The organism is Stenotrophomonas sp. 116085_Sma, assembly GCF_056479585.1.
Map to the genome: position 1 here is coordinate 2,075,052 of NZ_CM151057.1, position 111,724 is coordinate 2,186,775.

Annotated in this window: 98 protein-coding genes (2 of these 98 only partly in view); 46 read left to right on the forward strand and 52 right to left on the reverse strand. The window is 67.2% G+C overall.

Features of this window, described 5'->3' with window-relative positions; genetic code table 11:
* Positions 1-677 carry the 3' end of a TonB-dependent receptor plug domain-containing protein gene (locus ACZK0Z_RS09780; protein WP_197632219.1) on the forward strand. It extends 2,050 nt beyond the left edge of the window, so only the last 677 of its 2,727 coding nucleotides appear in the window; its start codon lies off the left edge, out of view; the stop codon is at positions 675-677.
* A gap of 230 nt (positions 678-907) precedes the next feature.
* On the forward strand, positions 908-1,261 hold the full coding sequence (locus ACZK0Z_RS09785; RefSeq protein WP_285310246.1) for a hypothetical protein: 354 nt from the start codon (positions 908-910) through the stop codon (positions 1,259-1,261).
* Positions 1,262-1,295: 34 nt separating this feature from the next.
* On the opposite strand, the gene ACZK0Z_RS09790 is transcribed toward ACZK0Z_RS09785, so the two are convergent.
* A complete protein-coding gene (locus ACZK0Z_RS09790; RefSeq protein ID WP_049429025.1) occupies positions 1,296-1,937 on the reverse strand; it encodes a hypothetical protein in 642 nt (213 codons plus the stop codon).
* A gap of 182 nt (positions 1,938-2,119) precedes the next feature.
* On the opposite strand from ACZK0Z_RS09790, the gene ACZK0Z_RS09795 reads away from it, so the two are divergent.
* Positions 2,120-3,280 (forward strand): amidohydrolase family protein, encoded by a 1,161-nt coding sequence (locus ACZK0Z_RS09795; protein WP_197632220.1) that lies wholly within the window; start codon positions 2,120-2,122, stop codon positions 3,278-3,280.
* 50 nt (positions 3,281-3,330) lie between these two features.
* Here ACZK0Z_RS09795 and ACZK0Z_RS09800 read toward each other — a convergent pair whose 3' ends face one another.
* Both ACZK0Z_RS09800 and ACZK0Z_RS09805 read right to left on the reverse strand, forming a co-directional pair.
* Positions 3,331-3,768 (reverse strand): DUF3806 domain-containing protein, encoded by a 438-nt coding sequence (locus ACZK0Z_RS09800; RefSeq protein WP_049429023.1) that lies wholly within the window; start codon positions 3,766-3,768, stop codon positions 3,331-3,333.
* Positions 3,769-3,983: 215 nt separating this feature from the next.
* On the reverse strand, positions 3,984-4,865 hold the full coding sequence (locus ACZK0Z_RS09805) for a LysR substrate-binding domain-containing protein (protein ID WP_049429022.1): 882 nt from the start codon (positions 4,863-4,865) through the stop codon (positions 3,984-3,986).
* Positions 4,866-4,987: 122 nt separating this feature from the next.
* On the opposite strand from ACZK0Z_RS09805, the gene ACZK0Z_RS09810 reads away from it, so the two are divergent.
* The 5 genes from ACZK0Z_RS09810 to ACZK0Z_RS09830 all read left to right on the forward strand — a co-directional run bounded on the left by ACZK0Z_RS09810 (position 4,988) and on the right by ACZK0Z_RS09830 (position 10,530).
* Entirely contained in the window at positions 4,988-5,689 is a 702-nt protein-coding gene (locus ACZK0Z_RS09810) for an ankyrin repeat domain-containing protein (RefSeq protein WP_049429021.1), read from the forward strand.
* A 52-nt stretch (positions 5,690-5,741) separates the two neighbouring features.
* Positions 5,742-7,199, forward strand: coding sequence for an amidohydrolase family protein (locus tag ACZK0Z_RS09815; protein WP_197632221.1), 1,458 nt, complete (start codon positions 5,742-5,744; stop codon positions 7,197-7,199).
* 127 nt (positions 7,200-7,326) lie between these two features.
* A complete protein-coding gene (locus tag ACZK0Z_RS09820; RefSeq protein ID WP_414489311.1) occupies positions 7,327-8,382 on the forward strand; it encodes a sensor histidine kinase in 1,056 nt (351 codons plus the stop codon).
* On the forward strand, positions 8,379-9,110 hold the full coding sequence (locus tag ACZK0Z_RS09825; protein ID WP_197632223.1) for a LytR/AlgR family response regulator transcription factor: 732 nt from the start codon (positions 8,379-8,381) through the stop codon (positions 9,108-9,110). The genes ACZK0Z_RS09820 and ACZK0Z_RS09825 overlap by 4 nt, the downstream gene beginning before the upstream one ends.
* A gap of 97 nt (positions 9,111-9,207) precedes the next feature.
* A complete protein-coding gene (locus tag ACZK0Z_RS09830; RefSeq protein ID WP_197632224.1) occupies positions 9,208-10,530 on the forward strand; it encodes an acyl-CoA thioesterase/bile acid-CoA:amino acid N-acyltransferase family protein in 1,323 nt (440 codons plus the stop codon).
* Positions 10,531-10,537: 7 nt separating this feature from the next.
* On the opposite strand, the gene ACZK0Z_RS09835 is transcribed toward ACZK0Z_RS09830, so the two are convergent.
* A complete protein-coding gene (locus ACZK0Z_RS09835; protein ID WP_197632225.1) occupies positions 10,538-11,467 on the reverse strand; it encodes a LysR family transcriptional regulator in 930 nt (309 codons plus the stop codon).
* 93 nt (positions 11,468-11,560) lie between these two features.
* Here ACZK0Z_RS09835 and ACZK0Z_RS09840 point away from each other — a divergent pair, with 93 nt between their 5' ends.
* Positions 11,561-12,751, forward strand: a complete 1,191-nt coding sequence (locus ACZK0Z_RS09840) for an MFS transporter (RefSeq protein ID WP_197632226.1) — start codon at positions 11,561-11,563, stop codon at positions 12,749-12,751.
* A gap of 624 nt (positions 12,752-13,375) precedes the next feature.
* Here the strand turns inward: ACZK0Z_RS09840 and ACZK0Z_RS09845 are convergent.
* On the reverse strand, positions 13,376-14,029 hold the full coding sequence (locus ACZK0Z_RS09845; RefSeq protein ID WP_049427795.1) for a response regulator: 654 nt from the start codon (positions 14,027-14,029) through the stop codon (positions 13,376-13,378).
* Positions 14,022-17,051: a sensor histidine kinase gene (locus ACZK0Z_RS09850; RefSeq protein ID WP_049427793.1), complete on the reverse strand. Its 3,030-nt coding sequence runs from the start codon at positions 17,049-17,051 to the stop codon at positions 14,022-14,024. Before ACZK0Z_RS09850 ends, ACZK0Z_RS09845 begins: the two co-directional genes overlap by 8 nt.
* Positions 17,052-17,147: 96 nt before the next feature.
* Between ACZK0Z_RS09850 and ACZK0Z_RS09855 the strand changes: the two genes are divergently transcribed.
* From ACZK0Z_RS09855 to ACZK0Z_RS09885, 7 genes are all read left to right on the forward strand, one after another.
* Complete coding sequence (locus ACZK0Z_RS09855) at positions 17,148-17,480, forward strand: hypothetical protein (RefSeq protein WP_049427791.1); 333 nt, start codon at positions 17,148-17,150, stop codon at positions 17,478-17,480.
* 50 nt (positions 17,481-17,530) lie between these two features.
* Positions 17,531-17,974, forward strand: a complete 444-nt coding sequence (locus ACZK0Z_RS09860) for a helix-turn-helix transcriptional regulator (RefSeq protein ID WP_053091927.1) — start codon at positions 17,531-17,533, stop codon at positions 17,972-17,974.
* Positions 17,971-18,627, forward strand: coding sequence for a hydrolase (locus tag ACZK0Z_RS09865; protein ID WP_049427787.1), 657 nt, complete (start codon positions 17,971-17,973; stop codon positions 18,625-18,627). Before ACZK0Z_RS09860 ends, ACZK0Z_RS09865 begins: the two co-directional genes overlap by 4 nt.
* Before the next feature lie 2 nt (positions 18,628-18,629).
* Positions 18,630-19,055, forward strand: a complete 426-nt coding sequence (locus tag ACZK0Z_RS09870) for a DoxX family protein (RefSeq protein WP_197632227.1) — start codon at positions 18,630-18,632, stop codon at positions 19,053-19,055.
* Between the two features lie 119 nt (positions 19,056-19,174).
* The gene (locus ACZK0Z_RS09875) at positions 19,175-21,022 is read left to right on the forward strand and encodes an amidohydrolase (protein ID WP_197632255.1); all 1,848 of its coding nucleotides are present in this window, start codon (positions 19,175-19,177) and stop codon (positions 21,020-21,022) included.
* Entirely contained in the window at positions 21,001-22,284 is a 1,284-nt protein-coding gene (locus tag ACZK0Z_RS09880) for an alginate export family protein (RefSeq protein ID WP_049427782.1), read from the forward strand. The genes ACZK0Z_RS09875 and ACZK0Z_RS09880 overlap by 22 nt, the downstream gene beginning before the upstream one ends.
* Complete coding sequence (locus ACZK0Z_RS09885; protein ID WP_049427780.1) at positions 22,278-23,927, forward strand: MFS transporter; 1,650 nt, start codon at positions 22,278-22,280, stop codon at positions 23,925-23,927. The genes ACZK0Z_RS09880 and ACZK0Z_RS09885 overlap by 7 nt, the downstream gene beginning before the upstream one ends.
* Before the next feature lie 123 nt (positions 23,928-24,050).
* Here ACZK0Z_RS09885 and ACZK0Z_RS09890 read toward each other — a convergent pair whose 3' ends face one another.
* Positions 24,051-24,875: an alpha/beta fold hydrolase gene (locus ACZK0Z_RS09890; protein WP_049427779.1), complete on the reverse strand. Its 825-nt coding sequence runs from the start codon at positions 24,873-24,875 to the stop codon at positions 24,051-24,053.
* A 186-nt stretch (positions 24,876-25,061) separates the two neighbouring features.
* Here ACZK0Z_RS09890 and ACZK0Z_RS09895 point away from each other — a divergent pair, with 186 nt between their 5' ends.
* Positions 25,062-25,457 carry a DUF4124 domain-containing protein gene (locus tag ACZK0Z_RS09895; RefSeq protein ID WP_049427777.1) on the forward strand — a complete coding sequence of 132 codons (396 nt, stop codon included), beginning with the start codon at positions 25,062-25,064 and terminating at the stop codon, positions 25,455-25,457.
* Positions 25,458-25,532: 75 nt separating this feature from the next.
* On the opposite strand, the gene ACZK0Z_RS09900 is transcribed toward ACZK0Z_RS09895, so the two are convergent.
* The 13 genes from ACZK0Z_RS09900 to ACZK0Z_RS09960 form a co-directional block, all read right to left on the reverse strand.
* Positions 25,533-26,246 (reverse strand): DUF2968 domain-containing protein, encoded by a 714-nt coding sequence (locus ACZK0Z_RS09900; protein ID WP_012480553.1) that lies wholly within the window; start codon positions 26,244-26,246, stop codon positions 25,533-25,535.
* A 99-nt stretch (positions 26,247-26,345) separates the two neighbouring features.
* Positions 26,346-28,499, reverse strand: coding sequence for a TadG family pilus assembly protein (locus ACZK0Z_RS09905; protein WP_197632228.1), 2,154 nt, complete (start codon positions 28,497-28,499; stop codon positions 26,346-26,348).
* An 8-nt stretch (positions 28,500-28,507) separates the two neighbouring features.
* Positions 28,508-28,966, reverse strand: coding sequence for a DUF3613 domain-containing protein (locus tag ACZK0Z_RS09910; protein WP_197632229.1), 459 nt, complete (start codon positions 28,964-28,966; stop codon positions 28,508-28,510).
* Entirely contained in the window at positions 28,963-29,853 is an 891-nt protein-coding gene (locus ACZK0Z_RS09915; protein WP_197632230.1) for a tetratricopeptide repeat protein, read from the reverse strand. The genes ACZK0Z_RS09910 and ACZK0Z_RS09915 overlap by 4 nt, the downstream gene beginning before the upstream one ends.
* On the reverse strand, positions 29,853-30,788 hold the full coding sequence (locus ACZK0Z_RS09920) for a type II secretion system F family protein (RefSeq protein WP_049426684.1): 936 nt from the start codon (positions 30,786-30,788) through the stop codon (positions 29,853-29,855). The genes ACZK0Z_RS09915 and ACZK0Z_RS09920 overlap by 1 nt, the downstream gene beginning before the upstream one ends.
* Before the next feature lie 28 nt (positions 30,789-30,816).
* Positions 30,817-31,773 (reverse strand): type II secretion system F family protein, encoded by a 957-nt coding sequence (locus tag ACZK0Z_RS09925; protein WP_197632231.1) that lies wholly within the window; start codon positions 31,771-31,773, stop codon positions 30,817-30,819.
* 2 nt (positions 31,774-31,775) lie between these two features.
* Entirely contained in the window at positions 31,776-33,125 is a 1,350-nt protein-coding gene (locus ACZK0Z_RS09930) for a TadA family conjugal transfer-associated ATPase (protein ID WP_049426686.1), read from the reverse strand.
* Positions 33,110-34,366 carry a CpaE/TadZ family protein gene (locus ACZK0Z_RS09935; RefSeq protein WP_049426687.1) on the reverse strand — a complete coding sequence of 419 codons (1,257 nt, stop codon included), beginning with the start codon at positions 34,364-34,366 and terminating at the stop codon, positions 33,110-33,112. The genes ACZK0Z_RS09930 and ACZK0Z_RS09935 overlap by 16 nt, the downstream gene beginning before the upstream one ends.
* A 28-nt stretch (positions 34,367-34,394) precedes the next feature.
* Positions 34,395-35,750: a type II and III secretion system protein family protein gene (locus ACZK0Z_RS09940; protein ID WP_049426688.1), complete on the reverse strand. Its 1,356-nt coding sequence runs from the start codon at positions 35,748-35,750 to the stop codon at positions 34,395-34,397.
* An 18-nt stretch (positions 35,751-35,768) separates the two neighbouring features.
* Positions 35,769-36,806, reverse strand: coding sequence for a Flp pilus assembly protein CpaB (gene cpaB / locus ACZK0Z_RS09945; protein ID WP_197632232.1), 1,038 nt, complete (start codon positions 36,804-36,806; stop codon positions 35,769-35,771).
* Positions 36,807-36,829: 23 nt separating this feature from the next.
* The gene (locus tag ACZK0Z_RS09950; RefSeq protein ID WP_049426690.1) at positions 36,830-37,306 is read right to left on the reverse strand and encodes a TadE/TadG family type IV pilus assembly protein; all 477 of its coding nucleotides are present in this window, start codon (positions 37,304-37,306) and stop codon (positions 36,830-36,832) included.
* Positions 37,303-37,848 (reverse strand): A24 family peptidase, encoded by a 546-nt coding sequence (locus ACZK0Z_RS09955; protein ID WP_049426691.1) that lies wholly within the window; start codon positions 37,846-37,848, stop codon positions 37,303-37,305. The genes ACZK0Z_RS09950 and ACZK0Z_RS09955 overlap by 4 nt, the downstream gene beginning before the upstream one ends.
* 89 nt (positions 37,849-37,937) lie before the next feature.
* On the reverse strand, positions 37,938-38,138 hold the full coding sequence (locus ACZK0Z_RS09960; protein ID WP_049426692.1) for a Flp family type IVb pilin: 201 nt from the start codon (positions 38,136-38,138) through the stop codon (positions 37,938-37,940).
* Between the two features lie 693 nt (positions 38,139-38,831).
* Between ACZK0Z_RS09960 and ACZK0Z_RS09965 the strand changes: the two genes are divergently transcribed.
* The 4 genes from ACZK0Z_RS09965 (at position 38,832) to ACZK0Z_RS09980 (ending at position 46,950) form a co-directional block, all read left to right on the forward strand.
* The gene (locus ACZK0Z_RS09965; protein WP_049426693.1) at positions 38,832-39,812 is read left to right on the forward strand and encodes an AraC family transcriptional regulator; all 981 of its coding nucleotides are present in this window, start codon (positions 38,832-38,834) and stop codon (positions 39,810-39,812) included.
* A 235-nt stretch (positions 39,813-40,047) separates the two neighbouring features.
* The gene (locus ACZK0Z_RS09970) at positions 40,048-45,639 is read left to right on the forward strand and encodes an ESPR-type extended signal peptide-containing protein (protein WP_197632233.1); all 5,592 of its coding nucleotides are present in this window, start codon (positions 40,048-40,050) and stop codon (positions 45,637-45,639) included.
* 61 nt (positions 45,640-45,700) lie between these two features.
* Positions 45,701-46,537, forward strand: a complete 837-nt coding sequence (locus ACZK0Z_RS09975; RefSeq protein WP_197632234.1) for an OmpA family protein — start codon at positions 45,701-45,703, stop codon at positions 46,535-46,537.
* A 122-nt stretch (positions 46,538-46,659) separates the two neighbouring features.
* Positions 46,660-46,950, forward strand: a complete 291-nt coding sequence (locus tag ACZK0Z_RS09980) for a DUF6959 family protein (protein ID WP_014037513.1) — start codon at positions 46,660-46,662, stop codon at positions 46,948-46,950.
* 85 nt (positions 46,951-47,035) lie between these two features.
* Here ACZK0Z_RS09980 and ACZK0Z_RS09985 read toward each other — a convergent pair whose 3' ends face one another.
* Positions 47,036-47,863, reverse strand: coding sequence for a class I SAM-dependent methyltransferase (locus ACZK0Z_RS09985; protein ID WP_197632235.1), 828 nt, complete (start codon positions 47,861-47,863; stop codon positions 47,036-47,038).
* A gap of 63 nt (positions 47,864-47,926) precedes the next feature.
* Here ACZK0Z_RS09985 and ACZK0Z_RS09990 point away from each other — a divergent pair, with 63 nt between their 5' ends.
* On the forward strand, positions 47,927-48,328 hold the full coding sequence (locus ACZK0Z_RS09990; protein WP_197632236.1) for a MerR family transcriptional regulator: 402 nt from the start codon (positions 47,927-47,929) through the stop codon (positions 48,326-48,328).
* 73 nt (positions 48,329-48,401) lie between these two features.
* On the opposite strand, the gene ACZK0Z_RS09995 is transcribed toward ACZK0Z_RS09990, so the two are convergent.
* From ACZK0Z_RS09995 to ACZK0Z_RS10005, 3 genes are all read right to left on the reverse strand, one after another.
* On the reverse strand, positions 48,402-49,118 hold the full coding sequence (locus ACZK0Z_RS09995; RefSeq protein WP_005409984.1) for an MgtC/SapB family protein: 717 nt from the start codon (positions 49,116-49,118) through the stop codon (positions 48,402-48,404).
* Between the two features lie 102 nt (positions 49,119-49,220).
* The gene (locus ACZK0Z_RS10000; RefSeq protein WP_414489312.1) at positions 49,221-50,993 is read right to left on the reverse strand and encodes a chloride channel protein; all 1,773 of its coding nucleotides are present in this window, start codon (positions 50,991-50,993) and stop codon (positions 49,221-49,223) included.
* A gap of 62 nt (positions 50,994-51,055) precedes the next feature.
* Entirely contained in the window at positions 51,056-53,137 is a 2,082-nt protein-coding gene (locus ACZK0Z_RS10005) for a TonB-dependent receptor family protein (protein ID WP_197632238.1), read from the reverse strand.
* Positions 53,138-53,268: 131 nt separating this feature from the next.
* On the opposite strand from ACZK0Z_RS10005, the gene ACZK0Z_RS10010 reads away from it, so the two are divergent.
* Positions 53,269-54,189, forward strand: coding sequence for a M14 family metallopeptidase (locus tag ACZK0Z_RS10010; protein WP_049427612.1), 921 nt, complete (start codon positions 53,269-53,271; stop codon positions 54,187-54,189).
* A 68-nt stretch (positions 54,190-54,257) separates the two neighbouring features.
* Here ACZK0Z_RS10010 and ACZK0Z_RS10015 read toward each other — a convergent pair whose 3' ends face one another.
* On the reverse strand, positions 54,258-55,109 hold the full coding sequence (locus tag ACZK0Z_RS10015) for a LysR family transcriptional regulator (protein WP_295549745.1): 852 nt from the start codon (positions 55,107-55,109) through the stop codon (positions 54,258-54,260).
* Between the two features lie 160 nt (positions 55,110-55,269).
* On the opposite strand from ACZK0Z_RS10015, the gene ACZK0Z_RS10020 reads away from it, so the two are divergent.
* Both ACZK0Z_RS10020 and ACZK0Z_RS10025 read left to right on the forward strand, forming a co-directional pair.
* Positions 55,270-55,623, forward strand: coding sequence for an SMR family transporter (locus ACZK0Z_RS10020; protein ID WP_019659945.1), 354 nt, complete (start codon positions 55,270-55,272; stop codon positions 55,621-55,623).
* Positions 55,623-55,946, forward strand: coding sequence for a DMT family transporter (locus ACZK0Z_RS10025; RefSeq protein WP_197632240.1), 324 nt, complete (start codon positions 55,623-55,625; stop codon positions 55,944-55,946). Before ACZK0Z_RS10020 ends, ACZK0Z_RS10025 begins: the two co-directional genes overlap by 1 nt.
* Before the next feature lie 131 nt (positions 55,947-56,077).
* Here the strand turns inward: ACZK0Z_RS10025 and ACZK0Z_RS10030 are convergent, their stop codons facing one another.
* From ACZK0Z_RS10030 to ACZK0Z_RS10040, 3 genes are all read right to left on the reverse strand, one after another.
* On the reverse strand, positions 56,078-59,026 hold the full coding sequence (locus ACZK0Z_RS10030; protein WP_197632241.1) for a TonB-dependent receptor domain-containing protein: 2,949 nt from the start codon (positions 59,024-59,026) through the stop codon (positions 56,078-56,080).
* 69 nt (positions 59,027-59,095) lie between these two features.
* Complete coding sequence (locus ACZK0Z_RS10035; protein WP_197632242.1) at positions 59,096-60,040, reverse strand: FecR family protein; 945 nt, start codon at positions 60,038-60,040, stop codon at positions 59,096-59,098.
* On the reverse strand, positions 60,037-60,555 hold the full coding sequence (locus tag ACZK0Z_RS10040) for a sigma-70 family RNA polymerase sigma factor (protein WP_197632243.1): 519 nt from the start codon (positions 60,553-60,555) through the stop codon (positions 60,037-60,039). Before ACZK0Z_RS10040 ends, ACZK0Z_RS10035 begins: the two co-directional genes overlap by 4 nt.
* A gap of 150 nt (positions 60,556-60,705) precedes the next feature.
* On the opposite strand from ACZK0Z_RS10040, the gene ACZK0Z_RS10045 reads away from it, so the two are divergent.
* The 4 genes from ACZK0Z_RS10045 to ACZK0Z_RS10060 all read left to right on the forward strand — a co-directional run bounded on the left by ACZK0Z_RS10045 (position 60,706) and on the right by ACZK0Z_RS10060 (position 64,801).
* Positions 60,706-61,086, forward strand: a complete 381-nt coding sequence (locus tag ACZK0Z_RS10045; RefSeq protein ID WP_197632244.1) for a VOC family protein — start codon at positions 60,706-60,708, stop codon at positions 61,084-61,086.
* 146 nt (positions 61,087-61,232) lie between these two features.
* Positions 61,233-63,212, forward strand: coding sequence for a choline BCCT transporter BetT (gene betT / locus ACZK0Z_RS10050; protein WP_197632245.1), 1,980 nt, complete (start codon positions 61,233-61,235; stop codon positions 63,210-63,212).
* Between the two features lie 47 nt (positions 63,213-63,259).
* Positions 63,260-63,580: a hypothetical protein gene (locus ACZK0Z_RS10055; RefSeq protein WP_457805773.1), complete on the forward strand. Its 321-nt coding sequence runs from the start codon at positions 63,260-63,262 to the stop codon at positions 63,578-63,580.
* A gap of 111 nt (positions 63,581-63,691) precedes the next feature.
* Complete coding sequence (locus ACZK0Z_RS10060; RefSeq protein ID WP_197632246.1) at positions 63,692-64,801, forward strand: hypothetical protein; 1,110 nt, start codon at positions 63,692-63,694, stop codon at positions 64,799-64,801.
* 129 nt (positions 64,802-64,930) lie between these two features.
* On the opposite strand, the gene ACZK0Z_RS10065 is transcribed toward ACZK0Z_RS10060, so the two are convergent.
* Positions 64,931-67,558 carry a TonB-dependent receptor gene (locus tag ACZK0Z_RS10065; protein ID WP_197632247.1) on the reverse strand — a complete coding sequence of 876 codons (2,628 nt, stop codon included), beginning with the start codon at positions 67,556-67,558 and terminating at the stop codon, positions 64,931-64,933.
* Between the two features lie 333 nt (positions 67,559-67,891).
* Positions 67,892-68,869 (reverse strand): zinc-binding dehydrogenase, encoded by a 978-nt coding sequence (locus tag ACZK0Z_RS10070; protein WP_197632248.1) that lies wholly within the window; start codon positions 68,867-68,869, stop codon positions 67,892-67,894.
* A 433-nt stretch (positions 68,870-69,302) separates the two neighbouring features.
* Here ACZK0Z_RS10070 and ACZK0Z_RS10075 point away from each other — a divergent pair, with 433 nt between their 5' ends.
* From ACZK0Z_RS10075 to ACZK0Z_RS10090, 4 genes are all read left to right on the forward strand, one after another.
* Entirely contained in the window at positions 69,303-71,681 is a 2,379-nt protein-coding gene (locus tag ACZK0Z_RS10075) for a ribonucleoside-diphosphate reductase subunit alpha (protein WP_197632249.1), read from the forward strand.
* 109 nt (positions 71,682-71,790) lie between these two features.
* Entirely contained in the window at positions 71,791-72,831 is a 1,041-nt protein-coding gene (locus ACZK0Z_RS10080) for a ribonucleotide-diphosphate reductase subunit beta (protein WP_049428423.1), read from the forward strand.
* 25 nt (positions 72,832-72,856) lie between these two features.
* Positions 72,857-73,324, forward strand: a complete 468-nt coding sequence (locus tag ACZK0Z_RS10085) for a flavodoxin (protein ID WP_080354987.1) — start codon at positions 72,857-72,859, stop codon at positions 73,322-73,324.
* Positions 73,296-73,622 carry a thioredoxin family protein gene (locus ACZK0Z_RS10090; protein WP_197632250.1) on the forward strand — a complete coding sequence of 109 codons (327 nt, stop codon included), beginning with the start codon at positions 73,296-73,298 and terminating at the stop codon, positions 73,620-73,622. Before ACZK0Z_RS10085 ends, ACZK0Z_RS10090 begins: the two co-directional genes overlap by 29 nt.
* A gap of 188 nt (positions 73,623-73,810) precedes the next feature.
* On the opposite strand, the gene ACZK0Z_RS10095 is transcribed toward ACZK0Z_RS10090, so the two are convergent.
* Positions 73,811-75,142: an Nramp family divalent metal transporter gene (locus ACZK0Z_RS10095; protein WP_049428426.1), complete on the reverse strand. Its 1,332-nt coding sequence runs from the start codon at positions 75,140-75,142 to the stop codon at positions 73,811-73,813.
* Between the two features lie 117 nt (positions 75,143-75,259).
* Between ACZK0Z_RS10095 and mntR the strand changes: the two genes are divergently transcribed.
* Entirely contained in the window at positions 75,260-75,724 is a 465-nt protein-coding gene (gene mntR, locus ACZK0Z_RS10100) for a manganese-binding transcriptional regulator MntR (protein ID WP_019659934.1), read from the forward strand.
* Positions 75,725-75,801: 77 nt separating this feature from the next.
* Here mntR and ACZK0Z_RS10105 read toward each other — a convergent pair whose 3' ends face one another.
* The 3 genes from ACZK0Z_RS10105 to fabR form a co-directional block, all read right to left on the reverse strand.
* On the reverse strand, positions 75,802-76,350 hold the full coding sequence (locus ACZK0Z_RS10105) for a thioredoxin-like domain-containing protein (protein WP_197632251.1): 549 nt from the start codon (positions 76,348-76,350) through the stop codon (positions 75,802-75,804).
* Positions 76,340-78,499, reverse strand: a complete 2,160-nt coding sequence (locus tag ACZK0Z_RS10110) for a TonB-dependent receptor plug domain-containing protein (protein WP_197632252.1) — start codon at positions 78,497-78,499, stop codon at positions 76,340-76,342. The genes ACZK0Z_RS10105 and ACZK0Z_RS10110 overlap by 11 nt, the downstream gene beginning before the upstream one ends.
* A 269-nt stretch (positions 78,500-78,768) precedes the next feature.
* Complete coding sequence (gene fabR, locus ACZK0Z_RS10115; RefSeq protein WP_049428432.1) at positions 78,769-79,425, reverse strand: HTH-type transcriptional repressor FabR; 657 nt, start codon at positions 79,423-79,425, stop codon at positions 78,769-78,771.
* A 92-nt stretch (positions 79,426-79,517) separates the two neighbouring features.
* Here fabR and ACZK0Z_RS10120 point away from each other — a divergent pair, with 92 nt between their 5' ends.
* Both ACZK0Z_RS10120 and ACZK0Z_RS10125 read left to right on the forward strand, forming a co-directional pair.
* Positions 79,518-80,588 carry a ferredoxin reductase gene (locus tag ACZK0Z_RS10120; RefSeq protein WP_197632253.1) on the forward strand — a complete coding sequence of 357 codons (1,071 nt, stop codon included), beginning with the start codon at positions 79,518-79,520 and terminating at the stop codon, positions 80,586-80,588.
* Positions 80,589-80,599: 11 nt separating this feature from the next.
* Entirely contained in the window at positions 80,600-81,748 is a 1,149-nt protein-coding gene (locus ACZK0Z_RS10125; protein ID WP_010485207.1) for a fatty acid desaturase family protein, read from the forward strand.
* 5 nt (positions 81,749-81,753) lie between these two features.
* Here ACZK0Z_RS10125 and ACZK0Z_RS10130 read toward each other — a convergent pair whose 3' ends face one another.
* From ACZK0Z_RS10130 to ACZK0Z_RS10150, 5 genes are all read right to left on the reverse strand, one after another.
* Entirely contained in the window at positions 81,754-82,089 is a 336-nt protein-coding gene (locus ACZK0Z_RS10130; protein WP_019336271.1) for a tetratricopeptide repeat protein, read from the reverse strand.
* Positions 82,086-82,664, reverse strand: a complete 579-nt coding sequence (locus ACZK0Z_RS10135; RefSeq protein WP_197632254.1) for a flavin reductase family protein — start codon at positions 82,662-82,664, stop codon at positions 82,086-82,088. The genes ACZK0Z_RS10130 and ACZK0Z_RS10135 overlap by 4 nt, the downstream gene beginning before the upstream one ends.
* A complete protein-coding gene (locus ACZK0Z_RS10140) occupies positions 82,661-83,290 on the reverse strand; it encodes a superoxide dismutase (protein ID WP_049428441.1) in 630 nt (209 codons plus the stop codon). The genes ACZK0Z_RS10135 and ACZK0Z_RS10140 overlap by 4 nt, the downstream gene beginning before the upstream one ends.
* Before the next feature lie 381 nt (positions 83,291-83,671).
* Complete coding sequence (locus ACZK0Z_RS10145; protein ID WP_049428443.1) at positions 83,672-85,192, reverse strand: thioredoxin family protein; 1,521 nt, start codon at positions 85,190-85,192, stop codon at positions 83,672-83,674.
* A 119-nt stretch (positions 85,193-85,311) separates the two neighbouring features.
* A complete protein-coding gene (locus ACZK0Z_RS10150) occupies positions 85,312-85,761 on the reverse strand; it encodes a GNAT family N-acetyltransferase (protein WP_197633096.1) in 450 nt (149 codons plus the stop codon).
* 66 nt (positions 85,762-85,827) lie between these two features.
* Between ACZK0Z_RS10150 and ACZK0Z_RS10155 the strand changes: the two genes are divergently transcribed.
* The 9 genes from ACZK0Z_RS10155 to ACZK0Z_RS10195 all read left to right on the forward strand — a co-directional run bounded on the left by ACZK0Z_RS10155 (position 85,828) and on the right by ACZK0Z_RS10195 (position 96,914).
* Positions 85,828-86,763 (forward strand): TIGR03571 family LLM class oxidoreductase, encoded by a 936-nt coding sequence (locus tag ACZK0Z_RS10155; protein ID WP_197633098.1) that lies wholly within the window; start codon positions 85,828-85,830, stop codon positions 86,761-86,763.
* Positions 86,764-86,888: 125 nt separating this feature from the next.
* Entirely contained in the window at positions 86,889-87,200 is a 312-nt protein-coding gene (locus tag ACZK0Z_RS10160) for a DUF3817 domain-containing protein (RefSeq protein ID WP_032129991.1), read from the forward strand.
* 153 nt (positions 87,201-87,353) lie between these two features.
* Complete coding sequence (locus ACZK0Z_RS10165; protein ID WP_197633100.1) at positions 87,354-88,550, forward strand: MFS transporter; 1,197 nt, start codon at positions 87,354-87,356, stop codon at positions 88,548-88,550.
* Complete coding sequence (locus ACZK0Z_RS10170; protein WP_197633102.1) at positions 88,547-89,740, forward strand: isochorismate synthase; 1,194 nt, start codon at positions 88,547-88,549, stop codon at positions 89,738-89,740. The genes ACZK0Z_RS10165 and ACZK0Z_RS10170 overlap by 4 nt, the downstream gene beginning before the upstream one ends.
* Positions 89,737-91,389 carry a (2,3-dihydroxybenzoyl)adenylate synthase gene (locus tag ACZK0Z_RS10175; RefSeq protein ID WP_197633103.1) on the forward strand — a complete coding sequence of 551 codons (1,653 nt, stop codon included), beginning with the start codon at positions 89,737-89,739 and terminating at the stop codon, positions 91,387-91,389. Before ACZK0Z_RS10170 ends, ACZK0Z_RS10175 begins: the two co-directional genes overlap by 4 nt.
* The gene (locus ACZK0Z_RS10180; RefSeq protein WP_197633104.1) at positions 91,389-92,021 is read left to right on the forward strand and encodes an isochorismatase family protein; all 633 of its coding nucleotides are present in this window, start codon (positions 91,389-91,391) and stop codon (positions 92,019-92,021) included. The genes ACZK0Z_RS10175 and ACZK0Z_RS10180 overlap by 1 nt, the downstream gene beginning before the upstream one ends.
* Positions 92,021-92,278, forward strand: a complete 258-nt coding sequence (locus tag ACZK0Z_RS10185) for a phosphopantetheine-binding protein (RefSeq protein WP_010485231.1) — start codon at positions 92,021-92,023, stop codon at positions 92,276-92,278. The genes ACZK0Z_RS10180 and ACZK0Z_RS10185 overlap by 1 nt, the downstream gene beginning before the upstream one ends.
* Positions 92,275-96,165, forward strand: a complete 3,891-nt coding sequence (locus ACZK0Z_RS10190) for a non-ribosomal peptide synthetase (protein WP_197633105.1) — start codon at positions 92,275-92,277, stop codon at positions 96,163-96,165. Before ACZK0Z_RS10185 ends, ACZK0Z_RS10190 begins: the two co-directional genes overlap by 4 nt.
* Positions 96,156-96,914: a 2,3-dihydro-2,3-dihydroxybenzoate dehydrogenase gene (locus ACZK0Z_RS10195; RefSeq protein WP_197633106.1), complete on the forward strand. Its 759-nt coding sequence runs from the start codon at positions 96,156-96,158 to the stop codon at positions 96,912-96,914. The genes ACZK0Z_RS10190 and ACZK0Z_RS10195 overlap by 10 nt, the downstream gene beginning before the upstream one ends.
* A gap of 113 nt (positions 96,915-97,027) precedes the next feature.
* Here ACZK0Z_RS10195 and ACZK0Z_RS10200 read toward each other — a convergent pair whose 3' ends face one another.
* From ACZK0Z_RS10200 to ACZK0Z_RS10225, 6 genes are all read right to left on the reverse strand, one after another.
* Positions 97,028-98,485 (reverse strand): esterase-like activity of phytase family protein, encoded by a 1,458-nt coding sequence (locus ACZK0Z_RS10200; RefSeq protein ID WP_197633107.1) that lies wholly within the window; start codon positions 98,483-98,485, stop codon positions 97,028-97,030.
* A 21-nt stretch (positions 98,486-98,506) separates the two neighbouring features.
* A complete protein-coding gene (locus tag ACZK0Z_RS10205) occupies positions 98,507-100,825 on the reverse strand; it encodes a TonB-dependent receptor (protein WP_197633108.1) in 2,319 nt (772 codons plus the stop codon).
* Positions 100,826-101,055: 230 nt separating this feature from the next.
* Positions 101,056-101,439, reverse strand: a complete 384-nt coding sequence (locus tag ACZK0Z_RS10210) for a DUF2894 domain-containing protein (protein WP_197633109.1) — start codon at positions 101,437-101,439, stop codon at positions 101,056-101,058.
* Positions 101,429-102,067, reverse strand: a complete 639-nt coding sequence (locus ACZK0Z_RS10215) for an OmpA family protein (protein WP_005409939.1) — start codon at positions 102,065-102,067, stop codon at positions 101,429-101,431. The genes ACZK0Z_RS10210 and ACZK0Z_RS10215 overlap by 11 nt, the downstream gene beginning before the upstream one ends.
* Positions 102,064-104,328: a DUF802 domain-containing protein gene (locus ACZK0Z_RS10220; protein ID WP_414489315.1), complete on the reverse strand. Its 2,265-nt coding sequence runs from the start codon at positions 104,326-104,328 to the stop codon at positions 102,064-102,066. The genes ACZK0Z_RS10215 and ACZK0Z_RS10220 overlap by 4 nt, the downstream gene beginning before the upstream one ends.
* Before the next feature lie 10 nt (positions 104,329-104,338).
* Complete coding sequence (locus tag ACZK0Z_RS10225; protein ID WP_049428010.1) at positions 104,339-104,992, reverse strand: DUF3348 family protein; 654 nt, start codon at positions 104,990-104,992, stop codon at positions 104,339-104,341.
* Positions 104,993-105,138: 146 nt separating this feature from the next.
* Here ACZK0Z_RS10225 and ACZK0Z_RS10230 point away from each other — a divergent pair, with 146 nt between their 5' ends.
* A complete protein-coding gene (locus ACZK0Z_RS10230; protein WP_049428008.1) occupies positions 105,139-106,059 on the forward strand; it encodes a M14 family metallopeptidase in 921 nt (306 codons plus the stop codon).
* On the opposite strand, the gene ACZK0Z_RS10235 is transcribed toward ACZK0Z_RS10230, so the two are convergent.
* The 7 genes from ACZK0Z_RS10235 to ACZK0Z_RS10265 form a co-directional block, all read right to left on the reverse strand.
* The gene (locus tag ACZK0Z_RS10235) at positions 105,963-107,774 is read right to left on the reverse strand and encodes a phosphoethanolamine transferase (protein ID WP_478449590.1); all 1,812 of its coding nucleotides are present in this window, start codon (positions 107,772-107,774) and stop codon (positions 105,963-105,965) included. The two genes, ACZK0Z_RS10230 and ACZK0Z_RS10235, sit on opposite strands and share 97 nt — an antisense overlap.
* A gap of 73 nt (positions 107,775-107,847) precedes the next feature.
* Positions 107,848-108,234: a diacylglycerol kinase gene (locus ACZK0Z_RS10240; RefSeq protein WP_049428003.1), complete on the reverse strand. Its 387-nt coding sequence runs from the start codon at positions 108,232-108,234 to the stop codon at positions 107,848-107,850.
* Positions 108,235-108,293: 59 nt separating this feature from the next.
* Positions 108,294-109,526 carry a sensor histidine kinase gene (locus ACZK0Z_RS10245; protein WP_197633112.1) on the reverse strand — a complete coding sequence of 411 codons (1,233 nt, stop codon included), beginning with the start codon at positions 109,524-109,526 and terminating at the stop codon, positions 108,294-108,296.
* Positions 109,523-110,197, reverse strand: coding sequence for a response regulator transcription factor (locus ACZK0Z_RS10250; RefSeq protein WP_197633113.1), 675 nt, complete (start codon positions 110,195-110,197; stop codon positions 109,523-109,525). Before ACZK0Z_RS10250 ends, ACZK0Z_RS10245 begins: the two co-directional genes overlap by 4 nt.
* Positions 110,198-110,322: 125 nt before the next feature.
* Positions 110,323-110,853 (reverse strand): nuclear transport factor 2 family protein, encoded by a 531-nt coding sequence (locus ACZK0Z_RS10255; RefSeq protein WP_197633114.1) that lies wholly within the window; start codon positions 110,851-110,853, stop codon positions 110,323-110,325.
* 36 nt (positions 110,854-110,889) lie between these two features.
* On the reverse strand, positions 110,890-111,258 hold the full coding sequence (locus ACZK0Z_RS10260) for a YbbD-related protein (protein WP_285310373.1): 369 nt from the start codon (positions 111,256-111,258) through the stop codon (positions 110,890-110,892).
* Positions 111,259-111,373: 115 nt separating this feature from the next.
* Positions 111,374-111,724, reverse strand: partial view of a hypothetical protein gene (locus ACZK0Z_RS10265; RefSeq protein ID WP_238378697.1) — the 3' portion only. The gene runs 243 nt beyond the window's last position; 351 of the gene's 594 nt are visible here — the last part of the coding sequence; its start codon lies off the right edge, out of view; its stop codon occupies positions 111,374-111,376.

Below are 111,724 nucleotides of genomic sequence, written 5' to 3' on the forward strand. Positions count from 1 at the left end.
AGGTGACCAGCCTCGATACCAGCCGCATCCTGCGTGACGAGGCCGATTGCCGGTTGGGAAAAACGCTGGGTGGTGAGGCGCGTGACATCGGCTCACCGCTGTGCCAGGACGCGCTGTCGCGGGTGATCCGTAATCCGTCCAATGCCACGGTGCAGCCGGACCAGGTGACCCGCGTGCTGATCAACCCGATCAACGCCGCCTCCGAGTCGGTGCGCGGTCTGGACCTGAAGGGCAACTGGCGTTTCGATGCCGGTCGCTATGGCCACTTCACCACGCGCCTGGCCTACACGCTGGTGCTGGAGCACACGTACCGGCAGTTCTCCGACGACCCCGAGCGCGACATCCGCAATTCGCTGGATGACTACCAGTGGCGCAGCAAGGCCAACGGCAGCATCACCTGGAACCAGGGCGACTGGACCACCACCCTGTACGGCAATCGTTTCGGCTCACTGCCGAAGACCGATGGCAGTGGCCGCATCGCGCCGTACATGACCTACAACGCCAGTGTCTTCCGCCAGTTCGGCGAGAACCTGTCGGTGGGCGTGATCGTCAACAACCTGCGTGACAGCCGCCCGCCGGCGGACAAGAACGGAGGCGGCTGGCCGTTCTACCCTGTTGGCAACTACGACCCGTACGGCCGCCAGTACTGGGTGCAGCTGGATTACCGGTTCCGTTGAACCGGCAGGCGAATGAAAGGCCCGGCAATGCCGGGCTTTTCTTTGTGCACCGCACCGGTGCTGCCACTGCGCGCATGGCATGCTGTGGCGCTACCCGGAGGAGGATGCGCATGGATGTCAGGGTGTGGAGCGTGATTGCCGTGCTGGCCATTGCCGGTTGCAGCAGCAAGCAGGCGGCCAGCGTGGATGATGCTGCGACCTAAGGTGCACTGTCAGCGGAAAAGAGCGACGTGATCCTGGGCTCGGACAACGCCTTCGCGCAGGCGATCAGCCAGCTCGAGCGGGATGCGGCGGGCCAACCGGAAGTGCAGGACCTGACCAGGCTCTACAGGACGGCCGCGACCCGGCTCATCGGCAGCGACGGCACGCTGGTGTCTTTTGCCTGTGGCTACAGCCTGTGTGTCGGCGAGATCCGAAGCCGTACCGATGACGATTTCAATGCCTGGTCCGAGGCGATCGGCATGGACAAGGCAGCCCCGGTCTACAGCCTGGCGACGGCACCGATGACATGGGGCAGGGACCAGCGTGGTGGGCGCTTCGTATTCTCGGTGGATCCGTCAGCCAACGCGATCTCGAGCCGGTGATCCGGTCGCGCCCCGCCGCGTGCCAGCGTCAGCGTCAGGGCAGCGCCTGCTGCAGGTACGATTCGATGACGTAGCTGAAGGGCTGCTGCTGGCGGTCGCGCAGCAGGGCGCGCACCTCCAGGATCACGCCGTGGTCGCCTTCGCCGCGTGGCGGCCAGAAGGTCTGGTCGGCCAGGGTCTGGCGCTGGAAGCCGAGCGGGCCAACCACACGGCCGAAGGGTTCGTCGGTGCTGTCCAGCACCTGGTTCATGGCAGGGCTGAGATGCTCCGGCAGGTACCAGTTGTCGGCCTCGGAGAGGACGCGGCTGCCACAGACCAGCTGTACGCGGCGGTAGCGCAGCTCGGCGCCGGGTGCCGCACCCAGTGCCTGCAGTACGTCGGCCGGGGCCGGCTTGTCCTGGCCGTGCACACGCACCGCGCGCACCCGCGCCTGTTCGGCCAGGCCGTGTTCGGCGCACCAGTGTTCCAAAGTGGCGGTGGCGCTCTGCCCGGACAGCACGCGCTGGTGCAGGCGCTCGACCAGTGCAGCAGGGGCGATGCGCTGCTGGCCGGGCGGTGACTGCAGCGGCGCGGCAGCCGCGGCATCGGTGGCGGACAGGCTGGCGATCGGGGCGGCGGCAAGCAGGGACGCGGCCTGCCAGCGGCGGAGACGATCGTGGCGGTCGGACGGGCCCATGCGGCATCACAGCGGAAACAGGCGCCCATGGTACCCGTTCAGGCGTGTGCACGGCGTGGCTGCGACCGGTTGTCGCAGGGCAATCATCGTTCTGGTGAATGTGTGCCATCCAGATATTTCGTTGGCCGATGGCTGTGCCGAGGCGCACGATGGCGCCATTCTTGGCTTTCCGGGAGTTCCCGATGACCCTCCAGTTCGTCCATGGCGGTGTGGACCGCAACGGTATGCCACTGCATTTCCATATCCGTGATGGCCGCATCAGCGGCCTCAATGCAGATGACAGGCCTGCTGATGGGGCGGATTGCATCGACCTGGAGGGTCTCGCGGTCCTGCCCGGCCTGGTGGACGGCCATATCCACCTGGACAAGAGCTTCGTCGGTGACCAGTGGCACCCACACCAGCCTGTGAACAGCCTGCGTGAACGGTTGGCGGTGGAAAAGGCGGCGGTGGCCGGCGCAGCACCGATGGTGGATCGCGCCGAGGCCTTGATCCGCCAGTGCAGCGGCTTCGGCACGGTGGCGATGCGCTGCCATGTCGATATCGATGGCGGCACCGGACTGCGCCACCTTGAAGCGGTGCGCGAGGCAGCACTGCGCTGCGCCGACATCATGCGCATCCAGCTGGTGGCGTTCCCGCAGGCAGGCGTGATGTCCTGTGCGGGCACCGCCGCTGTGCTGGAGCAGGCGATTGCGGCGGGCGTGGAAGTGCTGGGCGGAATTGATCCGACCACCCTCGATGGCGATGCCGAAGGCCAGTTGGCAGTGCTGTTCGGCCTGGCCGAGCGCTATGGCGTGCAATTGGACATCCATCTGCATGAGCCGGGCGAGACCGGTCTGGCCCAGTTGCTGCGCATTGCCGCGCGCACCCGGGCTGCCGGTCTACGGGGGCGCGTTGCTGTCAGCCATGCCTATTCGTTGGGCGAGGTGCCTCTGGCGCGCGCGCTGCAGGTGGGCGAAGCGCTTGCCACGGCCGGCGTGGCAATCATGAGCAATGCACCCGGCGATCATCCATTCCCACCGCTGCGCGCGCTGCATGATGCTGGTGTGCGCGTGTTCGCCGGCAACGACAACATCCGCGACTGCTGGTGGCCCTATGGCAATGGCGACCTGCTGCAGCGGGCGATGCTGCTCGGCTATCGCTCGGGCTTCTACACCGATGACGACCTGATGCTGGCGCTGGACATGGTCACCACCCATGCCGCGCAGGTGATCGGTCTGCCGCGCTACGGTATTGCCGAAGGCCTGCCGGCCACGTTCGTGGCGGTGCGCGCCGACCACGGCCCGGCCGCGGTGGCTGCGGTGCCGGTGGAGCGCCGCGTGGTGGTTGATGGTCGCTGGCTGTAGATCCACGCCGCGCCAACCCCCTTGTAGCGCCGAGCCATGCCCGGCGGCATTCAGGCGTAATCGTCGGCGCGGGTAGCGACGAATTCTTCCAGCCATGCCAGCAGATGTGCGATGTCGATGACCTCGCCCTGTTCGACGCGCTTGAGCAGCAGCGTGCTGGCGCCGATCTGCAGGCTGCTGTCGGCATAGCGCAGCACTGCATCGATGCCCCAGGCATCGGTGACCTGCATCCAGGCCAGGCCAGGCACGCGTTGCGCCAGAGTGTCACCGAACGCGACGCCCAGGGCTTCCCAGCCATCGCAGTCGTCACGATCGATCAGCTCGGCATCGACCACGCGCTGCAGGGTTGTGGCCGCCAGCGGCCACTGCACCGGCAACGTCGGGAAGCCCACAGCCACGCGCGCGGCGATCAGCGAGCGCTGGTGCTGCAGATGCGTCTGCAGGGCCGCGGGTAGGGGATCGAAGCGGGTCGAGGGTTGGTCGGACATGGCGAGGCGCCGTGGAGCACGGAAACAACGGGCACTGTACGAGGCGATGATGCCTGCCGTGCGGCAGGATTGATCAGATATCGATGATCAATGCGCGAGATCCACGCACATGGGGTCAGATCCGTTTTCCGTAGGAAAACGGATCTGACCCCACGCCAGGCAATGCGGCTGTCGAGGTTGCCGGCCAGCGGCCGGCAACACCTCAGGTGCGGTGGTCAATCCGGTTCGTGCTGTACCTGCCGCCACAGCTCGCTGGCCAGTGCCCGCACCGCATCATCGGCATCGGCACGATGCAGCAGGCCGATCTCGTAGTTGTCGATCACCGGCAGGTCACGCTCGCCATCGATGATGCGGTGCTCGCGGGTGACTGCGCGACGCGGCAGCAGGCTGATGCCGATGCCATCGGCCACCGCGCCCTGGATGCCACTCAGCGACGAACTGGTGAAGGCAATGCGCCAACGCAGGCCCAAGGCCTCCACGGCGTGGATCATCTCGTCGCGGTACAGCCCTCGCGGCGGGAAGGTGACCAGCGGCAGCGGCTCCTGCTGCAGGCAGCTGCTGCGCAGGCTGTCGATCCAGTGCATCGGCTCGCGCCGGCAATGCACCGCCTGGCGGCTGTTGCGGCGCTGCTTGACCAGCACCAGGTCCAGCTCGCCGTGGTCGAAGCCGTGCGCCAGGTCACGGCTCAGCCCGCTGCTGATCTCCAGCTTCACCTGCGGGTGGCGGCGGCTGAAAGCGGCCAGCATGCGGGTGGTCTGCGGGTTGACGAAGTCCTCCGGCACGCCGATGCGCACGGCGGTTTCCACCGTTGCGCCGGCCAGGGCTTGGGCCATTTCGTCGTTCAGATCCAGCATGCGCCGCGCGTAGCCGAGCAGGGTGTGGCCGGCGTCAGTGGGGTGCACGTCGCGGTGGCCGCGCTCAAGCAGGCGATGCCCGGCCAGTTCCTCCAGCCGGCGTACCTTCTGGCTGACCGTGGACTGGGTCGAATGCAGGCGCGTGGCCGCCGTGGTGAAGCTGCCGCAGTCGGCGACCATCACCAGCGCCCGAAGCAGGTCCAGCTCGAACAGAGTTCTATTCGATTTGGAACTGTCTTGCATTTGAACATTTCACTTCTGGATACCGAGGCCGACTTCTACCATGCGGGACGGGGGCCGGCAATGCCCGGCTGTTGCTACCGTCACGCTGCGTTCCGTGGCGACGGACATGAGGAGACACTGCCATGCGCTTCCGTCGTTCCCTTCGCTGGCCCGCACCTATGGCGCGCATGCTGCTGCTATGCCTTCTGGCCATGGTCACCCCTGCCTGCACTGCGACCCCCAAGGCTGATGGGGGGATCCGACTGCGCGATGCCGCCAGCCGTGGCGACGCCGATGCCGTACGCGAGGCGATCGAGCAGGGGGCCGATCTGGAGGCGCGTGACGGCCAGGGCCGCTCCGCGTTGTTACTGGCGACCCATGGCAACCACGTGGATGCCGCGCGCGAGTTGATCGAGGCCGGTGCCGACGTCAACGCCAAGGATGCGCTGCAGGACAGCGCCTACCTGTACGCCGGCGCGCGTGGCCTTGACGAGATTCTGGCGATGACCCTGGCGCATGGTGCCGATCTTCGCAGCACCAACCGCTATGGCGGAACCGCGCTGATTCCCGCCGCCGAGCGCGGCCATGTCGCCACCGTGCGCACGCTGCTGCGGGCCGGCGTGGCGGTGGACCATGTCAACCGCCTGCACTGGACCGCGCTGCTGGAAGCGATCCTGCTCGGCGACGGCGGTGCGCGCCATGCACAGATCGTGCAGCTGCTGCTGGAGGCCGGTGCCGACCCGGAGCTGGCCGACGGTGATGGCGTTACACCGCTGGCCCATGCCCGTCAGCGCGGCTATACCGACATTGAAACGCTGCTGCGCCAGCACGGCGCAACGCGCTGATACAGAGCCCCTTCCACCCCGCACGCTGGTCGTGCCCACCAGGATGCTGTCCATGTTCCGTTCCCGTCCGTTGTCCCTCGCCATCCTTCTTGCGGTGGCACCGCTGTCGGCTTCTGCCGCCGAGCGCGCCGACCTGTTGATCCGCAACGCCACCGTGGTCGATGTCGAGCACGCCAGCACCGTGGCCGGGCAGAGTGTGGTGATCCGTGGCGAGGACATCGTCGCCGTCGGCCCGGACGCGCAGCTGCGCAGCCAGTGGAGCGCCGCCCGCCAGATCGACGCCAAGGGCAAGTACCTGATCCCCGGCCTGTGGGACATGCATGTGCACTTCGGTGGTGGCCCGGCGCTGATCGAGGAGAACAAGGCGCTGCTGCCGCTGTACATCGCGCACGGCATCACCACCGTGCGTGACTGCTCAGGCGACCTGCCCGGGCAGGTGCTGCAGTGGCGTGGCGAGATCGCCAAGGGCACGCTGTTCGGCCCGCGCCTGCTCAGTTCGGGCGCGAAGATCGAAGGCATCAAGCCGGTCTGGAAGGGCACCATCGAGGTGGGCAGTGAGGCCGATGTCGACAAGGCCATCACTCGCCTGCAGCACGACAAGGTCGACTTCGTGAAGATCACCGACAGCACGCTGAAGCCGGAACTGTTCCTGTACTCGGCCAGTGCGGCGCGCAAGGCGGGCTTCAAGGCGTCGGGCCATATTCCGATGGCGTTGACGGTGGAGCAGGCGGTCGATGCCGGCCTGGCTTCGATCGAGCACCTGGACTACGCGTTCAAGGCCGGCAGCAGGGACGAGGCGCAGATCGCCGCCGACTTCGGCGCCGGCCGCATCGACCGCGCCGAAGCCAACCGCCGCCTCGACGCCAGCTTCGACCGGGACACCGCGATGCACGCCTACCGTGATTTCGCCAAGCGCGGCGTGTTCGTAACCCCGACCCTCAACGGTGGCCGCATCCTGGATTTCCTTGACCAGGACGACCATGCCAACGATCCGTACCTGGCCTACATCGGTCCGGGCCTGCGCGCGACCTACCAGTGGCGCGTGGACCGTGCAGCGAAGGCGACGCCGGCACAGATCGAAGCGCGCCACGCGCAGTACCACCAGGTAGCGGCCGTGCTGCCGTTGCTGCAGGAGGCGGGCGTGACGATCATTGCCGGCACCGATGCGGGCTTCCTCAACTCGTTCAACTTCCCGGGCATCGCCCTGCACCAGGAACTGCAGCTGTTCGTGAAGGAAGGGCTGAGCGCGCCGCAGGCATTGTCGGCGGCGACCCTTTCCGGACCGGCCTGGTTCGGCCAGATGGACCGCTATGGTGGTGTCGCGCAGGGCAAGGCTGCCGACCTGGTACTGCTGACCGCCAACCCGCTGCAGGACATCGCCGCCACCGAGAAGATCGACAGCGTGATCCTGCGCGGCAACGTGTATGACCGCGCCGCGCTGGACAGGATGCTGGCTGATACCAAGGCCAAGGTGGCCGCGTGGAATGCCGAGGCTGCCAAGGCCAACTGATGCCCCCGGGGTCGGATTCCTTTCCTTCGGAAAGGGATCCGACCCCGACCGACGCCCTTGCTTCCGGCACGGGAAGGATCGGGCATGAGCGCCTAGCATGGTGGCCGGTTCCCGTTCGACGCCGTGCATGTCCGTTGCCCCCGCCTGTGTGTTGCCTGCCCCCGAAGCACCGTTGTCGTTGCCGCGCCCACGCGTGGTCATGCTGGGATTGTGGGCGCTGCTGATCGCCACCGCGGTGCCGGCGGTGCACCTGAGCCAGCAACCGGGTGGTCTGGTTCCAGCGGCGTTGTTCATCGTCGGTGCCGAGCTGCCCTGGATGCTGGCGACGCCAGCGCTGTGGGCGGCCTGCTGGCGCTGGCCCTTGCCGGGACGGCGCCCCCTGATCGGCTGGTTGTTGCTGGGCCTGCTGCTGACACCGGCATTGACTGCGCTGGGCTGGGGGCTGGGCCATCTGCTGCTGCAGCTGTGGCAGGCGCAGCCGCTGCCGTCGTCGCGCCACGTGGCCCGAGCAATCGGCGTTACCACGTTGTTCGCCTTTCCCACCTTCATCGCAGTGGCCGGTACCGGTCACGGCCTGGCCTGGTTGCAGCGGCTGAACGCGCAATCGCAGGCCCTGCGACTTGCCCGCGAGGTCGCACTGCGACAACACCTCCAGCACCATTTCCTGTTCAACGCACTCAATGCCATCGGTGGCCTGGCGCTGCTGCGTCCACTGGCGGCGGACGCGGCCCTGGTGCAGTTGTCCTCGTTGCTGCGCGACACCCTGCAATGCCCGGCGCAACGTCCGCTGGCGGATGAGCTGGGCGCTGTACAGGATTACGTGTCCCTGCAGTCGCTGTTGCATGACGAGGCGTTGCATCTGCACCTGCAGGCCAGCGCCGAGGCCCTGCACTGGCCGGTGCCGGGGCTGCTGCTGCAGCCGCTGATCGAGAACGCCGTGCTGCATAGTGGCTGGCAGGCGGGGGATCCTCGTCTGCAGATCGAGCTGAAAGCGGAGGTGCAGGGTAGCGGGTTGGAGGTGGCCGTGTTCAATCCCTGCCTGCGTCCTGCGCGCAACGAAGGCCTCGGCAGTGGCCTGGCCACACTGCAGCGCCGGTTGGCGATGATCGGCGGCCATGTGCAGGCCGGCCACAGCGGCAGCGGCTACAGAGTCTGCCTGTTCCTGCCGGAACCGATGGCATGATGCGCCCGTTGAGCGTGCTGCTGGTGGATGACGTGGCATTGGCGCGTCACCGCCTGCGTGAGCTGCTGGCGCACATTCCGCAGGTCAGGGTCGATGCTGAAGCGGCCAGGCTGGACCACGCACGCAAGCACCTGCAGGGGCGGCGCTTCGATCTGTTGCTGCTGGATCTGGTACTGCCCGATGGCCGCGGCTGGGAACTGCCGGCGCAGCAGCCTGCACTGGCTGCGCACACCATCTTCGTGACCGCACTGCCACAGCATGCGCTGCAGGCTTTCGAGCTGGGGGTGGCCGACTATCTGCTCAAGCCGGTCGCGCTGCCACGACTACAGGAAGCGATCACGCGGGTGCGTCGCCTGGCCGGGCTGCTCGACGATGGGCAGGCCAATACGCAGGTTCTGGCCGTGCCGGCGGTGGGTGGAACACAGTACGTACCGTTGGCGCAGATCGACTACATCGACATGGCCGGGCACTATGCGTGTGTCCACGTCGGGCAGCGCCTGCATCTGCTGCGCGAGACGATCGCGCGGTTGGCCGAGCGCCTGGCGCCGGGCGGCCTGCTGCGCGTGCATCGCTCGGTGCTGGTCAATCCGTTGCGCGTGCAGGGCGTGGTCGAGCGTCACAACGGGGATGCGCTGCTTGAGCTGGCCGGGGGCGCGCAGGTGCCGGTCAGTCGCAGCTATCGCACCGCCTTGGCGTCCGCTCTGGACGCGCGGCTGAAACACCGTTGAGGCCAGCCGCGGCACGGTTGGCACCATCGACGCCGGTTCCTGCGGTACATGCCGCTCCCTCCGGGCACCCTCTCCCTTTTGCGGACGAGGGCAGGACATGCGGAAACGAGCGGGGTGGGGATGGTTGCTGAGTGCGCTGGCGATTCCGGCGATGGCCGATGTCCGCGTTGAGGTTGATGACCAGCACGGGCGTGCCGATCGTATTCCGGTGATCAAGGTCGAGGGCCTTGCCGTCGCCGAGACGGTGCGCCTGCGCCTGTCGATGCAGGACAGCCGGGGCCAGCGCTGGCAGTCAGAGGCCGTGCTGCGTGCCGATCTGCGTGGCCAGGTCGATACCACCGGCAGCGGATCGGAGCAGGGCAGCTACCGGGGCATCGATGCGGGCGGACTGATCTGGTCGATGCAGCCGCAGCAGAGGCGCGCCAGTGCAATGCCGCTGAATTGGCGACGCGCGGCCGATGGCATGGGCTTCCTGCCGCAGACGTTCGAACTGGAGGTTGAGCGGGCCGGTTCGGTCGTTGCACGGCAGACCCTGCAACGTCACCTGATGCTGCCTGGGGTGCGGGTGCAACGGGTCGATATCGGCGGGCGCGAGGCGCGTCTGTACCTGCCAGCGGACAGGCCCGCCCGGACACGAGGGCCGGCGCTGGTGACGCTGGGTGGCGCGGAAGGCGGCTTCGAGGGCGGCGACCAGTACGCCGCCTGGTTGGCCAGCAACGGCTACATCGCCGTGTCGATTGCGTGGTATCGCGGGCCCGGTGTGCCCAAGGATCTGATTGACGTGCCGCTGGAGACCGTTCGTGATGCGGTGCACTGGCTTCAGCGGCAGCCTGGCGTGGATCCGCAGCGGGTCGGTCTGCTGGGCGGTTCCTGGGGCGGGATCGCAACCATGGCCACCGCCGTCCATCTGCCCACGCTGCGCGCGGCGGTGTCCTGGGTTGGCAGCCCGGCTCCGTTCCGTGGCATTGCGCGCGACGTTGCCCCGGCCGATTTCAGGGCCGTGGATCGCTCACCCCTGAGTTGGCAGGGCAAACCGCTGGCGTGGCTGCCGTATCGGGAGGATGTGGACTGGGGACGGCCGGGGCCGCAGTGGGCGCCTGCATTGCAGGCGGCGATGCTGCCGATCGAAACGATCGCTGCACGGACATTGTGGGTGGGAGGCGGCGATGACCGCCTGGGCGACTCCGGCGTGATGATGGCCGTTGCCCAGCGTCGGTTGGCCGAAGCAGGGCGAGGTGATCGCGACCGGTTCCTCTACTACCCCGATGCGGGGCATCTGATCACGCCGATTCTTCAGCCGAGCTCCCATCGCCATGACGTGGGTCCGTTCCTTGAAGTCGGGGGCACCGCCGAAGGCCATGCGCGCGCCGACCGTGAAGTGGGCCCGGCCGTGCTGGCGTTCCTGGCCGAGGCGTTGTGAGCGGGTGCTAATGCGTTGCCGGCCGCATGCCGTGCAACTGCGGAAGTGCGGCCTTCATCGCTTCGATGAAGGCGCGCAGCCGTGGCGGCTGCTGGCGCGCGGCAGGAAACACGACGTGTACCGGCAGTGCCGGCGCCTGCCAGTCCGGCAGCAGCTGCACCAGGCGCCCTTGTGCCAGGTCCTCGGCAACCAGCCAGGCCGAGACCACCGCCGCGCCCAGCCCGGCGCGTGCAGCCTGCTGCACCACGAACAGGTTGTCGCTGAGCAGGCGTGGGCTGATCGAAAGGGTGTGCGCACGCCCCTGCGCGTCGTGCAGCAGCAGGCGTTCGCGGTAGTAGGTGACCAGCGAGATCCACGGTAGGGACTGCGCCTGTTCCGGCGTACTCACCGCAGTGTCCTGCACCAGCGACGGCGCCGCTACGACGATGCGCGGCACCTCGGCCAGTGGCAGTGCCACCATGCGCGGCTCGTCGACAGGGCCCACCCGCACCGCGCAGTCGATGCCTTCTGCGATGAAATCCGGGCGACGATCTTCAAGGATCCACTCCAGGCTCAGCTGCGGGTGCTCGGCGAGGAATGCGAGCATGGTCGGCAGCAGCTGCGCCTGGCCAAAGGCGTGCGGCACCATCACCCGCAGGCGTCCGCGCAGCGTTTCTGGTTCGCCCTGGAGTTCGGCCTGCAGCGACTCCCATTCGTCGACCACGCGCTGCGCATGACGCTGGCAGCGCAGCCCGTCCTCGGTCAGTTGCAGGCCATGGGTGGAGCGCCGCAGCAGGCGCAGGCCCAGCTGCCGCTCCAGTGCCTGCAGGCGGCGGCTGACGGTGGGCTGGGTGGTTCCCAGCTGCACGGCTGCGGCCGACAGGCTGCCGGCATCGACGATGCGCAGGAAGGTACGCAGCAAGTCCAGGCGATCGGCGCCGGTGGCGAGGTCTGTCATGCGCAGAGCGTATGAAGGGTATGCGAATCAGCCTGCTACAGACGTTGGGTGAATATCGGCACGATACGCCCACTTCCTCCACCGGACTTCCCCATGTCTACCCCCTCGCTGTCCGTCGCCGCACCCGCGACCGCGCCTTCCACCCCATTGGTGCTGGCGATGGCGGCCGGTGCCGGCTTCTCTGTGGCCTCGCTCTACTACAGCCAACCGATGCTGGGCCTGATCGCCCAGGATCTCGGCGCGGGGGAGCGCGCGGCCGGCCTGGTGCCGACCCTGACCCAGCTGGGGTATGCGCTGGGCATCCTGCTGCTGGCACCGTTGGGTGACCGTTTCGACCGCCGTACCCTGATCCTGTTGAAATCCGCGCTGCTGGCGCTGGCACTGGGCGCGGCAGCGATGGCCGGGCACCTGCCGGGCCTGCTGATGGCCAGCCTGCTGGTGGGGCTGATGGCCACGCTGGCGCAGGACATCGTGCCGGCCGCTGCGGTGCTGGCGCCGGATGCGCAGCGCGGGCAGATCGTCGGCCGGGTGATGACCGGCCTGTTGCTTGGCATCCTGCTGTCACGGGTGGTCAGTGGCGTGGTGGCCGAGGCGTGGGGCTGGCGTACCCAGTTCGTGCTGGCTGCGTTGTCGGTGGCGGCGATGGGCGCGGTGATGGCGCGTGCGCTGCCGCGTTTTGCACCGACCAGCACGCTGCGCTATCCGGCATTGTTGGGTTCGTTGCTGGCGTTGTGGCGCGAGCAGCCGCAGCTGCGCCGTGCGGTGGCCAGCCAGTCGTTGCTGGCGGTGGGCTTCAGCGCGTTCTGGTCGACCCTGGCGCTGATGCTGCATGCACGGTTGGGGCTGGGTAGTGCCGCAGCGGGTGCATTCGGCATCGCCGGTGCGGCCGGTGCGCTGGCCGCACCGTTCGCCGGCCGCTTCGCCGATCGATTGGGGTGCCACGCGGTGGCGCGGCTGGCGATCGCGGTGGCGCTGCTGGGTTTCGGCCTGCTGCTGGCCGAGACCTGGCTGCCGGCCGTCGCGCTGCTGCCGCTGCTGGTGGTGAGCGCGCTGCTGTTCGACTTCGGGTTCCAGTCGGCGCTGGTGGCGCACCAGACGCTGGTCTACGGCCTGGTGCCGCCGGCACGCAGTCGCCTCAATGCGCTGCTGTTCACTGGCATGTTCATCGGTATGGCGGCAGGTGGCGCGCTGGGCAGCCTGGCGCTGGCGCAGTGGGGATGGCACGGCGTGGCCTGGGTGGCGGTGGTGTGTGCGGGCGGCAGCCTGCTGCTGCGTTTGAAGTAAGGGGGGGCGTTCGGCAGGGCTTGCAGCCCTGCACCTGCTGGGAGCCGGAGCCACAGCAACATCAACATCAACAGCGTGGATTCCGTGGGATGGTGGGGCGGTGTCGGAGTGCGGGGACGCCGCAAGTACGTCCGTGTAGGCTTGGCAGCCGCATCCATGCGGCCGACACCCCGCACTCCGACACCGTCCCACCTCTGACAGATTCTCGCGGCTGTTGGTGGGTGTCGACCTTGGTCGACACCTCTGTCAGATATCGAATGAGTCATCCACGCATGGCGCGGATCTACTGTGTCGACCAAGGTCGACACCCACCAGGGCAATATGCCGTACCGACAGCCCGCAGAGATCTGTCGAAGGCGGGGTGGGTCCGTTTGCGGGGGGCGTGAGCCGCATGGGCCCGAGGCATGCCTCGGGCGGGTTTGGCAGGACGCCCAACCCCGGTCTTGCCGTGTGCGCGGGACTGCGCACACGAGCAAGCGGCGACCGAGCTTACATGGACGTACTTGCAGCGCCTCCGCAACCGGACCCACCCCGCCTGCCCACAGGAGTCCGCTTTTGCTTCAGCTGTTGCTGTTGCTCCGGCTTCCAGCAGGTGCAGGGCCGCAGGCCCTGCCGAACAACCCCCTAATCGTGACCGCTGTCGTCCAGGCTGATGATGCCGCGCCGCAGTGCCTGGGTGACCGCATGCGTGCGGTCACCGACGCCGAGCTTGTCCATCAGGCTCTTCATGTGCGCCTTTACGGTCTGCTCGGAAATCTGCATGCGCTCGCCGATGCGCTTGTTCGACAGCCCGCCGGCGACATGACGCAGTACCTCGGTCTCGCGGGGCGACAAGCGGTCTTCCACCACGTGCGCGGCGATGCTGGCGGCCACCGCCGGGGGAATCGGTGCGCGCCGGCCGCCGGCGACCATGCGAATGGTGTCGACCAGCTCGTGGCGCAGCATGTCCTTAAGCAGGTAGGCGCTGGCGCCGGCCTGCAGCGCCCGCACCGCGCGCACATCGCCGCGGTAGGTGGTCAGCACGATGATGCGCGCACGCGGGTCCATCGCGCGGATCCGCACGATTGCTTCGACGCCATCCAGGCGTGGCATCTGCAGGTCCATCAGCACCACGTCCGGCTGCAGCTGCTGGTAGCGTGCGATGGCTTCCTCGCCATCGGCGGCCTCGCCGAGCAGGCGCAGGTCGGAATGGGCGCCCAGCAGCGCCGCCAGGCCGTCACGCAGCAACGGGTGGTCGTCGACCACCAGCACGCCGATCGGGGCAGGGTTCTCAGTCATGGTTTGCTTTACTCCAGGGCCAGCGCCAACGTGAGGGGCGGCGGTGATACAGGCGCCGCGCGGGAACCGCCAGCGCTACTTCCGTACCCAGTCCGGGGCGGGTCCACAGCTGCAGCTCGGCACCGAGCCGCTGTGCACGCTCGCGCATCCCCTGCAGTCCCCAATGGCCGTGCCCAGCGTCTTCATCGGTGATGCCGACACCGTCATCCCGCACGTGCAGCAGGAAGCAGCGCGTGCCGTAGGACAGCTCCACTTCGATCGCGCTGGCATTGGCATGGCGCAGCGCATTGCGGATCGCCTCGCGTCCGATCAGGAACACTTCCTCGGCGGCATCGCTCTGCAGCGGCGGCAGCGCACCTTCCACGGTCAGGCGCAACGGATTGGTACCGTGCCCGGCGTACTCGGCATGCACATCGGCCAGTGCCGAAGCGAGGTCGCGACCCGCGAACGGCCCCTCGCGCAGCGCATTGACCCGCTCGCGACCCTCGGCCAGATTGCGTTCGGCCAGTTGCATCGCTGACTCCAGCTGGCCGCGTACCGGCTCCGGGGTCTGGGGTGACTGGCTGATCGCGTGCAGGCGCAGGATCAGGCCCTGGCTTCCCTGCAGCAGGGTGTCGTGCAGGTCGCGCGCGATGCGTTCGCGCTCGCCGTTGCGTTCCTGCAGGCGCGCGCGGAACAGCGCGGCCAGCTGCCCGCTGCGGATGCGTACCGCCATCACCAGCAGCGCGAGTATCGCGGCTGCGCACAGCAGCTTGAACCACACGGTCTGCATGAAGGTGGGCGCGATACGGAAGCTGCGGCTGGCCGGCGCCGTACTCCAGATGCCGTCTTCATTTGCCGCTTCCACTTCGAAGCGGTAACTGCCCGGCGCCAGGTTGGTGTAGTACGCGCGCGTGCTGCTGCCGGCGTCCTGCCAGCCATCATCGACGCCGGACAGGCGGTAGCGGTAGCGGTTGCGCTCCGGGCGGGCCAGGGACAGGGCCACATAATCAATCTGCAGCTGGCTGGTGCCGGCCGGCAGGCGCAGACCGTCCCGCAGGGGCTGCTGCTCGCTGCCGTACAGCACGTCACCGATGCGCACGCTGGGGGCCATCGCATTGATGTGCGAACGGTGGGTGTCCAGCCAGGCCAGGCCCTGGTTGGTGGCCAGCCACAACAGGCCATCGTCGGCCAGGACAGCCGTGGAGATCGGCCCGCTCTGCAGGGCGATACCCGGCATGCCGTCCACGGCATCGAACAGGCGCGGCGCAACCTGCGATCCCGAGCGCAGTGCGCGGCGCAGCAGGTTGCTTTCCAGCCTTACCAGGCCACGGCTTCCATTCAGCCACAGGTGCCCGTGCGCATCGGCGACCATGCCGGTGATGCCTTCGAGCACCCCAGCCATATCGGTGCGTACCGCGGTGAAACGTCCCTCGCCGATGCGAGCGGCCAGCCCGGCTTCGCCGGCGACCAGCAGCAGGTCCTGGTGATGCAGCATCGCCGTGATCGGCCCCACCGACAGGCCCTGGCTGGCATCGAAGTTCTCGATGCGGTTCGCACTCATCCGGCGCAGGCGGCCGTCGGCATAGCCAAGCAGCAGCTGGCCTTGGGCATCCAGCGCCAGCGACGAGCAGGCCTGCTCGGGCAGGCGGATCTCGCGCTGCCACTGGCCGAGCTGGTAGTGCAGCACCCCGCGTTCGCCGGTGCACACCCAGGCCTGCGCGTCGTCGGGGAACAGCAGCGCATGCAGCGGTTGCCCGGTGAACGGCGCCGGCAGCGGGATCAACGAGGTACGGCCGGCGACCGTGCGCGCAAGATTGACCCAGTCGAACTGCCAGATTGGCGTGGCTGCCTGGCGTGCGGCGGACTGCAGTTGCATGGCGCTGCCATCCAGCAGGGTACGTCCCAGGTCGTACGGCTTGAGGTCTTCGCCGTAGCCATACACGCGGCCATCGCTGGCCCGCACCAGCGAGCGGTAGGGATCACTCGGGCCAACCGCCAGGGTGTGCACGCTGCGTGCGCGGAAGCGGTTGAGGCCGAGATTGGTGCCAACCCAGAGATTGCCTTCGCGATCGACGATGATCGGCACCGCCGAGGTGGCGGTCAGTCCGTGCGGTGAATCGAAGCGCTCCATGCGCACGGCCCGGGTGCCGTCGAAGGTGATGCGGGCGACGCCGCCGTGCGGGCTCATCGTGGCCCACAGCGCGCCATCGGCAGTGAACTGCAGGCGCGCAGCAACCAGTTCCGGAAGACGCCGCGCTTCACGTTCGCCAGCCGCCAACAGGCCCTGCGCGTTGGCCAGGGGGGAGGTGCCGCGCACCCGGTCGGCCAGCCACACTTCACCCTGCGGGCTTTCAGCAAGCGTTGCCATCTGCGAGACGGCGATGCCGGTGTCTTCGAACGCGGGCTGACCGGGCGCACGCATCCAGATCTTCAGGTCGGCCAGTACCCAGAACCTGCCCCGGCTGTCGTGCAGCACCCACTGCACTCGGCGCTCGGGCAGGCCGGCAGCGGCCGGCAGTGGCTGCCAGCGTTGTCCGTCAAAGCGGCGCAGTCCGCCATTGATCGCCGCCCACAGCTGGCCCTCGCGATCCTGGCTGAAGTGCGGGACCACGCCGACCGGCACCCCTTGCTCGTGGCCGTAGCTGTGCAGCCGCCCCTGCGCGAACCGGCTGATGCCGGCCTGGAAGTAGCCGATCCACAGGGCGCCATCGCGGCCCTGTGCCAGCGTGACCATGTTGGTGGACGGGAACTGGTTGTCGACGGGCGCCGCCTGCCGTTCGAAACGACGGCCATCGAAGCGGTACAGGCCCGAGCCCGTGGCCAGCCACAGCAGGCCGTCGCGGTCCTGGCTGATGTCCCAGATGTCGCCTGGAGCGCCCTGGCCGACGCGCCAGGCGGTGTGCTCGTAATCGGGCAGCCCGCCGCTCACTGGCGGGCGCTGCACGGCAAGAGCGGGCAGGGCGGTCAACAGCAGCAGGCACGTCAGCAGCGTCGGCAGGCGACGCAGGAACGGGAAGGGGCAGCCTCGCATGGCGCGCATTCTGGCAGGTGCGGGGCAGTCCCGGGTGACCCGAACGGGGTAGGCGCCCGGCGCCCCGGTCGGCTATCACGCCGACATGTTCCCCGGAGCCCGGCCATGCAGCGCCTGTTCGTGATGTTTCCCGATCGTGGCCCGGGCGTCGGTCTGCTGTGGCTGCGGTTGTGCCTGTCTGCGGCACTGTGCATGCCCGGCACGCATGCGGGTGGGTGGTCGGCGCTGTGCCTGCTGGCAGTGCCGATGCTCATGCTGGGTGTATTGACGCCACTGGCGGTGCCGATAGCGGCCGTGGGCATGCTCGTGCAGCAGGCTCCGTGGCCACAGGTGGTGCTGCCGTTAGCGCTGTTGATGCTTGGTCCTGGCGCCTATTCAGTGGATGCGCGGTTGTTCGGGCGCCGTCTGCTCGGCCGTCGGCCTCCCCCATTCGGGTAGGTGCTGGCCTCGACCGACGGGGGTAGGGCATCGCGCGCACGCGCCGCACCATGGGCCACCCCCTCACGGCGTCCTCGATGGCCACCGTCCTTCCACCTGCCCCCCCCGCCGCGTCGCTGGCACCGCAGCAGGCCGCCGCGTTGCAGCGCGCTCTGCGCTATGTCGATGAACACCTGTCACAGCCGCTGCGGGTCACCGAACTGGCGGCCGCCGCCTGCGTCAGTCGCTTCCATCTGGTGCGCCTGTTCCGCAGCGGTACCGGCGCCAGCCCGCTGCGCTATGTACGCCGCCGCCGTATCGAACGTGCGCGCCAGCTGTTGTCGGCCCAGCATCTGCCGATGTCCTGCCTGGCGCAGCAGCTGGGCTTCTTTGACCAGAGTCATTTCGTCCGCAGCTTCCGCGCAGAGACGGGCTGCAGTCCCGGCCAGTACCTGGCCGGTGATGCCGCCCTCCTGCTTCCCCCAGACCTTGATTCCAACGGAGTCCACGCATGAACCTTGCAACCGCCACGCCCGCTCCTTCCCTGCTGTCACCGACCGACCATGCGCTGGTACTGATCGACTTCCAGTCGCAGATGGCCTTTGCCACCCATACCATCGACATCTCCGCGCTGCGCAACAACGTGGCGCTGATCGGCAAGGGCGCCAAGGGCTTCAACGTACCGGTGCTGTTGACCACGGTGGCCGAAGCCTCGTTCTCCGGCCCGATGTTCCCGGAACTGCCTGCGATCTTCCCGGGCCAGCGTGTGTTCGACCGCACCTCGATGAACACCTGGGAAGACCAGCCGGTGATCGACGAGATCAACCGCATCGGCAAGCGTCGGCTGGTGATGGCCGGGCTGTGGACCAGTGTCTGCATCGTGGGCCCGGCCCTGTCGGCACTGGCGCAGGGCTTCGAGGTCCATGTGATCACCGATGCCTGCGGCGACGTCAGCGAGGAAGCGCACGAGCGCGCGATCACCCGCATGGTGCAGGCCGGTGCGGTGCCGATGACCAGCGTGCAGTACCTGCTGGAGCTGCAGCGCGACTGGGCACGCGGTGAAACCTACGATCTGACCACCGGCATCGCGCGCGATCATGCGGGTGGCTACGGCATCGGCATCCAGTACGCCAAGCGCATGTTCGGCGCGCAGGAAGGCGGGCACTGAGCATGCTGGCCGGCCATGGCCTCGACCTGGCCCTGCTGATGCTGCGCGTGGCGGCAGGAGGCTTCCTGCTGCCGCACGCACTGGGCAAGCTGTTCGGCTGGTTCGGTGGTCCGGGGTTGTCCGGTTTCGGCACCGAACTGCGCGGCTTCGGGTTGCCATCGGCAGCGCCGTTGCCGCTGCTGCTGGCGTTGACACAGGTGGCGTCCGGCCTGGCCGTGCTGCTTGGCTGGCAGACCCGCATTGCCGCGCTGGCGGCAGCGGCCTTCATCGGCTTCACCGTACTGCTGGCCCTGCCCAAGGGCTGGTTCTGGATGCGCGGCGGCACGGAGTACCCGTTGATGTGGACGGCAGTATTGCTGGCCCTCGCCCTGGCCGGGCCTGGCGCCTGGGCGCTGGACGGCCAACATCTTCCGGGAGATTTCGCATGAGTCACGATCCCCTCGATCCCGGCCGCCGCAACGTGGTGTTGGCCAGCGGCGCTGCTGTAGCGCTCGGCCTGGCCGGCCGCGCCGCTGCCGCACTCGATTCCACTTCCAAGGAGCGTCGCATGAGCACGCTGGTCATCCGCAATGCCCGCATCACCACGCTCGATCCGCAGCAGCCGCATGCACAGGCGCTGGCCGTGCAGGAAGGCCGCATCGTCGCCGTCGGCAGCGACGAGGAGATCACGCGTGGCTGGGGCAATGAAGCGACCTTGATCGACGCCCAGGGCCGGCGCCTGCTGCCCGGCCTCAACGACAGCCATACCCATCTGATCCGTGGCGGCCTGAACTACAACCTGGAACTGCGCTGGGATGGCCTGCGCTCGCTGGCCGATGCGATGGCGATGCTGAAGGCCCAGGTCGATCGCACGCCAGCGCCGCAGTGGGTGCGCGTGGTCGGTGGCTTCACTGCCACGCAATTCAACGAGAAGCGCCTGCCGACCCTGCAGGAGCTCAACGACATCGCACCGGATACGCCGGTGTTCCTGCTGCACCTGTATGACCGCGCGCTGCTCAACCGCGCCGCGCTGCGCGCCTGTGGTTACAACAAGGACACTCCCGATCCGCCGGGCGGGCAGATCGTGCGTGATTCGCTGGGCAACCCGACCGGGCTGCTGCTGGCCAAACCCAATGCGCTGATCCTGTACGCGACGCTGGCCAAGGGCCCGCGCCTGCCGATCGAGTACCAGGCCAACTCAACGCGCCACTTCATGCGTGAACTGAACCGTCTCGGCATCACCTCGGTGATCGACGCCGGCGGCGGTTTCCAGAACTATCCCGAGGACTACCAAGTCATCGAGCAGCTTCACCGCGATGACCAGCTGACGGTGCGCATTGCCTACAACCTGTTCACCCAGAACAAGGGCAAGGAAGTGGATGACTTCCGCGGCTGGAGCGAGATCCTGCAGCCGCGCCAGGGCGATGACCTGCTGCGCCACAACGGTGCCGGCGAGATGCTGGTGTTCTCGGCCGCCGACTTCGAACTGTTCAACGAGCCCCGCCCGGAACTGCCGCCGGAGCTTGAGCCAGAACTGCATGACGTGGTGAAGCTGCTTGTGGAGAAGCGCTGGCCGTTCCGCATCCACGCCACCTACGACGAGAGCATCACCCGCATCCTCGATGTCTACGAACAGGTCAACCGTGAGGTGCCGTTCGATGGCCTGCACTGGTTCATCGACCACGCCGAGACCATCACCCCGCGCAACATCGAACGCATCCGTGCGCTGGGTGGCGGTATTGCCGTGCAGCACCGCATGGCCTACCAGGGCGAAGCCTTCGTCGAGCGCTACGGTGTGCAGGCCGCGCGGCACACGCCGCCGGTGAAGCGGATGTTGGCCGAGGGCGTGCCGGTGGGTGCGGGCACCGATGCCACGCGCGTGGCCAGCTACAACCCATGGGTGGCGCTGTCCTGGCTGGTGACCGGGCGCACCATCGGTGGCCTGGCCCTGTATGGCGAGGAAAACCTGCTTGAACGCGAGCAGGCGCTGCGCCTGTGGACCCAGGGCAGTGCCTGGTTCTCCGGCGACGAGGCGGTGAAGGGCACCCTGAAAGCCGGCCAGCTGGCCGACTTCATCCTGCTCTCGGCCGACTTCTTCCGCGTCGACGACGCGCAGATCGCCGACATCACCAGCCTGCTGACCGTGGTTGGTGGCCGCATCGTGCATGCCGACGGCGACTACGCAGGCCTGGCGCCGCAGCTGCCGCCGGCGATGCCCAGCTGGTCGCCGGTCAACAGGTTCGGTGGCTACCATGTCGGGGGCGCCGCCACCGGCTTGGCAGCTGCACATCGCCACCATCACGGCGTGGCCTGCAGCACCCACGGCGCGCACGGGCATGCCGCGCAGCACGCGGCACCCACCGACGATCTGACCGCGTTCTGGGGCGCGATGGGATGCTCGTGCTTCGCGTTCTGAGCCTGGCGCTGCTGGTTGTGCCGACACTGGCGCTGGCCTGCGAAGGTGGCCGTTGCACCGAAGCAGGCGACGGCCAGCTGCAATGGGACGCGTCGCTGCGCGTGCGCGGTCTGTACTACGACCCGACCCGGTTCGGCATCGGCGGCAGCGAGGATGGCTATGGCCTGCTGCGTGCGTTGGCGTCGGCCACCTATGCCCGCGATGACTGGCAGGTGAAAGTGCAGCTGGGTGTCCACGGCGAAAATGGCAGGGCCGGTGGCCCTGGCCGCACCGACCGCAGTGCGCTGGACGTGCAGCAGGCGTACTGGCGTTGGCAACGTGGCGGTTTCCACATGCAGCTGGGGCGGCAGGAAGCCGGCTATGGAAGCTCACGGTTGTTGTCGGTTCGCGATGGCCCGAACATCCGGTTGGCCTTCGATGGCGCACGGGCAGGATGGAAGGGGCAGTTCGGCACGCTTGACCTGATGGCCCTGCGACCGGTGGAGAACCGGCCGGGGGCGTTCGATGATCGCGGTGAGTCCGGGGCGCATCTGTGGGGGGCGTATGCCACCACAGCGCGCGGCCGCTGGCCTGGGCAATGGGACCTGTACCTGCTGGATTACCGTCGCGACGGTGCGCGGTTTGCCGCTGGCTCCGGCAACGAGCGGCGGCAGACACTCGGCATGCGCTGGTTCGGGCAGGCCGGTTCGCTGGACTGGAACAGCGAGCTGGTGGTGCAGGGCGGTGAACTGCGTACCGCTGCCGGCAATCTCGACATCCGCGCCTGGACGCTGGCGACCGATACCGGCTGGCGCTGGAGCGATGTGCCGCTGCAACCGCGCCTGGGGCTGAAGGCCGACATCGCCAGCGGCGATGGCAACCTGCACGATGGACGATTGGGTACCTTCAACGCGTTGTTCCCGAAATCGGCCTACTTCAGCGAAGCCAGCCTGTTGGCGCCCGCCAACCTGATGGACGTGCAGCCTACGCTGGCACTGCGCCTGCACGACGCGGTGACGACGGAGCTGGGCGTACAGATGGCCTGGAAGCATCGTCGCGCAGATGCGGTCTACACCACGCCGGCACCACTGGTGGCATTGCCGGGCAGTGCCGGTGGTGGGCGCCGAATCGGCACCCAGTACAAATCCGAAACCCGCTGGCAGGCCAGCGAACACTGGCAATGGCAGCTGCAGCTGGCCTGGGTCGACGCCGGACCTGCACTGACGCAGGCCGGTGGCCAGGACACGCTGTTCGCCTCGATCGTTGGAGCATGGCAATGGTGAACGCAACCGCTTCGCACCCCCCCGCACAGGCCGCAGGTGCCTGGTCCCCGCTGAAGATCCGGATGTTCCGTTCGATCTGGCTGGCCATCCTGGCCAGCAACATCGGCACCTGGGTCAATGACGTGGCCGCCGCCTGGGTGATGGCCGAACGTACCGGCTCGCCGTTGATGGTGGCGCTGGTGCAGTCGGCCACCACCGTGCCGATCGTGCTGTTGGCGCTGGCGGCCGGAACGCTGGCGGACATCGTCGATCGCCGCAGGTACCTGTTGGCGACCCAGGGCTGGATGCTGCTGGTGGCGGCAGTGATGGCCGCGCTGACGGCGATGGACATGCTGACTCCGCAACTGCTGGTGCTGCTGACCTTCTGCATGGGCTGCGGTGCGGCGATGGCGATGCCGGCGCAGGCGGCGATCGTGTCCGAACTGGTGCCGCAGCCGATGCTTGCCTCGGCGGTGGCATTGAACTCGATCGGCATCAACATCGCGCGCTCGATCGGCCCGGCCATCGGTGGCGTGATCGTCGCCCAGCTAGGTGCGGTGTGGGCGTTCGGATTCAACGCGATCACCTTCGCTGCGATGCTGTTCGTGGTGTGGGGCTGGAAGCGTGATCCGAAGCAGTCCAGCCTGCCGCCGGAAGGTTTCGGCGCCGGCCTCAAGGCGGGCCTGCGCTATGCCAGCCGCGCTGGGCGGTTGCAGGCGGTGCTGATCAAGTCGGTCGGGTTCTTCTTCTTTGCTGCTGCGATGAATGCACTGCTGCCGGTGGTGGTACGCGGGCAGATGCAGGGTGGGGCGGGGCAGTACGGCATGCTGCTGGGCTGCATCGGCATGGGTGCAGTGGGCGGTGCCTTGCTGCTGCCGAAGCTGCGCGCGCAGATGGATCGTGACCTGCTGGTGCTGCTGGCCACGCTCTCACTTGCGCTGAGCCTGGTCGGGCTGGCGCTGACCCGCAGCTGGTACGTGCTGCCATTGGTGATGCTGATCAACGGTTTTGCCTGGATCACCGTGCTGTCGTCGCTGCAGATTGCCGCCCAGACCGCGGTACCCGCGTGGGTACGCGCGCGTGCATTGGCGCTGTACATCATGGTGTTCTCCGCCGGCATGGCGGCCGGTGGCCTGAGCTGGGGCGCGCTGGCTCAGCGCACCTCGCCGGAGCTGGCGCTGCTGGTGGCTGCCGCAGGTGCGGTGATCGGCGGATTGCTGGTGTGGCGCGTGCGCATCGCCGGTACCGAAGACCTGAACCTGCGTCCAGCCGGGCACTGGCCAGCGCCAGAGCTGTCGGTGCCGGTGTCGAACGATCGCGGCCCGGTGCTGGTCACCATCGAGTACCGCATCGACGATGCTGATCGTGCCGCGTTCCAGGCGCAGATGCGCGCCCTGGGCACGATCCGCCGCCGCGATGGCGCCGTGGTCTGGGGCGTGGTCGAGGATGTGGCCAGTCCGGGCATCCACCTGGAGTATTTCGTGACCCCGTCGTGGCTGGAGCACCTGCGCCAGCACGAACGCATCACCGCCGACGACAAGGCGATCCAGGAAGTGCTGCGTGGGCTGCATCGCGGTGAACGCGCACCGGTGGTGCGTCACTTCGTGGGCGGTCACGATCCGCTGCCCAGGACTGGGGTCCCGCACCACCACAGCGATATCTGAACTGCCCTTGGTAGAGTCGGCCGCTGGCCGGCTGTGCAGATTGCGATGGATTGATCGGGTTGCCGACCAGCGGCCGGCACTACCGAAGGAGCGGCGGCACCGTTGGGGCGCCGCCGCGGCACATCAGCTGCGTGCGAACGCCAGCAGGTCGGCGTTGAACTGGTCGGCGTGGGTAACGGTCAGGCCGTGCGGCGCACCGGGGTACACCTTCAACTCGGCGTCCTTGATGATCTGCGAGGACAGTTTGGCCGAGGCATCGAACGGCACGATCTGGTCGTCATCACCGTGCACGACCAGTGCCGGCACATCGATCTTCTTCAGGTCCTCGGTGTAATCCACTTCCGAGAACTCGTGCACGCAGTCGTACTGACCCTTGACGCCGCCGAGCATGCCCTGCAGCCAGAACGAATCACGCATGCCTTGGGTGACGCTGTTGCCATCGCGGTTGGCACCGAAGAACGGCGTGGTCAGGTCCTTGAAGAACTGCGAGCGGTCGCCGCCGGTGCCCTTGCGGATGCCGTCGAAAACTTCCAGCGGGGTGCCCGCCGGATTGCCGGCCGTCTTGAGCATCAGCGGCGGTACGGCGCCGACCAGCACCACCTTGGCCACGCGCTTGCTGCCGTGGCGACCGATGTAGTGGGCCACTTCGCCACCACCGGTGGAGTGGCCGACCAGGATCGCATCCTTCAGGTCCAGCGCCTCGATCACCGCCGCCAGATCGTCGGCGTAGGTGTCCATGTTGTTGCCATCCCAGGTCTGGCTGGAACGGCCGTGGCTGCGGCGATCATGGGCGATCACGCGGTAGCCGTTCTGGCCCATGAACAGCATCTGCGGGTCCCAGGCATCGGAGGACAGCGGCCAGCCGTGGGCGAACACGATCGGCTGGCCGGTGCCCCAGTCCTTGTAGAAGATGCGCGCGCCGTCGGCGACGGTGACGAAGTTGCTCATTGCGGTTTCCTTGGCGGAAGGGAGGGGTGGCGCCGGCCAATATGCCGGTACCGCCGGCAGTACAACGCACGTCCTGGCGGAGGGCTTGCACGGCTGTGCTGGATTGACCGGGGTGTGACGCGTATCGCTCTGGAACCCGGCCGCTTTCGCGCTGACGATGATGGCCGTCCTGTCCAGGAGCGAGCGATGTCCAGAGTGCGGTGCAGCCCGCTGTTGTGCTTGCTGCTGGCCACGGCGGTTCATGCGCAGACCAACGTCTACAAATGCGTTGACGGTCCGCATCCGGTCTATCAGCAGACACCCTGCCAGGGGCGTGCGGAATGGCGCTGGGAGGTGCCGGAGGAGCAATCGCTGTCGCGCGGACCGGTGACAAAGGCGGCCAGGGCGGGCAGCGCGGTGCTGGCGCCACCACGTACCGTGCGCTCGGGGCGGGCGCATGCCGTGCTGATACCCATCAGTACAGACCCCAGGGCCTGTGAACGCGCACGCCAGCACCGCGGGAACGTGTTGGCCAGGAACAAGCAACTGCACTTCCTGCAACGCCGTCAGCTGGACGACGCGGTGTACGACGCCTGCCGCTGAGCGTGGTTCGCGAAAGGCCAAAAACGACAACGGCGCCCTGGGGCGCCGTTGTGCGTGGATGCGGAAGGCGGGGCCTCAGCGGCCGTCGCTGGCGGCAGCCGGTGCCGGCGAAGGCACGCTTTCCGGCTTGGGCAGGCTCAGCTCCGGGTTGCCCTGTTCGGCCTGCAGGATCTGGATGCGGCGTTGCAGGGCATCCAGCTGGCTGTTGGTGCTCTGCACGTCGGTGCTGAGGCTGACCGCCTGCTGCTGTGCCTGCTGCAGGGCGGCGCTGACCTGGGCCGACTGCGCCTGCTGTTGTTCCATTTCCTGCTGCAGGGTGCGCAGGCGTTCCTCGTTGTAGGCCACCAGGCGCTCGGTGTAGCGCTTGCCGGCTTCCAGGCGGGTGGTATCGATGTAGACCTGGGCCAGCTGTTCGGACTGCTGGGCAAAGGTACGGTAGACCCGCTCGGCGTTGTCGACGGCATCGGTCTTGATCACCCGCCAGAAGTTCTTCTCCTGGAACAGGGCGACGTAGTAGGTCAGAGTGTTGGCGTTGAACAGCAGGCTGGCGCCGTAGTTGCCGTTGTAGGTCGTGCGCAGCTCGGTCAGCTGGCGCGAATCCATCAGCTGCTTGAGCTCGTCAACGGTGTTGCGCACCACCGGCGCGCTGCGTGCGGCCGGCTCGGCGGCTGCCTCACGGTCGCCACGGGCAGCCATCGCCGCCGGTGCCACCAGCATCATGGCCACGGCCAGCAGTGCCGCGCCGCGCGCGTGCCGGGCGAAGACCGCGCCCCCTGAAGTTTCTCGCATGTCTAGACCATCCACGGATGAGTGTGGGTTGAGATGAAGGTGGTTCCCCGCCGGGAGTCTAGCATGGGCGCGGGCGCCGCCAAGGGCGCCCGTCACGGGTCAGTAGACCAGCTGCGCCGCGCTGCACTGAATCGACTGCACGTTGACGTCGGTGCGGCCCAGTTCCAGGCCCAGCACGCTCGCCAGCAGGTTGGTCAGCAGCGTGCCGACGCTGTTGAGCACCGGCCGCAGGGCGGCCAGGATCGGCTTGAGCAGCGTGCACAGCAGGCCACTGCAGCTCACGCTGCCATCCGGATTGGTGACGCCTGTTCCCCCGGCGCCATCGAGGAAGCCGGCCGGCGCGGTCTGGATGTACGAGGCCAGGTTGTTGCGTACGCAGCCGTTGTAGTCGATCAGGTTGCCGAGCAGGCTGTCGCAGCGGTTGATCAGCAGGCCGCCCACCAGCGATCCGAGCAGCCCATCGAGCACGCCCAGTCCCTGGCCGGTGACGGTCACCTTGAACGCGTCCCAGACCGGACCGTCCTTGTGGCAGGTGGCCAGGTTCAGCAGGCCGCAGGCGTAGGGCAGGCCTCCGGGCACGGTCCAGCTGTTGAGCGGGGCCAGTTGCCGGCTCGCGTCGCCATCGCGCAGCAGTGGAATCAACTTGTCCACCTCATAGCGGGTGTTCGGCGGGAAGGTGGCCTGCAGGTAGCGGTCGGCCAGTGCCTTGGCGGTGTCGTTGGCGCTCATGCCCTGCTTGGGTGAGCTGAGCATGCCAGACAGCACGCGCAGCAGTTCATTGACCAGGTCTGACACCGCGTTGCCCACTGCCAGTGGATTGATCCGGGTCGAGGCGGTTTCGCCCGCAGCCAGGGTCAGGCTCTGCGAGCTGGTCAGGGCGGGCAGGGTGATCTTGTCATTGATCAAGGGTTGCCCGAGCAGTTTCAGCAGCTGCTCGTTCTTCAGGGTGGCGTCGCAGACATTGCTCTTGGAAAAGCGCTGCGCCGGATCGACATTGCCGACACAGGCGCGCAGCACCGACGAATCGACCTGGATGGTGGCCTTCTGCGGGCTGGCGCCGCATTGGATGCCAGTCAGCGTGCCCATCGCATTGGCCACATCGACATGCAGTGGCAGGTGCAGTCGCGTGCCGAGCAGGTTCAGCAGCGGGCCCACCGCGAACAGGTTGTTGCTGTCCACGTCCACCATCAGCCGCACCTGCGCGTTGTACGCGCGGGTACCAACACCACCGATGGCGATCGAGGGCGGCTCGACCACGCCGGCCTGGATGTTGATGCCCAGCAGGTCCAATCCCTTGACCGCCACGCCGTTGCCGTCATTGGCGATGGAGATGGCGGTGCTGATCAGGTTGAGTACGTTGACCTTCGTTTCCAGCGCGCTGCCGACGGTGCCATCCGGCGAGACGACTTCGGCGAACAGGCCACCGCCGCCGGACTGGCTGCCCAGCACGATGTTGAGCTTGTTGATGTCCAGCTGGGTGGCGACCAGATCGGACAGCGCGCGCAGCTGTACGCCCACGGTGGTATCGCGGCCGACCACGGTGGCGGTGGCATCGACCAGCTGTGCCAGCGAGATCTTGTTGACCGACAGCAACCGGTTGAAGTCGGCCACGCTGAGGTTGGCGCTGACCGGGATGTTCAACGCCTTCAGCAGGCCCGACGGGGTGATGTTGGCCTGGGCCAGGCCGTCATAGGAGAGCACGGTGGCATTGGTGACATCCAGGCCGACCAGGCGCAGGGTCGAAAGCAGTACCGAGTCGCCATTGGTGCGAAGCAGCTGCGAACCGACCGCGAAGACCGCGGTCGGTTCGGAACGTCGGGCCACCGCCTCCACGCTGACGGTGGGCAGGCGGGTGTTCTGGCCGAAGAACGGCACCACGCTGCGCTGCGCGACCACCTGCACGGCATTGCGTGGGTTGCTGGCATCGACGGTGGTGACGAAGCGGTTCGACGTGCTGCGTGCGGCGCTCCAGTTGCCGCAGCGGATCTGCAGGGTGCCTGCAAACCTGTTCTGGGTGACCGCGCTCTGCCGCGCTGCGCTGTTGTCGCTGTTGTCAGGCGTGCACAGCTCCAGCCGCTGTGCACCGGCCAGTGCGGCGAGGTCTGCGACCTTCTGCGCGTCGCGCTTGGCCCAGAACAGATAGCCGATCTCGATCAGGCCCAACATCGCCAGCAATGCCAGCATGACCAGCATCATGGTGATCGACATGCCGCCGCGCGGGCGGCTGAAACTGAACTGGCGTGGGCGTTTCATGGCCTGTCTCAGCGTCCGGATGAGGATGTTCCCTTGGACTTGGCGACATCGGTTTCGAAGAAGTCCGGGATCTCGTGTTCGAAGCTCTTCAAGTAGCGGGCGTAGCTCAGCGTCGCCTGGTCGCCGAGGATCGGCAGGCGTTGCCCGGCCTGCTGCCCCGATGCCTGCAGGCGGAACAGGTCGCGCGCGGTATCGCCGATCTGCGTGCGTGCAGGGCGGGGCGCGGGTGCGACGTGGTCGGTGGCAATGATCGCCGGGGCGGTGGCCGGTGATGCCGACGGAGCAGGGGCTGCAAGGTCCACCGTGGCCAATGCCTCGGACTGCAGCGGCTGCGGGGCCGCTGCGACCGGTGCGCTGCCGCCAAGCATCTGCCCGGTCAGGGGTTGCTGCTGCGCCTGCGCGCCGCCGGCCATCAGCAGGCAGGCCAGTGCAGGCAACAGGCTTCGGGTCAGGGGCATCGCGCTCATGGAGTGTTCCCGTTCGGCTGATCGGAGGTGCTGAAACGTTCCAGCATCGAGGGCGGCAGGCGCTGTGGATCGCGCGCATCACGGATGTCGCGACGTGGTTCGGCGGCCAGGCGCGTGGTGCCTTGCTGCACGCGGGTGGTGGCACCGGCGTTGGCGCGGGCGGACGGGGACGCAGGGGCAACCTGCGCCGCGGCGGCCTGGCGCTGCTGCAGGCGAGCACGGATCTGCGCGGCCTGCTGCTGGATGCTGTGCTGGGTGTCCTGGTTGAGGTTGGCCTGCTGGACCAGGCGCTCGGCGGTGGCGGCATCCCCGCGCAGTACGGCCCACAAGGCAAGATTGGCGGTGGCCTTGGCATTGCCCGGCGACAGTTCCAGTGCCTTGGCAAGTGGCTCGCGCGCCTGCTCGAAGCGGCCCGCACGCAGGCGCGCGTAGCCAAGATCGCCCAGGTAGTCGGTGTTCAAGGGCTGCAGCTGCGTCGCCCGGGCCAGCGCCTCTTCACTGCCGCTGTCGTCGTCACGGCGGGCAGCGATCAGGCCCAACCCGTGCGCGGCCGCTGCGGCCTGCGGACTGCTGGAAAGTTCCCGGTACAGGGCGATGGCCGCGTCGGCCTGGCCGGTCTCGCGCAGGGCGTCGGCCTGCAGCAGGCGCAGCGCTGGTGGATCGCCATAGCGCTGGCGGAAGGCATCGACGTGGGCCAGCGAGGCATACCAGGCACCCTGCTGCTGCATGCGCCCGATCAGTTCCAGGTAGGCATTGCGGCTGTCCTGCGGTGCCGGTTCGGGCGCAGCCAGGCTGGGGGCGCGCAGGTACTTCGGCGTGGTCGACGCACAACCACTGGCGACGGCGGCGAGGGCAAGCAACAGGCAGGAGGTGCGCAGGGCAGGCATCAGGGCGATCCCATCTTGGACATGGTGGTGGCCAGCGCGACCAGCGCCGGTCCGGCAAGAACCAGCATCAGCGCTGGCAGCAGGGTCAGCATCATCACCACGGTCATCTTCACCGAGAGCTTGCCGACCTTTTCCTTCAGGGTGTTGCGGCGCTGTTCCCGCAACCGGATGCTGAACTGCCGCAGCGGTTCCTGCACCGCGCCGCCATGTGCGTGCACCTGCAGGATCAACTGCATCAGGCTGGTCAGGTCGTCATCCGCATAGACCTCACTCAGGCGACGCAGGGACTGCGCGCGGGTACGGCCATGGGTGTAGGCGACGTTGGCCTCCTGCAGCTCGCCGCCGAGCACCGGCAACGCATCGCGCAGCTTGTCGCCCAGCGTCTGCAGGCTCTGGTCCATGCTGAAGCCCACGCCTTGCAGCAGGCGCAGCAGGTCGATCAGCAGGGGCAGCTCGTTGTCGACCGCGCGCCGGCGGCGCTTCACCCACGAAGAGAGGATGAACTTCGGCAGCAGCAGGCCTGCCGCGAGCGCACCGATCACGACCATCATCCTGGCCAGCCCCTGGGCACTGCTGAACGCCAGGGCCAGCGCCAGCACCAGTACGCCCAGCAGCAGTCGCACGCCAAGATAGATGGCGGTGCCACGTCGTGTGTTCCAGCCTGCCAGGTCCAGCAGCAGCCGGTCTTCATTGGCCAGCAGCGCGGATTCCAGGCGGCCGCCACTGAGCGCGCGCCCGAAGCGTTCCAGCCAACCCAGCGAATCACGGCGCGCGGCCTCCGGGTCGCGTGCTTCATCCCGCGGTTGCAGCGCGGTCTTCAAGGTGGCCGAGGTGCGCTGTTCGCGGTGGCTGCGTATCCATCCGGCGATGCCCAGCAGGGCAACACCGGCGGCCAGCACCAGCAGGGACAGGGCAAACCAGGTGCTTGCGCTCATCGGGCACCTCCGTGGTGGATTCCGGTGGTCATAGCGACTTGGCCAGGCGATAGAGCAGGAAGGCGCCAAACAGCTCCAGCCCGAGCGCGATCAGCAGGATCTTGTGACCCAGCGGATCGTGCAGCACCGGCTGGAAGAACTCAGGGCTGGAAATCGCCATCAGCACCGCGCTGGCCGGTGGCAGCAGGCCGAGCACCCAGGCCGACATGCGCGTTTCCGACGTGGTCGCGGCCAGCTCCTGCTGGGCCTGCTCCAGGTCGCGCATGAAATCGCCCATGCGCTGCAGGATCTGATCGGAGCGCCCGCCGATGCGCACGCTGACGCCGATCACCACGGACAGTACCTTGAGCACGTCCATCCGGTAGGGTTGCGCCGCCAGGCTCAGGGCACGGTCCAGGTCCATGCCGCTGCGTGCGTAGCGCACGGTGGTGTCCAGCAGTCCGCGCAGCGGCGCGCTGGTCTGCATCGACGCCACCTGGAACGCCGCCTGCAGGCTGTTGCCGAGTGCGGTCAACCGCACCAGGTTGTCGAGGAAGTCGGGCAGCTGGTGCAGTAGCTGTGCACGCAGTTTCGTGGTGCGGCGCATGACCCACAGCCAGCAGCCCAACAGGTACAGCAGCAGGGTCAGGGGGAACATCCACGCCGTGCCGAGTCTCAGCATCGCCACGACCGAGAGCACCAGCCCCGGCACCAGCAGCATGAGGGGCAGCTTCCAGCCCGTCTGCAGGCCCGCACGTTGCAGCAGGACATCCAGCGGCAGCACCCGGCGCCCGGCACTTGCAGGTCGCGCCGGGTCGTTGGCGGCGGCCACCGATGCCCCGGCCGGTGCTCCGCCACTGGCACCTCCGCGAGCCAGCTGCTGCTCGGCGTGCTGCAGCGAGGCCTGGCGCTGTTCGCGGTTGCTGGCGGTGCCCCACAGCCACACCGCAAGCGCCAGCAGCACCGAGATGATGCTCAGTACACCCAGCAGCAGGCCCGTGCCCATGCTCAGAAGTCTCCGTACAACGATTCGCGCAACTGCTGGCGGAACGGTTCCAGCTTGTGCGAGTGCGGATGGAAGCCCAGTCCGATCCAGCGGTCGGTTTCCTTGCCATTGCCGTCGATCTGCAGTTCGTGACGGAACATCTCCTGGGTCGTGATCAGGTTGTCGCTGACACCGGTGATTTCCGTGATCGAGACCAGCACGCGCCGGCCGCTGCCCAACCGCGATATCTGCACGATGAAGTCGATGGCGCTGGCGATCTGCCGGCGCAGGCTGTCCTCGCTGCCCTGGAACCCGGCGAAACCGGCCAGCATCTCGATGCGGTACAGGCAGTCACGGGGTGAGTTGGCGTGGATGGTTGCCATCGATCCGTCGTGGCCGGTGTTCATGGCCTGCAGCATCTCCAGCACTTCGGCACCACGCACCTCACCGACCACGATGCGGTCCGGGCGCATGCGCAGGCTGTTGCGGACCAGGTCGCGGATGCTCACCGCGCCATGGCCTTCGGCACCACCGATGCGGCTTTCCAGGCGGACCACGTGCGGATGGTTGAGTGACAGCTCGGCGGTGTCTTCGACCGTGATCACGCGCTCGTTGGGCGGTACGTAGCTGGCCAGGGCGTTCAGCAGCGACGTTTTGCCCGAGCTGGTGCCGCCGGACACCAGGATGTTGCAGCGGCCCAGCACCATCGCCTTCAGCAGCGCCTGCATCGGCGCATCGAAGGTGCCCTTGGCCAGCAGCTCGTCGGGGGTGAACGGGTCCTTGCGGAACTTGCGGATGGAGACCATCGGCCCATCCACCGCCAGCGGCGAGATGATCGCGTTGAGGCGGCCGCCGTTGGGCAAGCGTGCGTCGACCATCGGATTGGAGTCATCCAGGCGGCGGCCCAGTGGCGCGAGGATGCGGCGCAGGATGCGCAGCAGGTGGGTGTCGTCGGTGAAGCGCTGGGTGGCGCGCTTGAGCTGCCCTCCCTGCGAGACGTGCACATCCTTGAATCCGTTGATCAGGATGTCTTCGATCGTCGGGTCATGCAGCAGGTCGTCAAGCGGGCCGAAGCCGGTCAGCTCCTTGACCAGTCCTTCTGCGACCACCTGCATCTCCTCCTCGTTGATCGGGATGCGCCATTCCTGGATGAAGCCCACCGTCTGCACCTGCACCCAGCGGGCGATGGTGTCAGGCGCCCAGGAATCGATGTCGATGCGCTCGTCTTCGATGCTGTTGAGCAGGTGTTCGTGGGCGGCCGACAGCACCTTCTGGTACTGCTCGGTCTGCGCGAACGGCAGGTGGCCCGGGGCGCTGTCGGGCAGCACCGGGCGGGTGGCGGCATGCGGGAACGGGGTTACCTTGTCTTCCATTGCGATCCACCCAGGGCAAGGGAAAGTCTTTCCCGCAGGCCATGGGCCTGGACCGGGCAGGCAGCCGGATCCAGGCGCGAGACGAGCGGGGCGAGGGCACGCAGGTAGGGGTCGCGCGGTGCGTCCTGCAGCAGCAGATGCCCCTGGCTGGCCGCCAGGCGCACGCGCGGGCGCTCGGGCAACGTGGCCAGCAGTGGCACTTCGAATCGGCGCGCGATCTGCTCGGGGCTCATGCCGCTGCTGTCGTCGTGGCGGTTGATCACCAGTTGCAGCCGCTTCTCCCGTTCGCGCTGGCCGGCCAGGTGCTTCAAGGCCTGGTCGAGCGAAACCAGCGTGGCGATCGAAGCGTCCGTGACCAGCCAGATCTCGTCGGCCTGGTCCAGCAGCAGGGGCGGCATCTGCCGCAGCGGGCAGCCACCGGCATCGCACAGCACGCTGGCGAACACGCTGCGCAGGCGCTGCAGCAGTGCGCCCGGGTCCGACGGCGGCACGGCATCACTGCCGCTGGCGCGGTCGAGCAGCACCAGGCCGGTGTCATGGCGGGCCATCGCCGTCCGGGCCAGGGTGGCGTCGATGCGGCTGGCGTTGCGCAGTGCATCTTCGTAGTGGAAGCGGCTGTCCAGGTTGAGGTACAGCGCCAGGTCGCCGGACGGCTGCGCCAGTTCCATCAACAGGCCGTCCTGCTGCAGGGCCTCGCCCTGGGCCAATGCGCGGGTCTGCTGGGCCAGTACCGAAAGATGCGCGGCAAGGGTGCTGGTGCCGACCCCGGCACGCACGCCCAGCAGGACGATCAGGCGCGCCTTGTGCGCGTGCTGGGCGGTGGCGGCTGGACGTGGCGACAGGGCACGACGCAATGCAGCCTCGATGCCGATGTTGTCGCTGTCCAGGTCCAGCACATCGCGCAGGCCGGCACGCAGCGCGATCACCACGCCTTCGACCTGGGCGGCGCTGGTGGCGCCGACGGCGACCAGGGGCAGGTCGGGTTGGGTCTGCTGCAGCTGTTGCGCCAGCAGGCTGGAGGCCGCGGCGTGTTCCGGGCGGAAGTCGAGCAGCACCAGGCTCTGTGGCCCGCGCTGCAGGTCCTGTGCGGAGGTCGGCATGCTGCTGTCCTGCCAGTGCAGGGTGGTGGTCGGCGGCAGTTTCGCCGCCAGCCGGGGCAGCAGTTCGCGATCCATTCCGTACAGGACCAGATTCATCGGCGGTCCTTGCGGATGCAGCGGCTGGGCGGTGGCGTAGGGCATGGGCGTGGTATCGCAGGCATCATGGGAATCAGCGTGAGAAGCCAGGTACCGGATCCTGGCTGATCGGGCCAAGCAGCCACGCCCCCCACTCGGGAAGGTTCGGCCTGGCTTCGCGTTCGCCAGGCAACGGCAGCTCGGTATTGCGCGCCAGCGGCTGCACCAGCCGCGGCGTGACGATGATCACCAGCTCCTTGTCCTGTCGCTTGTAGTCGAAGTTGCGGAAGAACGAACCGATGATCGGCAGGTCGCCAAGCAAGGGAATCTTGCCGACGTTGGAGACGACATTGGAGCTGACCAGGCCACCGATCACGAAGCTCTCGCCGTCACCCAGTTCGACCGTGGTGTCGGCACGGCGCGTGGTGATCGATGGAATCTGCACGCCGTTGAGGGCAATGGCGTTGCTGTAGTCCAGATCACTGGCTTCCGGTGCGACCTTCAGCGCGATGCGGTTGGGGGCCAGCACCGTCGGGGTCACGGTCAGGCCGATGCCGAACGGCTTGTAGGTGATGGTGGTGGTGCCCAGGCCCTGCGGTTCCAGGATCGGCAGTTCGCCGCCTGCCAGGAAGCTGGCGCTCTGGCCGGACAATGCAACCAGGGTAGGTTCGGCCAGCACGCGCGCCATGCCGTTGCTCTGCAGCAGGTCGACATCGGCGTTCCACAGGCCCTTGGTCGAGCCGAACACCAGCCGGAACGCCGAGGAAATGGGCGACTCGGACTCATTGCCGGAGTTGCCTTCCTTCATGCCGGGCAGGATGCCGGTATTGCCCGGCAGCTGGCCGCCCGGGCGGGCGAAGCCGTAGGCGAAGTTGCCATTGCGGTTCTGGAAGCTGATGCCGATCTGCTTCAACGCGGTCTTGTTGAATTCGACCACCTTGACCTCGACCTGGACCACGCCGCCGCTGCTGACCGTCGAGGCGTCGGCAAGCAGCCCGTCCTTGCCCAGCGCCATGGCGGCGGTCTTCTGTTCCTGCATGTGCGAGAGCACGCTGTCGGTGCTTCCCTGCAGCAGGCCCTGGTTGTCCTGCTGGGTGAACACCAGCCCATTCGAGCCCGCGTCTGCCGCGCCCTGCACGGCACTCTGTACGCGCACCTGCAGGCGTTGCGGCTCGGCCTGCTTGCGGTGCCACAGCAGGAGGGTGGTCGTACCCGGCGCCTTCCCGACCAGCAGCGCCTGGCGCTGCCCACGCAGCATCACGATGTCGGCGACGCCCGGATCGGCGATGGCCACCCGTTCCAGGTCGGCCGGGAGGGTCCATGGGCGTTGCTCACGCGCCTGCAGCACGAGATCGTCGGCGGCCACGCTTGTCGCCGGAGCCAGCAGCACCAGCAGCAGGGCCAGCCAGCGCTGGCGAGGGGAGGGGCGTGGGCGGAGGCGTTCGGTCATGGATGCGCTCGATGCAGGTCAAAGGGAACCACGGGGGGCGGAGCTGTCGCCACGGATGATCTCGATGCCCGACGCACGCGGTGCGCTGCGCCGAGTCGGCGGCGCACGCGCCGGGATCCCCGGGGTGCTGCGGGCCGGCGTGTTGCCGCGGCCGGCCAGGGCGTCACCATCGATGCCGGCGAAGGCATGGTTCTCCGGCCGCTCCAGCGCGAGCTGCTGTTCGGCATCGAGTCCACGCAAAGGATCGATCACGCCACGCGCCTGTGGAAACAGTGCAAGGTCGGGTTGCCCCGTATCAGCCGGGTTGCGCAGGGCCAGGAACAGCTTTCCCTGCTGCGCACCCAGCAGCAGCCGGTTGGCATCGGCCACCGGCACTGCCAGCACCGCGCTGCGTGCCGGCTGGGTGGCCTCGTTGCCCGAGCCATGGCTGCTGCCATTGCCGGTGATGTCCGCGGCGCGGGGGTCGTTGCGGGTATCTCCTTCGTTGCCGGCGACGGCATCGCCGGTGACCGGAGCGATGTCCTGTTGGCCGTAGCTGAGCACGCGCAGCCGTGACAGCAGCAGGCGGGTCTGCGCGGCCTCTGCCGGACCGCTGGCGTTGGGCTGGGCATTGCGCAGGTTGAGGAAGACATCGACGAAATCACCCGGCAGGATGCGGTTTCCGGCGCCGACCAGTTCATCCACCGGAACGGCCAGTGCGCGTTCGCCCGGGCGCAGCTGCAGCGAGAATCCCTGTGCCAGGGCGTTGCTGCTGATGGCGGTGCCCTCGGCAATGTCCTGCACTGGTACCTTGCCGACCACGGCAGAGATGCTGGTGGCAGCACCGGCTACTGCCGTGGTTCGCTGCGCCAGGCGCAGGCCGTTGGCGGTGATCGGTTCACCGGCAGGCAGCCGGGCCACGGCTTCGACCACGGTGATCGCCTGGGCTTCGCTGTGCGCGACGGGCGCGGCCGTCGCTGGCGCGGCCGGTTTGCGCCCGATCATCAGGGCGATCACTGCCAGCAGCACGGCCAGCCCGATCAGGGCGACGGCAGCGATGCGGGTCAACTTGAGCATGGAACCGTCTCCTGTACCGATCGTCAGTTGCCGCTGCCGAGGTCGAGCTGGGCGACCGCGACACTACGGATGGGAGCCTGCATCACCCACTTGTAAAGCGTGGCGGTGCCCGGCAGGAAGGGATGGCTGGCGTAGTCATAGCTGACCGTCACCGTCATGCACTGGGCAGTGGCCAGGCCGGCGCAGGGGGCCTGCGCGGAGACCACGATGGCGTTGCTGCCGCCATTGCTGCAGTCGACACCCTGTCCAGAGAATTTCAACAGCCACTGCATCGAACTGCGGGCTGCGAGGCAGGCTGCAGTACGCCGTTCATTGGCGCTGCCATAGCGCAATGAAGCGCGAGCGCCCTCGGCCGAGGCCGTCGCCAACGTCTGTTGCGCGGCCATGATCATCACGCCGGAGAATGTGAACAGCAGCAGTGGCAGTAGGCCCAGCATCAGCATCAGGGCAAATTCGATGCTGGCCACGCCGCGTTGAAGCCGTGGATTGTGGATGCTCATGCCACACCTCCATAGACGCTTGCCAGAACCCAGCCGATGCCGGCGATGGCCAGGTAGGCTGCATAGGGAATGCCCTGTCGTCCCTGGCGGGCGGCCTGCATGTCGCGCAGGGCGGGGTGCGATTGCCATTGGCTGCTGGCGCGGTTGACCTGCATCTGAAGGCCCGTGGGTAGCATCACGCCCAAACGGCGGCCAATAATGATCACTGCCGCGTGCAGGCCGGCCGCGAGACTGGCCACCACCCAGATCGGCAGCAGGGCCTTCCAGCCCAGCATCAGGCCCAGTACCGCGAAGAACTTGACGTCGCCGGCGCCCATCCAGCGGATGGCATAGAACGGCAGCAGGGCCACCAGGCCGAGCGCCGCGCCCGCTGCGTGGTCAAGCCACGGCTGGCGCGGCGCGCTGAACTGCCCCGCGATGATCAATGCGATGGCAATGGCGGATGCAGACAACAGCCAGGCATTGGGCACCCGGCGGGCATACAGGTCGCTGATCGCGATCCGCAGGCACACGCCGATGGCCAATAGTCCCAGCAACGTCATCGCACACTCCGTCGTCCGTCATTGGACAGTCTGCAGTTGCCACCGGGCACATCCCAGCACCGCTGCAGGGACGTGCGATGCACGCAGGCTCAGCCGCCGGTCGCAGGTGCCGACCCGGAGGCCTTGGTGGCAAGGTCGGAGAGGTTCTTGAACAGCGTCTCGAAGAACCCCTTGATCTCCTTGTTGCCGACCGCGATCAGGATGCCGGCGATGACGGCGGCCAGCAGCCCGTACTCGAGCGCGGTGACGCCATCTTCTTCCTTCAGGAACTTGCGGATGGATGCGTTCATGGCCTTGTCTCCCTCTACTTGTTGTCTGCAGATGCAGGACACCTGTTGGGCGGTGGCCCGGCTCCGCCGGGATCGTCCGTGGGCCCCGCACATCCTGGCGGGGTGGCATGGCGGGAATGCCCCGCCGTGCTCATTCTGGGTAATCGGCCCCGGGGAAAATGCCGGCCGCAACGTCGCGACCACGCGGCGCTGCGCCGGTGGTCGAACTGTTCCGCGATACGGTCGTGGCCATGCGCTCCCCCAGGTGTGGTCGTTTTGAAGCGACCGGATCACCGTGTCATCGACTTTGCCTGAATGGCGGTTGGCTGCAACTGGAACCTATATGCAAATTCGGCAGAAACGCGCCGACCCTTAGACTTTCAGGCTGTTTCTGTGACGTATATCCGTTCGCTGGCAAAACGATTCATCGACGTGCAGATAATGTGATTTCGCAAATGACGCATGCGAAAATCGTGCCACTGGCGACCACGTTTTCTTCATCTGTGTGTCTATTTTCTTCAATGCAGGGTTCGGGTTTACCTTCGATGATTATCGGGCATACTCGGTTTCGAGTTGCTGCTTTCAACCGGGTTGGTCGCGCGGCACCGGCCGCAGCCATCCCGGCAATGGCGAAGGTTCCTGGAGGAATGGTGTGGCCCTGTCAGGCAGTGGGGGCCGCAGCGTGTTGCGGATCAACGGGGGGACGACACTGTCATGGTCGATGGTGGGGTAGAAGACAGCGACGACAGCGGCCTGCGATCGATTGATCTGGCGACGCTGAGCGGCGTGCTTCGTGTATGCGATGTCGAACTGCTGCTGCTCGATGGCAACGGGCCGCGGGCGGCCTTTGTTTCGCGCGTGCATGAGGAAGCCCTGTTCTGCAGCATCAGTTGCGGCTTCCATTGCCGTGGCCGCTTCATGCTGCCACCTGACTGGGCGATGCTGGGGTATCTGCACGCGACCGATGAAACACTGAGTTGGTGCCACGGGGTGCCGCTTACACCGGGGATGGCGCTGACGGTGATGCCCGAAGGCATCAGCGAGTTCACGCTGAGCCCAGGTACGCACATGACCCTGATGCTGGTGCCGGTCGCACGGGTGCAACGCAAGTTGACCGAACTGAGCCTGCGCAGCACGCCGCCCGCGGGCCAGGCGCTTTCACTGTTCAATCTGGCGAACGATTCGGCACCACTTGCCCATCATTATCAGCAGCTGCATCTTCAGCTCGGCCAGGGTGCTGGCCTGCAGCCGGAAGAAACCGAACGATTGCTGCACGAGCACGTGCAGGCCCTGCTCGGTGCAGGCGCCGCCGATCGCCCTGGTTGCAGCCGCGCGCGGCGCACGCATTATCTGATCGCGCAGCGGGCGGAGAACTTCATGCGGCTCAACCTGCGCCGCAATATCTACATGAACGAGATATGCGACGCGGCGGGTGTCAGCGAACGCGGCCTGCGCTATGCCTTCGAGGATCTGTTCGGAACCTCGCCCAACCGCTATCTGTCCATGCTGCGCCTCTGCGCTGCCTGTCGCAGCCTGTCGATGGCCGATTCCAGCCGCCGTTCGGTGAAGGCGATCGCCCTCAGCTGCGGCCTCTGGGACCTCTCTCGTTTTGCCGACAACTACCGCAAGGTCTTCGGCGAACTGCCGCGCGATACGCTGATGCGCGCTCCCGCGCAGATCGGTCAGCCGGCCTGAATCAAGCGCCGCAAGGGTTTCGGGGTGGTTTCTGCCGGAATTGCGCATGCGCTTGCCGATATCGTTGCCGCTTCTGCATAACCCGCTGCCGATTCCGGCCGTGGATTTGCCGGAATGCGCGATTGCCGTGCCGGAATGAAGTGCGCAGCTGCCGCCGCGAGCGCTGAAATGTCAATCACCTGCCAAACGGCAAGTCCACTGACATTCCAGTTGTTCGCCTACGGGGGAAGTGCTCATGAATCGCATCTACCGGCGTGTATGGAACCGCCAGCTCAATGCTCTGGTCGTGGCCTCCGAACTGGCCACCGGCGACAGCGGTGGCAGTGCCGCGCGGGATCCGCGCGCCTTCCTGCTGATGCCCACCACGCTCGCCCTGGCCCTGCTGTGTGCACTGGCCAGTGGCCACGCAGGGGCCTCCGAATCCAATCAGTCGCTGCGTGATCTGCAGGCACTTGCAGCCAAGTACACCCAGCCCATGCCGGTCAAGGTCGATGCCGAGGTGGCCCTTGCGGCTGCCGCAAGCCAGGCCCAGAGCAGCCCGGCAATCAGCGCGGATGCGCGCGTCGGCCTGCAGTTGAGCACCGCGGCGCTGCCGGTGGTGCGTGACGTGCTGCCGGCCACCGTGCAGGTGAAGCTGGCCGCGAACACGGCGCCGAAGCAGGTCGCCGTCCCGGGGCTTGCTGCGGATGTCCACGCGAAAGCCAACATCGGCCTCGGCGGTGCGCAGGTGGCATCCATCGATACCGGTGCAAAAGCGGCCGCCGGCATCAGCGGCGCGCCGGCGGGTGCACTGCGGGGCCTGAAGGCTTCTGTAGATGGCGCGCTGGATTCGAAGCTGAAAGTGGCGGGCCATCAGATCGACACCCAGGGCCAGGCGAAGGCGACGGCGGCGATCACGCTGCCCGCCAAGGAGGAACTGCCTGGAGAAACCCACGATCGGACGATCACTGCCGCATTCGATGCCGGTGCAGCCGGCAAGGTGCGCGTGCAGGCGCCGGATGGCCAGGAAGTGGTTGCCGATCGCAATCTGAAACTGGCGGGCCAGGCAACGGTTGCGGCGCAGAACAGCGCACTGGGTGTCGGGGGGCTGGTGGGTGGCGTGGTCGGCGCCGCGGGCAACGCCGTTGGCGGCGCGCTGAACGGCACTGTCGGTACGGTCGGCAGCGCGGTCGGTGGAGCTCTCAATGGCACGGTCGGTAGCGTCGGCGGTGCAGTTGGCGGAGCCCTCAATGGCACCGTCGGCAGTGTGGGCGGTGCGGTGGGTGGCACGCTCAACAACACGGTGAGCGCCGTGGGTGGCGCACTGAACGGCGCCGTCGGCACCGTCGGTGGCGCGGTCGGTGGAGCCCTCAATGGCACGGTCGGTAGCGTCGGCGGTGCTGTAGGCGGCACGCTCAACAACACGGTAGGCGCCGTGGGCGGCGCACTGAATGGCACTGCGGGCACGGTCGGCAGCGCGGTGGGCGGAGCCCTCAACGGCACGGTCGGCAGCCTGGGCGGTGCGGTAGGCGGCACGCTCAACAACACGGTGGGCGCCGTGGGTGGCGCACTGAACGGCGCCGTCGGCACGGTCGGTAGCGTCGGTGGTGCAGTTGGCGGAGCGCTCAATGGCACCGTCGGCAGTGTGGGCGGTGCGGTGGGTGGCACGCTCAATAACACCGTAGGCGCCGTCGGCGGCGCACTGAACGGCGCCGTCGGCACCGTCGGTGGTGCAGTTGGCGGAGCGCTCAATGGCACCGTCGGCAGCGTGGGTGGCGCCGTGGGCGGCACGCTCAACAACACGGTGGGCGCCGTGGGTGGCGCACTGAATGGCGCTGTGGGCACGGTCGGCAGCGCGGTGGGCGGAGCCCTCAACGGCACCGTCGGCAGTGTGGGTGGTGCCGTAGGCGGCACGCTCAACAACACTGTAGGCGCCGTGGGTGGCGCACTGAATGGCGCCGTAGGCACCGTCGGCGGTGCGGTGGGTGGAGCCCTCAACGGCACTGTCGGCAGCGTAGGCGGCACGCTCAACAACACTGTGGGCGCCGTAGGTGGCGCATTGAATGGTGCGGCAGGCACTGTCGGCGCGGTCGGAGGCGCTGTTGGCGGAGCTCTCAATGGCACCGTCGGCAGTGTGGGCGGCGCAGTGGGCGGCACGCTCAACAACACGGTCGGTTCCGTCGGCGGCCTGCTTAATGGCGCCACTGGCTCCGGCACGGGCCTGGGTGGCCTGCTGGGCAATACGCTCGGCAACGTCGGCAGCGCCGTGGGCAACCTGCTCAACGGCAACCTCAATGGCACTCTTGGCAATCTGGGCAGCGCGGTCGGTGGCCTGGTCGGTGGCACGCTGAGCGGCCTGGGCCTGACCAAGCCCTCCGCGATTCCCCCCACCAGCCCGAAGGCCCCGGCCGCGGCGGATCCGAATGCGGGCCTGATCATCGGCACCGGTGGCCTGGTCGGCAATGTCGGCCAGCTGATCGGGCCGACCACCACCAGCCTGTTCGGCGGCAACGGCTACCTGAGCAACGGCAACCTCAAGCTCAGCAATGCCAACGTGATGCAGACCTACTCGACGGTCAACGTGCTGGGCCTGCCGGTAGTGAACCTGTCGCCGGTCGGCAGCACCCTCAACGGGCTGGGTGGTGCCGTTACCGGTGGCAGCTCGCACCTGACCCTGATCGGTGGCGTGACCTCCGACAGCTACATCTACAACATCAACAACGGCAATCCGGGCGGCCTGCTGGGCCTGCTGCTGCCGAAGGATTCGCCTGCCTGGGCCGCCAAGTGCCTGGACGTCGCCCTGGCCGACATCTCGTGCTGGGCGGTCAACGCCGCGCAGGACTACCAGGTGCTGATGGGCGACGGTGCGTTCGCCAACGGTTCGAAGGAAGTGGTGATCGGTGCCAACGCACGTCACGAGCTGCCGAAGGTTGATGCCAACGTTGCCTTCCCGGGTGATGGGGTCAACGACCCGAGCAACCCGACCGGTGTGCCGACCGCCGACTACGCTGCACGCATGGGCCATTCGGTGATCGTGGGTGACAGTGCCGTGGGTACCGCCAACGGCCAGACCCTGCTGGGTGCTGAGGCCACCTCCAACCAGGCCAACTCGGTGGCACTGGGCTACCGTTCGGCCGCACTTCGCGGCGCGCAGGCCAGCTACACCGCGTATGGCCTCACTGCGCCGCAGGTCTCGGCCGGTGAAGTGTCAGTGGGCACCGCCGGTGGCGGCGAGCGCCAGATCACCAACGTGGCTGCCGGCAGTGTCAACACCGATGCGGTCAACGTGGCCCAGTTGAAGGGTGCGATCAGCCTGATCAACGGCGTGGCCGATGCCGCGGTGACCTACGACCTGGATGCCGGTGGCAATCCGAACTACCGCCGGGTCACCCTCGGCGCCGGTACCGGCACCACCACCATCGGCAATCTGGCCGGCGGCGCGATCACCGCAGGCAGCCTGGAGGCGGTCAACGGTGGCCAGCTGGCTGGTACCAATGCAGCCATCGCCAGCTTCTTCGGTGGCCGCGCGGCGTTCGACCCGGCCAGTGGTGTCTTCACCGCACCGCTGTTCGAGATCAGCAGCATCTCCACCGGTGGTGCCATCGCCAAGGGCCTGTATGAGAACGCCACCGATGCCTTCGCCGCTGTCGATGGCTCGCTGGTCAACCTCAACACGCAGATCACCGACATCCGTAACGGTGGCACCAAGTACCTGCGGGTGAACTCGACCGGTATCGAGGCCCTGGCCAGTGGCACCGACTCGATTGCAGTCGGCACCAATGCCCGCGCCACCGCCGCCAACAGCATCGCGGTCGGTGCCGGCAGCCTGGCCGATCGTGCCAACAGTGTCTCCATCGGCGCGGCCGGTGCCGAGCGCCAGGTCACCAACATGGCAGCCGGTACAGCGGCGACCGATGCGGTCAACGTGGGCCAGTTGCAGGCTTCCGAGCAGGGCGCCCTGCGCTACGACCTCAACGGCGACGGCAGCGTCAACTACGCCAGCGCCACGCTGGGCCAGACCGGCACCGCGACCACGCTGCGCAACCTCGGCCCGGGCCAGGTCAGTGCCACCAGCAGTGAAGCCATCAACGGTGCACAGCTGTTCGCCGCCAACCAGGCCGTGGCCACCCACCTCGGTGGTGGTGCAGCGGTCAACGCCAGCGGCGTGCTGACCGCACCGACCTACTCGATCAACAACGTGGCCGCCAACGGCACGATCACCAAGGGCAACTACAACGACGTCGGCACCGCCTTCGACGCGGTCAGCAATTCGCTGGCCAACGTCGCCGACCAGACCGGCGAGATCGACAAGCTGGCGGTGAAGTACGACGTCGATGGCAGTGGCAACGTGATCAACAGTGTCTCGCTGAAGGGCACCGGCACCGGTGCGGTGAAGGTGACCAACGTGGCCGCGGGCAGCATCCTGGCCGGCAGCAGTGATGCCATCACCGGCGACCAGCTGTTCAGCACGAACAGCACCATCGCCAACTACTTCGGTGGCACCACCGCCTACAACGGCACCACCAACGTGTGGACCGCACCGAAGTTCAGCATCTCCAGCATCGCCACCGATGGCACCTTCACCAGCGGTGATTACAACAACGTCACCGCCGCATTCACCGCCGTGGATGGCTCGCTGAAGGTCCTCAACCAGCGCATCACCAATGGTGGCGGTGGCAGTGCCTACCTGGCGGTGAACTCGACGGCAGCGGCTGCAACGGCGGCCGGCGCGGAGGCGGTGGCGGTCGGCCCGCAGGCGAGTGCCGCAGGTGCCAACAGCGTGGCGGTCGGCAATGGCGCCAGTGCCAGCGCGGGCAACAGCGTGGCGCTGGGTGCCGGTTCGGTGGCCAGCGTCGGTGCGCAGAGCGGCTACACCGGCGCCTATGGGCAGACCGGTGCCAGCAACTCGGCAGGTGAGGTGTCGCTGGGCAGCACCGGCAGCGAGCGCAAGATCACCCATGTTGCTGATGGCTCCGACGACCACGATGCGACCAATGTCGGGCAGCTGAAGAACGGCGTGAACTACGCCATCGACCAGTCCAAGTCCTACACCGACCAGAAGATCCAGAACATCACCAATGTGGCCGGCAGCTTCCGCGCCAACAACACCAACAACCTGGCCGACCCGTCCGCCAGCGGTGCCAATTCGGCCGCCGGTGGTGCAGGCTCCACCGCTGCCGGTGCCAATTCGACAGCGCTGGGCAATGGGTCGCAGGCACAGGCCGACAATTCGGTGGCCCTGGGTGCGGGTTCGGTTGCGAACCGGGCCAATACGGTGTCGGTCGGTGCCAGCGGTGCCGAACGCCAGGTAGTCAATGTGGCCGATGGTTCGCAGGCCACCGATGCGGTCAACGTGCGCCAGCTGCAGGCTTCGCAGCAGGGCACGATCCGCTACGACACCACGGTGAACGGCGCGACCAACTACAACAGCGTCACCCTGGGCAGCACCACCAGCGGCCCGACCACGGTGCGCAACGTCGCCGCCGGCACCGCCGGCACCGACGCGGTCAACGTGGACCAGTTGAAGTCGGGCATGGCACAGACCCTGGATTGGTCGAAGGCCTACACCGACGAGCGCATGGGTGGCTTCGAGCGCGACCTGCGCAAGACCGACAACCGCGCCTCGGCCGGTATCGCTTCGGCGATGGCCACCGCAGCCCTGCCGCAGCCCAGCGAAGCGGGCCGCAGCATGGCCTCGGTCGCAGCCGGCAGCTACAACGGTGAGTCGGGCGTGGCGATCGGTATCTCCGGAGTCTCCGAAGGTGGTCGCTGGATCTACAAGTTCAGCGGCTCCACCAACAGCCGTGGCGAGGCCGGCGTGGCCGTCGGTGCCGGCATCCAGTGGTGATCCCCGCCGCCGGGTCGCAGGTGCGGCCCGGCATCGCGGAAACGTCTACAGGGGGAACGACATGAAACAGCATCGCATCGCCCGCACCGGCCAGCTGGCCGCTACGCTGGGCCTGATCCTGGGAATGGGGCTGCTGGCCGCGTGCCGCAGCCATGCGCCGGCCGCCGACGGTCCGGCCGAAGCCACCGCCGTCCACTTCCCGGACGCCTCCAAGGCCTCGCTGAAGGAGGGCATCTATCCCGATGTCGCCGACCTGCGCCGCTTCGCGCCGGGCATGAGCAAGCGCCAGCTCTACACCTTGTTGGGCACGCCGCATTTCAACGAAGGCATGTGGGGCGTGCGCGAGTGGAACTACCTGTTCAACTTCCGGACGGCGCAGGGTGCCGAATACTTCACCTGCCAGTTCCAGGTGCGATTCGACAGCAAGGGCATCGCCCAGGGCGGCTACTGGAAGCCGGAATCGTGCGCGGCCGTGCTCGAGCCGCCGCGGCCGCCAGCACCGCCGCCGCCGGCACCGTTACCGGAACAGCCGCTACGACTGTCTGCCGATGCGCTGTTCGGGTTTGACAGCGCCGTGCTCAGCGCAGAAGGCCAGCAGGCGGTGCAGGGGGTGTTGGCGCAGGTGCGCGAGGCCGCGCAGGTGCAGTCGATCCGGGTGACCGGGTACACCGATCGCATCGGCAGCGCCAGTTACAACCAGACGCTGTCGCAGCGCCGCGCCGAGGCCGTACGGAATGCCCTGGTGCAGGGCGGGGTGCCCGCCAACGCCATCAGTGCGGAGGGGCGTGGCGCGTCCGAGCCGATCGTGCAGTGCGAGCAACGCAACCGTCGCGAGCTGATCGCGTGCCTGGCCCCGAACCGGCGCGTGCAGATCGCCGGGATGGCCCAGCCGCGCTGACAGTCCCGCGCCGGGGAGTGTCCCGGTATACCGAGTCCCCCCTGACCGCCGGCAGGACGTGGTTACGTCTCCCCCGTCGACCACGCCTGCCGGCGGCTCAGGTTTTCTCCATGGTGCACGCGATGAATGCCCAATTCCTGCCTCTTTCCATGAAGACGGAAGCCACACTGAGTGTGTATGGCCAGCTCGGCAACCATGCCGTGGTGCGCATTCCCGGGCGGCGCCTGCCAGGGCTGATCCTGCAGGCCGATACCGTGGCCGGGTTCCTGGCGCAGTTGCAGGAGGCCCAGGCATGCCTGCGCAGCGGGCGCGCACAGCGCACCGACGCCGAGCTGGACATGCTTATCGACGTGTTGCAGCAGTGGTATGCGCTGATCGAATCGCGCCTGGCCGACGCCGGCGAGGCGCTGTAGAAGAAAAAGGGGACGGAGGGGATTAAGTCGTTTCCGGCACGGCTGGGGCATTGACGACTTAATCCCCTCCGTCCCCTTTTCTGTGTCATGCGCGTGCGCGGATCAACCAGCAGGCAGCGTCCACGCGGACCCGGTCGCCCTCGATGAATGGCGTGAATGCTGCCAGCGCCTTGTCGCGGAGTGCAGCGGCGCGTTCTCCGGGCAGGTCTCGCAGGGCAAGACCCAGTGCACCGAGCTGCCCCACATAGGTCGGCAGTTCATTGCGGGCGAGCGAGCAGGGCAGATCCACCGCAGTCACTTCGACGTCCTTCCAGCCGGCGGCCTGCAGCAGGTGGCCGATGCGCTCGCCGTCGGCGAAGGCGAACTGCCCGGGTGCGCCAGGTCTCCGCGGTGGCAGATCCAGCTCATCACCGATGGCCCGCTCGGCGGTCGTCATGAACGGGTTTTCCTCTGCGCTGCGCCAGGCGATGAAGCGCAGGCCCGAATTCGGCCTGGCTGCACGATGCAGGTTGGCGAACGCGGCCCCGGTATCCTCGAAGAACATCACCCCCAATCGCGACTGGATCCAGTCGAAGTGCGCCGAGGGCAGAGGGTGCTGTTGCGCGTCTGCGACGATGAAGTCAGCGTCCAGCCCCGCCGTTTCCGCGCGCTTGCGCGCCATTGCCAGCATCGGTGCGGAGATGTCCACGCCGGTGCAGTGGGCGGCCGGGCGTGCCGCGCCGGCGGCAAGCAGGCTCGCGCCCGTGCCGCATCCGATGTCGAGCAGTTGCGTGACGGTTTCTGGCAACTCGGCGACCAGCAGGTCGGCCATCGGCTGGAACAGGCCATCGAGGATGGCCTGCTGGGCGACCCAGATCTGGCCGCCGGGGCCATTCCAGAGAGTGTTCTGATCAACGGGGGATGTGCTGGCCATGGCCTTGCCTTGCCGGGAAGTGGCCCATAGGTTGCTGCTTGAAGGCGACTTGAGGTCAAGCCCATGGGTGAACTGGATATCGGCGAGGTGGTGAAGCGCAGCGGGGTGCCGGCCTCGACCCTGCGCTATTACGAACAGCTGGGGCTGCTGCAGGCGCTGGGGCGCCGTGGCCTGCGCCGCCAGTACGACGAGCAGGTGCTGGAACGGCTGGCGCTGATAGGGCTTGGACAGGCCGCTGGGCTGTCGCTGCAGCAGATCGGGCTGTCATTGCCACGGCAGGGCTGTATCACCCTGGATCGCGAGGCGTTGCTGGCGCAGGCCGAGGTGCTGCAGCGGCAGATCACCCAGCTGCAGCGGGTGCGGCGGCATCTGCAGCGGGCGGCGGCTTGCCCGCAGGCAGAGGATGCCCGGAAGTGCGGTTCGTTCCGGAAGCTGTTGCGCGCGCAGCAGCGTATGGGTGGGTGAGAGGAGGGCATCCACGCATGGCGTGGATCTACTGCACCACGGCTTCGGCAGATCCACGCCATGCGTGGATGAATCAATCGCGGGTACTGACTTCCCAGGTGGCATGCAGCACGCCCGGCACGTGCTCCATCCGCGCCAGCACCACGTCCAGCTCATCGGCACTCACGGCGGTACTGACCAGCACCGCGATCACATCGGTGGGTGCATCGGCATGCTCGACCACCTGCACATCACCGACCGGATACTGCGCTGCTTCCAGCGCGTCGACCAACCGCTCGCGCACGCGCGGCACGGCTTCGGCGTCCACGCTCAGGCGCACCTCATAGGTGGCCTCGGTGGCAGCCTCGTTGATCGGAATGCGGTTGATCGCATTCACCAGCGGCCGCAGCAGGGTGTTGCCGGCGATGATCAAGACCGTCAGCAGCACGCCCTCGGCCAGCATGTCCGCACCGGTACAGCTGCCGACCGCCGCCGAGCACCACAGGGTGGCGGCGGTGTTCAGGCCGCGCACGTTCATGCCTTCCTTCATGATCACGCCGGCGCCGAGGAAGCCGACGCCGGAGACCACGTAGGAGATCACCCGCACGGCTTCGGCGCTGCCGGCGATGCGCATGCCCAGGTCGACGAAGGCGGCCGCGCCCACGGCCACCAGTACGTTGGTGCGCAGGCCGGCGGTGCGCTGCCGGTATTGGCGCTCGGCACCGATCAACGTGCCCAGGACGAAGGCGGCCAGCAGGCTGACCACGGTGTCGGCGAAGGGACCGGCCTGGAAGGTTTCAATGAAGCGCATGGCCGGAGTCTACCCGGTCGAGGTGACAGTAGATCCACGCCATGCCTGGATTTCGAAAGTGCCAGAAACGACTTGATCCCCTCCGTCCCCTTCTTTGCGGGGTCAGTCGGTGTCCTCCACCCGCTCGCCCATCAGCTCGCGCTGGCGCTTGTCCAGTTCTTCGGCGTAGCGCTTGCGCACGAAGGCTTCGGAGACGACGCCCAGCACCTGGCCATCGGCGCCGACCACCGCCAGTTCGTCGGCCTGGGTCTGGTCGAAACGCTGCATCACGCTGACCACGTCGGAGGAAGGTACCAGCGAGACGTCGCGGTTCTCGGCCAGCTCGCCGACTGCGGTCTCCGGCTTCACGCCGTCGCCGTAGACGCGTGGGATCTGCACGATGCCGGCGTAGTGGCCTTCGCCATCGATCAGCACCACCCGGCTGCCCGAGCCCAGCGGGAAGCGCTGGCGGAACGCGTCGGCATCGAGATCGGCCGGAGCGGTGGCCACGCCTTTGCGCATCAGCCGCCCGGCATTGAGGTTCTGCACCCAGCCCACGTCGCGGGCGCTCTTGATGGTCTCGCCGCGCAGGTGCATGCGCCAGGTCGAGAACGAGTAGCCGAACCATTGCCGCACCAGTGTGCTGGACACCAGCACGGCGCTCATCACCACGCTGGTCAGCAGGAAGTCGTGAGTACCTTCCAGCACCAGCATGGCCATGGTCATCGGCGCGCCAACGACGGCGGCGGCCAGTGCGGCCATGCCGGCCAGCGCGGCCGAGGTGGCGTCGATCACCGGAACGCCGGTGGCCATGCCCAGCAGCCCGGCGAACAACGCTCCGACCAGGGTGCCCATGAACAGCGAGGCGAAGAACAGGCCACCGCGGAAGCCGAAGCCGAGCGAAATGCCCGAGGCCAGGCACTTCAGGGTCAGCAGGCCGCCGATCCAGATCAGCGGCAGGTGGGTGGTCAGGTCCAGATGCAGGGCGCCGTGGCCGGACGACAGTACCTGCGGGCTGGCCAGTGCCAGCGGAATCAGCAGCAGGCCACCCACCACTGGCCGGCCCCACAGCGGCAACGGGCTGCGCTTGACCGTGCCCTCGATCGAGGCGATCAGCCGCATGATGGTGATGCCGACCATCGCGGAGCAGCAGCCGAGCAGGCCGTAGATGGCATAGTCGGCGGCGCGCACGTCGATGGTCGAGGCCGCTGGCAGCAGATAGGCCTCGATGCCGGCCTGGTCGGCCACGAACGCGCCGGCCAGCGCCGCGACGGCCACCGGTGCCAGCGCAGCGGGGGTGTAGGCGCCGATGACGATTTCGAAGGCGTAGAACGCACCGGCCAGCGGCGCACCAAACGCAGCGGCGATGGCACCGGCGGCACCGGCACCGACCAGGATGCGCACGTCGTTGCGACGCAGGCGCATCACCCGGCCCAGCTGCGAGCCGCTGCCCGCGCCCATCTGCGTATACGAAGCCTCAAGGCCGACCGAGGCGCCGCAGCCGTTGGACAGCAGGGTCTGGGTCAGCACGATCAGGTTGTCGCGCATCGACATGCGGCCGCCGTGCAGTGCATTGGCTTCCACCGCATCGAGCAGTGGCCGTTTCAGCCGCGTCGCCGCCAGGCTGACCAGGCCGACCAGCAGCCCGCCCAGTGGCAGCACCAGCAGCGCGGTCCAGGTCAGCGAGGGCAGGGAGCTCAGGCGCATGCCGTCGTCCAGCCCGTACAACGTGCCCTGCAGCCAGCGCGCGATGCCCGACTGCAGCAGGGTCAGGTAGCCGGCGATCAAGCCGACCAGCAACGCCAGCGCGATGAACCACAGGTCGCTGCCACGCAGGCGCAGGCGCAAGCCCTGGAAGGCCAGATGCAGGCGCGATGGCGAAACGGGCGAAGACATGGTGGCGGCATGATACGCCGCCACCGTGAGCGCCACCGTCACCGCATCGGGCGGCTACCGGCTCAGAAGTGGTAGCGGCCCTGCACGTAGAAGGTGCGCGGCGCGGCCACCATGCGGCCGGCGTTGCCATCGACGTTGCGGGTGTACCAGCGCTTGTCGGCCAGGTTGTTCACGCCCAGCGCGATCTCGCTGTCACCCAGCCCCGGCACCTGCCAGGCCACCTGGGCATTCCACAGGCGTACGCCCGGCACGCGGCCCACGCGCGCATCAGCGGTTTCTTCCCAGGTGTTGGCGGCATCGGAGAACTGGCCGCTCTGGTGGGTGCTGGAGACATTGAAGGTCCAGCCGGCCAGCGCGTAGCGGGCGCCCACGCTGTCGGTGTCGCGCGAGTAGAACGGCACGTCCAGGCCACGGTTGTCGCCCGACTGCTGGATCGCCTTGGTCCAGGTGTAGTTGGCGTACACCTCCAACCCGGCCAGCGCGCTGTCCTCGGCGAAGTGGTACTCCAGCGCGCTCTCCACGCCCTTGTGGTCGGTGGCGCCGATGTTCTGGAAGGTCGGCGGGGTGATCCCCGGCACCTGCAGGATCTGGTTGTCGAAGCGCATCTTGAACACGGTCACTTCCGCGCGCAGTGCACCGTCCTGCCAGCGCGCGCCCAGCTCGGTGGTCCTGGCCACTTCCGGATTGAGCGGATTGCTGGCGGTCTGCGAGTTCAGCTGGATGTTCTGCACCGGCCCGAACGAGGTGGTGTAGTTGCCGAACACGGTCAGCTGCGGGGTCAGCAGGTAGGCGATGTTGAGCGAGGGCAGGGCCTTGTCGTTGCGGCTGCTGAAGATCGCCGTGCCACCGGCCTGGCGGCGGTCCATGTCGATCCATTCCATGCGCACGCCCGGAGTGATCCGCCACTGGCCGATCGCAATGCGATCATCGATGTAGAAGGCGTGCGCGTCGGTGGCGTTGTCGAAGCGGGTGGTGGCACTGGCCGCGCCGGTGCGGCGGGTTACGGTGTAGCTGCGGTCGTTGCCGCGCTCGCGCAGGAAGCGGTAGCCGGCGGTGATGTCATGCACCGTGCTGCCCAAGTGCAGGCGCTGGGTGTAGCGCGGCTCGATGCCAAGCACGCGGTAGTCTCGCGGCTGCACGGTCAGCTGGGTGTTGGCCGCGTTTATCAGCGAGCTGGCGCGGGTGCTTTCGTTGTAATAGGCCAGCACCTCGAACTCGCTGTTGGCCGACAACGTGTTGGTGTAGCCCAGGTCGATGCCGGTGCGATGGCCCTTCCAGAAGTCGGTCGGCCGGGTGTTCTGGAACGGGTCGGTCTCGTACTGCGCGCGGGTCAGGCCGCCCGGGGTCAGTGAGCGAACGTCGTAGTAGGACAGCTTGGCTCGCAGCGCCTGCTGTCCGTCGATGGCATAGGCGAACTTCAGCGCGAGATCGTTGAAGCGGTCATCGCTGCCCTGGCGCCAGCCGCGGCCATCCTGGCCGGAGTAGAGCAGGGCGGCGCCCAGCCCGTTGTCGCCGGTGCCGCCGAGGAAGGCGTTGTACTGGGTGCTGTCACCGCCGCCGTGGTCGTAGGCGGTGTAACGCACCCCGGCTTCGCCGTGCAGGCCGGTCCCGGTGGGAATGGCGCGGGTGCTGAAGTTGATGATGCCGCCCACGTTCTGCGGCCCGTAGCGCACCGCGCCGCCGCCACGCACCACGTCGATCGACTCGATGTTGGACAGGCTGGTCGGTGCGAACGACAGCTGCGGTTGGCCATACGGCGCTACCGCAAGCGGCACGCCGTCCAGCAGTACGGTCGAGCGCGGCGAGTAGCGGCCGGTGAGGCCACGCACGCCGATGTTCAGCGACACCGAGCTGCCGGCGGTGCCGGCGTTGTCGGTGACCTGCACGCCGGGGATGCGTCGCATCGCATCACCGATGCTCGCCGCGCCGCTGGCCTCGATGCGCTGGCGGTCGACTACGGTGCGTGCGCCGGCGAAGCTCTTGACGCTGTCATGCAGGCCGGTGCCCAGCCAGTTGCCGGAGACCTGGATGCTGTCCAGCGTGGTGGCGCTGTTCTGGGCGGAGGCGGTAGCGGCCGGCAGCAGGCACAGGGCAAGGGCGGCGGCCAGCGGCAGGCGGGCCGGTTGCATGGCGTGGGTGGGCATCGGTGCGGGCTGTGGAAGGTGGTAAATGAGAATTATTGCTGATTCCATTCGCCAATGGAATGCGCCGCCGGTTCACGCTGTTCCCCCGGTGGTAGAGTGGGCGATTGCTTCCTGACTCGCTGAGATCCGCCATGTCCCAAGCCGCCTTCTACCCCGTCGGAATCCCTGGCCAGCCGTGGGGAGCGGCGGAACGGGAGGCGTGGCGTGGCCGCCAGCAGCGCCTGCGCCGCTACGACGAGGAGGTGCTGCCGCGCATCGAGGCGCTGGCCTCCCGCTTCGAGAAGGTGGCCTATGGCCAGCTCGACTACGCTGGCGAGACCTACACCCTGTTCGCCCTGCGCAGCCGCGACTGGAACCCGGCGTTGCCGGCCGCGCTGGTTACAGGTGGCGTGCATGGGTATGAAACCAGCGGCGTGATGGGCGCGCTGGAGTTCCTTGAGAAGCATGGCACCGACTATGCAGGCAAGGCCAACCTGCTGGTGGCGCCGTGCGTGAACCCGTGGGGCTTCGAGCGCATCAACCGCTGGAACTTCGATGCGATCGATCCGAACCGCAATTTCCGCGCCGATGGCCCGGCCCGCGAATCGACCGCTGTCATCGAGCTGATCGCGCCTTACAAAGGCCAGTTCGTGCTGCATATCGACCTGCACGAAACCACCGACAGCGACGAGAGCGAGTTCCGCCCGGCGCTGGCCGCACGTGACGGCAAGCCGTTCGAGCCGGGCCTGATTCCCGATGGCTTCTATCTGGTGGATGACAGCGAGAACCCGCAGGCGGCGTTCCAGCAGGCGGTGATCGCCGCGGTGGAAAAGGTGACCCATATCGCCCCGGCCGACGACAAGGGCGAGATCATCGGTTCGCCGGTGGTGGCCCACGGCGTGATCGAATACCCGCTGGTGAAGCTGGGCCTGTGCGCTGGCATCACCGGTGCGAAGTACACCACCACCACCGAGGTCTACCCGGACAGCCCGCGCGCCACCCCGCAGCAGTGCAACGACGCCCAGGTGGCAGCGGTGTGCTCGGCGCTGGATTACGCGCTCGCCCATCGTTGATCGGTAGTGCCGGCCGCTGGCCGGCAACCGCGGGACACCGGGATTGCCGGCCAGCGGCCGGCACTACCTCATCCAAGCGCGTCGGCCCACCACAGGGCGGCTGGCCCCGGCGGCGTATCGCGACGCCACAACAGATCGCTGTGGATGCGCCGTGGCCAGCCGGGCAGGGTCAGTTCCACCAGCTGCCCGCGGTCGTAGCGCCGTACCAGCGCGCGTGGCAGCTCGGCCCAGCCGATGCCGTCCTCGGCCATCTCCATCACCATCAGGTAGTCGGTGGCGGTCCATGCCAGGCCCGTGGCCGCGCGGGTGTGGTCGACCTCCGCGCTCAACCGCACCTGCCGGTGCCGTGCCAGCTGGGAAGCCGCGCGCCGGCCGGCGTCGGCCAGCGGATGGCCGCGCGCCACATACACCGACAGTTCGCTGTGGTGCGCCAACGGTCGCGCCACCAGTCCGTCCGGATAGCTTTCCTGGCGTGGCAGCAGGCCCAGCGCGGCGCGACCACTGCCGACCAGTTCCAGCACGTCATCGCCTTCGGCATCCAGCCATTCCAGTTCGATCTCGGGGAACGCTTCGGCAAAGCGCTGCAACACGCGCTGCTCCGGATCGAGCTGGTAGACGTCGGAGAACACCACGGTCAGCCGCGCTTCGACCGGGGCGGCCAGGCGAACGCTCAACTGCTGCAGGCGCGCATCGGCGGCAAGGATCTCCTGTGCGTGGCCCAGTACCTGGCGCCCGGCCTCGGTCAGCTGCGGGTAGCGCCCGCTGCGATCAAACAGGCTCACGCCCAGGTCGGCCTCCAGGTGGGCGATGGCGGTGCTGACCGTCGATTGGGTCTTGCGCAGGCGGCGCGCGGCTGCCGAGAACGAGCCCAGTGCGGCCGCTTCGACGAACGCCTGCAGGGATTCAGGGGAGTAGGGCATTGATCCATCGCTCCTGTCGATGGAATCCATTTTGAATCGACCGTAAAAGGCGATGATACTGGCCGCCGTCGCCCCTGTCTGCGGGGTGTTCCGGATCATCCACGCATGGCGTGGGTCCAATGAGGGCGGGGCGCTGTCCCCGTCCCGCAAGGAGTTTCACATGTCCCGTACTGTTCCCGCCCGTGGCGCGCTGGTCGCCTGGGCCTGCCTGACCGTGGCGATCGTTGCCGAAGTGGTCGGCACCTCGTTCATGGCCCATGCCGCCCGCGACGGTGGCTGGACCGGCTACCTGATCATGGCCGGCGCGCTGGCGCTGTCCTACTACTTCCTGGCGCTGTCGGTGCGCCGCATCGCGGTCGGTGTCGCCTACGCGGTGTGGGAAGGCCTGGGCCTGACTCTGCTGACCGTGGTCGGCCTCACCGTGTTCGGCGAGAGCCTGTCGCTTCAGCAGCTGGCCGGTCTGGTGCTGGCGGTGGTCGGCATCGTCTGTGTCACCCTCGGGGAGGCGCACTGATGAATACCCTGGCCCTGTTTTTCGTGATCTGTTCGGCCTTGATCGACGTCGCCGCCAACATGATGGTGGCCAGGTCGGAAGGCTTCCGCCGCTGGCGCTGGGGTGTCGGCGCGATCGTCATGGTCTGGATCGCCTTCGCCCTGCTGGGCCAGGCAGTGCGCTACATGGACCTGGCCACTGCGTATGCGATGTGGGGTGCGATCGGCGTGATCGGTACCGCCACCTGCGGCCGCCTGCTGTTCGGCAACCGCCTGCGCCCGATCGGTTGGGTCGGTATCGGTCTGGTCACCGTAGCGGTGCTGCTGCTGAGTACCGCGAAGTAACGCGTTGCTGTGCCAACCAAGGTTGGCACCTACCAGTGCTGAGTCGCTGGTTGGCACCTGCCAGTGCGTGAGTCGCCGCATGCAGACGCCCCGGGGATGATCTCCCCGGGGCGTTGCTGTTTCTGCAGCGGTCAGAAGCGTGCGGTGAAGTTCAATCGCGTGGTACGGCCCGGGCCGGGCATCAGGCTCATCGCCAGCGTGTCCATGTAGTAGGTGTTGCGCAGGTTGCTGACCACCAGTTCCACTTCGGCCTTCGGGGTGAACTGCCAGCGCGCATAGAAGTCGTAGATCGCGGTGGGCAGGTAGATGTTCTGCAACCCGGTCGAGCCGGTGGTATTCCAGGGCTTGTCCAGCTCGTGGGTGGGGCCGCTGTTGTAGGTGCGGCGGATGCCGGTATCCAGGCGTTTGTCGAACAGGCGGAAGCCCAGGGTGCTGTGGATCGAGTACTTCGGCGGATTCTGTGCGTTGACGAACGAGGTACCGAAGCCGCCATCCACGCAATCCGGCGTGGTGTCCAGCTTGCTCCACTTCGCATAGGGGTCTTCGCGCAGGCGCTTGGCGGTGGCCGCGTCGCAGGTGCGCGCGCGCTGGTAGTAGCTGGCCGACAGGTCCAGGTAGGCGATGCCGGCGTCATAGCCGGACTGCAGCTCGTAGCCGGATACCGTGTAGTTGTCGACATTGTCGACATAGAATGCCCAGTTGCTGGAGTCGAAGCGACGGGTGATCGCGTTGTCGATATCGTTCTTGAACCAGGCCACCTTGAACGCCAGGCGGTCGCCATCGCGCCACAGGTCCTGCTTGAGCAGGCTGAAGCCGATGTCCCAGGAACGGTTCTTCTCCGGCTTCAGGTCGGCCACCGGTGCCGAAGTGCTGTTGCCCAGCGTCGATTCGAACAGGCTGGGCATTTTCCAGCCCTGCGCGTACTTCACGTAGAAGAACATGTCCTCGTCGAGGTTGAAGCGGGCCTCGGCATACGGTGCGAAGCCGTGGCCGGAACGGCGGATCGCCGGCTTGTAGCCCCATGCGGCAGGAATCTGCTTGGTGTAGAAGCCGTTGGCGCCGCGCGGGTCGGGAATGAAGCCATCAAAGGCGTAGCTCTGGCCCAGCGTGCTGTCGCCATAGGGCGTAGCGCGCAGCGAGTCGTAGGTGTAGTTGCCCTGTGCATCCGGGTGCCACTCCTTGTACCAGCCCGGCAGCAGCTGGCCGCCCTTGCTCAAGCGCGCGAAGGTATAGCGCAGGTCGCGCGATTCACTGACGAAGGCGACCCGGTTGCGGTCGCGGGTGCGGTAGTCGATGAAGCGGCCGCCAGCGGTCAGCGACAGCCAGTCCCACGGCTGCCATTGCAGCGACGCCACAACGCTGGCTTCGCGGCGCGTGCCGGAGCGCAGGTAGCGGTTGTTGTTGTAGTCCACCGGCAGCACCGGCGAATTCGGTGCGGTGTCCTCGTGCTGGAACGCAGCACCATAGCGCAGCGTCCAGTCGCCCAGGCTGTTGTTGAAGCGGGTGGTGTTGCTGCTGTCCACGCCCCAGCGCCGGGTTTTCACGTCCGACTGCAGGCCCGGGCCATAGGTCTCGCCCAGCGTGTCCGGCATCTGGTCGTTGGGCACGTCCTTGAACAGCGGCGTGTTGGCGATGTTGCTGTTGAACATGCGGCTGGTGGCGGTGGTGAACCACAGCGTGCTGCTCAGGTCCAGCCACGGGTGTGCCTCGGGCCGGTAGCGGTGGCGCAGCGAGGTGGCGTTGAGCCGCATTTTCCCGGGCTCGAACTGGAACATGGTGTTGGCCTTGTCCACGTAGGTCACCCATTCGTTGGACTCACCGACACGGCCGATCGCCGACGGCATGATCTCGCCGAAGCTGGAGTTGAAGTAACGGTGGCTCAGCTCCAGGCGCTGGTCGGGGCTGGGCGTCCAGGTGAATTTCAGCAGCGCCGATTCGTTGTCGGTATGCGTGTTCAGCACCTCATCGCCGGGGAGGTACATGTCCGAGACCGCCTGGCTGGACATGCCGGTACCGCCGCTGGACAGGTGCTGGTCGTCGTACCGGTGCGCGCCGTTGCTGCCAGCGAAGTAGTTGCCCTGGCGGCGCCGCGCATAGGCCGCCACCAGCTGCCAATCCTCGCCACGCTGGGCGAAGGCCACGCTGCCGTTCCAGTCGCGCGGATCACGCAGGCTGTTGCGGTTGTCGCTGCCGCGCGCGATCTGCTTGAACGTGCGGGTACGGTCGATGCTGTTGTCGGCCACGCCACCACGCACACGCAGGCCCCAGGCCTGGCCGTCGTCGAGGATGTCATCGACGTTCAGCGTTTCCATGTAGACCACACCACCGATCGCGCTGGCGGCGTTGGCGGCCAGGCTCGGCCCCTTCTCGATGCTGACCGCGCTGACCAGGTCCGGGTCGAGGTAGCTGCGCTGCTGCACGCCGGCATAACCGCGGTACACGTCGATGGCCTGCTGGCCGCCGTCGACGATCACTGGCACCCGGTTCTGGCCCTGCAGGCCGCGGATGTTGACGTCCAGTGCACCGCCATTGCGCACGTCTCCGGTGTGCACGCCGACTGCGCCGGCCAGCACGTCGCCAATCGACTGGCCGCGGAAGCGTTCCAGCTGCTGGCGGTCCAGGTGCACGCGCGAGCCGCTGTCACGGTAGACCGCATCGGCATCGGCCAGGCCCCACGGCGAAGCACCTTCGCTGGCCTGGCCGGCCACACGCAGGGTGCCGATCTGGCGCACGCCGGCATCGCTGGCGGGGGCGGCCTGCAGCACCACGCCGCTGGCATCACGCTGGAAGGTCAGGCCGGTACCGGCCAGCAGCTGCGCCAGCGCGGCCTCGGCAGTGAGCGCGGCCCGCACGCCGCCGCTGTGCCGGCCTCGGGTCAGGCGCGCATCGGCAGCGATCGACAGGCCCGACTGCTGACCGAATGCGGTCAACGCCTGGTCGAGCGGACCGGCCGCGATCTGCCAGTGGGCGGCGGCGGTAGCGTCCTGTGCATGGGCAACGGCCGGCAACAGGCACGGGGTGGCCAGGGCCAGGCACAGCGCGATGGCCAGCGGGCGAGGGGAAGGGCAGGGTAGTTTCATGGGGGCGGCGACATCCGCAATGGGTTCCCTTGTAGTGCCCGCCGAGCGCGCAGAAAGGGAACCGCCATTTCAGATCGGACGCACGACGGTCCACCATGGCCAGCGTTGCTCGATGCGGATCGGCAGGGCGCGCGCCAGCAGTTTCAGGGCCTGCAGGCTGTCCAGGCGCGGTAGTACCGCAGTGACATTGAGTGTGGCGAGCGCCGGATCGCAGCCCAGATAGCCCCGGTGGTGGCGGGCCAGTTCGTCGATCACCCGGATCAGCGGCGTGTCCTGCACCTGCAGGCGTCCGTCCTGCCAGTCGCCGCGCAGCGGATCCGCAGCGAGCGTTGAGAGCCCGCCCATCGGGCCGATCCGCACAGCGTCTCCCGCAGCCACGTCCAGCGCTGCGCCGAACTGCGGCAGGCAGCGCACCGCTCCTTCGAATACATCCAGCCGACTGCCCTGTGCCTCGCGCCCGACCGCAAAGCGGGTGCCGATCGGCTGCAGGCGCGCGCCCGGTACATGCACGGTCAGCGGCAAGCCGGTGAATGCAGGGTGGTGGCCGGTCTGCAGCAGCAGTTCGCCGAGCAGCAGGTGCAGGGCACGGCGACCGTTGCCGATGTCGACCGTCACTTCGCTGCCGGCGTTGAGCCACAACTGGCTGCCATCGGCCAACGTCCAATGACCGGTGCGCCCCGCAACCGTGCGTTGCGTCTGCAGGCCGCGTTGTTCGCGCAGCCCGTGCAGGCCAAGCAGGGCGATCGCACCGATGCCGAGGCCGCCGCCGAGGCTGCGAAGCGCGCGACGGCGGCGGCGGCCGGCAGCATCGAGCGCCGTTGCCGCGGCCGGTGCAGACAGCGGGGCGAATGATTGCCAGACCGACTCGACCCGGCGCCATGCATCGGCATGCCCGGCATCGGCCTGCAGCCAGGCGTGCCAGCGCTGCTGGTCGCCGTCAGACCAGCCCTGCTGGCGCAACGCGAACCACTCGGCAGCCTGCTCCAATGCCGGTGAAGCCATCACCGCGCTCATGCCGCAGCATCCCCGGACAGACGCAGGCAGTGCAGCATGGCCTGCGCCATGTACTTCTTGACCATGCGTTCGGACACGCCGAGCTGCACGCCGATCTCCGCATAGCCCAGGCCGGACAGCCGCGCCAGCAGGAACGCACGCCGTGGCCGCTCGGCCAGGCCGGACAGCATGTCGGCAATCGCGTGCAGCAGCTGCAGCGCCTGCGTGCGCTCTTCCGCCGAGGGATGCGCCGGCTCCGGTTGCGCAGCCAGCGCGGCCAGGTAGGCGCGCTCCAGGTCCGCGCGCTGCCAGTGGTTGACCAGCAGGGCATGGGCGATGGTGCTGAGATAGGCGCGCGGCAGGCGCAGTTCGGACGGATCGACGCGGCGGCTGAGCAGGCGCAGGAAGGTGTCCTGGGTCAGGTCGGCGGCGCAGTCGGCGTTGTGGGTGCGGCGGCGCAGCCAGCCCAGCAGCCAGCCATGGTGTTCGCGGTAGAACCCCGCCAGCGCGTTGCTGGAGGCGGCGGGCACGGCCATCGGCACGGGTCATTAATGAGAATGATTCCCATTATAGAGTGATAGGGCGGCGCACGACAAATCCTGGGCATGCCGCAGCGGGGGAGATCGCCGGATTTGCGATGCCCGGCGTGCTCGCCGACACTGCGGCTTTCCACAGGGAGTGCCCGCATGTTCAGCCACATCACCGTTGGAACGAACGACATGGACGTCGCGCATCGCTTCTACGATGCGCTGTTCACCGCGTTGGGCGCACGCCCCGGCGTCTTCGATGACAAGGGCCGGCTGGTGTACTTCAAGGATGGCCGCATGTTCATCGTCACCGCGCCCATCGATGGGCAGCCTGCATGCCATGCCAACGGCGGCACCATTGGTTTCACCCTCGACAGCGCCGAGGCCGTGCGCGGTTGGCAGGATGCCGGCGTGGCCCATGGCGGTACGGCCATCGAGGATCCGGCTGGCGTCCGCAGCATGGCCGGGCGCCAGCTGTTCCTGGCCTACCTGCGCGATCCCGATGGCAACAAGCTGTGCGCGGTGCATGTGATGTCGTGACGCACTGTGGGCAGGGCGGCGCGCGCGTGATAGCACGAAACCACGCGCGCGGGCCGTGATCGCAGGCCACAACTTCATGCTCTGTCCACTGCGGTTCAGCCAGAATCGGTCGGCTAATTCCTCGATCTACCGGAGAACGCCGCCCCATGGATGTACTGGAGCCGCAACAATCCCCGGTGCGCACCCTTCGGCCTGTGTTCGCCTTCGCGGCGATCGTTGTCGTGGCGTTCGCGCTGTTCGTCAGCCTGTTTCCGCTCGGTGCGGGCCGCCTTCTGCTGAAGGCACAGGACTGGGCCGCACTGAATGTCGGCTGGTACTACCTGCTGGCCATGACCCTGTACCTGGTATTCGTGGTCGGCGTGGCGCTGTCCAAGTACGGTGGCATCAAGCTCGGCGCCGACCATGACGAACCGGAGTTCAGCTATCTCTCCTGGGCCGGCATGCTGTTCGCGGCGGGCATCAGCATCACGCTGTTCTTCTTCTGCGTCTCCGAACCGCTGACCCACTACCTGCAGCCGCCGCAGGGCGATCCGGCTGCGGGCGAGGCCGGTGCACGGCAGGCCATGCAGCTGTTGTTCCTGCATTGGGGCCTGCACGGCTGGGGCGTGTTCGCACTGGCAGCGATGGCGATGGCCTATTTCGCCTATCGCCACAACCTGCCACTGGCGCTGCGCTCGGCGCTGTACCCGCTGATCGGCAAGCGCATCAACGGCCCGATCGGCTACACCGTGGATGCGCTGGGCATCGTCGCCACCGTGTTCGGCATCGGCGCCGACATGGGCTTCGGGGTGCTGCACCTCAATGCCGGGCTGGCGCACCTGTTCAACATCCCGCATTCCAACCTGGTGCAGATCATCCTGGTGGTGGCGATGATGGGCGCGGCGGTGGCCGTGGCCGTCTCCGGCGTGGAGAAGGGCGTGCGCTGGATGGCCAACATCAACATGCTGCTGGCGATCGCGCTGGTGCTGTTCATGCTGTTCGCCGGGCCGACGCAGTACCTGTTCAGCACCTTGATGCAGAACCTGGGCGATTACCTGGGCAGCGTGGTCGGCAAGAGTTTCGATGTGTATGCCTACGGCGGCCGCCCCGAATGGCTGGGTGGCTGGACGGTGTTCTACTGGGCCTGGTGGATCGGCTGGGCACCGTTCGTGGGCTTGTTCATCGCACGTATCTCGCGCGGCCGCACCATCCGCGAATTCGTGTTCGGCGTGCTGCTGATCCCGCTCGGCTTCACCCTGGCGTGGTTGTCGATCTTCGGCAACAGCGCGCTGGACCAGGTGCTGCACCACGGCCAGCAACAGTTGGCGCAGCTGGCGGTGGATGATCCACCGACTGTGCTGTATGCGCTGCTGGACGGCTACCCCTGGAGCCGCGCGGTGATCACGGTGACAGTGCTGGTCAGCTTCATCTTCTTCGTGACCTCGGCCGACTCGGGCGCGGTGGTGTTGTCCACGTTGTCATCGCATGGCGGCGCACCCGAGGATGATGGTCCGCGTTGGCTGCGGGTGTTCTGGGGCACGGTGATCGCGGTGCTGACCGCGGGCCTGTTGCTGGCCGGGAGTATCGACGCACTGAAATCGGCGGTGGTGCTGGCGTCGTTGCCGTTCTCGGCGATCCTGTTGTTGATGATGTGGGGGCTGACCCGCGCCTTCAGTGACGAGTCGCACCGCAGGCGCGCGCTGCAGTACCGGCCGTCGCCGCTGATCGGTGACGATCGCCACCACCAGGGCTGGCGTCAGCGCCTGAGCCAGGCGATGCATTTCCCCGTGCGCGACCAGGTCTACCGCTTCATGGATGACACGGTGAAGCCGGCGATGGAGGCGGTGGCCGAGCAGCTGCGCGGGCAGGGCTGGGACGTGGCCACGCGCTTCGAGGCCGGCGACATGGAGTTGACGGTGAACCACGGCGAGCAGCAGGACTTCCTGTACCGGGTGATCCTGAGTGGCTACCTGACGCCGTCGTTCGCCGCGCAGCAGCTGCGCAACCAGCGCTACTACCGCGCCGAAGTGCACCTGTTCGAAGGCAGCCAGGATTATGACCTGGTCGGCTACAGCCGCAAGCAGATCATCAACGACATCATCAGCCAGTACGAACGGCACCTGCAGTTCCTGCACCTGAGCCGGTGATGCGGTGGGTGCGGACCGTTGGTCCGCACACCCCTGCAAAGCCGAGCATGGGCTCGGCTCTACAGGGTTTGTCGCATTCGGCACGCGACGCCATCTACCGCCTGCTCGGCAGCCCGCAGCGCATCCGCCAGGTGGAGCCGCTGATGGTGAGCCGCTGCGGCGGAAAAGGGCGCGGCACGGGCCAGTGCATGGTCCTGACACGCATAAACCGGGCAATCGCCAGGCTGGTCGTGCTGCGGCACGCAATCGAGCGCGTGCGCGAGGATGGCGATGAGGCGCAGCAGATAGGCAACGATGTGTGCGAGGGCCTGCTGCTGGCCTGCCGTGGGCTGTCCGAATATGTGGATGAGCAGGCGCAGGTGACTTGAGGCCATCCCGCCGGGCGTGGCCCGCTGTCGGCGCGGCGCTTTGCAAGATTTTGCATGGCGCGAGCTGGGCAACGCGCACAGCATCTGCACACGTCAATCCGGAATGCCTTCTTGTCCTTTCTCACGCCACTGCATGGACCGACACATCTTCTACTGCTGGCCGTGGCCTGCACACTGCCTGCGCAGGCCTTGGCACAGAATTTTTCGACCAAACGCGCTGCAGATCTGGAGCGGCCTCCACTTCAGATCTTGCAGGACGTCATCCTGTGCCGCGCGCCGTCAAGCAGTTCGTACCACATCCGACAAGGTTTCATCGATGGCCTGGATGACCTGAATGGGAATCCTCGCTATGCCAACTGGAGAGGTACTCCACGATCGGACGGCTCAGGCCTTGAGATCGAGTTGCCGGCAGAGATCAGTGTTTTCGGCATGAATACGCGGAAGGTCCTTCTCAACTATGCTTCATTCTGGGCCATCCTTGAGGGTACGTCGCTTGATGACGTGATCCATCGCGGAGGACTCAAGCATAGGGCCGGACTCTATGACACCCACGATATCGTGGGCACCCGACCCGTGGCGCTTCGGACCATGTCAACTGGCATCGCCAATGTCCGCTCCATTGTCGCGCGGACAGTGGACAACTCGGGCAACGTTTATGTTGGCTGCGACGATGTCAGCGAATCCCGCCCGCGGGCAGGCGAATCAGACGACTTGGATACATCGGCTGATTACCACTCCAACGCGGGCAGGTTGAAGATCATTGGCGATTACCTCTCGTGTCGTCTGGAGCGCGCAGACGCCGCTGATTCTGCCGTTGCGCTGGTCCGCAATTATCACCGCGTCCCACCCGCAACACGGTGGAGTGGGCAAGCACTCAAAGACACGTCGGAGTGGCTGCTGCCGGAGCCCATCATGGTGGACGGCATCTCCGTTTCCAGGATCTGGCTCTCAGGTGAACACGCCTATGGTGTGGTAGAAGCAACGCCTTCGAGCGCGCTGGCCGGTCGCTGGGCAATGACGGCGACCAAAAGCGATGCGGTCGAAGCGCTTTTCGTACGCAGGCTTGACGATCGTGTCGCACCCGACGGCTGGATCGAGGAGCGCGAGCGCATTGCATTCCAGTGGGGGCAAGGCGCCACATTGACAGGCTGCAGATATGGCCAGTCCTACCCTGCGTATGGATGGTGGCCAGAATGGGACGAGAATCGGGAGGGCGATTGAGCTCCCCTCAGCCCACGGCGCGTGCAGCGCCTTTCGGGAGAATCATCAGGTTCCAGAACGGCGTCGGATCACTCCGGCGCCGTTCCAGATGGAGACAAGCCAAGCATGGGCTCGGCTCTACATCGGCGGTCAGAACCGGTAGCGCGCGCCCAGCGAGACGAACTGCCCGCGCAGGTTGTACTGGCTGATGTCGAAGCCGTTGGAACCGCCAGCCGGGTCGAACGGCGGGTCCTTGTCGGTCAGGTTCAGCACCGACAGCGACAGCGTGGTGTTGGGAATCCCTTCGTACGCCACGTACAGGTCCAGCTGGTGATAGGGCTTGACGCGGTCGCGCAGGCCCGGATTGCTGGTCGCGGTCGCCACGCGCTGGTCGTAGCCGCTCACGTACTGCAGGCTCAGCGTGCTGCTCCAGTCACCGACCGCCCAGTTCAGCGATGTGGTGCCGCGGGTACGGGGTAGCGCACCGTGACGGTTATCGCCGGCGCCGTCATACGGTGCCTGCCCGGCCACCAGCGGCTGCTTGAAGCTGAGCAGGTGGGTCCAGCTGCCGGCCACGGTGAAGTTGCCCCAGCCCTCGGTGCGGAAGGTGTGGTTGGCGTCCAGGTCCAGCCCCGAAGTGGTCAGTTCCCCCTGGTTGGCGTACTGGTTGGTGATGAACTGGATGCGCCCCTGCGCATCACGTTGTACACGACCGGGGAACAGCGTCGGGTTGTCGACGATGAACTGCGCACTGTCAGGCTTGACCAGGTTGTCCTGCTCGATGCGGTACCAGTCCAGGCCGATGCTGGTATCGCCATCCGGCGACCACACCGCCCCCACATTGAAGTTGCGCGAGCGCTCGGCCTTCAGGTCCGGGTTGCCGGTGCGGATGTTGGTTACGCCACGGCTGCCGCCGGGCTGCAGCGGATCCAGCGGATCGATCACCGAGCCATAGCTGACGGTCTGGCCGGGCGCGATCTCCGGCAACGAAGGTGCGCGGAACCCGCGCGAGAACGAACCACGCAGCAGCAGGCTGTCCAACGGCTGCCAGCGCAGCGCCACCTTCGGCGAGAACGCCTTGCCGAAGTCGTCGTAGTGGTCGCCACGGCCGGCCACCTGCAGTTCCAGCGTGCGGTGCAGCGGCACGCTCAGCTCGGCGTAGGCAGCACTGACCTGGCGCTCGCCGTTGACCACGTTGATCGCCGGGCGCAGTTCGGTGCCCGACAGCACCTGGGCGCTGGTGCGCGCATCCAATGATTCTTTGCGGAACTCCGCGCCCCAGGCGAAGCCGACCGTACCGGCGGGCATCTCCCACAGCGAGGTCGAGGCCTTCACGTTCAACGCGTGCAGCTTGTACCAGCCCGGACGCTTGGTCTGCAGGCGCAGTGCATCCAGCGCGCCCGGCGTGCTGGACGGGTTGAGGAAGTTGTAGCTGCCATCGCGCAGGATCTGCTCGAACGCATAGCGATTGACGAAGTTGTCGACGTACTCGCGCTGTGCACTCTGCGAGGTCAGCGCTGCCACTTCCCAGTCCCAGCGTTCGCCGCTGCCGCGCACGCCCGCCAGGGCACGGTAGAACACCTGCGTGTTGTCCTTCAGGCGCGGGCCGAGGTCGAAGAAGGTGTACTCGAACGGCAGTGGCGTGCTGCCCGGGTTGTTGGGATGGCCGACCGGCAGCACCGCCGGCACGTCGATGAGCGTGCCGGTAGCCGGGTTGTAGGCACGCAGGCCAGGGCCAACGGTCAGCGGCGCACTGAAGATCTGGTCGGCCTTGTTGTGGCTGTACAGCACGTCGGCGAACGCTTCGACACTGTCATTGAAGCGGTAGGTCGCACTCAACGACGCCTGCAGGCGCTCGGCGCCGGGCTGCAGGGTCTTGAACGGCTGCGCGTTGAAGGCGCAGGCCTGGCCGGGCAGGGTGCTGCCGAAATCGCTGTAGGGACGCAGCTGACTGCCATCCGGGCAGTTGGCGAACGGTTGCGGCGCGCGCGGGTTGGACAGCCAATTGCCACCGGCGGTGGACCAGCCGGCCAGGCGTCCGCCGGGCTTGTCACGGAAATCGCCGCTGCGGGTATAGGCGCGCTGGTCGGCGTCGAGGCGATCACGCTTGAGCAGGTCCAGCCCGAACAGCACGTTCCAGCCCTGCTGCTCCAGGTCGCCGAAGCCGGCCAGCAGGTTGGCCTTGCGTTCGTCCAGGCCGCCCTGGGTGGCGGTACCGAAGCCGCCGCCCACTTCCACGCCCTGGAAGTTCTTGCGCAGGATGATGTTGATGACACCGGCGATGGCGTCGGAGCCATACACCGCCGAGGCGCCGTCCTTCAGCACTTCGATGCGTTCCACCGCGCTGATCGGCAGTGCGTTGAGGTCGACGAAAGTGTCTTGGGTGTTGAGCGCGAAGCCGAAGTTGGATACGCGGTAGCCATTGACCAGCACCAGCGTGTTCTTCGGCGACAGGCCACGCAGGCCGATCGACGCCGAGCCGGCGGCGAAGCTGCCGGTGTACTGCTCGTCGAAGCTGTTGCCGGCATTGGCCGACAGGTTGCGCAGCACGTCGGTGAGAGTGGAGCGACCGGTCTGTTCGATCTGTTCGCGGCTGACGATCTGCACCGGATTCGGCCCGGCGGTGTCGCTGCGCTTGATGTTGGAACCGGTCACCTGCACGGTGCCCAGGGTGGTGCTGTCCTTGCCGGTATCGGCGGTTTCAGCGGCGCTGGCAGTGCCAGCGGTGAGGCCCAGCGCGATGGCGCCGGCAAGCAGGTTCAGGGTGGTGCGGTACATGGAAGCGACAACGCCGAACGGGGGAGGAGCCGTCAGTACCGCATGCGACCGCGTGCGCCTTCCAATGACGAAAGCGCATTCAGTTATACATCACAGGTTCTTAACGACCGGGATGCCCCGTTCGTGCGCGTCTGGGTTCTGGGATGGAACTGCGCCAGGCGTTCCCGGAATCGAGGAGGAGGTAGAGTCGACTGGGTAGAGTCGACTGTTAGTCGACTGCTCTTCCGCCCCCTTGCCGGAAACCTCATCCCCCCGCGCTACGCGCGAGAGTCGACTGACAGTCGACTCTACCGGGGCAGCGCCATTACCGGGACAGCGCCGTCTGCTGCCGCATCACGGCCGCAGCAGCACCTTGCCATTGCGTCCCGACCCAGCACCGGCCTTCGCTGCCTGGGCGATATCGTCCAGCGCGAAGATCTGCTCCACCGGCAGGGTCAATTCACCCTGCGCCGCACGCTTTAGCAGTTCGCCAACCAGCCGGCGCTTGTCCTCCACCGCCATCGCCTGACTGACCTTGCTGCCCCAGAAGCCCTTCACCGTGGCTTCCTTGTAGATCAGGCCGCCAGCGGGAATGCGCATGGGTTCGCCGCTCATCACACCGAACGACACCAGCGTGCCGTGGTGCCCGAGCAGGTCGACCAGGTCACCGCTGGCGTCGCCGCCGATGGAATCCACCGCGGCTGCGGCCTGCGTTTCGCCGGTGGCTTCACGAACGCGATCCTTCCAGCCTTCTACCGAGGTGTCGAATACATGATCGATGCCGAGCGCCTGCAACTGCACCACGGCGGCGGCGTTGCGCACCAGGTTGGCCACATGCACGCCACGCGCCTTTGCCAACATCGCCAGCGACTTGCCGACCGCGCCGTTGGCGGTGTTCTGCACGACCCATTGCCCCGCTTCGACATGCAGGAATTCCAGCAGCATCAGCGCACTCAGCGGCATCGCGATCAGCTGCGCGGCCATTTCGTCGGGGATCGCCTCCGGCATCGGAATCACCATGCGTGCCGGTGCAATGAACGCCTCGGCCCAGGTGCCGTCTACCGAGGCGGCGGCAACCCGCTGGCCGATCTGCAGGCCGTCGACGCCATCGCCGAGTGCATCGACCACGCCCAGTGCTTCACTGCCACCGATCGCCGGCAGCGTCGGCTTGTAGCCATACAGGCCACGCACGGTCAGCAGGTCGTGGTTGTGGATCGAGGCCAGCACGGTGCGGATACGCACCTCGCCGGGGCCGGGCTCGGGCAGGGCGGCATTGGCAATGGCGAGGACGTCGGCCGGGTTGCCGAAGGAGGAGTACTGGGCGGCGCGCATGGGCGGTGTTCCGGTGAAAGTTGATGTTGTACCGAACTGGGGACGCAGGGGATGTCGACAAGGCGTCGCCGCTGCAACACGGCATCCTGCGACTGATCGTCGCGACATGTGTTGATTACCGCATATTGTGTTGACGGCTCGGGATATCCCCACTATGTTGTGGCCGTCACTCCCGGTCAGCCGCCGCCGCCGGACATGCAGCAAACGTCCCGCGGCCCGCCCCTGAAGGCTTGCCGTGTCGACGCGGCCGCTATCGCGCGGACCCAGATCGCCCCCACGGCCCGGATACCGGCCGCAGGCGCAGGCCATTGCCGACGACCTGGTGTTCCCGCGCTATGGCATCCCACCCCGACCGCCCCGTGCGCCGGTATCGCGTGCAGGGCCGCCACGGCATCGACCGCCAACGCGCGTGCGAGCCTGGAGTTCCACCACCATGACCGACAGTACCTTCCGCGTGGCCGATCTGGCCGGCGCTGGCGACGCCTTGCGCGCCGGTGGCGAGCGTGTGCCGACCTGGATCACCAAGGAGGCCGGCAACCGCCGCCTGCCGTTCGACGCCGAGCGCCTGCAACGCAGCATCGATACCGTGCACGCCGAGTTCCCGCAGCTGGATGTGAGCGACTACCGCCGCGTGGTGCAGGCGATGGTCGAGCGCAAGCCCAGCCTCAGTGCTGATGACCTGGTCGACCTGCTGATCCGCGAGGCCGAGTCGCGCGTGGACCTGGTCGCGCCGGAGTGGGAACAGTTTGCCGCGCGCATCTACCTGCGGCGGCTGTACAAGCGCGCCAGCCGCAACCGCTTCTACGATGTCAGCCTGAAGTACGGCTCCTACGTGGGCCTGCAGGAGAGCCTGGCTGACCGCGGCATCTACAGCAACGACATCCTGCGCTGCTATTCCAAGGAAGAGCTGCAGCAGGCCGGCGCGATGATCGATCCGGAGCGCGACCGCCTGTTCGCCTACAACGGCCTGTACCTGCTGGCCACGCGCTACCTGGCCAGCGATCGCAGCCGCGAGGTCTACGAACTGCCGCAGGAGCGCTGGCTGACCATCGCGCTGTACCTGATGCAGGAAGAGGGCGGGCCTGGTGAGAGCGGCCGCGTACGCCGCATGCAGCTGGTCGGCGAGGCGTACTGGGCGCTGTCCAACCTGTACATGACGGTGGCCACGCCGACCCTGGCCAACGCCGGCAAGGTGGGCGGCCAGCTGTCCAGCTGCTTCATCGACACGGTGGATGACAGCCTGCAGGGCATCTATGACTCCAACACCGATATCGCCCGTGTTTCCAAGCATGGCGGCGGCGTGGGGGCCTACATGGGATACGTGCGCAGCAGCGGTGCGCCGATCCGTGGCGTGCCCAATTCCTCCGGTGGCGTGGTGCCGTGGATCAAGCAGCTCAACAACACCGCCGTATCGGTGGACCAGCTCGGCCAGCGCAAGGGCGCAGTGGCGGTGTACCTGGATATCTGGCACCGCGATATCGAGGCCTTCCTCGATCTGCGCCTGAACAATGGCGACCAGCGCCTGCGCGCGCATGATGTGTTCACCTCGGTGTGCGTGCCGGACCTGTTCATGGAGGCGGTCGAGCGCCGCGCCGACTGGTACCTGTTCGACCCGCACGAAGTAAAGAGCGCCAAGGGCTGGTACCTGCAGGACTTCTACGACGAGAAGCGTGGCTCTGGCAGCTTCCGCGACCGCTACGTCGAACTGGTGGCCGACGAGCGCATCAGCCGCCGAACGGTGAAGGCCATCGATCTGTTCAAGCGGATCATGCTCAGCCAGCTGGAGACCGGCAATCCGTTCTTGTTCTTCCGCGACGAGGTCAATCGCAGGAATCCGAACAAGCACGCGGGCATGATCTATTCCAGCAACCTGTGCACCGAGATCCTGCAGAACATGAGCCCGACGCGGATGATCCAGGAGATCGTCAGCGGCGATCAGATCGTCACCACCCGGCGTGCCGGTGACTTCGTGGTCTGCAACCTGTCCTCGATCAATCTCGGTCGTGCGATCAGTGCGCCGGATGACCTGCTGGCCTCCGATGTGCTGGAGCGGCTGATCCCGATCCAGGTGCGCATGCTCGACAACGTGATCGACCTCAACGCGCTGCCGGTGCCGCAGGCCACGATCACCAACCGCAAGTACCGCGCCATCGGCCTGGGCACGTTCGGCTGGCACCACCTGCTGGCGCAGCAGGCGATCCAGTGGGAATCGCCGGACGCCGAGGCGTTGGCCGACCGCCTGTACGAGCGCATCAACTTCCTGACCATCCAGGCCAGCGCACAGCTGGCCAAAGAAAAGGGCAGCTACCCGATGTTCGCCGGCAGCGACTGGCACAACGGCCGCTATTTCCGTGACCGCGACTATAGCGGTGCCGCCTGGGACGGCCTCGCCCGCGAGGTGGCTACACACGGCCTGCGCAATGGCTGGCTGCTGGCGGTGGCGCCGAACATGAGCACCGCGCAGATTGCGGGTTCCACGGCTTCGATCGACCCGATCTACAGCGCGTTCTACTACGAGGAAAAGAAGGACTTCCGGCGGCCGGTGGCCGCACCGGGCCTGTCGCTGGAAACCTGGCCGTACTACGAGAAGGGCGCCTACAAGGTCGACCAGTTCGCCAGCGTGCGCCAGAACGCGCGCCGCCAGCGCCATGTCGACCAGTCGATCAGCTTCAACCTGTACGTGCCCAGCACCATTCGCGCCAGCACGTTGTTGGAGCTGCATCTGACGGCATGGCGTGAGGGTCTGAAGACCACCTACTACGTGCGCTCCAACGACATCGACATCAGCGAATGCGAGTGGTGCGCCAGCTGATCGCGGCCGCCCTGTAGAGCCGAGCCCACGCTCGGCTCAGACGCGAAGAGCAGCCGAGGATGGGCTCGGCTCTACATCCGCAATGCACGTAATGCGAAGGCAAACGACCATGGCAACCCCGCTCGACCGCATCAAGATCCTCGAACCGCGCCACCCGAACCGCAGCACCGGCATCATCAATGGCCGCACCAGCGGCATCCTGAACTGGAACGACATTCCGTACCCCTCGTTCTATCGGGCCTACAAGGAGTTGTCGACCAACTTCTGGATTCCCGACGAGGTGGACATGAAGCTGGATGCGCGCCAGTACGGCGAGCTGTCCGGGCGCGAGAAGAACGCTTACGACTCGATCATCGGCCTGCTGGCCACGCTGGATTCGCCACAGACGCGCTTCATCTACAACGTGGCCGAGTACATCACCGACCCGGCGGCGCATGCCAACGCGGCGATCATCGGCCAGCAGGAGGTGATCCACAACGAGAGCTACAGCTACGTGCTGGCCTCGATCACCGACCTGCCGAACCAGAACCGCATCTTCGAGATCGCCCGCACGCACCCGACCATCATCAAGCGCAACGCGCCGATCATGGGGGCGTATGACGATTTCATGCGCGAAAAGACCGCCGAGACCCTGCTGAAGTCGCTGATCCAGTCGTCGATCCTGGAGGGCATCAACTTCTATTCCGGGTTTGCCTACTTCTACAACATGGTGCGGCAGAACCGCATGACCGGCACCGGCAAGATCATCAGCTTCATCAACCGTGACGAGCTGGCCCACACCAAGTTCATCAGCGAGCTGATCCGCGCCATCATCGGCGAGAACCCGGAGCTGCAGACCAATGAACTGACCGCGTACGTGCACCAGGCGTTCGAGCATGCGATCGAACTGGAGACGCAGTGGTCCTCGGAAGTACTGGACGGCATCGACGGCATCGATGTCGAGGAGATGACGCGCTACGTGAAGTACCGGGCCAACAAGATGGCCGGCATGCTGGGCATCGAGCGCCTGTATAGCGACACCACCGACAACGTGATGCCCTGGATCAAGGCCTACGCCGACAACTTCACCGAGACCAAGACCGACTTCTTCGAGATGCGCAATGCAAGCTACAAGAAGACCAACGTCGACAACGGGTTCGACGACCTCTGAGCCCAGCGCCGCGCTGAGCATCCTGGTGGTGGTTGCCTCGTTGAGCGGCAACACCCGCGAACTCGGCCGGCTGATTGCCAAACGCTGCCGCGCTGCCGGCCATACGGTGCACTGGCAGGAGGCCGACGACCTGCGCCAGGCACCGCCGCTGGCGGCCGATGAGGCCGACCTGGTGCTGCTGGGCTGCTGGACCGACAACGCCGGGCGTACGCCAGCGGAGATGAAGGCGTGGGTGGCCGGTATTGTCGAGCGCGGCGAGCGGCCACGGCAGCTGGCGGTGTTCGGCACCGGCGAAACGCAGTGGGGGCAGGAATACTACTGCGGTGCCGTGCACCGGCTGATCCACTATTTCCGCAGCGACTACCCGCCGCTGGAGATCGAACAGATGCCGCATGGCGTTCGCCACGCCGAGGCCATCAGTGCCTGGACCGATGCGGTCCTGGCCCACTACTGGAGCAACACCGATGCAGATCATCGACGCCACCACGCCTGAGCAGTTCCAGCAGCTGCTGGCCGAGCACCCGCGGGTGCTGGTGGATTTCCACAAGGACCAGTGCCCCGGCTGCCGGATGCTGGAAATGTCCCTGCACCGGGTAGCTGCCAGCAGTGCGGGGCAGGGAACCACCCTGCTGCGCGTGCAGCTGGAGGTGCTGGGCGAGGCGTTCTTCAGGCAGCTGGGCCTGCGGCAGACGCCTACGCTGGCGTTGTTCCGTGACGGCGACGAACGCACGCGACTGGCCGGGTTCCAGTCGCCGCAGCAGATCGAGGTCGCGATCGCGTTGTATCTGTGAGGCCCGGGTGGTTGCATCGGTAGCGCCGGGCCATGCCCGGCAGCCTTTCGCGGGATCCTGATCTCTGTAGAGCCGAGCCATGCTCGGCTGCTGTTCGCGCGGTGCGCGATGAGTCGAGCATGGCTCGACTCTACAAGCGCATCCACGCATGGCGTGGATCTACCGGGGCAGGGGCCGTCCATTTGGCGTCACCCGCCGCTGAAGGTATCCACCAGCAGCTTCACGTTCAGCACCACGATCACCAGCGCGATCACCCAGGCAATCGCACCCAGCCAGCGCGGCGCCACCAGCGCACCCATCGTCACCTTGTCGGTCACGATCCGCACCAGCGGAATGATCGCAAACGGCAGCTGCATCGACAGCACCACCTGGCTCAGCACCAGCAGCTTCACCGCGCCCTGGTCGCCGAACAGCATGATCACCACCACCACCGGAATGATCGCCAGCGCCCGCGTGATCAGCCGCCGCAGCCACGGCGGCAGGCGCAGGTGCAGGAAGCCTTCCATCACGATCTGCCCGGCCAGCGTGGCGGTCACCGTTGAATTCAGGCCCGACGCCAGCAGCGCCACCGCGAACAACGTCGCCGCCGCGCCCACCCCCAGCATAGGCGCCAGCAGCTGGTGCGCCTGCTCGATGTCTTCCACATCGAAGCGGCCATTGGCATGGAACACCGCCGCCGCCAGGATCAGGATGCTGGCGTTGATGAACAGTGCCAGGGTCAGCGCGAGGGTGCTGTCGGTCACCGCCCAGCGCAGCGCGCTGCGACGGCCCTCATCGGTGCGCGGGTAGGCGCGGGTCTGCACGATGGACGAATGCAGGTACAGGTTATGCGGCATCACCGTGGCGCCGATGATGCCGATGGCGATGTACAGCGCGTGCGGATCGGTCACCACCTGGGCGCGCGGAATGAACCCGCCCAGCACCGCCATCACCGGTGGTGCGGCCAATGCGATCTGCACCATGAAGCAGCCGAAGATCACCATCAGCAGCGCGATTACGAACGCTTCCAGTGCGCGGAAGCCGCGGTTCATCAACAGCAGTACCAGAAGCGTGTCCAGCGCGGTGATCACTGCGCCCCAGAGCAGGGGCAGGTCGAACAGCAGCTTCAGCGCGATCGCAGTGCCGATCACCTCGGCCAGGTCGCAGGCGATGATGGCCGCCTCGCACAGCGCCCACAGTGCCAGGTTCACCGGCTTGGGGTAACGCGCGCGGCAGGCCTGCGCCAGGTCCATGCCGGTGGCGATGCCCAGCCGCGCCGACAGCGCCTGCAGGATCACCGCCATCAGGTTGGAAATGAGGATGACAGACAGCAGCAGGTAGCCGAAGCGCGAGCCGCCGGCCAGATCGGTGGCCCAGTTGCCCGGGTCCATGTAGCCGACCGAAATCATGTAGCCCGGGCCGAGGAAGGCCAGCAGGCGGAACCACCAGTGCCCCTTGTCGGGTACCGCCACCGAGGCATTGAGCGCGCCCAGGCTGGCCGGGGTGGGGGCCGAAGGGTCGCGGGGCGCCAGGGTGTTCATGGGTCCAAATATAGCTCCTGCTATAGTCATTAGCAATGTGAAACAATCGTCTTTATCGCGTTACTGGTCCAGAATTCAGTTTCAAACCCGGAGTAGACCGGAAGAACAGGCGCAGGCGTGGGCAAGACCGACGATTCGACATCGCTGAAAAGCACCCCCTTGATCGAGGCCGAGCGCCAGGTCGAGAGCTTCCGCCAAGTGCGCGAGGCGCACCGGATGGAGCTGGTGGAGGACTATGTCGAGCTGATCTCGGACCTGCTGGCCGACGGTGGCGAGGCCCGCCAGGTCGATATCGCCACCCGCCTGGGCGTGGCCCAGCCCACCGTGGCGAAGATGCTGCGGCGCCTGGCTCGTGATGGCTGGGTGGTGCAGCGGCCGTATCGTGGCGTGTTCCTTACCCCGGAAGGCGAGGCGCTGGCGCATGCCAGCCGCCAGCGGCACCAGACCGTGGAGCGTTTCCTGCTGGCACTGGGCGTGGACCCGGATACCGCACGGCGCGATGCCGAGGGCATCGAGCACCATGTGAGCGAGCAGACGCTGGCGCTGTTCGAGGCGTTCGTGCGCAAGGCCGAGGGTGGTTGAGCCACGTTTCCTGTAGAGCCGAGCCATGCTCGGCTGCCATTCGCGTGATGACAGGGGCATCCACGCATGGCGTGGATCTAAAATCCGGGCGGGCAGCGCGCCTGCGCTTGCGCGCACGCGCGTTTCGCCCATTCCTTCAACACCGGCTGCAACCCTTCGTAACGCCGCCCCTGCCAGCCGTTGGCCAGCACCTTGCCATCGGCATCGATCAGCACCAGATTCGGCGGTGCCAGCCCAGCCAAGGCCTGCAGCGCCGGCATGCGCGCGGCGCGGCGCGGGTCCAGCACCGGCCACGGCATGCCCTGCGACTGCATGTAGCGGCGCAGCGTGCTCTCGCTCTCATCCAGGCTGACGTACACCACTTCGGTATCGGCACCGGCCTCGCGCAACGCGTCGCGTACGCTGCGCAGTGTGGGTACGAAGGCATGGCACGGCGCACACCAGTCAGCACCGAAGTACAGCGCCACCAGTTTCGGCGGTGGCGTCCATTGCATCGGTCGCAGCGTGCGTTGTTCCGGACGCATCAACGAGGCCGAGACCTGCGCATGCAGGTCCGTGGCCATTGCCGGTGCGCCCAGCAGCAGGGCGCCGGCCAGCGACAACGCCCGCAGCAGCTCAGAATGCATAGCGCAGGTTGACGTACCACGAGCGCGCGAAACGCGGCCCGTAGACATAGTCGCTGTCACGCAGCGCACCCACTTCGAGATCCTTCTGGCGCTGGTCGAACACATTCTTGACGCCTGCGGCCACCGATACTTCCTGCTGCGCCTGCGCACCGAGGTGGCGGTGCCAGCGTGCCCCCAGATCAGTGACCAGGAACGAACGCGTGCGGTGCAGCTCGCCCAGCCGGTTGTTCAGCACCGACATCGGGCCGGTATGGCGCAGCGCGACGAAGGTCTCCCACGGCTCGGCCGGCATCCAGCTGAGCTGTGCCAGGCCGGTCCAGCGCGGTGTCTTCAGGTAGTCGCGGCTGTCGATCACGGTGGTACCGCCGTCGCCGCTGTCGTCGAAGATCCGTTGCGGTTCGCGGAAGCGCGAGCGGTACCACGAAGCCCCCGCCGTCAGGCGCCACTGCGGCGACGGTTGCCAACCGAGATTGGTTTCGGCGCCCAGTACGTTCGAGCCCGAAGCGTTGTAGCGCAGCTGGCTCAGTTGGCCATCGTCACCGCGCTGGATCTCGCACAGTGCGAAGGTGTCGCGGATGCGTGCATAGGAGGCGGTAGCATCCCAGCTCCATACCGGATTGGCCGGGTCCGATCGCCAGTCGAAGCCGAACAGGGTGGTCAACGCGCGCTCTTCCTTGAGACCGTCGGTGTTGCGCACGCGCACCTGTTCGCCACCCAGCGTATCGACATGCACATCCTCGACGAAGATCTCCGGAGCGCGGAAGCCGGTGGCGATGCCGGCGCGCCATTTCAGGTTCGGCGTGGCCTGCCAGGCCAGCGCGATGCGCGGCGAGAACACCGCGTTGTCCAGCTCCGAGCTCTTGTCCACGCGTGCACCCAGCACCAGGTCGATGTTGTCGCGCAGGCTCCATTCGTCCTGGATGAAGGCGCCCAGGTTGTGGAAGGCTGCATCTTCCAGCACCGCCAAGCGCTGCCCGTCACCTGTGCGGTTGTCGTCGCGCAGCGCCTCGTGCTTGTACTGCACACCAAAGGCCAGCGCGTGCGCACTCAACCGCCAGTTCAACTGGCTGTCGATGTAGTGCAGCGGGTTGTGCGTGCGGCCGTACTGGCGCCAGGAACGCGAGGCCGCGCTGCCGGCTACGTTCGGGTCCAGCTGCGTCGGGTCATAGCCGGGCGTGGACGGATCGGTCACGACATCACCCAGGCCGCCATAGAAACTGTCGCGGTCGATATCGGCGAAGGCGTAGGCCAGGCGGAAATCGACGTCGGCATTGATTTCCTGGTCCCACGACACGCTGCCGCGGCGGTATTTCGTATCCAGCGATTCGGCGATGTTGGCCAGGTATTCGGGCTGGTCAAGACGATTGCCACCACGGCGGGTTTCATCGGTCACCTGCAGGTCCAGGCGCAGCCGCGTGCCGGGATTGGGCGCATACCAGGCCTGCAGCCCGCCGACCTTGAGGTTCTTGCGGGTGATTTCGGTGTAGCCGTCGCCGTTGTAGTCGATGCCACTGTTCCAGTTGCGCTGGGCAATCACTGAAAGTCCGGCGTCGGCGTCCTTCGCCACCAGGTCCAGGCGCACATCGGCGTTCTTCTGCGGCGTGCCCTTCAGCACGTCCGCACCGGCCTGCACATGGCCGCCGCTGCGCGCCGGCAGGGGCGGGATCAGGTTGATTACACCGGCCACCGCACCCGGGCCGTACAGCGCCGAGCCCCCGCCTTTGACCACTTCAATGCGGTCCACGAACCCGGCCGGAATCTGTTCCAGGCCATAGACGCTGCCCAGCGTGGACAGCAGCGGGATGCCATCGAACAACAGCTGGTTGTAGGCGCCGGGCAGGCCCAGCAGCTGTACTTCGCTGGTGTTGCAGTTCTGGCAGTTGCTTTCCACGCGCAGGCCATTGATCAGCTCGGCGGCCCGCGAAAAGTCGGTGGCCGCGCGCAGCGCGATGTCTTCCTTGCGCAGCACTTCGGTGCGGATCGGCACGTCCGACAGCAGGCGTTCGCTGCGGGTGGCAGTGCTGACCTTGACCTGCACGCGGTCCAGCTCAGTCGGCTGGGACGCGGCGGCCAGCGTAGGTAGCGGCAGCGTGAGCGCGATGGCGGCGGCCAGTTGCAGGGGGCGGGGGAGGCGGGAGTCACGCGGCATGAGGGCGTCGTCCTTGGGGAGGGAGGGCGGCGAGGGTGGCCTGGCTGACGCATATGAAAGCAGTAGCTTATCAACATAGCAATGGCTATATAACGAAGCCGTAGCCATTCCGTGTGGGGCGGCGGTCGAGTCAGATCATGGGGGTGTTATAACATTACACAAAGCAGCGACAACCCTGCCGGTGGTCATGTCGTTCTGGGGCGCTGCAGAGGGTGGGGGTCAGAGCCCGTTCCTGCGGAAAGGGATCCGACCCCGGGCGCCGGCCTCGATCAGCCGCGGCGGAAGGCGGCGGGGCTTCGGGCGCCGACGATGATCATGCGGATCATCGTGGAGATCTGTTCGACCAGTTCCGGATCCTTCTCCGGCGGCAGGTCCATGGCGGTGGCGCCCATCGCGAACACCAGCCGGGTGATGGCTTTGGCCACCAGTTCCGGGGCGTGCAGCACCGCGCCATCCAGCGCGGCCAGGCGCACCAGGTCGTGCTGCAGTTCTTCTTCGAAATAGTGCAGCTCGCGTTCGACGGCGTGCTTGAAGTCGTCCGATCCGACCGCGCCTTCGCGCAGCAGCACGTGCAGCAGCTTGTCGTCGGCGCGCAGCTGCTCCATGAAGGTCTCCACGGAAACGCGCACCACGCTGGTGGCGGTGGAGGTGGCGCGCTGGCGGGCCTCGCCGATGATGGTGCGCAGCGAGCGGCCGGCCGCATCGATCAGCGCCACGGCCAGTTCGTCCATGTCGCGGAACTGCCGGTAGAAGCTGTTGGGCGCGATGCCGGCCTCACGTGCCACTTCGCGCAGGCTGAGCGTGGACAGGCTGCGGTGCGGCCCGATCAGTTTCAGGGCGGCGGCAAGCAGATCCTCGCGGCTCACCGTACGGCGGGCCGGGCTGTTGGCATCTTCGGGCGTCGACAAGGCGGTGGCGGCGGCCATGGGGGTTCCGGTGGGGCGAGGCTGAATCATACCCAATCCGGTTCAATATACACATGTATACACAGGTGTATGTGCGCCCGTATAGTGCGCCCATGAGCGCTGTCGTCCGTCCGTCCCTGTTCTCTCCGTACCGCTGGGTCTCGCCGTCGCTGTTCGATTTCTGGGCGGGCCAGCTCAATCCCCTGTGGACACTGCGCGAGCCAATGGCCCGCCTGGTCCGGCGCGAGCCGGCCGGCGAGGGCGCGGCGACCCTGGTCCTGCGCACCAACCGGCACTGGGCTGGCATGCGCGCCGGCCAGCACGTCACCCTGGGCGTCGAGATGGAAGGACGCCTGTGGCAGCGCAGCTACAGCCCCACCGCGTTGGGGCCGCGCGAGCTGGCCATCACCGTCAAGGCGGTAGACGGCGGCCGGGTCAGCCAGCATCTGGTCCACCATGCGCGGCCGGGCGAACTGTTCCGCCTCGATGCCGCCTTCGGCGAGTTCCATATGCCGGCCGCCGCCCCAGTGCTGCTGCTGGCCGCCGGCAGTGGCATCACGCCGATGCGCAGCCTGCTGCGTGAGGCCTGCCAGCGCCCGCTGGCGGCGCCGGTGGACGTGTTCTACTGGGAGCGCACCGCGGCCCATCTGCAGTTCCGTGATGAACTGCAGGCGCTGGCCGCGGCGCAGCCGAACCTGCGCGTGCATCTGCTGACCACCCGCGACGGCGAGGTGCCGGCCGCGCGCATCGATACCCACGATCTGCAGGTCGCGGGCGATGACACGCCGCTGGCGCAGCGCCACGTGCTGGCCTGCGGCCCGGATGGGTTCGTCGCCGCTGCACGTTCGCGGCTGGCGCAGCAGGTCGCCGGCTTCCAGGGCGAAGCCTTCACCCCGCCGGCGCCGCTGGGCGATGCCAGCAGCGAAGGCGAGGTGTCGCTGACGCTTGCGCGCAGTGGCCGCCAGTTGAGCGTGCCGCGTGGCCGCTCGCTGCTGGAAAGCCTGGAAGCGCATGGCATCAAGCCCAGGCACGGTTGCCGCATGGGCATCTGCAACACCTGCACCTGTGATCGCGTCAGTGGCGCTACCCGCCACCTGCGCACCGGCGACCTGCAGTCCGAGTCGGCACAGCCGGTGCGGATATGCGTGAGCGCACCGACCACCGACCTGACCCTGGATCTCTGAGGACGCCTGCCATGACCCGCGCTACCGACCGTGCCTTGAGTACTGCCGAGATGCATGCCTTCGGCGAGGAGCTCGACGCGATCCGCGACCGTGTGATCGGCAGCCTTGGCGCCTCCGATACCCGTTACATCCGCCGCGTGGCCGCCGCCGTGCGCTGGTTCGGCGTGGGTGGCCGTGGCCTGCTGTTCCTGGCGGCGTTCTCGCCGCTGTTCTGGATGCCGCTGCTGTGGCCGGCCGCGATCACCGGCACACTGCTGCTGGCGTTGTCCAAGATCCTGGAAAACATGGAGCTGGGCCACAACGTGATGCACGGCCAGTTCGACTGGACCGGCGACCCCAAGCTCAATGGCAACACCTACGAGTGGGACATCGTTGCCACCGCCGACAACTGGCGCAAGACCCACAATTTCCGCCACCACACCTACACCAACGTGCGCGGCATGGACGATGACATCGGCTACGGCCTGCTGCGCATCTTCCCGGAACAGCGCTGGAAGCCGTTCTACCTGCTGCAGCCGATCATCGCGCCGATCTTCGCGCTGCTGTTCCAGTGGGGCGTGGCCGCGCAGGACCTGCGCCTGGGCCGTTGGCTGAAGGGCCGCATCAGTGGCCGTGCGATGTGGATGCAGACCCGCCCGGTGGCACGGAAAATGGCCCGCCAGGTGCTGAAGGACTACGTGTTCTTCCCGCTGCTGGCCGGCCCGTTCTTCCTCACCGTGATGCTGGGCAACATGGTGGCCAACGGCCTGCGCAACATCTGGACCTACGTGATCATCTTCTGCGGCCACTTCACCGCAGAGTCGGAAACCTTCCCGAAGGAATGCCTGCGCAATGAATCGCGCGGCCACTGGTACCTGCGCCAGCTGCGCGGTTCGTCCAACATCAGCGGCGGCTTCCTGATCAATGTGCTGTCGGGCAACCTCAGCCACCAGATCGAGCACCACTTCTACCCGGACCTGCCGGCCAACCGCTATGCGGCCATTGCCAAGGAAGTGAAGGACATCTGCCGCCGTTACGGCCAGCACTACAACAACGGCTCGCTGCCGCGCCAGTTCGGCCAGGTGGTCTGGCGCATCCTGCGTCACGCGTTCCCGAGCAAGCCGCGCCGCCTGCCGATGCCGGACATCATGTCCGCACCGGCATCGGCCAACGCGGGCTGATCGACTCAGCCCGCCTTCGCCAGGGCCGCCTGTTCGCGGTCCAGGCGGCGCAGGAACACCTGCATTTCCTTGTGTGCCTGCTGGTCACCCTTGCTGCCGGCCACGCTCAAGCCGCGTTGCCATGCTTCGCGCGCCGCCAGCGGCTGGCCACTGGCCAGCCAGGCTTTGCCCAGCAGCTTCCACGCCGCGGAATACTGCGGATCAAGCACCACGCACCGGCCCAGATGGGTAGCCGCGCGCACCGGGTTGCCCGCATCCAGCCAACCCTTGCCCAGGCCGAAGCGCAGCAGCGCGCCGTCCTTGCCGTTGGCAAGCATGCATTCCAGGGCTTCGATGTTCATCCGCGCACCTCCACCAGCAGTTCGGTGGGGCCGGGCTGGAAGCGGCCACGATGGAACAGCAGCGGCGCGCCGCCGTTCTCGTGCACTTCGATGATGCGGCCAGCCAGCAGCAGATGATCACCCACCGGCCACTGTGCGTGGCGGGTACAGGTGAGGTGGGCGACCGCACCGGCGATGCGTGGTGGGGCATCCTCGTCATCATCCAGCAATGCCAGGCCGTCGAAGCGGTTGCGGACCTGCGGATCGGCAAAGCGCCGGGCCAGCGCTTCCTGGTCGGCCGCCAGCACGTTGATTGCAAAGCGGGTGGCGCGCTGGAAGGTGGACAGGCTCTGTGCGTGCAACGCCAGGTTCCACAGCACCAATGGCGGCTGCAATGACACCGGCACGAACGAATTGATGGTCAGGCCGACCGGCTTGCCCTGTGCATCGCGCGCGCAGACGATGGCCACCCCGGTGGGGAAGTGACCGAGCAGCCGCCGCAGTGCACGCGGCGGCATCTCGACCGACGGCACCGGCGCCGGGGCGGGGAAGACCCCCGCCCACGGCCCGGCGTACGGCAGTGTCTCGCCGCTCATGAGGCCCGGGCCTGGCGGTAGCGCCGGCCGACCTCGGCCCAGTTGATGATGTTGAAGAACGCACCGATGTAGTCGGGGCGGCGGTTCTGGTAGTGCAGGTAGTAGGCGTGTTCCCAGACATCCAGTGCGAGGATCGGGGTGTTGCCGGACAGGCCAACGGCTGCACCCATCAATGGGCTGTCCTGGTTGGCGCTGCTTTCCACCTGCAGGCGGCCATCGCGATCGCTGGTCAGCCAGGCCCAGCCGCTGCCGAAACGGGTCTGCGCGGCCTTGGTGAAGGCGTCCTTGAAGGCATCGAAACCGCCGAGGTCGCGGTCGATGGCCGCTGCCAGTTCATCGTCGGGTGCGCCACCGCTGGCGCTGAGCACGGTCCAGAACAGGCTGTGGTTGGCGTGGCCGCCGCCGTTGTTGCGGATCGCGCCGCGCTGCGCTTCGGGCACGGTATCGAGCTGGGCGATCAGTGCCTCGACCGGCTGATCGGCGAGGCCGGCCTGTTCGATGGCGGCATTGAGGTTGTTGACATAGGTCTGGTGGTGCTTGCTGTGGTGGATCTCCATCGTGCGCGCATCGAAGTGCGGCTCGAGGGCGTCGTAGGCGTAGGGGAGCGGGGGAAGCGAGTACGACATCGAAGCAATCTCCGTGGGGAAGGCCAGGGGGCTGGCCGTGGGGAGATCGTTATCGCACCTCAACATTGGTTGAGGTCAAGGGTCATGGATGGAAGGCGTGCGCTCCCGGCGCTTTGACTGTTCAGCGAGGGCGCGGGCGGATGTGCGTAGCCGGGACACGCCGTGAACCCATCCATGGGGGCTCGATGGCGCCATCCATGGCGCCAACGGTCCCGGCTACGCACACCCCCCCACGCTGGATAGCTCCCTGCGCCGGCGCGGAGACGGAGTCAAAGGCAAGAGCAGGAGCAAAAGCGGAATGGTAGTGCCGGCCGCTGGCCGGCATACAGGCAGGGTCGGGTTGCCGGCCAGCGGCCGGCACTACCAGAACCCGAGCCTTCATCAACTCAACCAATCCTTGCAGGCACCATCCACCTGGTCACCGCAGGCCTGCTGCATCCGCTGCTGCAACCGCGCCAGCGTCTCCGCACCCTGGTGCTTGCCGCTCCACGCCTTCAACTGCCCGGCCAGGCGCTCGAAGCGTTGGCGGGTGCGCTGGTGGTAGCCCGACGGCTGTGCCTCCAGTTCGGCGATCAGCGAGGCGGTCGCCTGCTCGATGCGTGGTGCATCGTCCGGTGCCAGCTTCAGCAGGCCTTCCACATACAGCACGCCCCACTGCACGCGGGTTGCCGGGCCCTGCGCGCCGTCGTAGGCGCGCTTCAGCCACTCCAGCGCACCGGCGGTGTCGCCGCGCTGCTCGGCCAGTTCGGCCAGTTCGGGCATGTAGTAATAGGGCTGCTCGCTGCGCTTCAGTTCCGCCAGCAACAGCGACTCGGCACCGGCGTCGTCACCGACCTGGCGCAGTGCGTAGACCGCGCTGCTGATCGTGGCCTGGCGCGCATGCGCATCAGTGGAGGCCGCGTCTGCAGCAGCCACGCGCTGCTTGACCCGATCAACCAGCGCGGCGGGGAGTACACCCTTCGGCTGCTGCTGGCGGGCAAGGGATACTTCGGTCAGCGCACGCGACAATGCGTCGTCGGCGCGGTCGCCGCGCTCGGCGTCTGCGCGCTCCAGCGCGACGAGCAGCTGCTGCCCCAGCGTGTTGCTGGTGGCCGGCCCTGCACTGGCCTGCTTGACCAGCTGCGCGCCTGCATAGCCCAGCAACTCACGGTTGCGGCGGACTTCGGCCGGCTGCGCCAGCACGGCCTGCAACAGTTCACGCACCTCGGTGGGCGGTGCATCCGGCTTTTCCGCAGTAGCCAGTGCCAGCAGGGCTAAGCGGCGCTGCAGGGCGGCATCCGGTGCGGTCCTGGCAAGCTGGCGCAGCACGTCGGCACTCTTGCGCTCGCCGGCCAGGCGATTGGCGTCCACTTCCCAGCCGTAGTCGCCCAGCACCTGCCAATCCTCGGCGGCCAGCCTGTCCGGCGTGGCGAGCGCGGTGGCCAGCGTAGCGGCGACCGCGCTGCGACGGCCGGCGGCCACGGTCAGTGCACGGGTCAGTTCGGCGGCGTCGTTGCCACCGGCCACACGGGTGATTTCGTTACGCTCCGGGTCGAGCACGATCAGGGTCGGGTAACCACGCACGCCGAAGCGCTCGCCCCAGGCCTGCGCACCTTCCTCGTCGCCATCCAGATAGACCGGCACGAACTTGCCGGTCAGCGCGATGAAGGCGGGGTCCTTGAACAGGCCGGCCTTGAGCTGGTTGCACGGCGGGCACCAGACCGCGCCCCAGTACAGCAGCACCGGCTTGCCGCTGTCGGCGGCCTCAGCGAAGGCATCGTCCACATCGCCCTGGCGCCAGGCGATGGCGGTGGCTGGCGCGGGTGCCTCGGCCGAGTTGGCGGTGGAAACCGGGGCCGGGGTACAGGCGCTCAGCGCCGAAGCCAGCAGCAACACGGAAAGCGCGACGCGCATCGGCAGCATCTCGAAGGGCAGGGTGACAGGCCATTGTAGGAACGACCGGGGAGCCTGCTGATTCAGTTTGCTCATGACGGGCGTGCTGCAGGGCATGACGCCCACCGGGCATTACCGGGCGGATGCCTTCAGGCCGCTGCCCGCATCATCTGCTGATACACCAGCCCATTGAACTCGCCGACATCGCCGTCCGGCACGAAGCCGTAGCGCCGGTAGGTTGGCACTGCATTGAGCGAGGCGCGCACGGTCAGGACCGGCTCGCGCACCAGCGGCAGCACCGCCTCGAACAAGGCATGGCCGATGCCCTGGCCCTGGCAGGTGGGATCGACGAACAGCATCGCAAGATGCCGGCCTTCCTTCAGTTCGATCACACCGACGATACGGTTTTCGTGTTCGGCCACCAGGATGTGGTTGTCGCCCAGCAGGCGTGTGCCGAAGGCATCTGCCGCAGCGATACTGCCGAAGGTGGCAACGCCGGTTGCACTGAGCGAGGGCGCGACCGCCGCGTTGAATGCGGCCAGGCACACCGCGCTGATCGCGGGCAGGTCATCGGCGTGGGCAGGGCGGATCTTCGGCATGCAGTGTTCTTCCCGTGGTGGGCGGCGCGTCATCGTTGCCGCATGCCTGCACGCTAAGCTGCGGGCATGAGTGATTTCAATCCCGCTTACGCTGCCCTGTTTCCGCAACAGGGCCTGAGCCTGGGCCTGATGACGCCCGTGGCAGCACACGGGCTGGCCGATCTGGGCGAAGCCAGGCGCATCGCGCGGCTGGCCGATGACCTCGGCTTTGCCGCGCTGTGGACGCGCGACGTGCCGTTGATGGTGCCGCAGGGACCAGATGCGGCAGCCAGCGCGCTGGACGATCCGTTCCTGTGGTTGGGCATGCTGGCTGCCGCAACCGAACGCATCGCCGTTGGCAGCGCAGCCATTGTGCTGCCGTTGCGCCATCCGCTGCAGGTGGCGAAGTCGGCGTTGAGCCTGGACCGGATCAGCGACGGACGCTTCGTGCTGGGCCTGGGGTCGGGCGATCGGCTGGAAGAGTTCGCCGCATTCGGCGAGGATCTGCAGGGCAGGGCGGCGACGTTCCGCGAACGTTGGACGTTGTTGCGCGCGGCGTTGTCACCGGAGGCCGAAGTACGGACCGCGGTAGTGCAGGCCACCGGTGGCTTCGATGTATTGCCAGCGCCAACCACGCGCATTCCGATGCTGGTGGTGGGTACCGCGCGACAGAGCCTGCAGTGGATCGCGCGCGAGGCTGAAGGCTGGGCCACCTATCACCGCGAAGAGGCCGCGCAGGAGGGACGCATCGGCCTGTGGCAACAGGCGCAGGCGCTGCAGGGCGGACCGGCCAAGTCGTTCGTGCAGTCGATGCTGCTGGATCTGCAGGCCGATCCGCAGGCACCGCCCGAGCCGCTGCCACTGGGCCTGAAGGTCGGCCGCGACGGCTTGCGTGACTACCTGCTGCGCGTACATGTGCAGGGCGTGGCGCATGTGATGTTCAACCTGGTCGACAACGGGCGACCGATGGACGCGGTGCTGCGCGAAATTGGAGAGCAGGTGCTGCCACATATGCTCCGGTAGGTGTCCACCTTGGTGCACACGTTCCAGCAGTCGAGCACGGCTCGGCTCTACATGGGGTGTGCATCTGCGTATCATTCGCATTTGATATCCCGATGCCGGAGCCCCGCGTGACCCAACGTTCCCCCATGCACCCGACCGGACGCCTGTTCGCCGCGGTCGCTTTCATCGAAGCCGTGACCTGGGCCGGCCTGCTCATCGGCATGTGGATGAAGTATGGCCCCATGGCCAACGTGGCGCTGGTGAAGTTGTTCGGGCCTCTGCACGGCGTGGCCTTCCTGGTGTACGTGGCAGTCACCCTGTTCGCAGCGGTGCGCCTGCGCTGGCCGTGGTGGGCCAGCGCCCTGGCACTGCTGGCAGCGATCCCGCCGCTGGTGACGCTGCCACTGGAATGGTGGTTCAAGCGTCGCGGCCTGCTGGGCCTGCGTGCAATGCGCTGAACCCACTGTTGCGCGCCCATTCAAGAGAATGGGTATCAAATGCAAATACGAGACGTTATCATTTGAAAGTGGCGTCCGGTCCTGAGCAGGGCCGGTGCCGGGTGGGGCGCGCAGGTGCGCCCGGCCATCCTTTCCTGTTACGGCTGGTGTTTCATGCACGCACGTCCCGTCGTTCCCGGCTTGCCGGCGCTGGTGTTGGCTGCCCTGATCGGCACCATGGCGATGATGTCCTTCGTCGCCGTGATCGGTCCGGTGGTCCGCATGCTTGGCCTGTCCGAGTGGCATGCCGGCCTGTCGGTTACCGCCGCAGGCGTGCTGTGGATGCTGGCTGCACGCCCGTGGGGGCAGCTCAGCGACCGCATCGGCCGCAAACGGGTGTTGATGCTGGCGATGAGTGCCTACACCGTGGTCTACATCGCACTGGCCGTGTTCATCGACGTTGCCCTGCAGGCGGTGCCGCCGGTGCTGCTATCGGTACTGGTGCTGGTGGGCGCGCGCGGCCTGATCGGCCTGTTCTACGCTGCGGTGCCGCCCACCGCTGCGGCGCTGATCGCCGACAAGGCGCCAACTGGACAGCGCGCCAGCTTCCTCGCGCGGCTGGGCAGCGCAAACGCATTGGGCATGGTGCTGGGCCCGGCCGCCGCGGGCTGGCTGGCCTATACGAACCTGTCGCTGGCGCTGTACGTGGCCGCGCTGCTGCCGTTGCTGGCACTGGCATTGCTGGCCTGGCGGCTGCCGGCTACACCGCCCGTGGTGGGCGCGTCCGCACAGCGCCGCACGCCGATGAGCCGCCTCGACGCGCGCCTGTGCCTGCCGCAGCTGGCAGCGTTCATCGCCATGGTCTCGGTGACTATCGCGCAGGTCACGGTCGGCTTCTTCGCAATTGATCGCCTGGGTCTGGATGCGGCGACCGGTGCGCGCATGGCCGGCATTGCACTCACCGCCGTTGGCGTCGGCCTGATCCTGGCGCAGGCGCTGGTGATGAAGCTGGAGGTGCATCCACGTCGCTGGATCGTCCTCGGCGCTCTCATTTCCGGCATCGGCTTCACTTCGGTGGCGGGCGTGCAGCAGGCCTGGCAATTGCCTGCGGCGTATGCGCTGGCTGCGTTCGGCATGGGCTTCGTATTCCCCTCGTTCCAGGCGCTGGCCGCCGATGCGGTAGAGGCGCACGAGCAGGGCGCCGCCGCAGGCACCGTGGCGGCCGCGCAAGGGCTGGGCATGGTGGCCGGGCCGATGCTCGGCACGCTGTTGTATCGCGGCGGGCCAAGCCTGCCTTACCTGCTGGTGGGCGCGCTGCTGCTGTTGCTGTGCGCGCTGGCCGCAGCGCATCGGATGAAGGAGATCCCATGAACGATTCCCTGATGCAGGGCGCGTGGCCGGAGGCTGTGCCAGCACCACAGGAGAGCACCGACGACGCGTCGCTGTTCCTGCTGCGGCATGCCGGCCAGCACGTGCACGCCCGCGGTTGCCGCGCCACGTTGCCAGCCGGTGCACTGGCGACGTTGGCAGAACGCGTTTCGGAGTTCTTTGCCCAGCAGCGTGGCGGCCCGGGCCTGCTGGTTGGCGCGGTGCCGTTCGAGCCGCGTGCCGACGATGCGCTGTACCAGCCCGAGCGCCTGCTGCCGGCGCTGGCACTGCAGCCGCAGGCCGCACCGCCGCTGGACGGCGCCCTGCGGGCCGAACCTGTGCCGCAGGACTATGCCGCTGCAGTCGCTGCGGCAGTGCAGGCCTTGCGTGCGCCCGAGCAGAACCTGCATAAGGTGGTGCTGGCGCGCAGCCTGCTGGCACGCACCCGCCAGGTGCTTTCTCCGGACGTGCTGCTGGCACGTCTGGGCGCGGATCCGTCGGTGGCGACCTACGCGGTGCCGCTTCCGGTGGAGCTGGGCCAGGCACCGGCCTGGCTGGTCGGTGCGACGCCGGAGCTGCTGCTGCGCAAGCGCGGCGCCGAACTGTTGTCGCATCCGTTGGCGGGTTCCGCGCGGCGCAGTGCCGATGCCGCCGAGGACGAGCGTGCGGCGCAGGCGCTGCTGGCCTCGACCAAGGACCACGACGAGCACCGCCACGTGGTCGAAGCCATCGTCGAAGGCCTGGCACCGTACTGCAGCCACATCGATGCACAGCCGCGCCCGGTGCTGCATGCCACCGCCAGCATGTGGCACCTCGGCACACGCATCCACGCCACCCTGAAGGATCCGCAGACATCGGCGGCCGAGCTGTTGGCACAGCTGCATCCCACGCCGGCGGTCTGCGGTACGCCGCGGTTGGCGGCGCTGCAGCGCATCCGCGAGCTGGAACCTGTACCGCGTGGCTTCTATGCCGGCGCCGTGGGTTGGTTGGACGCGCAGGGTGACGGCGACTGGTACGTGGCGATCCGCTGCGCGCGCCTGCAGGGCACGCAACTGCGCCTGTATGCCGGTGCCGGCATCGTCGCCGAGTCGCACCCCGAGGCCGAGGTGGCCGAAACCGCAGCGAAGTTTGCTGCCCTGTTGAACGCGCTGGGTGTCCATGAATCCGCGCCCGCCATCGAGCCTGCCGCATGAATGCTTCCGTTGAATCCTCCCGCCTGCCACTGCGGCAGGTTTGGCCCGACGCGCTGGTGGCGCGCTATCGCGAGGCCGGTCACTGGCGTGGCGAGACATTCCCGGCGTTCCTGCGCGACCGTGCAGAACGCTATGCCGATGACATCGCGGTGGTCGCCGGCGACGTCCGCCTGAGCTATGCACAGCTGTGGCAAGAGGCCGGGCGGCTCGGCGCCGGCCTGTTGGCGCTGGGCCTGCAGCCAGGGGGGCGGGTGCTGGTGCAGCTGGGCAACACGGCAGGCTTCATCACCACGGTCTGTGGCCTGTTCCGTGCCGGGCTGGTGCCGGTGTACGCGTTGCCGGCGCACCGCATCACCGAGCTGGTGCATTTCGCCAGCAAGGCCGAAGCCAGTGCCTACATCACCACGGCACTGCACGACGGCTTCGATCACCGCGGGCTGGCGCGGGCGCTGCAGGCCGAGGTCCCGGCGGTTCGCCATGTGGTGATCGACGGCGAAGCGGCGGAGTTCGTCGCGCTGGAGGCGCTGCAGGGCGATCGCAGCCAGCTGCCGCCCGACCCGGACCCGCAATCGGTAGCGTTCCTGCAGATTTCCGGTGGCAGCACCGGGCTGTCCAAGCTGATTCCACGCACGCACGATGATTACATCTACTCGTTCCGTGCCAGCAACGCTATCTGCGGCATCGACCGCGACAGCGTGTATCTGGTCGCGCTGCCGGCCGCGCACAACTTCCCGATGAGTTCGCCGGGCTTCTTCGGTGCGTTGTACGCCGGTGCCCGCGTGGTACTCAGCCCCGGTCCCGGCCCGGACGCGGCCTTCCCCCTGATCGCGCGGGAGCGGGTGACCTGCTGTGGCCTGGTGCCGCCGCTGGCGTTGCTTTGGACGCAGGCGGCTGCAACCAGCAAGCACGATCTGTCCAGCCTGCAGGTACTGCAGGTGGGTGGGGCCAAGCTGGTGCCGGAAGCCGCGCGGCGGGTGATCGATGGTCTTGGCTGCATGCTGCAACAGGTGTTCGGCATGGCCGAAGGCCTGGTCAACTACACGCGTCTGGATGATCCGGAGGAACTGATCGTGGCCTGCCAGGGCCGGCCGATCAGTCCGGATGATGAAGTGCGCGTGGTTGATGACCATGACCAGCCGGTGGCCGAAGGCGAGGTGGGGCATCTGCTCACCCGTGGCCCGTACACCATCCGTGGCTACCACAACGATGCGGTGGCCAATGCGCGCTCGTTCACCGACGACGGCTTCTATCGCACCGGCGACCGCGTACAGCAGCTGCCCGGAGGCTACCTGGTGGTGCAGGGCCGTGCAGGTGACCACATCAACCGCGCCGGCGAGAAGATCTCCGCCGAGGAGATCGAGGACCACCTGCTGGCCCACCCCGGCGTGTTCGACGCCGCCGTGGTCTCCATTCCCGATGAGTATCTGGGCGAGCGCAGCTGCGCCTTCGTGATTCCACAGGGCGAACCGTTCAAGGCCCCAGCGCTGAAATCCTGGATGCGCGGGCGCGGCTTGGCGGCGTTCAAGGTGCCGGACCAGATCGTGTTCGTCGACAGCTTCGATACCACTGCGGTCGGCAAGATCAGTCGCCGCGAACTGCGCGCGCAGCTGCGTGCGCGTCATCTGCAACAGACAGGAGGAACGCGCTGATGGCGCTGCCCCGTATCACCGACTATCCCTTGCCGACTGCCGCCGAACTGCCGCAGGCGCGTGGACCATGGCGCCCGCAGCGCGATCGTGTCGCTTTGCTGGTGCACGACATGCAGCGCTACTTCCTGGCCGCGTTTGACGCTGGCAACCCCCCGCTGCGGCCGGCCGTGGACAATATCGCACGCCTGCTGGCGCACTGCCGCGCGCACGGTATTCCGGTGTTCTACACCGCCCAGCATGGCGACCAGGACCGCCGTGACCGTGGCCTGCAGGCCGACCTGTGGGGACCGGGCATGCGCCGCAGCGCCGACCACGAACCGATCATCGAGGCGCTGGCACCGCAGCCAGGCGAGCACGTGCTGGTGAAGCACCGCTACAGCGCCTTCCAGCGCAGCAACCTGGAGACGCTGATGCGGGTACGTGGGCGCGACCAGCTGCTGGTGACCGGCGTGTACGCCCATATCGGCTGCACCGCGACCGTGGTCGAGGCCTTCCAGCGTGACATCGAGGCTTTCATCGCCGCTGACGCGGTGGCGGACTTCTCGCGCGCCGATCACGATCAGGCGCTGCACTGGATCGCACGCACCAGCGGGGTGCCGATGACCACCGACCAGCTGCTGGAGGTGCTGTGATGGCTGCCACGGGTGAGGTGCTGGATCTGGAGCGGATGCGTGCCGATGTGGCGCGCGTGCTGGAGTGCACACCTGCCGAGATCGGTGACGACGACAACCTGATCGACCTGGACCTGGATTCGATGCGCATGCTCGGCCTGGTCCTGGCCTGGGGCAACACCGGCCTGCCGCTGGAGTTCTCGCAGCTGGCCGAACACACCACGCTGCGCCAGTGGTGGAACGTGGTGCAGACGCTGCAGGCCGCGCAGAGCGCATGAACGCCGTCGCGCTGGCCACGCCGGTGGCATTGACCGAGGCGCAGGCGGGATTGTGGTTCGCACAGCGGCTGGCACCGGACAACCCGTCGTTCAACACGGCACATGCGGTGTGGATCGATGGGCCATTGGATGTGGCTGCGTTCGTCGCAGCGGCAGACCAGGCCGCAGTTGAGGCAGAGGCCTTCGCGCTGCGCTTTGCCGAGGGCGACGACGGTCAGCCCCTGCAGTGGTACGACCCGGCACATGTGCCACGGCTTTCGGTGAGAGATGTTTCCGCCGAAGCGGATCCCGCAGCTGCGGCGCGTGGCCTGATGCAGGCCGACCGGCTGAGCCTGGTGGATCCCACCCGCGACCGGATCAGCCAGCAGCTGCTGCTTGATCTGGGTAGGCAGCGCTGGGTCTGGTACCTGCGTGTGCACCATCTGGCCGCCGACGGCTACGGCATGGCGCTGTTCACGGATCGCATGTGCGCGTTGTATGCCGGCCGTACCGGTGAGCCGCTGCCGGGGCTGGCGGGCGTGCTGGCCGATGACGTCGCCTATCGTGCCGATCCGCGTCGCGCGCAGGCCGGGCAGTGGTGGCGCGAGCACATGCAGGGCGCACCGGCAGGCGTGGGCCTGGCCGGTACGCATGCGGCCAGTGACGACGCGGTGCGCTGGGTGCAGCCGCTCGATGCGGCGTTCCGTGGGCAGCTGCTGCAGGCCTCGGTGCGTTGGCTTCAGCCCTGGCCGGATGTACTGGCCGCGTTGTCGGCCGAGTACCTGCGACGGATGAGCGCCGCCGATGAAGTGGTGCTGGGCGTGCCCTACATGGGACGCCTTGGCAACGCGTCGGCGCGGGTGCCGTCGATGGTGATGAATGTATTGCCGCTGCGCGTGGCCACCAGCGAGGGCAGTGTCGAGGCCTTCACCCGCGCACTGGGCCGGCAGCTCAGCCAGGGTCGCAAGCACGGCCGTTATCGAGGCGAGCAACTGCGCCGGGATCTGGGCCTGGTGGGCGCGCAGCAGCGTCTGCACGGTCCGATGGTGAATGTGCAGCCGTTCTACAGGCCACTGGCCCTGCCAGGCGTACAGGCGACACTGGAGGTGCTGTGCACCGGGCCGGTGGATGACCTGACGCTGGGCTTCCGTGGTGATGGCCAGAGCCTGCTGGATCTGGAGATCGAGGCCAATCCCGCGCTGTACAGTCGCGAGGATGTCGAGGCGCACGCGGCGCGGCTGCTGCATTTCGTGTCCGCGGCACTGCAGGCTGAAGACATCTCGGCCGTACCGCTGGCCACCGTCGAAGAAGCGCAGCAGGTGGTGCATGAATTCAATGCCACCGCGCACGGGATGCCACCGACCACGTTGGTTGAACTGCTGCAGCAGGGCATGGACCGTGATCCGCACGCAACCGCGCTGGTCTTCGGTGTTTCCACGCTGGAGCATGCAACGCTGGAAGCGCGCAGCTTCGCGCTGGCGGCACAGCTGCGGACAATGGATGTCGGCCCGGGCAGCGTGGTGGCGGTGGCATTGCCGCGCTCGCTGGAGCTGGTGATCGCGCTGGTCGCGGTGCTGCGTGCCGGCGCCGCCTACCTGCCGTTGGACCTTGCCCATCCGGACGAGCGCCTGGCGCGTATTCTCGCCTCGGCACAGCCGGTATGCGTTCTGGCTGCGGCGGACGTAGCGGCACGCATGGCCGGCGTGCCAGTGCTTGCGCCGGAGCAGTGGACTGCGCTGAGTTTTGCCACACCGTGGGCCGATCCGGCACCTGACGATGCGGCCTACGTGATCTATACGTCCGGTTCGACCGGCGAGCCCAAGGGCGTGGTCGTCGAACACCGCGCCATCGTCAACCGCCTGCTGTGGATGCGCGAGCACTATGGATTCAAGGCAGACGATCGCGTGCTGCAGAAGACCCCGGCCACCTTCGACGTCTCGGTCTGGGAGTTCTTCCTGCCGCTGCTGTGCGGAGCCACGCTGGTGGTCGCCGGGCCGGACGCGCATCGCGACCCCACCGAACTGGCGCGGCTGATCCGCGAGCATGGCATCACCACGGCGCATTTCGTGCCATCGATGTTGGATGCCTTCCTCGCTGCACCGGCCTCCGAAGGGCTGCAGCTGCGACGGGTGTTCACCAGTGGCGAGGCGCTGGATGCTTCGTCCCGCGACCGCTTCCACGCGCGTGTGCACGCCGAGCTGCACAACCTGTATGGCCCGACCGAAGCTGCGGTGGACGTCAGCTACTGGCCGGCGTCGGCGCAGGATCGTTCGCGGCCGGTGCCGATCGGGTTCCCGGTCTGGAACACCCGCCTGTACGTGCTGGACGCCCGGATGCAGCCGGTGCCGGTGGGCGTGCCCGGTGACCTGTACCTGGGTGGCGTCCAGCTGGCGCGTGGCTATCTCGGTCGCGATGATCTGACTGCCGAACGTTTCATTGCAGATCCGTTCCGGGCGGGCGAGCGTATCTACCGCACCGGCGACGTAGCCCGTTGGCGCCGCGATGGTGCGGTCGAGTATCTCGGCCGCAGCGACCACCAGGTGAAACTGCGCGGCCTGCGCATCGAACTGGGCGAGATCGAGGCGGCACTGCGCGAGCTGCCTGGCATGGAGCGGGTGGAAGTGCTGCTGCGCCAGGATGCTCCCGGCGAAGTGCGTCTGGTGGCGTATCTGCCGACCGCGCTTGCCGATGCCGTAACGCTGCGCAGCCACCTGGCCACGCGCGTGCCGGACTATATGGTGCCCTCGGCGTTTGTCGGCGTGGACCACTGGCCGGTGACCGCCAACGGCAAGCTCGACCGCAACGCGTTGCCGAAGCCACCGCAACTTGAAGTTGCCGGCTTGGCGCCGCGCACGCCGTTGGAACAGGAGCTGGCGTTGTTGTTCGCCCAGGCGCTTGGGCGTGAGGCGCCGGTGGCAGTGGATGCAGATTTCTTCAGTCTCGGCGGTGATTCGCTGTCGGCGGTGCACCTGCTGCTGGCGATCGAGCAGCGCTGGCGCTGCGATCTGGGTCTGGGTGCATTGTTTGCGCAGCCCACCGTGGCCGCGCTGGCGGTTCGTATTGCCGAGCCTCCCGCGCTGGCCGATCACGCACTGGGGCCGGTGATCGCATTGGCCGCAACCGACGCCGCCGGGCCCACGCCGCTGTTCGTGCTGCATCCGGCCGGGGGGATCGCCTGGAACTACCGCACCCTGGCCCGGGCACTGCAGCCGGCACGCCCGGTGTACGGCCTGCAGTCGCCGGCACTGGACGCCCGGCAGCCGCTGCCGAGCAGCATCGAGGCGATGGCCAACGACTACGTGCAGCGCGTGGTCGCACTACAGCCGAAGGGGCCAGTGCATCTGGTGGGGTGGTCGGTAGGTGGCATCCTCGCCCAGGCGATGGCGGTGCGCCTGCATGAAATCGGCCGCGACGTCGGCGAGCTGGTGCTGCTGGACGCGTATCCCAGCGAGTGCTGGCGGGCCGAACCGGAACCCGATCCCATCGCTGCATTGCGGGCATTGCTGGCGATTGCCGGCCACGATCCGGATGCGCATCCGGAACTCGACAGCCGTGAACGCATTCTGGGGTTCCTGCGCCGTGGCGGCAGTGCACTCGGCAGCCTGCCGGATGTGGTGCTCGATGGCGTGGTGCGCGCGGTGACCGGCACCAATCGACTGATCCGCGAACATATTCACCAACCGTTCGACGGCACGCTGGTGCACGTCCGTGCTGGTCGGGATCATCAGGCGCGGCCACAGCTGCAATCGACGTTGTGGCGGACCCACGCGCGCAGGGTGCAGGCGCTGGAACTGCCGTTCCTGCACGCCGAACTGACCGGCCGCGATGCGGTGGCGCAGCTGGCGCCGTGGTTGTCGGCGCGGCTGCGCCACTGGGATGAGCAACAGGAGATCGCAACATGCAGTTGACCGGTTTCGACGGCCGCGTGGCGTTGGTTACGGGTGCATCCGGCGGCATTGGCGAGGCGTTGGTACGGCTGTTGGCCGAGGCCGGCTGCACGGTGGTGGCGACCGATCGCGAGACGCCGCGCGTGGCCGATACCCGGGTGAAGTCGCTCGCACTCGATGTAACCGACAGCGCCGCCGTGGACGCCTTGGTGGATCAGGTCGAGTCCAGCATCGGGCCGATCATGCTGGCCGCCAGCGTGGCCGGCGTACTGCATCTGGGCGGCGTCACCGGGACCACCGACGACGACTGGCGCCGGGTGTTTGCAGTCAATGCCGATGGCGTGTTCCATGTCGGAAGGGCGTTGGCGCGGGTGATGTCACCGCGTCGGCAGGGCGCGATGGTTACCGTCAGTTCGAATGCGGCCGGTGTACCAAGGCACGGCATGGCGGCCTATGCGGCCTCCAAGGCCGCCGCCACGATGTTTACCCGCTGCCTCGGCCTGGAACTGGCGCCGCTGGGCATCCGCTGCAACATCGTTGCCCCGGGTTCAACACTGACCCCAATGCAGACCGGCATGTGGCTGGACGAGCATGGTGCCGAGCGGGTGATCGCTGGCACCCTTGAAACCTACAAGGCCGGCATTCCGCTGCGCAAGCTGGCCACCCCGGAGGACATCGCGCACTCGGTGATGTTCCTGCTCTCCGAACAGGCCGGGCATGTGGCGATGAGCGACCTGTATGTGGACGGCGGCGCCACCCTGCGTGGGTGAGCTTTTGTAGAGCCGAGCCCATGCTCGGCTGTTCCTTCAGACATACGGATGCCTGAAGGAAAAGCAGCCGAACATGGGCTCGGCTCTACAGAGAGCGTGACATCGGTTCTCGGTCAGGGCAGCGTGAGGCGGTACACCAGCACGCGGTTGTCGTTGTCGTAGGGGCTGTCGCAGGCCTGGCCCTGCATGCGGCAATAGCGGGCGATGAAGTCGTTGTCGTTGCCGATCAGCAGCAGTACGTCGTTCGGGTGCCGTGGGTCCAGCGCCGGCAGCACGTCCATGGCTTCCCACTTCTCTGACAGCAGTCCGGCATGTGGGCCGCGCTTCGTGTCCAGGTCCAGCCCGGCACGGGCCAGCTGCGGGCGGTCCAGCAGGTTCAGCAGTTCGTCGCTGCGTGCTGGCATGATCTCCGGCTTCAGCGCGGTGTCGGTCGGGTCGGCCAGAACCGAGGCCGTGCCGGTTTCATAGGCACTTTCGGCCAGGTTGGTGGCATCGGCCACATCGACCAGCAGCACCGACTTGTAGACGATCGGGTCGTCGCCGTCCTTGCCCAGCCCGTTTCCGTCGCGGGCCAGCAGCAGGAAGCGATGGCCGTCCAGCGCGCGCAGCTCGCTCTGCGCCGCGGTTCGGTCCAGCTTGCCCTTGCCGTCGTGCGCGTAGGCAGGCAAAGCCATCACGTAATGGCCGATCGGCTGCTGTGGCGTTGGCGAGGCCGTCACGTCGTAGACCAGCACGCGGGTGTTGATGCGGCCCGCCGCGTTGCCCTGCGCGCTGTCCTGCAGCGTCGCGCTCTGCAGGGCGACGAACAGGCGGCTGCCGTCGGGTGACAGGCCCATGCCTTCCACGCCCTGGTTGTTGCGTCGACCGGTCTGCGGTGGCGCCAGCGAACCGAACGCCGGCTTGCCGTCGCGCTGCGGACGGATCGCGGGCGGTGCCACGAGCACACCCTGCAACTGGCCCTGCGCATCGAAGTAGTAGACGTTGGCGGTGTACTCGTCGCCGATATAGAAGTGGCCATCTGCGGTGAACTGCAGTGACTCAGCATCCAGCGAGACCTTGCCCGCACCGGCGCCGCTGGCCGGCGAAGGCAGCACCACCTGGCGCTGGATGACCGTGTGGTCGCCCGGGTCGGCACCGGTGAACGGCTGCCCGTTGAAATCCTTCAGTACCACGCCCTTGTCGGGCGCCATCGTCAGCGTGCCAAGCTCGGGCTTGCCCGGGGAAACGTCGATGCGCAGCTGCATGCGCTCGACGCGGCCGGTGTAGTCGTAGAACAGGCCAGCCCCGGGATCGTTGCGGCCGCGGTCGGGCAGGGTCCACAACACGCCTTCGTAGCCGTTGGCAGTGCGCTTCCAGGTGCCGGGCTGCACCGCCAGCGACGAGAACGATCCCAGCGTGTCACCCAGGAAGTCCACCGTGCCCGCCGACAGCCGCCCGGCGGCGACCAGGCCTTTGTCCACATAGCTGCGACCGCCCAGCTGCAGGGTACCCGGCGCTGCACCCGTTGCCTCATGCGGAGCGGAGTATCCGCTGGCGGAGAGAGTGGCCATCAGCAGGGCGGTCGTGAGCATCAGTGGACTCCTGGCGGTCAATCAGAAGCGAAGGTCGATCGTACCGAACACCTGGCGTGGTGCCGAGGCATGGAACACGTACAGTTTGCCGGCCGGGTCGCTCGGGGCGAACACGCTCGAATCCAGGTTGCTGGCATAGCGCTTGTTGGTCAGGTTGGTCACGTTGAACGACACGCGCATGCCCTTGGCGAAGCCGACCTGGCCGAAGTCATAGCCACCGGCCAGATCGAACACGGTAAAGCCGCCGAAGCCCTGGTCGTTGGTGTAGGTGTAGAAGCGTTCGCCGGTGTACTTGCCGCGCAGGCTGGCGAACCAGCCGTTGTCGCGCCAGGTGATCTCGGTGGCCAGCAGCTGCTTGGGTGTATCGGTCTGGATCTTGCCCTTGATCTGCTGCTCGACGCCGGCCTGCACGTAGTTCGACGCATAGGTCGAGCGGTTCAGCGAGGCCGAGGTGTACCAGCTGAAGTGCTCGTTCGGGGTCCACAGCACGGTCAGCTCGGCACCACGGCTGTCGACGCCGCCCACGTTGTAGAAGCGGTTGCCGCAGGTCGGGCCGACCGGCTGCCGCGAGTCGCAGGGGTTGTACTGCAGCAGGCGGTTGTCGAAGCGCACGCTGTAGGCCGCGACCGAGGCCTGCAGGGTATCGGTGACGAAGCGGTAGCCGGCCTCCAGCGAGCGGGATTCTTCCGGCTTCAGGTTGCCCTGCGCGTTCCAGGTGGCCTGGCTGACTGCCTGCGGGCCCAGCTTGAAGCCGCCCTGGAACATGGCGATGTTCTCGGCGTAGCTGGCGAATACTTCGTGATGCTCGGCCAGGCGGAAGTTGGCGCCGATGCTGGGCAGGAAGTTCTTGCTGGCCTTCAGTGAGCCGGTGGCGAACTGGTTGTTGGAGGTCGGCGAGATCGGCGCCTTCGCGTCGCCGGGCAGGGCCTGCGCATCGGAGGTGGCATGCGGGCTCTTTGCGCCGAACTCCAGGGTCAGGCGATCATCGAGCAGGCGCCAGGTGTCCTTCAGGAAGAACTGGTGGGTCTTCCAGCGCGTGCGCTGGGCGAACACGCCAACGTCGGAGGGCAGGGTGTTCATGCCGCTCAGGTCGCGCGGGCCGTCCACGGCGGTCTGGTAGCGCTCGGCGCTGCTGGTGTTGCGCTCGTACCAGACGCCGCCTTCGATGCGGTGCGCGCCCAGTTCCCAGTCGAACGACAGCGTGCCGCCATCGCGGTCGATGGTGTAGATGGTGTTGCGGAAGATGATCGGAATCTCCTGCGCCGTGCCCTTGTTCGACCAGGCGCCGCTGTTCCAGTTGTGGCCTTCGCCGCGGTCATCGTGGTGGTAGGCCAGGGCCCGCAGGCTGAAGCCATCGGCCAGGAAGAAATCACCGGCCAGGTAGTACAGGTTGTCATCGCGCAGGATCTGCCCGGCAGTAAAGGCACCGTCGGCATCCTTGTCCGGACCGCTGCTGTCGCACTTCTTCGCATTGAAGCTGGCGGTATTGCAGTAGGCCTTGGCCACGGCCTTGTTCCAGTCCGGCGCGTAACCGCCCCAGTCCCAGCCCAGCCCGCGCGACATCTCGTCCTTGGACAGGTAGAAGTAGTCCGCCTGGGTAGTGCGCGAGGTATCGACGAAGCCGGTGATCTGGCCGCGGCCAAAGTTCCACACGCCCTTGGCGTTGAACTGCTTGGTGGTGGATTTGTTGTAGGTGGTCTGGTCGTTCCACAGATCGGAGACGGCATTCATGCCGGAGATATAGCCGGAGAAACCGTTGTACCCGCCGCTGTCCACACGCACGAAGGTGCGGCGGTTGGCATCGCTGCCGAAGGTCTGCACCACGCGGCCGCCGAGTTCCTGGGCCGGGCGGTCGGAGGTGTACGAGATGGTGCCACCGAGGTTGCTGGTGGATGGCGTGCCGAGGCTGCCGATGCCCACCGCCAGCTCGGCGCCGGCCATGTTCTCGCTGATCAGCGCACGGTTGATGGTCAGGCCGTTGTAGTTGTTGTACGCGCCATCGCCCAGCGGCACGCCGTCCAACGTGTAACCGAGACGGGTGGAGTTGAAGCCGCGCAGGCTGAGCGTCATCGACTGCTCGTTGGTGCCCAGCGCATCGGCCGACTGCGCGTTTACGCCCGGCAGCAGGTTCAGGGTCTTCTGCAGGCTGGTACCCGGCGGCAGGATGTCGAGGTTCTCGCGGGTGATGCGCTGCACCTGGCGGGCTTCACCGCTGCCGATCACCGAGACCGCATCGAGGGTGGTGGCGGACGTGCCATGGGAGGTCGGGGCAGCATCCTGCGCCCAGGCCGCGGGAGCAAGCGCGATCGACAGCGCGGCGGCCAACAAAGTCTTCGTCATGTTGCAGACACTCAGGCAAGCACGAGCCGCCGCGTGGGCGCGGAGCTCATGGAATTCGAAAGGGGAGACAAGCGATGCGACTGCGGACGCTGCAGGCGCCGTGGGTCAACCTGAAAATGGTGCGCTAGACAGATGACTGTCTGGTGACATGTCTGTAGAGCCGAGCCCACGCTCGGCTGCTTTTGGCCGGAGCCGAGCGTGGCTCGGCTCTACAATGGCACGCGACGGCGCTACTCCTTCGGCGTCTGGCGCGGCTTGCGCGTGCGCTTCGGCTTTGCGGTGTCACCACCACTCGCGACACCATCCTGCAGTGCCTGCAGCCATGACAACGTGTCCACGTAGTCGATGAAGTGGCGCAGGTAGCCAGGGCTGGTCGCCTGCATCGTGTCCAGCATCCGTTGCACCAGCACCGCCGAGTTCAGCGGGCCGCCGTCGGCGGGGGCTTCAGTGCGCAGCGAGCGGCGCACCTGCAGTTCGGTGCGCAGCTCCGACCATTCGCGCTGCACCTGCTGCAGCATCGGCACCTGCGGGTAATGCGGCAGCGAGCGCGACCCCGCATCGAGGTCGCGCACCAGGGCGCGCAGGCCATCCAGCGCTGGCGGCTTACTTGGCATCCGGGGCCTTGGGCTTGGGAATCGGCGCGATCTCCACGCGACGGTTGCGTGCGCGGCCTTCCTCATTGGCATTGGAACTGACCGGCTGCTCGCTGCCGAAGGCGGCGGCGAACACGGCGTCCGCGGGCACGCCGTCGGCAATCAGGGTGCGGGTCACGGTCAGCGAGCGCTGCGCGGAAAGCTCCCAGTTGTCGGCGAAGCGGCGGTTGCCTTCGCGCACCGGCGCGTCATCGGTGAAGCCGCTGACCATCAGGATCTCTTCGCGGCTGCCCAGGTAAGCGGCCAGCGGTGCGGCCAGGCTGCGCAGCAGCTCCTGGCCTTCCGGCTGCAACTGGTCGGAGTTCAGTGCGAACAGCACGCTGCCGCTGATGCCGATGCGGCCATCGACCAGCGTCACCCGGCCAGCAGCCAACGGGCCGGCCAGTGCCTGTTCCAGGGTCTGCAGGCGCTTGGCTTCGGCCTGGCGCTGCTTCACTTCCTGGTCCAGCCGCTGCGACAGCTCCAGCTGCACGGCGACCACCCCGACCAGGATCAGCACGAACGCGCCCAGCAGCACCGACATCAGGTCGCCGAAGGCGGCCCAGATCGGGGCGTGTGAGCCGCCATCGACCTCCAGCTCGTCGCTCATGCGCTGCCGGCCTTGCCGCGGCGCGTGGCCAGCTGCTGCAGTTCTTCCATCACCTGCTTCTGCGACAGCAGGCTGAGGTCGACCACCTCGCGCGCCTGCGCCACGTAGTAAGCCAGCTGCTCATCGCTGCGGGCCAGCGAGGCATCCAGTGCACCACCGATCTGTTCCAGGCGGCCGGAAAGCTCGGTGGCGGCACTGCCGAACTGCGCGACCGCTTCACCGAAGGCGCCGGCGAGCTGGCCGACGTCACCGGCGCTGCCGTTGAGCGCTGCGGCGATGCCGTCCAGCTTCCCGGTCTCGGCGGCGATATGGTCGGTGAAGCGGTTGCCGACGCGTTCCAGCAGCTCGGCCGAGCCGCCGACCAGCGCGTCCACCGCCGTGCGCTGCTCGTGCGAAGCATGGTTGATCGCATCGAGCAGGGTCTGCACGGTGGCCAGCAGGCGGCCGCGTTCTTCCAGCATCGCGTTGTCGCGCACCAGGCTTTCAGAGAGCGTGCTGCGCAGCTCGTTGATGACGTCGGCTGCGGCCTTCGGTGCGGCGGCAGCGGTCTGCAGCAGGGTGGAGACTTCGGCCAGCGTGGCGCTGGCCTGTGCACGACCGTTCTCGCCGATCTGCTGTGCGGTCGCCGCCAGCGTGTCGCAGACCTGCTGCTGCTGCGCAGCCAGGCGTTCGCCGTTGGCCTGCAGGCGCTCGGCCAGGTCGGAGGAAACGTGCTGCAAGGCATCGCTCCAGCGCTGCAGGCGCTGTTCGTCGCCGGCCTGCAGCTGCGCATGCAGCGCGGCGTGGGCTTGCTGCAGTTCGGCGCCGACCGCGTCCCAGCGCGCCTGGCGCTGCTGTTCGCGAGTGTCCAGGCAGGCCTGCAGTTCGGCGTGTGCGGTTGCGGCGGCAGCCTGGGCGGCCTGCCACTGCTGCGAGCGCTGCTGTTCGTGGTCCTGCAGCAACGACTGGTTGGCGTCGTGACGCTGCTCAAGTGCCCGCAGCAATGCCTGCGCATGCTCGTCCAGCTGCTGGCCGGCCGCCAGCAGCGCCTGCTGCTGGCGCTCGACCAGCGCGCTGTTCAGAGCCTGCTGCTGCTCGATGGCGGCGCGCCAGGCCTCGGCGTTGCCGTTGGCATCGACCTGCAGGCGCTCGCCGATGCGCGCGACCAGCGCTTCGGCCTGCGTGCCCTGGCCATCGCTGAAAGCCTGCAGGTGCTGGCGCAGATCGTCCACCAGGGCCTGCTGTGCCTGGCTCTGTTCACTCACCACCTTGGCCCAGCTGGCTTCGGTCGCAACGCGGCTGCGCTCGAAACCGTCGCTCAGGCCAGCCAGCTGCTGCTGCACGGCCTGCTCGACGCGGGCGTGCAGTGCTTCGCTGTGATGGGCCAGGCCAGCCAGCGTGGTCTCGGCCATCGGCTGCAGCGCACCGCCGATGGCGGCGGCGCTGGATTCGGCGCCTTCGCGCAGCGACTGCTGCAGCGAGACCGCCAAGCGCTCCTGAAGCGCCTGGCTCTGGGTCAGGAACTCGGCCTGGCCGGCCAGCAGGCGCTCGTTGGCGGCCGTGCTGTGCTGTTCAAAGGTCTGTGTCATCGCCTGCAGGCGGTCGACCAGGGCAGGCAGGGCGGCAGACTGTGCCTGCAGCAGGCGCAGCGACTCGGCACGCTGCCAGGCCTGCGAGTACGGATGCAGGTCGCCTGCAATGGCCCGGTCCAGCTGCTGCACGGCCTGCAGGCGGTCGCGGCGCAGCAGGGTGGCCAACAGGCCGAGCATGGCCGAGCTGGCCACACCGGCGATCGAGGTACCGAATGCCACCGCCAGGCCCTGCACCGGCGAGGCCAGCGAGCCGCGGATGGCGGCCATGTCGGTCGCGCTCTGCAGGGCTAGTCCGGTGCCACGCAGCGTGTCCATCATGCCCAGCAGGGTACCGAGCATGCCCAGCAGCACCAGCAGGCCGACCAGATAAGGGGTCAGCACCGGTGCGGGCAGGGCGATGCGCTCGCCTTCCACGCGCAGGCGCACGGCGTTGCGCAGGCCTGCCGGCACGCGCTCCAGCCAGGGGGCGAGGCTTTCCTTCGCGCTGGACAGGTCGTTCAGTGCGGCGCGCAGGCCGTTGCTGGCCTGGCGGTAGCGGTACAGCTCCACGCCACCGGCGATGTAGCAGGCCGCGATGATCGCCGCCACCGCTGCACCCAGCGGATGCACCGAAACGTAGCCAATGCCGATCCAGCACACGGCCAGCAGGCCGACAAGGAAGACAACGACATGGAAAGCAGTTCTGGACATGGTGTTCCGGTCAGTGGGAGCGCAGGGCGTCTTGCAGCCCTTCGATCGGGTGGAAGCGCAGCTGCAGCTCGGCGAGCAGCAGCGTGCGCATGTCATGGCGGAAGGCCGTGCGCCAGCCGGGCTGGCCGTGCACGCGTTCAAATCGGGCGCCGAGCACGGCCGGCGCAGTGGCCAGCAGGCTGTGTTCGCGCGGGGTGAGGGTCTGTTCCATTACCGCGTCGACCTCGGCCAGTCGTGCCAGCTCGGGTGAAACCTGCACCAGCTGGTCGCGCAGGCGGCCGCGCAGGCGCCCGGTGGCAGTCTGGATGGCCTGCTGCAGCACCCGGTAGCGCTGGCGCAGCGAGGCGAAATTGGGGGCGGCGGCGGCTTCGGCCAGGTCCAGCAGGCGCTCGGCCTCGGCATCCTCACTGATCGAGGCGAGCAGGCTGGCGTGCGCCTGGGTGCAGTCGGCCAGTACATCCTCGACCGCTTCGGCGGCTTCACCGGGTTCGGGCAGGCGTCCGCCGAGCGCCCCGGACAGGGCCACGGCACGGCTCCAGTCCACCCACTGGCCGAGGCGATCGGTCAGGGCGGGACTGCTGGCCGGCATCGCGCCGTCGCTGAGACGGGCGAGCAGGCGGAGGAACTCCGGTCCACCCAGGACCGGCTGCGCTGCGTTCGCCATCAAGGGGTGAGGGGCCAAAAACCGTTGATTTTACAACCAGATGACCCGGCCTGGATGAAGGCGGGTCCGGGGGGAGGGCACCCGCAGGCGCGACAGGGCTTAGAATGTCCGGCTGCACCCATCCGTTCGACCCCTGGAGTTCCCCAATGACTGTTGCGCAGTTCTACCCGATCGGCACCCCCGGCCAGCCCTGGGGCGACGCGGAACGCGCACAGTGGCGGGCCCGCCAGCAGCGCCAGCGCAGCTACCACGACGACGTGGTGGCCGCGCTCGAGCGCCTGGACGACAGCTTCGATGTGATCCAGTACGGCCAGCTGGACTATGCGCCGGACCATTACCCGCTGTTCGCCGTGGTCAACCACGACTGGAACCCGGCGCTGCCGACCGCGCTGATCACCGGCGGCGTGCATGGCTACGAGACCAGCGGCGTGCACGGCGCCCTGCAGTTCCTGGAACAGCAGGCCGAGCGTTACCTGGGCCGGCTGAACCTGATCGTGGCGCCGTGCGTCAGCCCGTGGGGCTACGAGCGCATCCAGCGCTGGAACCCGGACGCCATCGATCCCAACCGCAGCTTCCGTGACGGCGGCCAGATCGTGGAAGCCGCCGCCCTGATGGCCTGGGTGGCCGAGCGCAAGCCGAACCTGCTGGTGCACCTGGACCTGCACGAGACCACCGACAGCGACCTGCACGAGTTCGATCCGGCGCGTTGTGCCCGCGACGGCAAGCCGTTCGAGCGCGACACCATCCCGGATGGCTTCTACGTGATCGGCAACAGTGAAGATCCGCAGGCCGAGTTCCAGAAGGCATTGATCACCGCCGTCGCCCCGGTCACCCATATCGCCCCGGCAGACGCCGAGGGCAACCTGGTCGGCCTCCCGCTGCAGTCGCCGGGCGTGGTCTGGGGTGAGTCGCGTTCGATCGGCGCCTGCGCCGGCTTCACCGACGCACGCTTTGCCACCACCACTGAGGTCTACCCGGACAGCCCGCGCACCAGCCCGCAGGAATGCAACGACGCCCAGGTGGCGGCGGTGTGCGCGGGCCTGGATTTCGCCCTGGCGGCGCAGTAACGCGCCACGTTCCGGGCAGCGACCGGCATCAGCCGGCGCCGTTCTTTGGCCGGCGAGGTGGCCATCGATGGCGAAGGCGAGGCGCGGCATCCGGCGAACACATCCAGATCGCGCCGGTACACCGTGCTGTTGACTCCGAACAGGCCCAGCAGCGAGTGGAAGAGGTTGTCGTGGCTGTGCGCCCGGTGCAGGGCATTCTGGTGCAGGCAGGCCAGGTCCAGGCCTGCGTTGCGGCCGAAGTCCGGTGAAAACCACATCACCATCGGCACCTGGGTCTGCTCGCGCGGGGCGATGAAGTAGGGCGTGCCGTGCAGGTACATCCCGCGTTCGCCCAGCGACTCGCCATGGTCGGACACATAGATCAGTGCGACATCACGCTGGTCCGCATAGCCCTGCAGCAGGTCGATGGCCTTGCCCAGCAGGTGGTCGGTGTGGACCAGGGTGTTGTCATAGGTGTTGACCAGCGCCTCGTTGCTGCAATGCTGGATCTGGTTGCTGTCGCAGGTCGGGCTGAAAGCCCGCGACGCTGCGGGATACCGTTCAAAGTAGGTCGGCCCATGACTGCCGAGCTGGTGCAGCACGACCAGGGCGTCACCGTTCATGGCGCCAATGCGTGTTCCGAGCTGATGCAGCAGCACCTCGTCGTAGCAGGTGCCGTCGGCGTTGACGCATTGGCCGGCCACCTTCAGCACGGGCATGTCTTCAGTTGGCACGCGTTCGCACACGCCCTTGCAGCCGCCATTGTTGTTGTTGCGCCAGAGCACGCTGACGCCGGTGCGCTGCAGGATGTCGAGCACGTTTTCCTCGGTTGCTGCGCGTACATCGTCGTACTGGCTGCGGGTCATCTGCGAGAACATGCACGGCACCGAGATCGCCGTTGCGGTTCCGCATGAGGAGACATCATTGAAGCTGATGACGCCTTCCTTGCGCGAGAGCCGGGGATTGGTCGCGCGTGGGTAGCCGTTGAGCTGGAAGTTCTGTGAGCGCGCGGTCTCGCCGACGACCAGGATCACCAGCTTCGGGCGCGGGCCTGGTATTCGCCGTGCGTCCATGCCGATCGCGCGCAGCGGTTGCTGGCGGGTGCTGTAGAGGCTCTTCAGATAACTGTGGGTATGCCGCACCACGTTCAACGGCAGCAACTGGTCGCGGATGTAGCGGTTGTTGCGAAGCAATGACGAATAGTCCTTGTAGAACGCAAAGCCGATCGCCAGCAGCACCATCATGGATACCAGGACGTTGACTGGCCACACCAGGAACGAACGTATCGAGCCCGCCCCGCTGGCGGTGCGCATCAGGACCAGCCCGGTCGCGGGCAGCCCGCCCAGCGCCAGCAGGGTCAACAGCAGTGGCAGCGACAGATAGGCGTTCAGTTCAGCCTGGTTGGTCTCGAACACGTTCTGCACCATGCTGCGATCGATCAGCACGTTGTAGTGCAGCATGAAGTAGCTGCAGGCGGCGCTGACGACAACGAGCAGCACCAGCAGCGGCCTGCGCAGGAACGGCAGTGCCAGCAGTGGCGTCAGCAGCAGGTTGAACAGGCAGAAAAGCGCCACCGGCAAGCTGGCCAGGAACAGCACGCTGCGCAGGCTGTTGAGGTCGATCAGCCCCCACAGCGTCTTCCAGAGGGCGATGTTTCCAATCGTGGTGAAGAACAGTGCGGTGGCCCAGACCAGAACGATCGGATGGGGCCGTGGAAAACGGCGGCGTTGACGCACGAGCAGGTTCCGTGGAGTGGGAGTGCGCGCAGTATCGAAACCGCTTTATCAGGAAGTTGTCAGGTTGGGCGGACTACCCCAGCAGGATCACGCCCCACACCGCGCCCACCATCAACAGTGCGGTGGTCTGCGCGGCGCTGCCCATGTCCTTGGCGTTCTTGGACAGCGGATGCTGTTCCAGCGAGATGCGATCGACCACCGCTTCGATCGCCGAGTTGAGCAGTTCCACCAGCAGGCTGATGAAGCAGACCGCCAGCACCAGCGCCCGTTCGAGCTTGCTGATGTCCAGCGCGAACGCTGCAATGATCAACAGCGCGTGCAGAAGCAGCAGCTGACGAAAGGCAGCTTCGCCGCGGAAGGTGGCGATGAAACCATCGCGCGAATGGATGAGGGTATGGAAGATGCGGCTCAGGCCGGTCTTGCCGTGCGGGTACTTGCCGCTGTCCTTGGGGTGCTGCATGCCGTTTCCGCCGTGAAGTGAGCAATCCCCAGCATGTGCACGCGCGCGTCAGGAAACCGTCAGATGGGCCACTCCAGGCTGAACCGGCAGCCCTGCTGCGAGGAACACACCGTCATCCTCCAACCGAGGTGCTCGACGATGCGCTGCACGATGGACAGCCCCAGTCCCTCGCCACTGTGCGGGCTGCCGGGCACGAAGCGCTGGAACTGCCGTGGATCGATGCTGGAGGGCAGCCCGGGTCCGGTGTCAGCGACGATGAGTGCAGTGTCGTGGAGGGTGATCCGCACTTCGCCGTTTTCGGTGTACTGGCAGGCGTTGCGCAGCAGGTTCCAGATCACGCTGTGCGCCAGATCCGCGTTGGTGTCCAGCTCGGCGTCATGCCGGGCATCAAGCGCAACGATTACCGGCTTTCCGGAAATCCAGGGCCGGCAGCGCTCCATGCAGGATTCGATCAGCGGACGCAGGGCCACCTTGTTGCGCGGCACGGTACTGGGTGCGCGTGAGAGCAGCAGCAGGCAGGTCAGCTGGCGCTGCATCTCCTGGGTGGTGCGCAGGATGCGCTGCGCGCTGGGAACCAGGTGGCTGTCGGCCGGAAGCTGGCAGGCGAGCGTCTCCGCAGCACCGCCGATGATGGCCAGCGGCGTGCGCAGCTCGTGGCTGGCATCGCCGCTGAAGCACTGTTCGCGATGCAGGAACCGTTCGAGCTCGTCACTGTGTCGGGCGAAGGCGCGGGCGAGTACACCGATCTCGTCGCGCGCGTTCTGGTAGGGAAAGGGCTTCTGGCCGTCCTGCACCGCGTCCGCCAATCGCGTGATGGGCGCGATGACGTGCGTCGCTACCTTCCGGCCGATCAGGAAGGCGCCGAGCACGCAGATCGAAATGACCAGTGCCGCAAAGGCATTGATCAGATGTTCCAGATAGGCATAGTGCGCTGCGTCCTGCAGCAGGTAGTAGCGCTGGCCGCCGCTGTCGAAGACGCTCAGGTGCCACTCGTTGGGCGCCTCTTCGCCGTGATGGCCCGGGCCGTACTGGCGCAGCACCACAGGCACGTTGCGGGCATCGTACAGTGCGCTGCCAGACGGCAGGGCGGGGCGTTGGCCACGAGCCAGTTCGTCCTGCAGGCGGTGTACTTCGCTGGCCTGGGTGCGTGCAACGACGACGGCACGGACCTGGTCGTAGTCGACTTGTTCGGCCAGCACGATGAAGCCCATTGCTCCGGCCATCAGCAGCACGAACGAAATCGTGATGCGGGTGCGAAGGGTCAGGCGGCGGTAGAGGCCTGCCGGGGTCACGCCTGCATGCGCCAGCCGACGCTGTGCACCGTAGTGATCAGCGCGCTGTCGAAGCTGCGGTCCACCTGCAGGCGGAGTTCGTGGATGTGGGTCCGCAATGCTCCGCTGTCCGGTGGCTCGTCGCCCCAGACCAGGTATTCCATCTCCTGCTTGCGGACCACGGCGGGCGCCGCCCGCACCAGGCACATCAGCAGCTTGTGCGAAGTGGGCGTCAGCGCAATGCAGCGGCCTTGCCGCCAGGCCTGGGGCGAGCGCGTGTCCACCTGCAGGTCCTTCCACGCCAGAACGCTCTGGACCTGGCGACCCTGTGCCCGTCGTATCAGTGCCTTGATCCGCGCATCCAGTTCTGTCAGCGAGAACGGTTTGACCAGGTAGTCGTCCGCACCCATTTCCAGGCCCTGAACGCGGTCTTCGACCGGGTCGCGCGCGGTCAGCATCAGGATCGGAACCGGATTCTGGAACTCCTGGCGCAGCTTCCTGCACAGGGCCATGCCATCCAGACGCGGCAGCATCAGGTCCAGCAGGATGGCGTCGTAATCATTCTGCGTGGCCCGGCGCAGGCCGCTGGCACCGTCGCGGGCATCGTCCAGCACGTAGCCCAGCGGCTCGAAGAAGGCGTACAGATTGGCAACCAGCTCGGGGTTGTCTTCGATGATCAGCAGGCGGGTCATGGCGTGCGTCCTTGCGCGTGGCCGAACTCTGCCCGATCTCTTGCCGGATGCCAATGCCCTGGCTGAATGGATCGCAATCGGCAATCGGCAATCGGCAATCGGCACTCACCGCCCTCAAGCGACGTTCAATCGGCCGGGCTGCGTGAGTCGCGGATCGAATAGATCACCGAAAAGATCTTCCAGCCCTGTTCGGTGCGGATCAGCTGCCACATTTCCTTGCCCCAGTTGGTCTTCACCCCATCGTCGTTGAAGCTGTAGTCGAACGACACCGAGGCCACGTCGCCATCCGTCTCGATCTTGGTGTTGGAGAATGTCTCTTCTTTTGGCTTGGGCGAAGCCACCGCTCCGTCGATCAGCGCGATGAAGTTGTTGGTGGGAATCTGCCGAGCCTTGATCGCATCGGGCTTGGCCTTGCGGATGTCCTGCAGGCGCGCGTCCTCGGAAACATACTGCCAGCCGATGTCTTCCGGCTTGTCCGAGAAGAACAGGCCCATGTAGGTCGGCTTGTCCTTGTTGATCAGCGAGGTGCGGAACGATTCGACCACCTGTTCGATGGCCTTGACGTCGGCGGTGGCGTTCTGTGCGGCATAGGCCGACAGGCACGCCGGAAGCAACAGGGCGAGGGCAGTGAAGCGTGCGCGTGCGTTGGGCATCATGGGGTCCTCAGGGGGGAGTAGGGTGGCGCTGGCGCATCACCGCGCGTAGGTTCGCCAGAAGAGCACGCGGCCTTCGGTCCTGTTGATGGCGACGAAGACTGACTTTCTGGATTCGGGCGCGCAGCGAAAGACGCGGTACGACGCACTGAGCGTCGCGTTGCCAGGCCACCAGTGTCGATTGAATGCAACAGGATTACTGTTGTTGAATGTGGTCGCCTGGCAATCCGCAGGAAGCTGCAGTGGTATCGCAGGGGGCTTGGCGAAGGCCAGCGCGCTGGTGTTTGAGTCGAGGTCGTGCACTTCGCGCAGGTCGGTCGCTTCGTGGGGCACCCAATCGGGAATCCATCCCTTGTTCACCATGTCGGCGTCGATGGCCTGCTGCTGGGTGTCGAACGAACTGTCCATCACCAGGCTGCAGGCGCTGAGCATCGTGCAGACTGCCAGTGCAAGAGTGCTTCTCATCCCGTTCCTGGCAACGGCTGTAACGCTCGTGTTCATGCTGGCATGGGCTGCCATTGAGCTATCGGGTCAGCGCGTCGAACAGGCGATTGCGGTCCGCATCGCTCATCGACCAGCCCTGTCCGAGCGGGGCCATGCGAACGGATTCGGTCCGGCCGCAGGCGCGGTACTGCCAGGTCTCCGAGCCATCGGGCTGGGCTTCCACGTCGATGCCCTCCAGGCGCGCGCACTGCAGCCGGGCCAGCGCCATCGGCGCGAAGTGCAGCATGTAGTGCTGTACCCGGTCGGCCGGCATTGCCGTGCCGGCAGGCAGCGGGTGGGCCGGGCCGTACTCGGCGAGCAGGCCAACGCAGGTCGCTGCGGCGGACAGGGGATTACGACCGAAGGCGCGGGAGGCATCCCGCTCCACACT

Excerpts from the sequence above, each read along its gene's own strand:
- ACZK0Z_RS09790 (WP_049429025.1), bottom strand. The coding sequence starts at position 1,937 with ATGGGCCCGTCCGACCGCCACGATCGTCTCCGCCGCTGGCAGGCCGCG.
- ACZK0Z_RS09795 (WP_197632220.1), top strand. The coding sequence starts at position 2,120 with ATGACCCTCCAGTTCGTCCATGGCGGTGTGGACCGCAACGGTATGCCA.
- ACZK0Z_RS09800 (WP_049429023.1), bottom strand. The coding sequence starts at position 3,768 with ATGTCCGACCAACCCTCGACCCGCTTCGATCCCCTACCCGCGGCCCTG.
- ACZK0Z_RS09805 (WP_049429022.1), bottom strand. The coding sequence starts at position 4,865 with ATGCAAGACAGTTCCAAATCGAATAGAACTCTGTTCGAGCTGGACCTG.
- ACZK0Z_RS09810 (WP_049429021.1), top strand. The coding sequence starts at position 4,988 with ATGCGCTTCCGTCGTTCCCTTCGCTGGCCCGCACCTATGGCGCGCATG.
- ACZK0Z_RS09815 (WP_197632221.1), top strand. The coding sequence starts at position 5,742 with ATGTTCCGTTCCCGTCCGTTGTCCCTCGCCATCCTTCTTGCGGTGGCA.
- ACZK0Z_RS09820 (WP_414489311.1), top strand. The coding sequence starts at position 7,327 with ATGTCCGTTGCCCCCGCCTGTGTGTTGCCTGCCCCCGAAGCACCGTTG.
- ACZK0Z_RS09825 (WP_197632223.1), top strand. The coding sequence starts at position 8,379 with ATGATGCGCCCGTTGAGCGTGCTGCTGGTGGATGACGTGGCATTGGCG.
- ACZK0Z_RS09830 (WP_197632224.1), top strand. The coding sequence starts at position 9,208 with ATGCGGAAACGAGCGGGGTGGGGATGGTTGCTGAGTGCGCTGGCGATT.
- ACZK0Z_RS09835 (WP_197632225.1), bottom strand. The coding sequence starts at position 11,467 with ATGACAGACCTCGCCACCGGCGCCGATCGCCTGGACTTGCTGCGTACC.
- ACZK0Z_RS09840 (WP_197632226.1), top strand. The coding sequence starts at position 11,561 with ATGTCTACCCCCTCGCTGTCCGTCGCCGCACCCGCGACCGCGCCTTCC.
- ACZK0Z_RS09845 (WP_049427795.1), bottom strand. The coding sequence starts at position 14,029 with ATGACTGAGAACCCTGCCCCGATCGGCGTGCTGGTGGTCGACGACCAC.
- ACZK0Z_RS09850 (WP_049427793.1), bottom strand. The coding sequence starts at position 17,051 with ATGCGCGCCATGCGAGGCTGCCCCTTCCCGTTCCTGCGTCGCCTGCCG.
- ACZK0Z_RS09855 (WP_049427791.1), top strand. The coding sequence starts at position 17,148 with ATGCAGCGCCTGTTCGTGATGTTTCCCGATCGTGGCCCGGGCGTCGGT.
- ACZK0Z_RS09860 (WP_053091927.1), top strand. The coding sequence starts at position 17,531 with ATGGGCCACCCCCTCACGGCGTCCTCGATGGCCACCGTCCTTCCACCT.
- ACZK0Z_RS09865 (WP_049427787.1), top strand. The coding sequence starts at position 17,971 with ATGAACCTTGCAACCGCCACGCCCGCTCCTTCCCTGCTGTCACCGACC.
- ACZK0Z_RS09870 (WP_197632227.1), top strand. The coding sequence starts at position 18,630 with ATGCTGGCCGGCCATGGCCTCGACCTGGCCCTGCTGATGCTGCGCGTG.
- ACZK0Z_RS09875 (WP_197632255.1), top strand. The coding sequence starts at position 19,175 with ATGAGCACGCTGGTCATCCGCAATGCCCGCATCACCACGCTCGATCCG.
- ACZK0Z_RS09880 (WP_049427782.1), top strand. The coding sequence starts at position 21,001 with ATGCTCGTGCTTCGCGTTCTGAGCCTGGCGCTGCTGGTTGTGCCGACA.
- ACZK0Z_RS09885 (WP_049427780.1), top strand. The coding sequence starts at position 22,278 with ATGGTGAACGCAACCGCTTCGCACCCCCCCGCACAGGCCGCAGGTGCC.
- ACZK0Z_RS09890 (WP_049427779.1), bottom strand. The coding sequence starts at position 24,875 with ATGAGCAACTTCGTCACCGTCGCCGACGGCGCGCGCATCTTCTACAAG.
- ACZK0Z_RS09895 (WP_049427777.1), top strand. The coding sequence starts at position 25,062 with ATGTCCAGAGTGCGGTGCAGCCCGCTGTTGTGCTTGCTGCTGGCCACG.
- ACZK0Z_RS09900 (WP_012480553.1), bottom strand. The coding sequence starts at position 26,246 with ATGCGAGAAACTTCAGGGGGCGCGGTCTTCGCCCGGCACGCGCGCGGC.
- ACZK0Z_RS09905 (WP_197632228.1), bottom strand. The coding sequence starts at position 28,499 with ATGAAACGCCCACGCCAGTTCAGTTTCAGCCGCCCGCGCGGCGGCATG.
- ACZK0Z_RS09910 (WP_197632229.1), bottom strand. The coding sequence starts at position 28,966 with ATGAGCGCGATGCCCCTGACCCGAAGCCTGTTGCCTGCACTGGCCTGC.
- ACZK0Z_RS09915 (WP_197632230.1), bottom strand. The coding sequence starts at position 29,853 with ATGCCTGCCCTGCGCACCTCCTGCCTGTTGCTTGCCCTCGCCGCCGTC.
- ACZK0Z_RS09920 (WP_049426684.1), bottom strand. The coding sequence starts at position 30,788 with ATGAGCGCAAGCACCTGGTTTGCCCTGTCCCTGCTGGTGCTGGCCGCC.
- ACZK0Z_RS09925 (WP_197632231.1), bottom strand. The coding sequence starts at position 31,773 with ATGGGCACGGGCCTGCTGCTGGGTGTACTGAGCATCATCTCGGTGCTG.
- ACZK0Z_RS09930 (WP_049426686.1), bottom strand. The coding sequence starts at position 33,125 with ATGGAAGACAAGGTAACCCCGTTCCCGCATGCCGCCACCCGCCCGGTG.
- ACZK0Z_RS09935 (WP_049426687.1), bottom strand. The coding sequence starts at position 34,366 with ATGCCCTACGCCACCGCCCAGCCGCTGCATCCGCAAGGACCGCCGATG.
- ACZK0Z_RS09940 (WP_049426688.1), bottom strand. The coding sequence starts at position 35,750 with ATGACCGAACGCCTCCGCCCACGCCCCTCCCCTCGCCAGCGCTGGCTG.
- cpaB (WP_197632232.1), bottom strand. The coding sequence starts at position 36,806 with ATGCTCAAGTTGACCCGCATCGCTGCCGTCGCCCTGATCGGGCTGGCC.
- ACZK0Z_RS09950 (WP_049426690.1), bottom strand. The coding sequence starts at position 37,306 with ATGAGCATCCACAATCCACGGCTTCAACGCGGCGTGGCCAGCATCGAA.
- ACZK0Z_RS09955 (WP_049426691.1), bottom strand. The coding sequence starts at position 37,848 with ATGACGTTGCTGGGACTATTGGCCATCGGCGTGTGCCTGCGGATCGCG.
- ACZK0Z_RS09960 (WP_049426692.1), bottom strand. The coding sequence starts at position 38,138 with ATGAACGCATCCATCCGCAAGTTCCTGAAGGAAGAAGATGGCGTCACC.
- ACZK0Z_RS09965 (WP_049426693.1), top strand. The coding sequence starts at position 38,832 with ATGGTCGATGGTGGGGTAGAAGACAGCGACGACAGCGGCCTGCGATCG.
- ACZK0Z_RS09970 (WP_197632233.1), top strand. The coding sequence starts at position 40,048 with ATGAATCGCATCTACCGGCGTGTATGGAACCGCCAGCTCAATGCTCTG.
- ACZK0Z_RS09975 (WP_197632234.1), top strand. The coding sequence starts at position 45,701 with ATGAAACAGCATCGCATCGCCCGCACCGGCCAGCTGGCCGCTACGCTG.
- ACZK0Z_RS09980 (WP_014037513.1), top strand. The coding sequence starts at position 46,660 with ATGAATGCCCAATTCCTGCCTCTTTCCATGAAGACGGAAGCCACACTG.
- ACZK0Z_RS09985 (WP_197632235.1), bottom strand. The coding sequence starts at position 47,863 with ATGGCCAGCACATCCCCCGTTGATCAGAACACTCTCTGGAATGGCCCC.
- ACZK0Z_RS09990 (WP_197632236.1), top strand. The coding sequence starts at position 47,927 with ATGGGTGAACTGGATATCGGCGAGGTGGTGAAGCGCAGCGGGGTGCCG.
- ACZK0Z_RS09995 (WP_005409984.1), bottom strand. The coding sequence starts at position 49,118 with ATGCGCTTCATTGAAACCTTCCAGGCCGGTCCCTTCGCCGACACCGTG.
- ACZK0Z_RS10000 (WP_414489312.1), bottom strand. The coding sequence starts at position 50,993 with ATGTCTTCGCCCGTTTCGCCATCGCGCCTGCATCTGGCCTTCCAGGGC.
- ACZK0Z_RS10005 (WP_197632238.1), bottom strand. The coding sequence starts at position 53,137 with ATGCCCACCCACGCCATGCAACCGGCCCGCCTGCCGCTGGCCGCCGCC.
- ACZK0Z_RS10010 (WP_049427612.1), top strand. The coding sequence starts at position 53,269 with ATGTCCCAAGCCGCCTTCTACCCCGTCGGAATCCCTGGCCAGCCGTGG.
- ACZK0Z_RS10015 (WP_295549745.1), bottom strand. The coding sequence starts at position 55,109 with ATGCCCTACTCCCCTGAATCCCTGCAGGCGTTCGTCGAAGCGGCCGCA.
- ACZK0Z_RS10020 (WP_019659945.1), top strand. The coding sequence starts at position 55,270 with ATGTCCCGTACTGTTCCCGCCCGTGGCGCGCTGGTCGCCTGGGCCTGC.
- ACZK0Z_RS10025 (WP_197632240.1), top strand. The coding sequence starts at position 55,623 with ATGAATACCCTGGCCCTGTTTTTCGTGATCTGTTCGGCCTTGATCGAC.
- ACZK0Z_RS10030 (WP_197632241.1), bottom strand. The coding sequence starts at position 59,026 with ATGAAACTACCCTGCCCTTCCCCTCGCCCGCTGGCCATCGCGCTGTGC.
- ACZK0Z_RS10035 (WP_197632242.1), bottom strand. The coding sequence starts at position 60,040 with ATGAGCGCGGTGATGGCTTCACCGGCATTGGAGCAGGCTGCCGAGTGG.
- ACZK0Z_RS10040 (WP_197632243.1), bottom strand. The coding sequence starts at position 60,555 with ATGGCCGTGCCCGCCGCCTCCAGCAACGCGCTGGCGGGGTTCTACCGC.
- ACZK0Z_RS10045 (WP_197632244.1), top strand. The coding sequence starts at position 60,706 with ATGTTCAGCCACATCACCGTTGGAACGAACGACATGGACGTCGCGCAT.
- betT (WP_197632245.1), top strand. The coding sequence starts at position 61,233 with ATGGATGTACTGGAGCCGCAACAATCCCCGGTGCGCACCCTTCGGCCT.
- ACZK0Z_RS10055 (WP_457805773.1), top strand. The coding sequence starts at position 63,260 with ATGGGCTCGGCTCTACAGGGTTTGTCGCATTCGGCACGCGACGCCATC.
- ACZK0Z_RS10065 (WP_197632247.1), bottom strand. The coding sequence starts at position 67,558 with ATGTACCGCACCACCCTGAACCTGCTTGCCGGCGCCATCGCGCTGGGC.
- ACZK0Z_RS10070 (WP_197632248.1), bottom strand. The coding sequence starts at position 68,869 with ATGCGCGCCGCCCAGTACTCCTCCTTCGGCAACCCGGCCGACGTCCTC.
- ACZK0Z_RS10075 (WP_197632249.1), top strand. The coding sequence starts at position 69,303 with ATGACCGACAGTACCTTCCGCGTGGCCGATCTGGCCGGCGCTGGCGAC.
- ACZK0Z_RS10080 (WP_049428423.1), top strand. The coding sequence starts at position 71,791 with ATGGCAACCCCGCTCGACCGCATCAAGATCCTCGAACCGCGCCACCCG.
- ACZK0Z_RS10090 (WP_197632250.1), top strand. The coding sequence starts at position 73,296 with ATGCAGATCATCGACGCCACCACGCCTGAGCAGTTCCAGCAGCTGCTG.
- ACZK0Z_RS10095 (WP_049428426.1), bottom strand. The coding sequence starts at position 75,142 with ATGAACACCCTGGCGCCCCGCGACCCTTCGGCCCCCACCCCGGCCAGC.
- ACZK0Z_RS10105 (WP_197632251.1), bottom strand. The coding sequence starts at position 76,350 with ATGCATTCTGAGCTGCTGCGGGCGTTGTCGCTGGCCGGCGCCCTGCTG.
- ACZK0Z_RS10110 (WP_197632252.1), bottom strand. The coding sequence starts at position 78,499 with ATGCCGCGTGACTCCCGCCTCCCCCGCCCCCTGCAACTGGCCGCCGCC.
- fabR (WP_049428432.1), bottom strand. The coding sequence starts at position 79,425 with ATGGCCGCCGCCACCGCCTTGTCGACGCCCGAAGATGCCAACAGCCCG.
- ACZK0Z_RS10120 (WP_197632253.1), top strand. The coding sequence starts at position 79,518 with ATGAGCGCTGTCGTCCGTCCGTCCCTGTTCTCTCCGTACCGCTGGGTC.
- ACZK0Z_RS10125 (WP_010485207.1), top strand. The coding sequence starts at position 80,600 with ATGACCCGCGCTACCGACCGTGCCTTGAGTACTGCCGAGATGCATGCC.
- ACZK0Z_RS10130 (WP_019336271.1), bottom strand. The coding sequence starts at position 82,089 with ATGAACATCGAAGCCCTGGAATGCATGCTTGCCAACGGCAAGGACGGC.
- ACZK0Z_RS10135 (WP_197632254.1), bottom strand. The coding sequence starts at position 82,664 with ATGAGCGGCGAGACACTGCCGTACGCCGGGCCGTGGGCGGGGGTCTTC.
- ACZK0Z_RS10140 (WP_049428441.1), bottom strand. The coding sequence starts at position 83,290 with ATGTCGTACTCGCTTCCCCCGCTCCCCTACGCCTACGACGCCCTCGAG.
- ACZK0Z_RS10145 (WP_049428443.1), bottom strand. The coding sequence starts at position 85,192 with ATGCTGCCGATGCGCGTCGCGCTTTCCGTGTTGCTGCTGGCTTCGGCG.
- ACZK0Z_RS10150 (WP_197633096.1), bottom strand. The coding sequence starts at position 85,761 with ATGCCGAAGATCCGCCCTGCCCACGCCGATGACCTGCCCGCGATCAGC.
- ACZK0Z_RS10155 (WP_197633098.1), top strand. The coding sequence starts at position 85,828 with ATGAGTGATTTCAATCCCGCTTACGCTGCCCTGTTTCCGCAACAGGGC.
- ACZK0Z_RS10160 (WP_032129991.1), top strand. The coding sequence starts at position 86,889 with ATGCACCCGACCGGACGCCTGTTCGCCGCGGTCGCTTTCATCGAAGCC.
- ACZK0Z_RS10165 (WP_197633100.1), top strand. The coding sequence starts at position 87,354 with ATGCACGCACGTCCCGTCGTTCCCGGCTTGCCGGCGCTGGTGTTGGCT.
- ACZK0Z_RS10170 (WP_197633102.1), top strand. The coding sequence starts at position 88,547 with ATGAACGATTCCCTGATGCAGGGCGCGTGGCCGGAGGCTGTGCCAGCA.
- ACZK0Z_RS10175 (WP_197633103.1), top strand. The coding sequence starts at position 89,737 with ATGAATGCTTCCGTTGAATCCTCCCGCCTGCCACTGCGGCAGGTTTGG.
- ACZK0Z_RS10180 (WP_197633104.1), top strand. The coding sequence starts at position 91,389 with ATGGCGCTGCCCCGTATCACCGACTATCCCTTGCCGACTGCCGCCGAA.
- ACZK0Z_RS10185 (WP_010485231.1), top strand. The coding sequence starts at position 92,021 with ATGGCTGCCACGGGTGAGGTGCTGGATCTGGAGCGGATGCGTGCCGAT.
- ACZK0Z_RS10190 (WP_197633105.1), top strand. The coding sequence starts at position 92,275 with ATGAACGCCGTCGCGCTGGCCACGCCGGTGGCATTGACCGAGGCGCAG.
- ACZK0Z_RS10195 (WP_197633106.1), top strand. The coding sequence starts at position 96,156 with ATGCAGTTGACCGGTTTCGACGGCCGCGTGGCGTTGGTTACGGGTGCA.
- ACZK0Z_RS10200 (WP_197633107.1), bottom strand. The coding sequence starts at position 98,485 with ATGCTCACGACCGCCCTGCTGATGGCCACTCTCTCCGCCAGCGGATAC.
- ACZK0Z_RS10205 (WP_197633108.1), bottom strand. The coding sequence starts at position 100,825 with ATGACGAAGACTTTGTTGGCCGCCGCGCTGTCGATCGCGCTTGCTCCC.
- ACZK0Z_RS10210 (WP_197633109.1), bottom strand. The coding sequence starts at position 101,439 with ATGCCAAGTAAGCCGCCAGCGCTGGATGGCCTGCGCGCCCTGGTGCGC.
- ACZK0Z_RS10215 (WP_005409939.1), bottom strand. The coding sequence starts at position 102,067 with ATGAGCGACGAGCTGGAGGTCGATGGCGGCTCACACGCCCCGATCTGG.
- ACZK0Z_RS10220 (WP_414489315.1), bottom strand. The coding sequence starts at position 104,328 with ATGTCCAGAACTGCTTTCCATGTCGTTGTCTTCCTTGTCGGCCTGCTG.
- ACZK0Z_RS10225 (WP_049428010.1), bottom strand. The coding sequence starts at position 104,992 with ATGGCGAACGCAGCGCAGCCGGTCCTGGGTGGACCGGAGTTCCTCCGC.
- ACZK0Z_RS10230 (WP_049428008.1), top strand. The coding sequence starts at position 105,139 with ATGACTGTTGCGCAGTTCTACCCGATCGGCACCCCCGGCCAGCCCTGG.
- ACZK0Z_RS10240 (WP_049428003.1), bottom strand. The coding sequence starts at position 108,234 with ATGCAGCACCCCAAGGACAGCGGCAAGTACCCGCACGGCAAGACCGGC.
- ACZK0Z_RS10250 (WP_197633113.1), bottom strand. The coding sequence starts at position 110,197 with ATGACCCGCCTGCTGATCATCGAAGACAACCCCGAGCTGGTTGCCAAT.
- ACZK0Z_RS10255 (WP_197633114.1), bottom strand. The coding sequence starts at position 110,853 with ATGATGCCCAACGCACGCGCACGCTTCACTGCCCTCGCCCTGTTGCTT.
- ACZK0Z_RS10260 (WP_285310373.1), bottom strand. The coding sequence starts at position 111,258 with ATGGACAGTTCGTTCGACACCCAGCAGCAGGCCATCGACGCCGACATG.